Source organism: Actinosynnema sp. NPDC050436, assembly GCF_040655415.1.
Taxonomy (GTDB): Bacteria; Actinomycetota; Actinomycetes; order Mycobacteriales; family Pseudonocardiaceae; genus Actinosynnema.
Window position 1 is genome coordinate 113,524 of sequence record NZ_JBFAJV010000009.1, and the last position, 112,254, is coordinate 225,777.

Annotated in this window: 115 protein-coding genes and 2 pseudogenes (2 of these 117 cut by a window edge); 51 read left to right on the plus strand and 66 right to left on the minus strand. The window is 74.6% G+C overall.

Annotated elements, in window-relative coordinates; translation table 11 throughout:
- Positions 1 to 92: the 5' portion of a site-specific integrase gene (locus tag AB0I60_RS22095; protein ID WP_360732494.1), read on the minus strand. Its footprint begins 1,072 nt before the window's first position; only the first 92 of its 1,164 coding nucleotides appear in the window; its start codon is at positions 90 to 92; its stop codon lies off the left edge, out of view.
- Between the two features lie 78 nt (positions 93 to 170).
- Between AB0I60_RS22095 and AB0I60_RS22100 the strand changes: the two genes are divergently transcribed.
- Positions 171 to 479, plus strand: coding sequence for a helix-turn-helix domain-containing protein (locus tag AB0I60_RS22100; protein WP_360732496.1), 309 nt, complete (start codon positions 171 to 173; stop codon positions 477 to 479).
- A 14-nt stretch (positions 480 to 493) separates the two neighbouring features.
- On the opposite strand, the gene AB0I60_RS22105 is transcribed toward AB0I60_RS22100, so the two are convergent.
- From AB0I60_RS22105 to AB0I60_RS22120, 4 genes are read right to left on the minus strand one after another with little or no spacing between them, the layout of a single operon-like run.
- On the minus strand, positions 494 to 1,216 hold the full coding sequence (locus AB0I60_RS22105; RefSeq protein ID WP_360732498.1) for an MBL fold metallo-hydrolase: 723 nt from the start codon (positions 1,214 to 1,216) through the stop codon (positions 494 to 496).
- Entirely contained in the window at positions 1,213 to 2,187 is a 975-nt protein-coding gene (locus AB0I60_RS22110) for a hypothetical protein (protein ID WP_360732500.1), read from the minus strand. Before AB0I60_RS22110 ends, AB0I60_RS22105 begins: the two co-directional genes overlap by 4 nt.
- 47 nt (positions 2,188 to 2,234) lie before the next feature.
- Positions 2,235 to 3,479, minus strand: coding sequence for a DUF6596 domain-containing protein (locus AB0I60_RS22115; protein WP_360732502.1), 1,245 nt, complete (start codon positions 3,477 to 3,479; stop codon positions 2,235 to 2,237).
- Complete coding sequence (locus tag AB0I60_RS22120) at positions 3,476 to 3,847, minus strand: YciI family protein (RefSeq protein ID WP_360732504.1); 372 nt, start codon at positions 3,845 to 3,847, stop codon at positions 3,476 to 3,478. The genes AB0I60_RS22115 and AB0I60_RS22120 overlap by 4 nt, the downstream gene beginning before the upstream one ends.
- Before the next feature lie 105 nt (positions 3,848 to 3,952).
- Here AB0I60_RS22120 and AB0I60_RS22125 point away from each other — a divergent pair, with 105 nt between their 5' ends.
- Positions 3,953 to 4,387, plus strand: a complete 435-nt coding sequence (locus AB0I60_RS22125; RefSeq protein WP_360732506.1) for a nuclear transport factor 2 family protein — start codon at positions 3,953 to 3,955, stop codon at positions 4,385 to 4,387.
- Here the strand turns inward: AB0I60_RS22125 and AB0I60_RS22130 are convergent, their stop codons facing one another.
- Positions 4,388 to 5,761 (minus strand): PLP-dependent aminotransferase family protein, encoded by a 1,374-nt coding sequence (locus AB0I60_RS22130; RefSeq protein WP_360732508.1) that lies wholly within the window; start codon positions 5,759 to 5,761, stop codon positions 4,388 to 4,390.
- 46 nt (positions 5,762 to 5,807) lie between these two features.
- Here AB0I60_RS22130 and AB0I60_RS22135 point away from each other — a divergent pair, with 46 nt between their 5' ends.
- The 3 genes from AB0I60_RS22135 (at position 5,808) to hrpA (ending at position 10,955) form a co-directional block, all read left to right on the plus strand.
- Positions 5,808 to 6,248, plus strand: a complete 441-nt coding sequence (locus AB0I60_RS22135) for a carboxymuconolactone decarboxylase family protein (RefSeq protein ID WP_360732510.1) — start codon at positions 5,808 to 5,810, stop codon at positions 6,246 to 6,248.
- Positions 6,245 to 6,985 (plus strand): isocitrate lyase/phosphoenolpyruvate mutase family protein, encoded by a 741-nt coding sequence (locus AB0I60_RS22140; protein WP_360732512.1) that lies wholly within the window; start codon positions 6,245 to 6,247, stop codon positions 6,983 to 6,985. The genes AB0I60_RS22135 and AB0I60_RS22140 overlap by 4 nt, the downstream gene beginning before the upstream one ends.
- Before the next feature lie 67 nt (positions 6,986 to 7,052).
- A complete protein-coding gene (gene hrpA, locus AB0I60_RS22145; protein ID WP_360732514.1) occupies positions 7,053 to 10,955 on the plus strand; it encodes an ATP-dependent RNA helicase HrpA in 3,903 nt (1,300 codons plus the stop codon).
- Between the two features lie 141 nt (positions 10,956 to 11,096).
- On the opposite strand, the gene AB0I60_RS22150 is transcribed toward hrpA, so the two are convergent.
- From AB0I60_RS22150 to AB0I60_RS22195, 10 genes are all read right to left on the minus strand, one after another.
- The gene (locus AB0I60_RS22150) at positions 11,097 to 12,272 is read right to left on the minus strand and encodes a cytochrome P450 (RefSeq protein WP_360732516.1); all 1,176 of its coding nucleotides are present in this window, start codon (positions 12,270 to 12,272) and stop codon (positions 11,097 to 11,099) included.
- 171 nt (positions 12,273 to 12,443) lie between these two features.
- Positions 12,444 to 12,929, minus strand: a complete 486-nt coding sequence (locus AB0I60_RS22155) for a MarR family transcriptional regulator (RefSeq protein ID WP_360732518.1) — start codon at positions 12,927 to 12,929, stop codon at positions 12,444 to 12,446.
- Positions 12,930 to 13,118: 189 nt separating this feature from the next.
- Positions 13,119 to 13,805, minus strand: a complete 687-nt coding sequence (locus AB0I60_RS22160) for a serine protease (protein ID WP_360732519.1) — start codon at positions 13,803 to 13,805, stop codon at positions 13,119 to 13,121.
- A 128-nt stretch (positions 13,806 to 13,933) separates the two neighbouring features.
- The gene (locus AB0I60_RS22165; protein WP_360732521.1) at positions 13,934 to 14,578 is read right to left on the minus strand and encodes an FHA domain-containing protein; all 645 of its coding nucleotides are present in this window, start codon (positions 14,576 to 14,578) and stop codon (positions 13,934 to 13,936) included.
- Entirely contained in the window at positions 14,578 to 15,870 is a 1,293-nt protein-coding gene (locus AB0I60_RS22170; protein WP_360732523.1) for a VWA domain-containing protein, read from the minus strand. Before AB0I60_RS22170 ends, AB0I60_RS22165 begins: the two co-directional genes overlap by 1 nt.
- Positions 15,860 to 17,074, minus strand: a complete 1,215-nt coding sequence (locus AB0I60_RS22175; RefSeq protein WP_360732525.1) for a PP2C family serine/threonine-protein phosphatase — start codon at positions 17,072 to 17,074, stop codon at positions 15,860 to 15,862. Before AB0I60_RS22175 ends, AB0I60_RS22170 begins: the two co-directional genes overlap by 11 nt.
- Before the next feature lie 2 nt (positions 17,075 to 17,076).
- On the minus strand, positions 17,077 to 19,371 hold the full coding sequence (locus AB0I60_RS22180; protein WP_360732527.1) for a tetratricopeptide repeat protein: 2,295 nt from the start codon (positions 19,369 to 19,371) through the stop codon (positions 17,077 to 17,079).
- A complete protein-coding gene (locus AB0I60_RS22185; RefSeq protein WP_360732529.1) occupies positions 19,368 to 20,456 on the minus strand; it encodes a hypothetical protein in 1,089 nt (362 codons plus the stop codon). The genes AB0I60_RS22180 and AB0I60_RS22185 overlap by 4 nt, the downstream gene beginning before the upstream one ends.
- A gap of 2 nt (positions 20,457 to 20,458) precedes the next feature.
- Positions 20,459 to 21,448 (minus strand): glutamate ABC transporter substrate-binding protein, encoded by a 990-nt coding sequence (locus AB0I60_RS22190; protein WP_360732530.1) that lies wholly within the window; start codon positions 21,446 to 21,448, stop codon positions 20,459 to 20,461.
- Positions 21,445 to 22,722 carry a hypothetical protein gene (locus AB0I60_RS22195; protein ID WP_360732532.1) on the minus strand — a complete coding sequence of 426 codons (1,278 nt, stop codon included), beginning with the start codon at positions 22,720 to 22,722 and terminating at the stop codon, positions 21,445 to 21,447. Before AB0I60_RS22195 ends, AB0I60_RS22190 begins: the two co-directional genes overlap by 4 nt.
- Positions 22,723 to 22,851: 129 nt before the next feature.
- Here AB0I60_RS22195 and AB0I60_RS22200 point away from each other — a divergent pair, with 129 nt between their 5' ends.
- Positions 22,852 to 23,583, plus strand: a complete 732-nt coding sequence (locus tag AB0I60_RS22200; RefSeq protein WP_360732534.1) for a metallophosphoesterase — start codon at positions 22,852 to 22,854, stop codon at positions 23,581 to 23,583.
- A gap of 10 nt (positions 23,584 to 23,593) precedes the next feature.
- Here the strand turns inward: AB0I60_RS22200 and AB0I60_RS22205 are convergent, their stop codons facing one another.
- Complete coding sequence (locus AB0I60_RS22205) at positions 23,594 to 24,094, minus strand: NADAR family protein (RefSeq protein WP_360732535.1); 501 nt, start codon at positions 24,092 to 24,094, stop codon at positions 23,594 to 23,596.
- Positions 24,095 to 24,198: 104 nt separating this feature from the next.
- On the opposite strand from AB0I60_RS22205, the gene AB0I60_RS22210 reads away from it, so the two are divergent.
- The 3 genes from AB0I60_RS22210 (at position 24,199) to AB0I60_RS22220 (ending at position 28,388) form a co-directional block, all read left to right on the plus strand.
- Positions 24,199 to 24,891, plus strand: coding sequence for a hypothetical protein (locus tag AB0I60_RS22210; protein WP_360732537.1), 693 nt, complete (start codon positions 24,199 to 24,201; stop codon positions 24,889 to 24,891).
- A gap of 137 nt (positions 24,892 to 25,028) precedes the next feature.
- A complete protein-coding gene (locus AB0I60_RS22215) occupies positions 25,029 to 25,859 on the plus strand; it encodes an SAM-dependent methyltransferase (RefSeq protein ID WP_360732539.1) in 831 nt (276 codons plus the stop codon).
- 219 nt (positions 25,860 to 26,078) lie between these two features.
- Entirely contained in the window at positions 26,079 to 28,388 is a 2,310-nt protein-coding gene (locus AB0I60_RS22220) for a tetratricopeptide repeat protein (protein WP_360732540.1), read from the plus strand.
- 44 nt (positions 28,389 to 28,432) lie between these two features.
- On the opposite strand, the gene AB0I60_RS22225 is transcribed toward AB0I60_RS22220, so the two are convergent.
- Positions 28,433 to 29,041 carry a pyridoxamine 5'-phosphate oxidase family protein gene (locus tag AB0I60_RS22225; RefSeq protein ID WP_360732856.1) on the minus strand — a complete coding sequence of 203 codons (609 nt, stop codon included), beginning with the start codon at positions 29,039 to 29,041 and terminating at the stop codon, positions 28,433 to 28,435.
- A gap of 112 nt (positions 29,042 to 29,153) precedes the next feature.
- Between AB0I60_RS22225 and AB0I60_RS22230 the strand changes: the two genes are divergently transcribed.
- On the plus strand, positions 29,154 to 30,197 hold the full coding sequence (locus tag AB0I60_RS22230) for a beta-eliminating lyase-related protein (protein WP_360732542.1): 1,044 nt from the start codon (positions 29,154 to 29,156) through the stop codon (positions 30,195 to 30,197).
- A gap of 41 nt (positions 30,198 to 30,238) precedes the next feature.
- Here AB0I60_RS22230 and AB0I60_RS22235 read toward each other — a convergent pair whose 3' ends face one another.
- Positions 30,239 to 31,132 (minus strand): alpha/beta hydrolase, encoded by an 894-nt coding sequence (locus tag AB0I60_RS22235; RefSeq protein ID WP_360732544.1) that lies wholly within the window; start codon positions 31,130 to 31,132, stop codon positions 30,239 to 30,241.
- A gap of 136 nt (positions 31,133 to 31,268) precedes the next feature.
- Here AB0I60_RS22235 and AB0I60_RS22240 point away from each other — a divergent pair, with 136 nt between their 5' ends.
- Entirely contained in the window at positions 31,269 to 32,252 is a 984-nt protein-coding gene (locus AB0I60_RS22240) for a WYL domain-containing protein (protein ID WP_360732546.1), read from the plus strand.
- Between the two features lie 39 nt (positions 32,253 to 32,291).
- On the opposite strand, the gene AB0I60_RS22245 is transcribed toward AB0I60_RS22240, so the two are convergent.
- The 6 genes from AB0I60_RS22245 to AB0I60_RS22270 all read right to left on the minus strand — a co-directional run bounded on the left by AB0I60_RS22245 (position 32,292) and on the right by AB0I60_RS22270 (position 36,722).
- Entirely contained in the window at positions 32,292 to 32,732 is a 441-nt protein-coding gene (locus AB0I60_RS22245; RefSeq protein WP_360732547.1) for a MarR family winged helix-turn-helix transcriptional regulator, read from the minus strand.
- A 25-nt stretch (positions 32,733 to 32,757) separates the two neighbouring features.
- Positions 32,758 to 33,375 (minus strand): GyrI-like domain-containing protein, encoded by a 618-nt coding sequence (locus tag AB0I60_RS22250; RefSeq protein ID WP_360732549.1) that lies wholly within the window; start codon positions 33,373 to 33,375, stop codon positions 32,758 to 32,760.
- Complete coding sequence (locus AB0I60_RS22255) at positions 33,375 to 34,112, minus strand: PadR family transcriptional regulator (RefSeq protein WP_360732550.1); 738 nt, start codon at positions 34,110 to 34,112, stop codon at positions 33,375 to 33,377. Before AB0I60_RS22255 ends, AB0I60_RS22250 begins: the two co-directional genes overlap by 1 nt.
- Before the next feature lie 74 nt (positions 34,113 to 34,186).
- The gene (locus AB0I60_RS22260) at positions 34,187 to 35,335 is read right to left on the minus strand and encodes a winged helix DNA-binding domain-containing protein (RefSeq protein ID WP_360732552.1); all 1,149 of its coding nucleotides are present in this window, start codon (positions 35,333 to 35,335) and stop codon (positions 34,187 to 34,189) included.
- Between the two features lie 9 nt (positions 35,336 to 35,344).
- Positions 35,345 to 35,866, minus strand: coding sequence for a GNAT family N-acetyltransferase (locus AB0I60_RS22265; protein ID WP_360732554.1), 522 nt, complete (start codon positions 35,864 to 35,866; stop codon positions 35,345 to 35,347).
- Between the two features lie 40 nt (positions 35,867 to 35,906).
- On the minus strand, positions 35,907 to 36,722 hold the full coding sequence (locus tag AB0I60_RS22270) for a nitroreductase/quinone reductase family protein (RefSeq protein ID WP_360732556.1): 816 nt from the start codon (positions 36,720 to 36,722) through the stop codon (positions 35,907 to 35,909).
- A 285-nt stretch (positions 36,723 to 37,007) separates the two neighbouring features.
- Here AB0I60_RS22270 and AB0I60_RS22275 point away from each other — a divergent pair, with 285 nt between their 5' ends.
- The 3 genes from AB0I60_RS22275 (at position 37,008) to AB0I60_RS22285 (ending at position 39,640) form a co-directional block, all read left to right on the plus strand.
- On the plus strand, positions 37,008 to 37,367 hold the full coding sequence (locus AB0I60_RS22275; protein ID WP_360732558.1) for a metalloregulator ArsR/SmtB family transcription factor: 360 nt from the start codon (positions 37,008 to 37,010) through the stop codon (positions 37,365 to 37,367).
- A complete protein-coding gene (locus AB0I60_RS22280; RefSeq protein WP_360732559.1) occupies positions 37,364 to 38,053 on the plus strand; it encodes a cation transporter in 690 nt (229 codons plus the stop codon). Before AB0I60_RS22275 ends, AB0I60_RS22280 begins: the two co-directional genes overlap by 4 nt.
- A 480-nt stretch (positions 38,054 to 38,533) precedes the next feature.
- Positions 38,534 to 39,640, plus strand: coding sequence for a S1 family peptidase (locus AB0I60_RS22285; protein ID WP_360732561.1), 1,107 nt, complete (start codon positions 38,534 to 38,536; stop codon positions 39,638 to 39,640).
- A gap of 108 nt (positions 39,641 to 39,748) precedes the next feature.
- Here the strand turns inward: AB0I60_RS22285 and rox are convergent, their stop codons facing one another.
- A complete protein-coding gene (rox, locus tag AB0I60_RS22290; protein ID WP_360732563.1) occupies positions 39,749 to 41,173 on the minus strand; it encodes a rifampin monooxygenase in 1,425 nt (474 codons plus the stop codon).
- Between the two features lie 322 nt (positions 41,174 to 41,495).
- Between rox and AB0I60_RS22295 the strand changes: the two genes are divergently transcribed.
- On the plus strand, positions 41,496 to 42,209 hold the full coding sequence (locus AB0I60_RS22295; RefSeq protein WP_360732565.1) for a ferritin-like domain-containing protein: 714 nt from the start codon (positions 41,496 to 41,498) through the stop codon (positions 42,207 to 42,209).
- Between the two features lie 51 nt (positions 42,210 to 42,260).
- Here the strand turns inward: AB0I60_RS22295 and AB0I60_RS22300 are convergent, their stop codons facing one another.
- From AB0I60_RS22300 to AB0I60_RS22335, 8 genes are all read right to left on the minus strand, one after another.
- Positions 42,261 to 42,851 carry a YbhB/YbcL family Raf kinase inhibitor-like protein gene (locus tag AB0I60_RS22300; RefSeq protein ID WP_360732566.1) on the minus strand — a complete coding sequence of 197 codons (591 nt, stop codon included), beginning with the start codon at positions 42,849 to 42,851 and terminating at the stop codon, positions 42,261 to 42,263.
- Between the two features lie 244 nt (positions 42,852 to 43,095).
- On the minus strand, positions 43,096 to 43,404 hold the full coding sequence (locus tag AB0I60_RS22305; RefSeq protein ID WP_360732568.1) for a hypothetical protein: 309 nt from the start codon (positions 43,402 to 43,404) through the stop codon (positions 43,096 to 43,098).
- A gap of 85 nt (positions 43,405 to 43,489) precedes the next feature.
- Positions 43,490 to 45,550, minus strand: coding sequence for a hypothetical protein (locus tag AB0I60_RS22310; RefSeq protein WP_360732570.1), 2,061 nt, complete (start codon positions 45,548 to 45,550; stop codon positions 43,490 to 43,492).
- A 70-nt stretch (positions 45,551 to 45,620) separates the two neighbouring features.
- Positions 45,621 to 45,842, minus strand: coding sequence for a hypothetical protein (locus tag AB0I60_RS22315; RefSeq protein WP_360732571.1), 222 nt, complete (start codon positions 45,840 to 45,842; stop codon positions 45,621 to 45,623).
- A gap of 71 nt (positions 45,843 to 45,913) precedes the next feature.
- Entirely contained in the window at positions 45,914 to 46,675 is a 762-nt protein-coding gene (locus AB0I60_RS22320) for a helix-turn-helix transcriptional regulator (protein ID WP_360732573.1), read from the minus strand.
- A gap of 2 nt (positions 46,676 to 46,677) precedes the next feature.
- The gene (locus AB0I60_RS22325) at positions 46,678 to 47,445 is read right to left on the minus strand and encodes a helix-turn-helix transcriptional regulator (protein WP_360732575.1); all 768 of its coding nucleotides are present in this window, start codon (positions 47,443 to 47,445) and stop codon (positions 46,678 to 46,680) included.
- A gap of 141 nt (positions 47,446 to 47,586) precedes the next feature.
- Complete coding sequence (locus AB0I60_RS22330; protein WP_360732577.1) at positions 47,587 to 47,778, minus strand: hypothetical protein; 192 nt, start codon at positions 47,776 to 47,778, stop codon at positions 47,587 to 47,589.
- Positions 47,779 to 48,530: 752 nt separating this feature from the next.
- Positions 48,531 to 48,911 (minus strand): hypothetical protein, encoded by a 381-nt coding sequence (locus tag AB0I60_RS22335; protein ID WP_360732578.1) that lies wholly within the window; start codon positions 48,909 to 48,911, stop codon positions 48,531 to 48,533.
- Positions 48,912 to 49,064: 153 nt separating this feature from the next.
- On the opposite strand from AB0I60_RS22335, the gene AB0I60_RS22340 reads away from it, so the two are divergent.
- On the plus strand, positions 49,065 to 50,468 hold the full coding sequence (locus AB0I60_RS22340) for a BTAD domain-containing putative transcriptional regulator (protein WP_360732580.1): 1,404 nt from the start codon (positions 49,065 to 49,067) through the stop codon (positions 50,466 to 50,468).
- 166 nt (positions 50,469 to 50,634) lie between these two features.
- Here the strand turns inward: AB0I60_RS22340 and AB0I60_RS22345 are convergent, their stop codons facing one another.
- The 3 genes from AB0I60_RS22345 to AB0I60_RS22355 form a co-directional block, all read right to left on the minus strand.
- Positions 50,635 to 51,882 (minus strand): lipase, encoded by a 1,248-nt coding sequence (locus tag AB0I60_RS22345; protein ID WP_360732858.1) that lies wholly within the window; start codon positions 51,880 to 51,882, stop codon positions 50,635 to 50,637.
- 171 nt (positions 51,883 to 52,053) lie between these two features.
- Positions 52,054 to 52,560, minus strand: a complete 507-nt coding sequence (soxR, locus tag AB0I60_RS22350) for a redox-sensitive transcriptional activator SoxR (RefSeq protein WP_360732582.1) — start codon at positions 52,558 to 52,560, stop codon at positions 52,054 to 52,056.
- Between the two features lie 36 nt (positions 52,561 to 52,596).
- Positions 52,597 to 54,075, minus strand: coding sequence for an MFS transporter (locus AB0I60_RS22355; RefSeq protein WP_360732583.1), 1,479 nt, complete (start codon positions 54,073 to 54,075; stop codon positions 52,597 to 52,599).
- A 158-nt stretch (positions 54,076 to 54,233) separates the two neighbouring features.
- Here AB0I60_RS22355 and AB0I60_RS22360 point away from each other — a divergent pair, with 158 nt between their 5' ends.
- Positions 54,234 to 55,394 (plus strand): hypothetical protein, encoded by a 1,161-nt coding sequence (locus AB0I60_RS22360; RefSeq protein ID WP_360732585.1) that lies wholly within the window; start codon positions 54,234 to 54,236, stop codon positions 55,392 to 55,394.
- Between the two features lie 82 nt (positions 55,395 to 55,476).
- Positions 55,477 to 55,878, plus strand: a complete 402-nt coding sequence (locus AB0I60_RS22365) for a VOC family protein (protein ID WP_360732587.1) — start codon at positions 55,477 to 55,479, stop codon at positions 55,876 to 55,878.
- Here the strand turns inward: AB0I60_RS22365 and AB0I60_RS22370 are convergent.
- From AB0I60_RS22370 to AB0I60_RS22385, 4 genes are all read right to left on the minus strand, one after another.
- Positions 55,875 to 57,014: an FAD-dependent monooxygenase gene (locus AB0I60_RS22370; RefSeq protein WP_360732588.1), complete on the minus strand. Its 1,140-nt coding sequence runs from the start codon at positions 57,012 to 57,014 to the stop codon at positions 55,875 to 55,877. The two genes, AB0I60_RS22365 and AB0I60_RS22370, sit on opposite strands and share 4 nt — an antisense overlap.
- The gene (locus AB0I60_RS22375) at positions 57,011 to 57,532 is read right to left on the minus strand and encodes a TetR family transcriptional regulator (RefSeq protein WP_360732590.1); all 522 of its coding nucleotides are present in this window, start codon (positions 57,530 to 57,532) and stop codon (positions 57,011 to 57,013) included. The genes AB0I60_RS22370 and AB0I60_RS22375 overlap by 4 nt, the downstream gene beginning before the upstream one ends.
- 60 nt (positions 57,533 to 57,592) lie before the next feature.
- Entirely contained in the window at positions 57,593 to 58,645 is a 1,053-nt protein-coding gene (locus AB0I60_RS22380; RefSeq protein ID WP_360732592.1) for a winged helix DNA-binding domain-containing protein, read from the minus strand.
- Between the two features lie 448 nt (positions 58,646 to 59,093).
- Positions 59,094 to 60,428 (minus strand): DegT/DnrJ/EryC1/StrS family aminotransferase, encoded by a 1,335-nt coding sequence (locus AB0I60_RS22385; RefSeq protein ID WP_360732594.1) that lies wholly within the window; start codon positions 60,426 to 60,428, stop codon positions 59,094 to 59,096.
- A gap of 74 nt (positions 60,429 to 60,502) precedes the next feature.
- Here AB0I60_RS22385 and AB0I60_RS22390 point away from each other — a divergent pair, with 74 nt between their 5' ends.
- Together AB0I60_RS22390 and AB0I60_RS22395 are read left to right on the plus strand one after the other, a co-directional pair.
- Entirely contained in the window at positions 60,503 to 61,345 is an 843-nt protein-coding gene (locus AB0I60_RS22390) for a helix-turn-helix domain-containing protein (protein WP_360732596.1), read from the plus strand.
- A 27-nt stretch (positions 61,346 to 61,372) separates the two neighbouring features.
- Positions 61,373 to 62,002, plus strand: coding sequence for an AAA family ATPase (locus AB0I60_RS22395; RefSeq protein ID WP_360732597.1), 630 nt, complete (start codon positions 61,373 to 61,375; stop codon positions 62,000 to 62,002).
- Positions 62,003 to 62,048: 46 nt separating this feature from the next.
- Here AB0I60_RS22395 and AB0I60_RS22400 read toward each other — a convergent pair whose 3' ends face one another.
- Positions 62,049 to 62,897, minus strand: a complete 849-nt coding sequence (locus AB0I60_RS22400) for a hypothetical protein (protein WP_360732599.1) — start codon at positions 62,895 to 62,897, stop codon at positions 62,049 to 62,051.
- Between the two features lie 254 nt (positions 62,898 to 63,151).
- Between AB0I60_RS22400 and AB0I60_RS22405 the strand changes: the two genes are divergently transcribed.
- Entirely contained in the window at positions 63,152 to 63,586 is a 435-nt protein-coding gene (locus AB0I60_RS22405) for a MarR family transcriptional regulator (protein WP_360732860.1), read from the plus strand.
- Between the two features lie 16 nt (positions 63,587 to 63,602).
- Here AB0I60_RS22405 and AB0I60_RS22410 read toward each other — a convergent pair.
- Positions 63,603 to 64,316, minus strand: a pseudogene (locus AB0I60_RS22410) (M20/M25/M40 family metallo-hydrolase).
- Between the two features lie 4 nt (positions 64,317 to 64,320).
- A complete protein-coding gene (locus AB0I60_RS22415) occupies positions 64,321 to 65,148 on the minus strand; it encodes a M55 family metallopeptidase (RefSeq protein WP_360732601.1) in 828 nt (275 codons plus the stop codon).
- Between the two features lie 245 nt (positions 65,149 to 65,393).
- Between AB0I60_RS22415 and AB0I60_RS22420 the strand changes: the two genes are divergently transcribed.
- Positions 65,394 to 65,924 (plus strand): phosphoribosyltransferase family protein, encoded by a 531-nt coding sequence (locus tag AB0I60_RS22420; RefSeq protein WP_360732602.1) that lies wholly within the window; start codon positions 65,394 to 65,396, stop codon positions 65,922 to 65,924.
- Between the two features lie 36 nt (positions 65,925 to 65,960).
- Here AB0I60_RS22420 and AB0I60_RS22425 read toward each other — a convergent pair whose 3' ends face one another.
- From AB0I60_RS22425 to AB0I60_RS22445, 5 genes are all read right to left on the minus strand, one after another.
- On the minus strand, positions 65,961 to 66,452 hold the full coding sequence (locus tag AB0I60_RS22425) for a VOC family protein (protein WP_360732604.1): 492 nt from the start codon (positions 66,450 to 66,452) through the stop codon (positions 65,961 to 65,963).
- 419 nt (positions 66,453 to 66,871) lie between these two features.
- The gene (locus tag AB0I60_RS22430) at positions 66,872 to 67,381 is read right to left on the minus strand and encodes a GNAT family N-acetyltransferase (protein WP_360732606.1); all 510 of its coding nucleotides are present in this window, start codon (positions 67,379 to 67,381) and stop codon (positions 66,872 to 66,874) included.
- A 4-nt stretch (positions 67,382 to 67,385) separates the two neighbouring features.
- Positions 67,386 to 68,597 (minus strand): acyl-CoA dehydrogenase family protein, encoded by a 1,212-nt coding sequence (locus AB0I60_RS22435; protein WP_360732608.1) that lies wholly within the window; start codon positions 68,595 to 68,597, stop codon positions 67,386 to 67,388.
- The gene (locus AB0I60_RS22440; RefSeq protein ID WP_360732610.1) at positions 68,597 to 69,601 is read right to left on the minus strand and encodes a phosphotransferase family protein; all 1,005 of its coding nucleotides are present in this window, start codon (positions 69,599 to 69,601) and stop codon (positions 68,597 to 68,599) included. Before AB0I60_RS22440 ends, AB0I60_RS22435 begins: the two co-directional genes overlap by 1 nt.
- The gene (locus AB0I60_RS22445; protein ID WP_360732611.1) at positions 69,598 to 70,245 is read right to left on the minus strand and encodes an HAD family phosphatase; all 648 of its coding nucleotides are present in this window, start codon (positions 70,243 to 70,245) and stop codon (positions 69,598 to 69,600) included. Before AB0I60_RS22445 ends, AB0I60_RS22440 begins: the two co-directional genes overlap by 4 nt.
- Positions 70,246 to 70,367: 122 nt before the next feature.
- Between AB0I60_RS22445 and AB0I60_RS22450 the strand changes: the two genes are divergently transcribed.
- Complete coding sequence (locus tag AB0I60_RS22450) at positions 70,368 to 71,198, plus strand: NmrA family NAD(P)-binding protein (RefSeq protein ID WP_360732613.1); 831 nt, start codon at positions 70,368 to 70,370, stop codon at positions 71,196 to 71,198.
- Between the two features lie 10 nt (positions 71,199 to 71,208).
- On the opposite strand, the gene AB0I60_RS22455 is transcribed toward AB0I60_RS22450, so the two are convergent.
- Complete coding sequence (locus AB0I60_RS22455) at positions 71,209 to 71,745, minus strand: DUF6886 family protein (protein WP_360732615.1); 537 nt, start codon at positions 71,743 to 71,745, stop codon at positions 71,209 to 71,211.
- Between AB0I60_RS22455 and AB0I60_RS22460 the strand changes: the two genes are divergently transcribed.
- A complete protein-coding gene (locus AB0I60_RS22460; RefSeq protein ID WP_360732617.1) occupies positions 71,634 to 72,086 on the plus strand; it encodes an HSP18 transcriptional regulator in 453 nt (150 codons plus the stop codon). The two genes, AB0I60_RS22455 and AB0I60_RS22460, sit on opposite strands and share 112 nt — an antisense overlap.
- Before the next feature lie 235 nt (positions 72,087 to 72,321).
- On the plus strand, positions 72,322 to 73,911 hold the full coding sequence (locus AB0I60_RS22465) for a PQQ-binding-like beta-propeller repeat protein (protein WP_360732619.1): 1,590 nt from the start codon (positions 72,322 to 72,324) through the stop codon (positions 73,909 to 73,911).
- A 34-nt stretch (positions 73,912 to 73,945) separates the two neighbouring features.
- On the opposite strand, the pseudogene AB0I60_RS22470 reads toward AB0I60_RS22465, so the two are convergent.
- From AB0I60_RS22470 to AB0I60_RS22480, 3 genes and pseudogenes are all read right to left on the minus strand, one after another.
- Positions 73,946 to 74,622, minus strand: a pseudogene (locus AB0I60_RS22470) (dienelactone hydrolase family protein).
- Positions 74,619 to 75,476: an LD-carboxypeptidase gene (locus AB0I60_RS22475; protein WP_360732620.1), complete on the minus strand. Its 858-nt coding sequence runs from the start codon at positions 75,474 to 75,476 to the stop codon at positions 74,619 to 74,621. The pseudogene AB0I60_RS22470 and the gene AB0I60_RS22475 overlap by 4 nt, the downstream one beginning before the upstream one ends.
- Positions 75,473 to 77,416 carry a prolyl oligopeptidase family serine peptidase gene (locus tag AB0I60_RS22480; protein WP_360732622.1) on the minus strand — a complete coding sequence of 648 codons (1,944 nt, stop codon included), beginning with the start codon at positions 77,414 to 77,416 and terminating at the stop codon, positions 75,473 to 75,475. The genes AB0I60_RS22475 and AB0I60_RS22480 overlap by 4 nt, the downstream gene beginning before the upstream one ends.
- A gap of 132 nt (positions 77,417 to 77,548) precedes the next feature.
- Between AB0I60_RS22480 and AB0I60_RS22485 the strand changes: the two genes are divergently transcribed.
- From AB0I60_RS22485 to AB0I60_RS22520, 8 genes are all read left to right on the plus strand, one after another.
- Positions 77,549 to 78,115 (plus strand): DUF3090 domain-containing protein, encoded by a 567-nt coding sequence (locus AB0I60_RS22485; protein WP_360732624.1) that lies wholly within the window; start codon positions 77,549 to 77,551, stop codon positions 78,113 to 78,115.
- Positions 78,116 to 78,122: 7 nt separating this feature from the next.
- On the plus strand, positions 78,123 to 78,917 hold the full coding sequence (locus AB0I60_RS22490) for an SCO1664 family protein (protein WP_360732625.1): 795 nt from the start codon (positions 78,123 to 78,125) through the stop codon (positions 78,915 to 78,917).
- Between the two features lie 59 nt (positions 78,918 to 78,976).
- A complete protein-coding gene (locus tag AB0I60_RS22495) occupies positions 78,977 to 79,453 on the plus strand; it encodes a GNAT family N-acetyltransferase (RefSeq protein WP_360732627.1) in 477 nt (158 codons plus the stop codon).
- Between the two features lie 10 nt (positions 79,454 to 79,463).
- A complete protein-coding gene (locus AB0I60_RS22500) occupies positions 79,464 to 80,243 on the plus strand; it encodes an aminoglycoside phosphotransferase family protein (RefSeq protein ID WP_360732628.1) in 780 nt (259 codons plus the stop codon).
- 19 nt (positions 80,244 to 80,262) lie between these two features.
- A complete protein-coding gene (locus tag AB0I60_RS22505) occupies positions 80,263 to 81,081 on the plus strand; it encodes a DUF3097 domain-containing protein (protein ID WP_360732629.1) in 819 nt (272 codons plus the stop codon).
- Between the two features lie 34 nt (positions 81,082 to 81,115).
- The gene (locus AB0I60_RS22510) at positions 81,116 to 81,541 is read left to right on the plus strand and encodes an NfeD family protein (protein ID WP_360732630.1); all 426 of its coding nucleotides are present in this window, start codon (positions 81,116 to 81,118) and stop codon (positions 81,539 to 81,541) included.
- 17 nt (positions 81,542 to 81,558) lie between these two features.
- Positions 81,559 to 82,836, plus strand: a complete 1,278-nt coding sequence (locus AB0I60_RS22515) for an SPFH domain-containing protein (protein WP_360732632.1) — start codon at positions 81,559 to 81,561, stop codon at positions 82,834 to 82,836.
- Positions 82,837 to 83,004: 168 nt separating this feature from the next.
- Complete coding sequence (locus AB0I60_RS22520; protein ID WP_360732633.1) at positions 83,005 to 83,880, plus strand: hypothetical protein; 876 nt, start codon at positions 83,005 to 83,007, stop codon at positions 83,878 to 83,880.
- Between the two features lie 9 nt (positions 83,881 to 83,889).
- Here the strand turns inward: AB0I60_RS22520 and AB0I60_RS22525 are convergent, their stop codons facing one another.
- Together AB0I60_RS22525 and AB0I60_RS22530 are read right to left on the minus strand one after the other, a co-directional pair.
- The gene (locus AB0I60_RS22525) at positions 83,890 to 85,266 is read right to left on the minus strand and encodes an amidase family protein (protein WP_360732635.1); all 1,377 of its coding nucleotides are present in this window, start codon (positions 85,264 to 85,266) and stop codon (positions 83,890 to 83,892) included.
- A 9-nt stretch (positions 85,267 to 85,275) separates the two neighbouring features.
- On the minus strand, positions 85,276 to 85,638 hold the full coding sequence (locus tag AB0I60_RS22530; RefSeq protein WP_360732637.1) for a DUF1707 domain-containing protein: 363 nt from the start codon (positions 85,636 to 85,638) through the stop codon (positions 85,276 to 85,278).
- A gap of 103 nt (positions 85,639 to 85,741) precedes the next feature.
- On the opposite strand from AB0I60_RS22530, the gene AB0I60_RS22535 reads away from it, so the two are divergent.
- A complete protein-coding gene (locus AB0I60_RS22535; protein WP_360732638.1) occupies positions 85,742 to 86,614 on the plus strand; it encodes a hypothetical protein in 873 nt (290 codons plus the stop codon).
- Positions 86,615 to 86,635: 21 nt separating this feature from the next.
- On the opposite strand, the gene AB0I60_RS22540 is transcribed toward AB0I60_RS22535, so the two are convergent.
- On the minus strand, positions 86,636 to 87,247 hold the full coding sequence (locus AB0I60_RS22540) for a TetR/AcrR family transcriptional regulator (RefSeq protein ID WP_360732640.1): 612 nt from the start codon (positions 87,245 to 87,247) through the stop codon (positions 86,636 to 86,638).
- Positions 87,244 to 87,420, minus strand: coding sequence for a hypothetical protein (locus AB0I60_RS22545; protein ID WP_360732642.1), 177 nt, complete (start codon positions 87,418 to 87,420; stop codon positions 87,244 to 87,246). The genes AB0I60_RS22540 and AB0I60_RS22545 overlap by 4 nt, the downstream gene beginning before the upstream one ends.
- Positions 87,421 to 87,446: 26 nt before the next feature.
- Here AB0I60_RS22545 and AB0I60_RS22550 point away from each other — a divergent pair, with 26 nt between their 5' ends.
- Entirely contained in the window at positions 87,447 to 87,962 is a 516-nt protein-coding gene (locus AB0I60_RS22550; RefSeq protein WP_360732644.1) for a CGNR zinc finger domain-containing protein, read from the plus strand.
- Positions 87,963 to 87,981: 19 nt separating this feature from the next.
- Here the strand turns inward: AB0I60_RS22550 and AB0I60_RS22555 are convergent, their stop codons facing one another.
- Positions 87,982 to 88,284 (minus strand): hypothetical protein, encoded by a 303-nt coding sequence (locus AB0I60_RS22555; RefSeq protein ID WP_360732646.1) that lies wholly within the window; start codon positions 88,282 to 88,284, stop codon positions 87,982 to 87,984.
- Positions 88,281 to 88,952: a PadR family transcriptional regulator gene (locus AB0I60_RS22560; protein WP_360732647.1), complete on the minus strand. Its 672-nt coding sequence runs from the start codon at positions 88,950 to 88,952 to the stop codon at positions 88,281 to 88,283. Before AB0I60_RS22560 ends, AB0I60_RS22555 begins: the two co-directional genes overlap by 4 nt.
- A 61-nt stretch (positions 88,953 to 89,013) precedes the next feature.
- Here AB0I60_RS22560 and AB0I60_RS22565 point away from each other — a divergent pair, with 61 nt between their 5' ends.
- Both AB0I60_RS22565 and AB0I60_RS22570 read left to right on the plus strand, forming a co-directional pair.
- Positions 89,014 to 89,709: a hypothetical protein gene (locus AB0I60_RS22565; RefSeq protein ID WP_360732648.1), complete on the plus strand. Its 696-nt coding sequence runs from the start codon at positions 89,014 to 89,016 to the stop codon at positions 89,707 to 89,709.
- Positions 89,694 to 90,410 carry an SDR family oxidoreductase gene (locus tag AB0I60_RS22570; protein ID WP_360732650.1) on the plus strand — a complete coding sequence of 239 codons (717 nt, stop codon included), beginning with the start codon at positions 89,694 to 89,696 and terminating at the stop codon, positions 90,408 to 90,410. Before AB0I60_RS22565 ends, AB0I60_RS22570 begins: the two co-directional genes overlap by 16 nt.
- A 16-nt stretch (positions 90,411 to 90,426) precedes the next feature.
- On the opposite strand, the gene map is transcribed toward AB0I60_RS22570, so the two are convergent.
- Complete coding sequence (map, locus tag AB0I60_RS22575; RefSeq protein WP_360732652.1) at positions 90,427 to 91,221, minus strand: type I methionyl aminopeptidase; 795 nt, start codon at positions 91,219 to 91,221, stop codon at positions 90,427 to 90,429.
- A 46-nt stretch (positions 91,222 to 91,267) separates the two neighbouring features.
- Here map and AB0I60_RS22580 point away from each other — a divergent pair, with 46 nt between their 5' ends.
- Both AB0I60_RS22580 and AB0I60_RS22585 read left to right on the plus strand, forming a co-directional pair.
- Positions 91,268 to 91,531, plus strand: a complete 264-nt coding sequence (locus AB0I60_RS22580) for a helix-turn-helix transcriptional regulator (RefSeq protein WP_360732653.1) — start codon at positions 91,268 to 91,270, stop codon at positions 91,529 to 91,531.
- A 2-nt stretch (positions 91,532 to 91,533) separates the two neighbouring features.
- Complete coding sequence (locus AB0I60_RS22585; RefSeq protein ID WP_360732655.1) at positions 91,534 to 92,148, plus strand: 50S ribosomal protein L11 methyltransferase; 615 nt, start codon at positions 91,534 to 91,536, stop codon at positions 92,146 to 92,148.
- Positions 92,149 to 92,226: 78 nt separating this feature from the next.
- Here the strand turns inward: AB0I60_RS22585 and pip are convergent, their stop codons facing one another.
- Complete coding sequence (gene pip, locus AB0I60_RS22590) at positions 92,227 to 93,174, minus strand: prolyl aminopeptidase (protein WP_360732656.1); 948 nt, start codon at positions 93,172 to 93,174, stop codon at positions 92,227 to 92,229.
- 72 nt (positions 93,175 to 93,246) lie between these two features.
- On the opposite strand from pip, the gene AB0I60_RS22595 reads away from it, so the two are divergent.
- Positions 93,247 to 93,723, plus strand: a complete 477-nt coding sequence (locus AB0I60_RS22595) for a MarR family winged helix-turn-helix transcriptional regulator (protein ID WP_360732657.1) — start codon at positions 93,247 to 93,249, stop codon at positions 93,721 to 93,723.
- On the opposite strand, the gene AB0I60_RS22600 is transcribed toward AB0I60_RS22595, so the two are convergent.
- Complete coding sequence (locus tag AB0I60_RS22600; protein ID WP_360732659.1) at positions 93,711 to 94,652, minus strand: WYL domain-containing protein; 942 nt, start codon at positions 94,650 to 94,652, stop codon at positions 93,711 to 93,713. The genes AB0I60_RS22595 and AB0I60_RS22600 overlap by 13 nt on opposite strands.
- Positions 94,653 to 94,771: 119 nt before the next feature.
- Between AB0I60_RS22600 and AB0I60_RS22605 the strand changes: the two genes are divergently transcribed.
- Positions 94,772 to 95,206, plus strand: coding sequence for a VOC family protein (locus AB0I60_RS22605; RefSeq protein WP_360732661.1), 435 nt, complete (start codon positions 94,772 to 94,774; stop codon positions 95,204 to 95,206).
- A 16-nt stretch (positions 95,207 to 95,222) separates the two neighbouring features.
- On the opposite strand, the gene AB0I60_RS22610 is transcribed toward AB0I60_RS22605, so the two are convergent.
- Entirely contained in the window at positions 95,223 to 96,713 is a 1,491-nt protein-coding gene (locus tag AB0I60_RS22610) for a carboxylesterase family protein (RefSeq protein WP_360732662.1), read from the minus strand.
- 93 nt (positions 96,714 to 96,806) lie between these two features.
- Here AB0I60_RS22610 and AB0I60_RS22615 point away from each other — a divergent pair, with 93 nt between their 5' ends.
- The 8 genes from AB0I60_RS22615 (at position 96,807) to AB0I60_RS22650 (ending at position 106,985) form a co-directional block, all read left to right on the plus strand.
- Positions 96,807 to 97,457 carry a TetR family transcriptional regulator C-terminal domain-containing protein gene (locus AB0I60_RS22615; RefSeq protein ID WP_360732664.1) on the plus strand — a complete coding sequence of 217 codons (651 nt, stop codon included), beginning with the start codon at positions 96,807 to 96,809 and terminating at the stop codon, positions 97,455 to 97,457.
- 464 nt (positions 97,458 to 97,921) lie between these two features.
- A complete protein-coding gene (locus AB0I60_RS22620) occupies positions 97,922 to 98,935 on the plus strand; it encodes a tyrosine-type recombinase/integrase (protein WP_360732666.1) in 1,014 nt (337 codons plus the stop codon).
- Between the two features lie 188 nt (positions 98,936 to 99,123).
- The gene (locus AB0I60_RS22625; protein ID WP_360732668.1) at positions 99,124 to 99,825 is read left to right on the plus strand and encodes a Ku protein; all 702 of its coding nucleotides are present in this window, start codon (positions 99,124 to 99,126) and stop codon (positions 99,823 to 99,825) included.
- A 118-nt stretch (positions 99,826 to 99,943) separates the two neighbouring features.
- Positions 99,944 to 100,861, plus strand: a complete 918-nt coding sequence (locus AB0I60_RS22630) for a Ku protein (RefSeq protein ID WP_360732669.1) — start codon at positions 99,944 to 99,946, stop codon at positions 100,859 to 100,861.
- A 10-nt stretch (positions 100,862 to 100,871) separates the two neighbouring features.
- On the plus strand, positions 100,872 to 102,338 hold the full coding sequence (gene ligD, locus AB0I60_RS22635; RefSeq protein ID WP_360732671.1) for a non-homologous end-joining DNA ligase: 1,467 nt from the start codon (positions 100,872 to 100,874) through the stop codon (positions 102,336 to 102,338).
- Positions 102,310 to 103,212, plus strand: coding sequence for a non-homologous end-joining DNA ligase (ligD, locus tag AB0I60_RS22640; protein WP_360732673.1), 903 nt, complete (start codon positions 102,310 to 102,312; stop codon positions 103,210 to 103,212). The genes ligD (AB0I60_RS22635) and ligD (AB0I60_RS22640) overlap by 29 nt, the downstream gene beginning before the upstream one ends.
- A gap of 63 nt (positions 103,213 to 103,275) precedes the next feature.
- Positions 103,276 to 103,836 (plus strand): GrpB family protein, encoded by a 561-nt coding sequence (locus AB0I60_RS22645; RefSeq protein ID WP_360732675.1) that lies wholly within the window; start codon positions 103,276 to 103,278, stop codon positions 103,834 to 103,836.
- A gap of 140 nt (positions 103,837 to 103,976) precedes the next feature.
- On the plus strand, positions 103,977 to 106,985 hold the full coding sequence (locus tag AB0I60_RS22650; protein ID WP_360732676.1) for a BTAD domain-containing putative transcriptional regulator: 3,009 nt from the start codon (positions 103,977 to 103,979) through the stop codon (positions 106,983 to 106,985).
- 136 nt (positions 106,986 to 107,121) lie between these two features.
- Here the strand turns inward: AB0I60_RS22650 and AB0I60_RS22655 are convergent, their stop codons facing one another.
- The 3 genes from AB0I60_RS22655 to AB0I60_RS22665 form a co-directional block, all read right to left on the minus strand.
- On the minus strand, positions 107,122 to 107,802 hold the full coding sequence (locus tag AB0I60_RS22655) for a VOC family protein (protein WP_360732678.1): 681 nt from the start codon (positions 107,800 to 107,802) through the stop codon (positions 107,122 to 107,124).
- Between the two features lie 74 nt (positions 107,803 to 107,876).
- Positions 107,877 to 109,916 (minus strand): EAL domain-containing protein, encoded by a 2,040-nt coding sequence (locus AB0I60_RS22660; RefSeq protein WP_360732680.1) that lies wholly within the window; start codon positions 109,914 to 109,916, stop codon positions 107,877 to 107,879.
- Positions 109,917 to 110,007: 91 nt separating this feature from the next.
- Complete coding sequence (locus AB0I60_RS22665; protein ID WP_360732682.1) at positions 110,008 to 110,364, minus strand: hypothetical protein; 357 nt, start codon at positions 110,362 to 110,364, stop codon at positions 110,008 to 110,010.
- A gap of 67 nt (positions 110,365 to 110,431) precedes the next feature.
- Here AB0I60_RS22665 and AB0I60_RS22670 point away from each other — a divergent pair, with 67 nt between their 5' ends.
- Both AB0I60_RS22670 and AB0I60_RS22675 read left to right on the plus strand, forming a co-directional pair.
- The gene (locus AB0I60_RS22670) at positions 110,432 to 111,208 is read left to right on the plus strand and encodes a glycerophosphodiester phosphodiesterase family protein (protein WP_360732683.1); all 777 of its coding nucleotides are present in this window, start codon (positions 110,432 to 110,434) and stop codon (positions 111,206 to 111,208) included.
- Positions 111,209 to 111,269: 61 nt separating this feature from the next.
- Positions 111,270 to 112,254, plus strand: the 5' portion of a protein-coding gene (locus tag AB0I60_RS22675) for an MFS transporter (protein WP_360732685.1). It continues 413 nt past the right edge of the window; the window shows 985 of its 1,398 coding nt (coding positions 1-985); it begins with the start codon at positions 111,270 to 111,272; its stop codon lies beyond the right edge, outside the window.

The window sequence follows — 112,254 nt, forward strand, 5'->3', positions numbered from 1 at the left end:
ACCTGGTCCAGGGCGGCGACGTCGACCAGGGCCGGGTGGGTGACGCGCTCCAGTCCGGCGCGCACCGGTTCGGGCAGGCTCACGGTGATCACCCTATCAGTGTCAATAATGTAAATTCCTTCAGTGATCACTGGAATCAATCCTTGACACCGGTCGCTACGATCCCGCTCATGCGCGCTCTACAACACCCGGACGTGGAGGACCTGAACCTCTCCTCGGTGCTGAGCGCGCTGGCCGACCCGATCCGGCTGCGGATCGTCGCCGAGCTGGCGCGCTCGGGCGGGATCGTGTGCGGCCAGTTCGACGTCCCGGTCAGCATGTCGACGCTGTCGCACCACCTGAAGGTGCTGCGCGAGGCGGGCGTGCTCCGGGTGACGCCGCAGGGCAGCTACCGCACGCACGAGCTGCGGGCCGCCGACATGGAGCGCCGGTTCCCCGGAGTGCTCGACTCCATCACGCGCGCCATCGGGGTCGCCTGACCGGCGTCGCGCGCTCACCCCACGGGGTGGGTCTCGTGGTCGTGCGCGGCGGGTGCGCCGGCGCGGTCGACGGCCTGGTGCTCGGTGAGGGTGTGGCCGATGTGGGTGAGCAGCAGCCGGCCGGCGCCCCGGGCGGCGTCGGCCGCGTCCTCGGGGGTGCAGTGGTCGGGGCGGGGCTCGGCGCCGTCGGCCTCGCACAGGAACAGGTCCGCGCCGGCGGCGAGGTCGTGCAGGGCTCGGCACGGGCCGGTGTCGCCGGAGTAGGCCAGGGTCCGGTCCCCGTGGGTGGCGCGCAGGCCGAACGCGGGCAGGCCGTGCTCGACGGCGCGGCTGGTCAGGACGAGGTCGCCGACCTCGGCGCGGTGGCCGTCGTGCAGCTCGTGCACCTCGAACGCGGCGTGCGCGGGGTTGGGCCCGGTGCTCGCGAGGAAGTGCTCGAGGCGGGCGGCCAGTCCGGGCGGCCCGTAGAGGGGCAGCGGTCGGGTGGGGCGCAGGTCGGCGTGGAGCAGGGCGTAGTAGGCGGGCAGCAGGTCGGCGGCGTGGTCGGCGTGGGTGTGCGAGATCCACACGGCGTCGAGCCGGTCGGGGGTGGCGTGGCGCTGGAGGTTGGCCAGGGTGCCGGGGCCGGCGTCGACCCAGACCGAGGTGGTGGCGGTGCGCAGCAGGTAGCCGGAGCAGGCGTGGTCGGGGCGCGGGTAGGGGGTGGCGGTGCCCAGGACGGTGAGGGTGAAGGTCACGGCGCAGTGTGCCGCAGGACGTGCACGCCCGCCGCTGTTTTGAGGTAGGCCCAGGTGGTGGTGCCGTTGGTGGCGAGGCCGACGTGCGAGGCGGAGGTGCGGGCGAGGTCGTCGGGCAGGGGGACGGGGGTCCAGCCGTCGCCGGTCCAGCGGTGGTAGGAGGGGCGGGTCTCGAAGCTGCGGCGGCCGGCGCGGACGCCCCAGGTCCAGCCCGGTGCGACGCCGTGCAGGCTGAGCCGGTCGTGGTCGGCGGGCGGGGGCACGGGGTGCCAGCGGTGGCCGTCGTAGTGGTGCAGTTGCAGGCCGTCGGTGTCGTGGGTGTGGGCCAGCCAGAGGTCGTCGGGGGCGGTGGCGGCGAGGCCGGTGACGTGGCCGTGGTCGGGGCGGGGTCCGTGCAGGTCGGTCCAGGTGTGGCCGTCCCAGTGGACGAGGACGGGGTACTCGTAGGCGGCGGCCCCGGCCCCGGTGAGGCCGCCGCCGCCGGCCCAGACGTCGTCGGGCGCGGTGGCGGTGATGGTGTGCAGGGTTTCGCGGGTGGAGGTGAGGGTGGTGGTGCGGGTCCAGTGGCGGCCGTCCCAGTGCAGGGTGTCGCTGCCCGCGCCGACGACGTGGACGTCGTCGGGGGTGATGGCGGCGACGGCCTTGGCCCAGGGGAGGGCGGGGGTGTCGACGGTGTGCCAGCGGGTGCCGTCGTAGTGCAGGACGAGGGGGCGGCCGGCGCTGTTGCCGACGGCCCACACGTCGTCGGGGCCGGTGGCGGAGATGCCGGCGAGGCTGGCGGCGGTGGTGAGACCGGGCAGGGCCTCCTCGGTCCAGTCGACGCCGGTCCAGCGCAGGACCAGGGGTGCGGAGGGCCTGCTGGTGAACACGCCGGTGGTGCCGGCGAGCCAGGCGTGCCCGGTCGTGGTCGTGGCCAGGCCGGCCAGTGCGGTGCTGGGCGGGAGTGCCGGCACCGGCACGGGTCGGAACAAGCTGGTTTCTCCTTCGACGTGTCCCCCGACGCATCGCAGGGTCTACCTCACCAGTCCTGGGGTCCTCCGGTATCCGCCGAACGGCGGTTTGTCGTTGATCGCCGCCGCGCCGGGGGGTGGGCGCGGGCTTCGAGGTAGCGGCGTTCGGGGAGGTTGAGGGTGGTGCGGGCGGCCTGTTCGTAGTGGGTGCGGGCGGCGTCGTGGTCGCCGGCGAGGTCGAGCAGGTGGGCGCGGACGGCGTGCGCGCGGTGGTGGCGGGCCAGTGCGGGGTCGGTCTCGGCGGCGTCGAGGCGGGCCAGGGCGGTGGTGGGGCCGTGGACCATGGCGGTGGCGACGATCCGGTTGAGCGCGACCACGGGGCCGGGCGCGATGCTGTGCAGCAGGTCGTAGAGGGTGAGGATCTGGGGCCAGTCGGTGTCCTGGGCGGTGGTGGCCTCGGCGTGCACGGCGGCGATGGCGGCTTGGAGCTGGTAGGGGCCGATGGGCGCGGTGGCCAGGGCGTGGGTGATCAGGCGGGTGCCCTCGGCGATGGCGTCGGCGTCCCACAGCGCCCGGTCCTGGTCGGCGAGGGGGACCAGGTCGCCGTCGGGGGTGGTGCGGGCGGGGCGGCGGGCGTCGGTGAGCAGCATGAGGGCGAGCAGGCCGGTGGTCTCGCCGTCGGGTGGGAGGGCGCGGGTGAGCCGGATGGCCTCGGCGGTGAGGTCGACGCGGTGCAGGGCGTCGCCGGAGCCGGCCGTGTGGCCCTCGGTGAACACGAGGTAGAGGACGTGGCGGACGGCGTCGAGGCGTTCCTCGCGCCGGTCGGCGGGTGGTGGGGCGAAGCGGGTGCCCTTGATCTTCTGCTTGGCGCGGCTGATGCGCTGGGCGATGGTGGCTTCGGGGACGAGGAACGCGCGGGCGATCTCGGCGGTGGTGAGGCCGCCGACCGCGCGCAGGGTGAGGGCGACCTGGGACGGCGGGGTGAGGGCGGGGTGGCAGCACAGCGCGAGCAGGGTGAGCGTGTCGTCCACGCCCGGCACGGGGTCGGGGTCGGGCGGGGTGAGGGCGAACGCGGTCTCCTCGCGGCGGCGGCGGGCGGTGTCGGCGCGGTGGGCTTCGATGCGGCGGCGGGAGGCGACGGTGATCAGCCACGCCTTGGGGTTGGCGGGGAGGCCGTCGGCGGGCCACTGGCGGGCGGCGGCGAGCAGTGCCTCCTGGACGGCGTCCTCGCAGGCGTCGAAGCCGCCGTGGTGGCGGACGAGGGCGGTGAGGACCTGGGGCGCGAGTTCGCGGAGCAGGGGGTCGAGGGTCACGGCGCGAAGTCGGCGAGGTCGCGGACGGGGCGGACCTCGACCAGGCCGAGGCGGGCTTCGGGGATGCGCCAGGCGATCTCGACGGCGCGGTCGAGGTCGGGGCAGTCGACCAGGTAGAAGCCGGCGAGCTGTTCCTTGGTCTCGGCGAAGGGCCCGTCGGTGGTGGTGGCCTGGCCGTCGCGCAGGACGAGCCGCTTGGTGCGCGCCGGGTCGGTGAGGGCTTCGGAGGCGAGCAGTTCGCCGGTGGCGGCCAGGTCGTCGTCGAGCCGGGCGTAGGCGGCGAGGCCGGCGGCGCGCTCGTCGGCGGGCAGGCCGTCCCAGATGGCGCGGGACTCGGGGTTGGCGTGGATCAGGATCAGGTACTTCACGGGTGCTCCGAAAGTGGTGTCGCGGGTCGTGTCGAGATCCGGGTCCCGGTGTCGACGTCCGAGGTGGCGGCACCCGCTGGGGGTGCTTTCGGTGGGAGGACGATCATGGGTGACGGGACGCGGATCGGGGACATGGTCGCGCGGCGGGCCGAGGCGATGCGCGCGGGGGACGCGGAGGCGTTGACGGCGGACTACCTGCCGGAGGCGGTGGCGTTCACGTTGGCCCCGCCGTTGCGGCACACCGCGCCGCAGGTGACCGACCCGGAGGTGCTGCGGGCGTGGTTCGCCGGGTTCGCGGGCGCGGTGGACTACGAGGTGCGGGACCTGGAGGTGGTGGAGGGTGACGGGGTGGCGTTCTGCCACTCGCTGCACCGGTTGTCGGCGGTGCCGAGGGGTGGCAGCGAGGCGTTCGTGCTGTGGTTCCGGTCGACGTTGGGGTTGCGCGAGGTCGACGGGCGGTGGCGGATCGCGCACGAGCACGCGTCGACGCCGTTCCACATGGACGGGTCGATGGCGGCGGCGGTCGACCTGACGCCCTGATCACCGGTCGGCGAGCACCCGGGCGAGGGCGCGCAGGGCCGGTCGGTAGGCGTGTTCGGCGGGGGTGCCGTAGCCGACGACCAGGCCCTGCGGCGCGTCCGGGTCGGGTCGGTGGCGGTGCTCGCCCAGGCGGCCGAAGACCAGGCCGCGCTCGGCTGCGGCGGTGGTGGCGGCGTCCTCGTCGGGGTGGTGGACCAGGGCGTGCAGGCCGGCGGACACGCCGTGGGCGGTGTGTCCGCGCAGGATTTGCAGGAGCAGGTCGCGGCGTCGCCGGTAGCGCAGCCGGGAGGCGCGGACGTGCCGGTCGTAGCCGTGGCCGGTGATCAGGTCGGCCAGGGTGAGCTGGTCGAGCGCGCCGGTCCGGTGGTCGGCGTGCCGCTTGGCGTCGGCGACCGGGTCGACCAGCCGGGGCGGGAGCACCAGCCAGCCCAGCCGGACGGCGGGGCCGAGGGTCTTGGACGCGCTGCCCGCGTAGACCACGTGGTCGGGTGCGGTGCCCTGGACCGCGCCGACGGGTTGCCGGTCGTAGCGGTACTCGCCGTCGTAGTCGTCCTCCACGAGGAGCGCGCCGGTGGCGCGGGCCCAGGCGACGAGGGCGTGCCGGCGGGCGGGGTGCAGGGTGACGCCGGTCGGGAACTGGTGGGCGGGGGTGACGACGGCGGCGGCCACGTCGGGGGGCGAGTGCGCGCCGTCGCGGTCGACCGGCAGCGGCACGACCTCGCGGCCGGCGCGGCGCACCACCTCGCGGTGGAAGGCCAGGCCGGGGTCCTCCATGGCGACCGGTCCGTCCAGGACGCCCGCGAGCAGCGACAGGCCCTGCGCGCAGCCGGTGGTGACGACGATGTGGGCGGGGTCGGCGTGCACGCCCCGGGTGCGGCCGAGGTAGTCGGCCAGGGCGCGGCGGAGTTCGACCCGGCCGCGCGGGTCGGTGCAGTGGTGCGCCCAAGCGGGGGAGGTGAGTGCGCGGCGGGTGCTGCGCAGCCAGTCGGCGGTGGGGAAGGCGGTGGGGTGGGGGCTGCCGGGCCGCAGGTCGTGGTGCGGCGCGGTGGCGGGCCCGCCGGGTGCCGGGGCGGCGGGGCGCGGGCCGGTCAGGGCGGCGACCCGGGTGCCGGCGCCCCGGCGTGCGGCGAGGTAGCCCTCGGCGACGAGCTGGTCGTAGGCGGCGGCGACGGTGTTGCGGGCCAGGCCGAGTTCGACGGCGAGCCGGCGGGTGGCGGGCAGGCGCGCGCCGGGGGTGAGGCGTCCGTCGCGGATGGCGTCGCGCAGCGCGTGCTCCAGCGCGGCGCGGCGGCCGGTGCCGGGGTCGAGTTCCAGGTGCAGGTCGAGGCCCGACCCGGTATCGGCCCACTCGGTATTGGCCCACTCGTCCGGCACGGGAGTGGACCTTAGCAACGGGCCAAGGGGTTCCTAGGGTGGGGCCATGACGATGACACTGCCGGTGGCCGAGTTGACCCCGGCGACGCTGGAGGCGATGTACGGCCTGTCCAAGGCGTCCAAGCGCAACTCGCTCGACCCCCGGCTCCAGGAGCTGGTGCAGGTGCGGGTGTCCCAGGTCAACGGGTGCGCGTACTGCGTCGACCTGCACACCGGCGAGGCCCACGCGGCGGGGGAGGAGCAGCGCCGGCTGGACCTGCTGCCGGTGTGGCGCGAGGCACCCGGCTTCGACGGGCGGGAGCGCGCCGCGCTGGCCCTGGCCGAGGCGGTGACGGCGCTGCCCGCCGGGGTGCCCGAGGCCGTGCGGGAGGAGGCCGCGCGGCACTTCGACCAGCAGGAGCTGGCCGAGCTGCTGTGGGTGGTGGCGACGATCAACACCTGGAACCGGGTGGTCGCCACGACCGGTGCCTGGCAGGTGTCCCGGTGAGCCGGGCCGCCCTCGCCGCCGCGCTGCGCGCGCTGCACGTGCCGGGCCGGCCGGTCGTGCTGCCGAACGTGTGGGACGCCGCGTCCGCGCGGGTGGTCGCCGCCGCGTTCCCGGCGGTGGCCACGGCCAGCGCGGCGGTCACCGCGTCGCTGGGCTACCGCGACGGCGAGGACATGCCCGCCGACGAGGCGTTCGCCGCCGTCGCCCGGGTGGTCCGCGCGGTCGACGTGCCGGTCACCGCCGACGTGGAGCGCGGCTACCGGCTGCCGCCCGCCGAGGTCGCCGCCCGGCTGGCCGACGCTGGCGCGGTCGGCTGCAACCTGGAGGACTCCGACCCGGCCACCTCGGAGTTGGTGGCGCTCGCCGAGCAGGTCGAGTTCCTGGGCGCGGTGCGCACCGCCGACCCGGACCTGGTGCTCAACGCCCGGGTGGACGTGTTCCTGCGGCCCGACCCGTCGTTCGAGGCCGGGGTGGAGCGCGGGCGCGCCTACCTGGCGGCGGGCGCGGACTGCGTCTACCCGATCGGGCTGGCCGCCGACCGGGTCGCCGAGTACTGCCGCGCCGTGGCGGGCCCGGTCAACCTCGCCCACCACGCCGGCGGGCCGACACCGGCCGAGCTGGGTGCGCTGGGCGCCGCCCGGGTGAGCTTCGGGCCGGGCCTGCACCGCCTGCTCACCGCCCACCTGGAGGGGCTGGTGGCGGGCATCCGCGACGGCGGTTCGCCCTACCGGCCGTGATCCGCGCCGCGACCGGGCCGATATTCGGCGGCCCCGGTCGCGGCGCACCACTATCCTGATCGGCAGCATGAACACCACCGCGCACTCCGACCTGCACCGACGCCTGTCCGACCTGATGTCCGGGGACCAGCGGCGGCTGGGCCGTCGGCTCGACGGGGCGCGCAGGGTCCGCGACGGCGCGGCCCGCGACGCCGTCCACGCCGAGATCGCCGCCGAGATCGAGCGGGCGGAGTTGCGCGTCGCGCTGCGCCGCGACGCCGTGCCGAAGGTCACCTACCCGGCCGAGCTGCCGGTCAGCGCGCGCAAGGACGACATCGCCGCGCTCATCCGCGACCACCAGGTGGTGATCGTCGCGGGGGAGACCGGGTCGGGCAAGACCACCCAGATCCCCAAGATCTGCCTGGAGCTGGGCCGGGGCGTGCTCGGGCAGATCGGGCACACCCAGCCGCGCCGGCTGGCCGCCCGCACGGTGGCCGAGCGGGTCGCGCAGGAGCTGGGCACCGAGCTGGGCCAGGCGGTGGGCTACAAGGTCCGGTTCACCGACCAGTCCGGCGACGACACGCTGGTCAAGCTGATGACCGACGGCATCCTGCTGGCCGAGCTGCAGTCCGACCGGACGCTGTCGCGCTACGACACGATCATCATCGACGAGGCGCACGAGCGCAGCCTCAACGTCGACTTCCTGCTGGGCTACCTCAAGCAGCTGCTGCCCCGCCGGCCCGACCTCAAGGTCGTCATCACCTCCGCCACGATCGACCCGGAGCGGTTCTCCCGGCACTTCGCCGACGCCCCGATCATCGAGGTGTCCGGCCGCACCTACCCGGTCGAGGTGCGCTACCGGCCCGTCGTGGACCCCGACGACCCGGAGGCCGACCCGGACCGCGACCAGACCCAGGCGATCTGCGACGCGGTCCGCGAACTACAGGGCGAGGGCCCAGGCGACGTGCTGGTGTTCCTGTCCGGCGAGCGGGAGATCCGCGACACCGCCGACGCGCTGGCCGCCCTGGACCTGCCGAGCACCGAGGTGCTGCCGCTCTACGCGCGGCTGTCGTTCGGCGAGCAGCACCGGGTCTTCCAGCCGCACCGGGGCCGCCGGGTCGTGCTGGCCACCAACGTCGCCGAGACGTCGCTGACCGTGCCCGGCATCAAGTACGTGGTGGACCCGGGCACCGCGCGGATCTCCCGCTACAGCAACCGGCTCAAGGTGCAGCGGCTGCCCATCGAGCCGATCTCGCAGGCGTCGGCCAACCAGCGCAAGGGCCGCTGCGGCCGGGTCTCGGCGGGCATCTGCATCCGGCTCTACAGCGAGGACTCGTTCGACGCGCGCCCGGAGTTCACCGACCCGGAGATCCTGCGCACCAACCTCGCGTCGGTGATCCTGCAGATGACCGCGATCGGGCTGGGCGACATCGCCGCGTTCCCGTTCATCGACCCGCCCGAGGCGCGCAACGTCAGCGACGGCGTGCAGCTGTTGCAGGAGCTGGGCGCGATCGTGCCCGCGAAGCAGGAGCTGACCCCGCTGGGCCGCAAGCTCGCCCAGCTCCCGGTCGACCCGAGGCTGGCCCGCATGGTGGTCGAGGCCGACCGCAACGGGTGCGTCCGCGAGGTGATGGTGATCGCCGCCGCGCTGTCCATCCAGGACCCCCGGGAACGCCCGTCGGACAAGCAGCAGGCCGCCGACGAGCAGCACAACCGGTTCAAGGACCCCGACTCGGACTTCCTGGCCTACCTCAACCTGTGGCAGTACCTGCGCGAGCAGCAGAAGGCGCTCTCGTCCAACCAGTTCCGCAAGCTGTGCCGCGCCGAGTTCCTCAACTACCTGCGGGTGCGGGAGTGGCAGGACGTCTACACCCAGCTCCGCCAGGTCGCCAAGACCCTCGGCGTGCACGTCAACGAGCAGCCCGCCGAGCCGCGCAACGTGCACCTGTCGCTGCTGTCCGGGCTGCTGTCGCACATCGGGCTCAAGGACGTCGTCAAGCGCGACCCCGGCAAGCGCCAGTCGGCCGAGTACCTGGGCGCGCGCAACGCCAAGTTCGCCATCTTCCCCGGGTCGGCGCTGTTCCGGAAGCCGCCGCAGTGGGTGATGGCCGCCGAGCTGGTCGAGACCTCCCGGCTGTGGGGCCGGATCGTGGCCCGCATCGAACCCGAGTGGGCCGAGCAGCTCGCCGGGCACCTGGTCAAGCGCACCTACAGCGAGCCGCACTGGGAGGCCAAGCGCGGCGCGGTGATGGCCTCGGAGAAGGTCACCCTCTACGGCGTGCCGATCGTCGGCGCCCGCAAGGTGAACTACGGGCGGGTCGACCCGGAGCTGTGCCGCGAGCTGTTCATCCGGCACGCCCTGGTGCAGGGGGAGTGGACCACCCACCACAAGTTCTTCCACCACAACCGGGCGCTGCTCGACGAGGTCGCCGAGCTGGAGAACCGGGCCCGCCGGCGCGACATCGTCGTGGACGACGACACCCTGTTCGAGTTCTACGACCAGCGCGTCGGCCCGGACGTGGTGTCCGCCCGGCACTTCGACACCTGGTGGAAGAAGACCCGGCACGCCCAGCCCGACCTGCTCACCTTCGACAAGGCGATGCTGGTCAACGAGCGCGCCGAGGTCACCCCCGAGGCGTACCCCGACGCGCTGACCCGGGGCGGCATCGCCATGCCGCTGACCTACCGGTTCGAGCCCGGCACCGCCGTGGACGGGGTCACCGTCCGGCTGCCGCTGCCCGCGCTGACCTCGGTGCCCGACGACGCGCTGTCCTGGCAGGTGCCCGGCCTGCGCACCGAACTGGTCGTGGCGCTGATCCGGTCGCTGCCCAAACCCGTGCGGCGCAACTTCGTGCCGGTGCCCGACGTGGCCGCCGCCGCCCTGTCGCGCATCGACCCCGACGAGCCGCTGCTGCCCGCGCTGGAACGCGAGCTGCGCGCGCTGACCGGCGTGGTCGTGGCGCGCGAGCAGTGGCAGCTCGACCTGGTGCCCGAGCACCTCAAGCTCACCTTCCAGGTCGTGGACGAGCACGACCGCGAACTGGCCCAGGGCAAGGACCTCGGCGCGCTCAAGCAGCAGCTGCGCGGGCAGCTCCGGGAGACCCTCGCCGCCGCCGCGGCCAACCTCGCCCGCACCGGCCTGACCACGTGGGACCTCGACGAGCTGCCCCGGACCGTGCAGCGGCGGCAGTCCGGGATCGTGGTCACCGCCTACCCGGCGCTGGTCGACAAGGGCGACAGCGTCGCCGTGGAGGTCCTCGACACCCCCGGCCGCCAGGAGGCCGCGATGCGCCGGGGCACCCGGCGGCTGCTGCTGCTCACCGTGCCCTCACCGGTCAAGCTGCTCCAGCGCGGCCTGACCAACGCCGAGAAGCTCACCCTCACCCGCAACCCGCACGGCGGCGTCGCCGCGCTGCTCGCCGACTGCATCTCCGCCGCCGTCGACCACCTGGTCGCCTCGGCCGGCGGGCCCGCGTGGAACGCCAAGGGCTTCACCCGGCTCACCGAGTACGTGCGCAAGTACCTGGGCGAGACGGTGTTCGACGTCGTCCGCGAGGTCCGCAACGTGCTCGACGCCGCCCAGGACGTCGAACTGCGCCTGGCCGGGGTGAAGGGCGCGGTCTACGACGACTCCGTGGCCGACGTGCGCGCCCAGCTCGCTGGCCTCGTGCACGACGGTTTCGTCACGGAGGCGGGCGCGTCCCGCCTGTCCGACATCCACCGCTACCTCCAGGGCATCTCCCGCAGGCTGGAGAAGCTGCGCGAGAACGTGCGCCGCGACCAGGACTGGACCGACCGCATCCACCAGGTCCACGCCGAGTACCGCGACCTGCGCACCCGGCTGCCCGCCGACGAGCCGCACCCCGAACTCGACGAGGTGCGGTGGATGATCGAGGAACTGCGGCTGAGCTACTTCGCCCAGACCATCCCCACCCGTTACACGGTGTCGGACAAGCGGGTGTTCAAGGCACTCGACGCCGTCCCCCGGTAGCGCGGTGCCCGGCCCGGTGGGGCCCCGGGTCCGGACGGACGCGCGGGCCCCACCGGCCCGGGATCTGGGGACCACCGGTCCGCTAGTACCAGTACCAGCGCAGCGGCGGTGCGGTGCGGAAGATGCGGTGCAGCGCGGCCTTCATGGCAGGTCACCTCCTTTCGCGTGGTCGGGTCCGCCCGTCGCGAGGACGGTGCGGTGGACGGTGAAGGGTCGCGGCGACGCGCCGTCGACCAGGCCGGGGGACGGGCGCGCGTCGCCCCGGGTGACCGCCAGCCGCGCGCCGCCGGCGAGCGCGGCCAGCGCCTCGGTGGTCAGCACCTGCGCCACCGCCGCGCCGACGCACGTGAACGGGCCCGCGCCGAAGGGCAGGTAGGGGCCCAGCCCGTCCTTCGCCGCCCACCGCTCGGGGCGGAACGCGGCGGGATCGGCCCAGTGCCGCTCGTCGTGGTGCAGCAGGTACGGGCTGACCGAGAGCAGCTCGCCCGGCCGCACCGGGACACCGCCGAACTCGGTGGGGCGCGACACCGTGCGGCCGACCATCCACACCGTCGGGCGGTGCCGCAGCGCCTCGCGCACCACCTGGTCGGCGGGCCACGGCCACGGCGCGTCGGCCGGGTGGTGCAGGCAGGCCAGCAGCACCGACCACGCCAGCGAGGTGCCGACCGGCGTCACGACCGCCCGGAACAGCGCCAGGTACAGCTCGGCCACCGCCCGGTCGCCCACCTCGTCCGGGCACGCCCCGACCACCGCGTCCAGCACGTCGCGCGGCCGGTCGGCGGGGTGCGCGCGGCGGTCGGCGACCTGCTCGACCAGGGCCGTGACCAGCCTGCCGCGCCACACCTCCGCCCGCGCCCGCTGCCACACCCGCGCCGGGCGGCGCAGCACCCCGGCGCGCGCGGCCCGGTCCATCGACGACCGGGCACCGGCCGGGGTGAGGGGGTGCAGCAGCAGGTCGGCCAGGCAGCGGTACACCAGCCCGGCGCCGGCTGCCGGCCACCGGCTGGTCGCCGGCAGCCCGGTCACCGCCACGTCCAGCGCGGCGCGGTACTCGGGCAGGCGGGCGCGCAGGACGTCGCGCACCGCGTGGCCGACCTGCACCTGCGCCGCGCGGGTCGGCAGCAGGTCGTGCCGGAAGAACGTCGACTTGCCGTCGTGGAACCCGGGGTGGCGCAGCAGCTCCTGGGCCAGCGCGGGATCGCTGACGCACCAGCCGCCCCACGGGAGCGCGATCACGCCGGTCGTGCTGACCCGGCGGAGCTGCTCCAGGTACGCGAGCGGGTCACGTCGCACCTGGCGCCTGTCGGCCCTCTTCACCGGACGGTTCCCTCCGTGAGCCCTGCCTGGTGGGCGCACCGCGCCACCCCTGCCAGGCACCGGCTTCCCCGTCAGACCCCGAACCCACGTCCCGACCCGCCCGGTCATCCAGGCGAGGACGTGCAAACACCCGATCCAGCGCACCCCGCACGGACAGTGAGACCTCGCGGTCTACTCGAACCGCTCCAACAGCACCCGCAACGCGTCCGCCACCGCTGCCTGGGTGGAGGGGTCCAGCGGTTCCAGCAGCGCCGCGCAGCGCGCCATGTGCGCGGCCAGCATCGAGTCCACCAGCGCCAGCCCCGCGTCGGTCAGCCGGACCCGCACCACCCGCCGGTCCACCTGGTCGGGCACCCGCCGCACCAGCCCCTTGGCCGCCATCCGGTCGACCCGGTTGGTGATGGCACCCGCCGTGACCAGCGCGGCGCTCAGGAACGCGCCGGCGGTCAACCCCTCCACCGACCCCGCCCGCCGCAACGCGGTCAACACCTCGAACTCACCCGGCTCCAGGTCGAAGTGGGCGAGGAACTCCTTGTTCTCCCGCTCCACCAACCGGGCCAGCCGAGCCACCCGCGCCAACACGGCCATCGGCGACGTGTCCACGTCCGGCCGCTCCACCCGCCACTGCGCCAACACCCGGTCGACCGCGTCCCCCACCGGCGAACCCCTCCCCCGTGGCTGCGAGGTCCGACGACGAACGTTGCAGCAGCACAAGTTTCGCACGAAACCATCACCGCCCGGCGTCGCCCCTCCCGAACGCGGACATGGCAACGCTTCGGGTGCCCGGTCGTGGCACGGGGAGGTGCCGTGCGGGAGGGGACCGCACGGCACCGGGGGAGGGGGTGGTCAGGTGGCCAGTTGGGCGTCGATCCACGACCGGTGCTGGTGGGTGCCGGTGTAGAGGGTGGTGCCGGCGCACTCGGCGTCCCAGTCGCCCGCGCCCCGGGTCTCGCCCACCAGGTGCCACTCGTCGCGCTCGCGGACCAGGGCCGGGCCGCCGGAGTCGCCGTGGCACGCCGAGTGCTCCTCGTCGCCGGACACGCACACGTCCCGCTCGTCGGCCTCCTCGCACTCGGCGGTGGGCACGACGGTCAGGTCGATCTCCTGCAACCGGGTCGGCGTCCGGCAGACGGGCCACGTCGTGCAGCCCCAGCCGAGCAGCCGGACCGGAGTGCCCACCGCCGGGTCGCGGGGTGCGAACGGGACCGGCCGGGCCGTCGACGGCCTGGTCAGCTCCATCATCGTCAGGTCGGTGCCGGGCTTGTCGACCGTGCGGCCGATGTCGACCACCTCGCCGCCGGAGTCCAGGCGCAGCGACCCGATCCGGGCCGACCTCGCCGGCCCGCAGTGCGTCGCCGTCACCAGCCAGGTCGGGGACACCAGGCTCGCGCCGCAGCCGTTGCTCAGCGACACCATCCACGGGTACGCGGCGGTCGAGGCCCGGCCGCCGATGACGCGGGGGTCGGCCCCGGCCCCGCCCGGCAGTGCGAGCAGGGCCACCAGGGCGATCAGCGCGGTCGCGGTGCTCCTCATGCCACCCAGGCTGGCAGCGCCCGCCGCGCCGGAGTACCGGGGTCACCCCGCCGTGGTGGGCCGGCCGGGCGGAAAGACCGGGCCAGGTGAACACCGCTCGCCCGATGATCACCGGACGGTCACCGGCACTACTCCGATCGGTGCAGGGTGATCGTCGTCCACGCGCCGACGTGCACCCGGTCGCCGTCGGCCAGCGGGCGCGGCCGGTCCGGCGGCACGGGCTCGTCCCCGCCGTTGACCGTCGTCCCGTTGGTCGAGCCCAGGTCGACCAGCGACCACCCGCCGTCGACCGACACCAGCATCGCGTGGCTGTGCGACACGCCGGGGTCCTCCGGCGGGCCCACCAGGTCGACGGTCGGGAACACGCCGCGCGACCGGCTGCGCCGCCCGATCGTCACCTGCGGACCGACCAGGTCGAACCGGCGGGTCGGGCAGAACTCGGGGAACCGCACCGCCGCCGCGTCCGGCCCGTCCGCCGACACCACCCGCCGGTAGTAGTCGCGGTCCGCCTCGACCGTCGCGTGCCACGCCACCCGGGCCGGGACGGCAGCGGCGGGCGCCGAGGTCGGGACCGGGGCCAGCGAGTCGTGCCCGCACTCCTCGCAGAACCGCCCCTGCCGCGCCGCGCCGCACGACCCGCACTCCTCCACCGCGACGGCCGGGTCGGGCCGCGCGGGAACGTCGGGCCGCTCGGCCGCGTCGGCCAGCGGCGTGCCGCACACGTCGCAGTAGTCGTCGGTGGTCGAGGCGTGGCCGGCGGGGCAGGTCGTCATCAGCGGTCCTTCCCGACCCTCTTGGTCACCGTCGACCGGGTGTCCAGGGTCATCTCGTCCACGTCCGCGACCCGCGCCCGCAGCTTCACCGTGCCGGTCGCCGGGTCCTGCACCTCCACCACCTTGGCCAGCAGCTTCGCCGTGCCGGTGTTGCCCGACTCGTGCGCGAGCCGCACGGCCCGCCCCAGCCGGGCGGTCGCGGTCTCCACGTCGCCGGACTTGCGCGCCTCCAAACCCTCCTGGATCGCCTCGGCCAGCTCGGCCTGCCCGGTGTAGTGCGCGACCTCGGGGCTCATCCGGGTGGACAGCGCCGTGTCGTCGGTCCACACCGCCAGCACCCGGCCCTGGCCCAGCACGTCGCCGCCGGGGCCGACCAGGCTCACCCGGCCCGCGAGCATCCGCTCGCCGACGTTCGCGGGCTTGACCCGCACGCACAGGTGGTAGTCCCGGCTCTCCGCGCCGCTCCACGCCCCGGTCGGGTAGTCGCCGGTGCGCGGCGCGGCCTCCACCCGGCGGTCGGTCAGGTCGAGCAGGCCGGGCGACGCCTGCTTGAGGAACTTGACCTCCGCGCCCTCCGGCGTCCACAGGCGCAGCGACACGTCCGCGACCGCCTTGCCCATCGCGGTCGCGGTCATCGCCCGGAAGTCCTCGGCCAGCCCCTCCGGCTCGGCCACGATGTCCACCGTGCCCAGCAGCGCCTCGGAGATCCGGCGCAGCTCGGCGACCTGCCAGTCGGTGCCCACGCCCCGGCAGTCGCCGGTGAACGCGCCGGCGACCCGGTCCAGCACGGCGGTGAGCTGCTCGGGCGTCTCGTGCTGGTTCTGCCCGTCGGTCAGCAGGATGGCGTGCCGGGGCCCGCTGTCGTGCCCCCGGAACACCTCCTGGGCCAGCAGCAGCCACTGGCCCATCGCGGTGCCGCCGTCGGCCTGGAGCTTGGCGACCGCGCGCTTGGCCACCACCCGGGCCTGCGGCGACGCGTCGGACAGCAGGCGCAGCGCCGGGTAGACCATCTCGGCCCGCTCGGTGCCCGCGATCACCGCGAACTTCACCCCGTCGCGCAGGGCGTCGATCGCCGCCTCGGTGGCCCGCTTCGCGGCGGCCAGCTTGGCCGGCGGGTACCGCATCGACCCGGAGGTGTCGACGATGATCACCTGGGCGGCGTCCGCGTCCGGTTCGGCGGCCCCGCCACCGGCGTCCCCGGTCGCGGACACGGTGAGGATGGCGTTCACCTCCGCCGCGCCCTCCGGCAGGAACTCGTTCTGGAAGACCTCGACGGCGAACTCAAGCGCCATGCCCACCCCGCAGTTGAAGGACGACGACCGTGATGTTGTCGTGCCCACCGGATTTCAACGCGACCTCCACCAGTTCGCGCGCCACCTCGACCGGGGCGACCCCGCGCGGCAGCACGGCCAGCAGGTCCTCCGGTTCAGGCAGGTAGTTCCACAGCCCGTCGCTGCACAGCACCAGCAACCCGGGCGTCTCCACCCGGAAGGTCACCGTCTGCGGCGCGTCGAGCCCCGAGTCCGCGCCCAGCCACCGCGACAGCACGTGCGCGCGCCGGTCGGTGAGCGCCTCCTCCTCGGTCAGCACCCCTTCCGCGACCAGGTGCGCCGCCCAGGTGTCGTCCGTGGTCAGCCGGGCCGCGCCCGCTCCCGCCACCAGGTAGGCGCGCGAGTCGCCGACCCAGCCGACCGTCGCGGTGTCGTCGGTCAGCACCGCCGAGACGAACGTGCACGACGGCGCGACCTGCTCCGCGCCGGGCCGGGCCAGCCTGCCCACGGCGGCGTCGGCGGCCAGCACCGCGTCACCGGTCGCGCCCTCCAGGTCGCCGCCGGTCTGCACGGCGGTCAGCAGCACGTCCAGGGCGACGTCCACGGCGAGCTGCGACGCCTGCTCGGCGCGTTCCGAGGACGCCACCCCGTCGCACACCACCGCCGCCACGCCCCGGCCCCGGGCCCGCCCGAACGCCATCGAGTCCTCGTTGCGCTGCCGCCGCCGGCCCCGGTCGCTCACCCCGGCCAGGCCGGGCAGCACGAACTCGACCCGGTCGCGCACCGACGGCCGCGCCCGCCCGCACCGCCCGCAGTACCCGTCGGCGTCGAACGCCCCGCCGCAGCCGCACGCCGGGTCCGCCACCGCCTCCGGGCCGCCCAGCGGGGTCCGCTGCACGCGCAGGTTGCGCCCGCACTCCTCGCAGAACCGGTCCTGCGCCGACACCGGGGCCGCGCACGCCGGGCACGACTCCCGCGACGACGCCTTGGCACCCGGCTCCGCGCCGCCCGCACCCGCCGGCTCCGGACGTGCCGCGACGCCCTGCGCCTCGACCGGGACCGGGCCGGTGACGGCGTCCTCGTCGGCCTCGACCGCCACCGCAGCGGGTCCGGTCGGCACCGCAGCGGGCTCGACCGGTGCCGCGCCGGCCGCGTCGGTCCCGGGCGGGTCACCCTCGGGCGGCAGGTGCCCGGAGGCGTGGTCGGGGAGCGGCGACGATTCCATGGTCACACCAACGTCCTGGGTCGGACCGCGTTCGCGCAGTCGACGAGGGCGATCCGCTCCTCGGGGGTGTCCGCCAACCGCGCCATCTGCCGGTAGCAGCGCTCCAGGCCCAGCCGCAGCCCGGTCTCGTCCAGCTCGCAGCCCAGCAGCAGCTCCCGGCGCGCGGTGCCCCGGGGCAGCACGGCCAGCGCCGCGCTCAGCACCTCCGCGCTCAGCTCCGCGCGGCGGGCCACGTCCAGCGCCAGCCCGGACAACCGCTCGCCCGCCGCCAGCACGTCGGTCAGCGTGCCGTCGGCCTGCGCCCGCACCGCCGCCACCTGGGCGGACACGTGGTACCTGGAGGTGTCGGGCACCGAGTGCAGCACCTCGACCGCGCCCTTGCGCCCGTCGGAGGCCACCAGCACCCGCGCCAGGCCGAACGCCGCGCTCACGTACGAGTGGTCGGTGCGCCACACCAGCCGGTAGAACCGGGCCGCCGCTTCCAGGTCGCCCGCCAGCTCGGCGCACACCGCCAACGCCAGCTTCGGCGCGGTCTCGCCCGGCACCACGTCGTACACCCGCTCGAACGCGGCGCGCGCGTCCGCCGGCTGCTCCAGCGCGAGCGCCGCCAGGCCCCGGTACCAGTCCGGCCGCCAGTCGTCGGGGTCGGGCAGCAGCGGGTCGTCCGGGTCGTCCCGCACCGCCCGCGCGAGCTGCGCCAGCTCCGCCTCCGCCTCGTCCACCACGTCGCCCTCGATCAGCGCCCGCACCAGCCGCAGCCGCACCTCCACGGTCTGCGCCGGGGCCGCGCGCAGCGCCGCCCGCAGTTGCTGCGGGTCGCCGCCGGTCACCGTGGCCAGGAAGCCGGCCGCCGGGTCGGCGGTGTCCACCTGCGGCACCGGCAGCCCGGTCACCGCCGACCGCGCGGTGGGCGCGCCGCCCACGCCGAACGCCCGCCGCTCCGGCGTGAACTGGCGGGACGGGCCCGGCCGGGGCACCTCGTCCTGCTGCGCCAGCACCTCGCGCAGCACGCCGGTGAGCTGCTCGGCCATCTCCTCGGCCGAGGCGAAGCGCCGCTCCGGGTCGCGGTGGGTGGCGCGCAGCAGGAACCGGTGGAACGAGTCGTGCCGCTCCAGCACCGGTTCGTCACCCGGCGCGGGCAGCGACTCGCGGTGGACCCGCCGGAAGTCGAACGCGAAGCTCATCACGGCCAGCGCGCGGCCCACCGTGTACAGGTCGGACGCCACCGACGGGCCCAGGGTGCCGATCTCCGGCGCCTGGTAGCCGATGGTGCCGTAGATCGCGGAGTGCCGGTCGTCGATGCGCCGCACCGCCCCGAGGTCGATCACCTTCAGCTGCTCCTCGGTCTGGATCACGTTGTCGGGCTTGAAGTCGCAGTACAGCAGCCCCACGCCGTGCAGGTAGCCCAACGCCGGCAGCACCTCCAGCGCGTAGGCGATCGCCTGCGCCACGGGCAGCGCCTCGCGGCCGGTGCCGCCGGCCCGCAGCGCCTTGATCAGGTCCTTGACCGAGGTGCCGCCGACGTACTCCATCACGATGTAGTCGACCGGCTCGCCGGAGCGGCGGTCGACGTGCCGCACGAAGTTGTGGATCTCGACGATGTTGGGGTGCGACACCTCGGCGAGGAACTGCCGCTCGGCCGCCGCCGCCGCCATCGCGTCCGCGTCGTCGGAGTCGAGCAGGCCCTTGAGCACCACCCACCGCTTGCCGACCGCGTGGTCGAGCGCCAGGTAGATCCAGCCGAGGCCGCCGTGCGCCAGGCACCCCAGCACCTCGTACTGCTCGTGCAGCATTTCGCCGGGCGCGAGCTTCGGGGTGAACGAGTAGTGGTGGCCGCAGTGCGCGCAGAACCCCTCGACGCGGCCGGGCCGCCCGTCCCGGCCGCGCCCGACCTCCTTGCCGCAACTGGAGCAGAACCGCTTGGCCTCGGGCACCTCCGGGTCGGCCAGCACCGCCGTCCGCGCGTCCCGGGCGGGCACCCTCGGCACCTCGACCAGGCCCGCGCCCAGCCGGCCGCGCCCGGAGGAGCGCGTCGACACCCGCCGCGACCGCCCGCCCGACGCCGTGGCGGCCGACCACGGCGCCGTGCCCGGCCCGGTGCCCTGACCGGTGTCCTGCCCGGTCCCGGGACCGGTGCCCCGGTCCGAGTCGCCGCCGTCGCGCCCGCTGCCGGACGTGCCGTCCGGCGTGGGGGCGCCCGGCTGCGGCGGGGCCTCCAGGCCGCACCGGTCGCAGAAGCCGTCCGCCTCGATCCCGCCGCCGCACGCCGCCCGCGCGCAGGTCCTCGTCGCGCTCATCGCGCAGCCTCCGTCCGGTCCCGCACCGCGCGCTGGTAGCGCGCCACCGCCACCGTGCCGGCCCGCAGGTCGCACGGCACGGCGCGCAGCACGTCGCGGGCCTGCCGGTGCAGCGCGGACAGCGCGGCGTCCTCGGCGTGCCCGCGCGCGGTCGCCTTCGCCCGGTAGGCGTCCAACCGCCCCCGCAGCTCCGCGCGCCGCGCCACCGACCCGGCCAACTGCTCCGCCACCGCTTTCATCCGCTCCAGCACCGCCCCCGCTGCCGATTCCACCTCGGCCAGGTCCTGCTCCCGCACGTCAGGGAAACGCACCCGGAGCGCCGCCAGTGCCCCCGCCGGGCCGGAAACTTCCGGTGTCGCGGGGTGCTCGCCGGCGATCTCGGCGACCACGACGGCCCGCAGCGCGACCACCTCGGCGCGCAGCGCCTCCGCCCGCGCCACAGTGGCCGCCGCCTCGGCCGCGCGCGCGTCGAACCCCTCCAGCAGCGCCGCCGCACCGGCCACCCGGTCGGGCAGGTCGGCGGCGGCCGGGTCCGGGGTGAGCGGGTCGGCCACCGCGCGCGCGTGCGCCGCCGCGACCTCCGCCCGCAGCCGCTCGACCGGCGGCGCACCGGCCAGCCCGGCGAGCCGGGCCGCCGCCGGGTCCAGCACCGCCAGCCGCGCCGACCACGCCCCGTGCACCTCGTCGAACAGCGCCGTCAGCTCCGCGTACCGGCCCTTCATCCGGGTGACCAGCTCGGTCAGCGTGATCCGCTCCGAGGCCACCGCCGGGCCGGTCAGCGTGCGCGCCGGGACCGCCGCCGCCAGCACCACCTCCGGACCGGTCAGCAGCCGCCGCCGCTCCGCCGCGTCCCGGGTCGCGGATGCCTGCGCCAGCACCGCCCGGTAGGCGTCGAACCACTCCCACAGGCCCACCATCGCCGCGTTCGCCGACTCCCACCGCCGCGCGGTCGCGCCGGACAGCGTCGTGCCGCGCAGCAGCCGGTGGCCCGGGTGGTCGTCCATGGCCAGCAGCGCTTGCGCCACCCGGTCGCTCTCCGCGCGCAGCCTGGCCAGCTCCGCGTCGCCGTCGAGACCCGCGTCCACGCTCAGTCCCGGTAGACCGCTGCCGGCGGCGCGGGCGGCTCGCCCAGCCACCGGCCGTGGATCGACGCCCAGGTGCCGTCCGCGCGCAGCCGCTCCAGCAGCGCGTTGACGAAGCGCACGAAGTCCTCGTCCTGCTTGGGGAAGGCCATGCCGTACGGCTCGGCGGTGAACTGCGGGCCCACCACCTTGGTGTAGGGGTCCTGCGCGGCGAACCCGGCCAGGATCGTGTTGTCGGTGGAGATCGCGTCCACCTGGCCCTGCTGGAGCATGACCAGGCAGTCGGTCCAGTCCTGCACGGCCACCGCGATCGGCCGGGACGGCGCGTTGGCGACGTTGACCAGCGAGCTGGACCCCTTGGTGGCGCACACCTTCCGCCCGCCCAGCGACTCGATGCCGGTCGCGTCCGACGTGCTGGGCACCAGCACCCGCTGCCCGGCCTGGTAGTAGACCGAGGAGAACGCCACCTTCTGCCACCGCTCGCAGTTCATCGTCATGGTGCGCACCACGAGGTCGACCTCGCGCTTTTCCAGCGCGGGGATGCGCTGGTCGGAGGTGAGCACCGTGAAGGTGATCCGCGACGGGTCGCCGAAGAGCGCCCGCGCGACCTCCCGGGCCATGTCGACGTCGAACCCCTCCAGCTCGCCGGAGAAGGGGTTGCGGAAGCCCATCAGGTAGGTGTTCTGGTCCACGCCGACGGTCAGCCGGCCCTTGGCCAGGATGCGCGCCATGGTCGACCCGGCCGGCACCTGCCCGGCGGCCGGCAGCGGACCGGACGGGCGCAGGCTCGCGGTCGCGTCGCACGGCGGGGCCGCCACGACCGCCGCGCTCGGCGGCGCGGTCAGCTCCACCACCCCGGCCGGGCGGGCCGGCGACACCGAGGTCCCGCCGATCTTCGGCGCGTTGCCCGGCACCGCGCCGCACCCGGCCACCAGCGCGAGCACCGCCAGCACCGCGCCGGCCGCCGTCCGGCCGCGCACCCACCGCCCCGTCATCGGTACTCCTTCAGCCGCTGCCACAACCCAGCCGTGGACGCCACCGCCGCGACCAGCGCGAGCAGGACCACCGCCGGCACCGCGCCGGACAGCACGCCCCGCGCGCGGGCGACGGTGTCGGTCAGCTCCGCGCGCGACCGGTCCATCGCCTGCACCAGGTCCCCCTCCAGCGCGGCGAACGCGACCGCCGCCTCACCGCTGCCCAGGACCAGCCCGACCGCCGCCGCGAAGTCGCCGCCCTCGTCCGCCGCGCGCACCTTGGCGTGCGCCCGCTGCCACTCCTCGAAGTGGGTCTTGGCGGACGTGAACACCGGCGAGGGTTCCCTCGTCTCCGCCCCGGCCAGGAGTATGCCCAGGACCTCGGCACCGTCCTTGAACCGCTGCTCGTAGTTTCCGCCGTTGCCCCGCGCCACCAGGGTCAGCGTCTCCTCGCCCCGCGCGGCGAGGGTTGCGATCCGGGCGCGGGCCGTGATCTTGGCCATCGCGTCGTCGTGCTCGCCCGCCGACGCGTGCCCGACCACCACCGCCGAGGCGATCACCGCCCACAGCAGCGAGACCAGGCACGCCGCCGTCGCCGCCACCAGGCCGACGTTGAACACCCGGTTCGTCCGGCGGGTCAGGTACCGCTGGGCGAGCACCAGCGCGGTGATCAGCGCCGCGCCGAGCAGGAACTCCAGCCACGGCCACCTCCCCGCGTCCTCCAGGTCGTCGATCACCCCCTCGGTCGCGGTCTGGTAGAGCTGCTGCGCGGAGGGCAGCAGCGCCTCGCGCATCAGCTGCGCCGCCTCCCGCAGGTAGGCCGCGCCCACCGGGTTGCCCTGCCGGTTGTGCGTCCGCGCGGTCTCCACCAGGCCCGTGTACACCGGGAACTTGCCCGACAGCTCCGACAGCGAACGGGCGAGCGCGGGGGAGCGGGCGATCTCGCCGGTCGCGGTGGACAGCGCCGCCGAGGCGCGTGCCACGTCCAGCTCGTACCGCTTGCGCAGCTCCGGCGACTCGACCCCGCCGGACAGGAACGCGCCCGCCGCCGAGGCGTCCGCGTCGGCCATCGACCGGTAGACCTCCTGCGCGGCGTACGCCAGCGGCTCGCTGCGGTCGGCCAGTGCCGCCAGCGCGTCCGACCGGCGCTGCACCGACACCGCCGTCAAGGCCCCCACCAGCAGCGTCGCCGCGATCAGCAGCAGCGCCAACAGGCTCAACCGGCCCGGCGTGCTGCGGGCGAGCCCGGTCACCCGGCTCACCGCATTCCGGTTCCGCGCAGCTCCGACCAGCACGACCGCCTCCTTTCCGGAGTGATCGGCACCACCCGCCGCCCCGTTAGCGTAGATCGTCGGTGCGGTGCGGGGTGCCGCTTCGCGCGACTCGGCGGGTGGTCCCGCGACCGCGTAACTACGCTCGACGCCGTGATGGTCATCGCCCACCTCAGCGACACCCACTTCGACGGCGGCCCGCGCGCCACCGCGCGCGCCCGCCGCGTGCTGGACTACCTGGACGCGCTGCCCGGACCGCTGGACGCGATCCTGGTCAGCGGTGACATCGCCGACCACGGCCTCACCCCCGAGTACGAACTGGCCCGCGCACACCTGGCGGACACGACGGTGCCCGTGCTGCTGCTGCCGGGCAACCACGACGCGCGGGGAAACTTCCGGGAGGTGCTGCTGGGCGGGCCGCCCGGCGACGGGCCGGTCAACCAGGTGGCGAAGGTCGGCGACGTGGTGTTCGCGCTGTGCGACTCCTGCATCCCAGGCCGGGCGGACGGGCTGCTCGACGACGCGACGCTGGCCTGGCTGGACGAGGTGCTGGCGGAGGGCGCACCGACGCTGGTGTGCCTGCACCACCCGCCGGTCGCGCTGCACGAGCCCACCCTCGACCGCATCCGGCTGGGCGCGGCCGACCGGTTCGCCGAGGTGCTGTCGCGGCACGACAACGCGCTGGCCGTGCTGTGCGGCCACGCCCACACCGGGGCGGCGTCCACGTTCGCCGGCCGACCGGTGCTGGTCGCGCCCGGTGTCGTCTCGACGCTGGTGCTGCCGTGGGAGTCCGACGCGGTGATGGACCTGGACCTGCCGCCCGCGCTCGCCTTCCACGTGCTCGACGGCGGCCGGCTGACCACGCACTACCGCGTCGTGCCCTGACCGCGCCCGGTCACGCCGCGAGCCGGCGGCGCACCTCCATCAGGGCCTCGCCCAGCAGGTTGAGGCCCTGCCACGCGGCCGGGTCGCCGGCGCGCTCGTCGTCGGCGGCCAGCCCGATGCCCCACACCCGGTCCACCGGGCTCGCCTCGACCAGCACCCGGTCGCCGGTCGAGAGCAGGAACGCCCGCGCCGCGTCGTGCGCGCGGAACTTCGCCAGGTTGCCGCGCACCACCACGTCCAGCCGATGCGCCTCCCAGGTCGCGGTGTCGAACCCCCGGACCTGCCTGCCCAGGGCCTTGGCCTCGCCCGGCGTGCGCGCGGCCAGCACCCGCCCGGCCACCTCGGCGTCGCCGAACAGGTCCGCCTTGGCCGCCATCATGAAGTGCTCGGCGGTCGGGTAGGCGCGGCCGTCGACCTCGAACCGGCCCTCCCACCACTGGCTCAGGCACTCCTTGCCCAGCACGCCGGGCCTGCTCGGCGTGTGGCCCCAGAAGAACACGAACTCCGTCACGCGCCCCACGATCGCAGACGACCACCCCGCACGCCCACGCCGTTTCCCCGAAGGCACGCCGAACCCGGCGGCAACCCCGGGCACCTCCGCGCGTCCTGCCGGTCATGCGAGTGATCATGGTGTGCGCCGCGCTGCTCGCGGCGGGCTGCACGGCCGCGCCGGACCGGGTCGCGCTGCCGGTGACGAAGGACGAACTGCTGCGCGACCTGCCCCAGCGGATGCGGGACGCGGGGACGGTCCGGTTCACCTCGCGCCGGTCCGACGACACCGACCACCGGCCGTCCACCACGGGCGCGCTGCGCTGGGACGGCGACGACCTGGGCGTGAGCACCGACAGCGCGGGCGGCACCACCGTCCTGCTCGACGGCGTGCTCTACGACCGGCTGCCGCCGACCACGGACGTGACGCTCCCGCCGGGCAAGACCTGGGTGCGCTCCGAGCGCGGGGCCACCGACCGGTTCGCCGCCGGGCGGGACGCGCTGCACGACGCCCTCCGCGCGCTGTGGACGCCGACCCGGGGCCTGGACGCGGCGGCCGGGCAGGTCACCCTCACCGAGCGGTCCGACCAGCCGCTCGACGGCGAGCACACCACCCGCTACACGCTCGACCACCAGGGCCGCGTCCACCGCCTGTGGCTGGACGACCGCGCGCTCCCGGTCCGCGTCGAGGTCGACCGCGCCGCGCAGGACGGCACCCCGGTCACCGACACCACCGACTACCGCGACTGGGGCGGCGACGCCGCCGTCACCGCGCCGCCCGCCGACCAGACCTGCGGATCGGCCGAAGTCCGGTACTGAAGAACCCGTTGCCCGAGCCCCGCGCGGGGGTCGCTCCGCACGCCACCGTGGGGCTACCGTCGCCGGGGTGACGACCACTGCGCCGGGCGGCCCCGTCCCGCACCACGCCGCTCCCGGCCGGCACCGCGTTCACCGCCGTGGCCGTCGCGGCGGCCAGGGCCGTGGAGAGCAGCCGCCCGGACCGGCTGGTCGAGGACCCGTTCGCCGAGGCGTTCGTGCGCGCCGCGCCCACGCCGCGCCCGCTGCCCACCCGCTGGCCCGACGACCTCGCCGCGCTCACCGACCAGCAGGTCCTGCTGCTGCTGGGCGCGAACTACGTCGGCCTGCGCACCCGGTTCTTCGACGACGCCCTCGCCGACCCGGGCCGCCAGGTCGTGCTGCTCGCGGCCGGGCTGGACACCAGGGCGTTCCGGCTGGCGTGGCCGGCCGGGACCACCGCGTACGAGCTCGACCAGCCGGAGGTGCCGGCCTTCAAGGACAGCGTGCTCACCGCGCCGCCGCGCTGCACCCGCGTGCCGGTGCCCGTGGACCTGGCGGGCGACTGGGCGACCCCGCTGCGCGCGGCCGGGTTCGACCCCGGCACGCCGACCGCGTGGCTGGCCGAGGGGCTGCTGCACTACCTCGACGCGGACGCCGAACGGGCCCTGGTCGACACCGTCGACCGGCTGTCCGCGCCCGGCAGCACCCTGACCGTCGAACGCGCGATGACCGTGCCCGACCGGCAGGCGCTCGAGGACGGCAGCGACCGCCTCGGCGTCCGGATGGACGAGATCGTCCACACCGGCCCGCGCACGGACCTCACCACCACCCTGCGCGACCGGGGCTGGACCGCCGAGGACATCCCGGCCGACACCGTGGCCACCCGCTACGGCCGCCCACTCCCGCACCCCGACCTGGTCCGCGCCCGCGCGGGCGGCGCGGCGCAGCCCACCCAGGCGGGCTTCACCCGCGCGGAGAAGACCGGGTGACGGCCCGTCCGGTGGCGCGGTCGGATCGAGCGGTGGAGCGAGGGCTGGACCAAGCCTTTCCGCCACCGACCCGGCGACTCGGTGCCCCGGACCATCGGTGTCCGCCCGTGTGCGGTGGGCGTCAGCCGGTCGGGTGAAACCCTGCCGCCATCGACCTGCGAAGCGGCGAGGCAGTGCGACGCTGGCGGCGCTGTGGCCGGTAACCGGGAGGAGATTCCGGTGGTGCCCGAGACTGAACGGCCGGACAACTCCGAGCCTCCCGCCCGCGACACCGTGCCCGACCGCGTCGGCGACGAGGGAACGCGTGTGGCGGGTGGGCCGTCGGACGGTGGCGGGTCGGTCGGGCAGTGGGTGACGGCCACCTCGACCGCCACAGTGGTGCAGGCGGGACGGGATGCCACAGTCACCGTCGAGCAGCACGTCCGCCCACACCACGCACCGGTCGTGCCCCGCCAGATGCCTGCCGCGCCGGGGTTGTTCGCGGGCCGGGCGGATGAATTGGCCCTGCTGGACCGCACCCTGGCCGCCGCCGAACCCGGCACCGCCACGACGGTGATGGTCTCCGCCCTCGTCGGAGCCGGAGGGATCGGTAAGACATCGCTGGCGTTGACGTGGGCGCACCGCTGGTCGGAGCGGTTTCCCGATGGGCAGTTGTTCGTGGACCTGCACGGCTTCAGCCCGGCAGGCGAGCCGCTGGACCCGGCGGTGGCGGTGCGGGGCTTCCTCGGCGCATTGGGCGTCGAGCCCGAACGCGTTCCGCCCGACCCCGACGAGCAGGCCGCCCTGTACCGGAGCCTGGTCGCGGGCAAGCGGATGCTGATCGTGCTCGACAACGCCGCCACGAGCGAGCAGGTCGTCCCGCTGCTGCCGGGCAGCCCGTCCTGCACCGTGCTGGTCACCGGGCGACATCGGCTCGCCTCCCTGATCGACCGGTACGGCACCCGCCACCTCACCCTCGGCATCCTCACCCGAACCGAGGCTCGGGCACTGCTCATCGCACGCCTCGGCACCGACCGCGTCGTGGCCGAACCAGACGCCGTCGACGACCTGGTCGGGCTGTGCGGCGGTTACCCGCTGGCCTTGACCATCACCGCCCGCAACGCTGCCACCCGTCCCACCGTCCCCCTGGCCGAAGTGGCCGCCGAGCTGCGAGAACTCGGACTGGAGGTACTCGACCACGACACCGACCCCGCCGCGAGCCTGCCCGCTGTCATGTCCTGGTCCCTCCGCCGGCTCACCGAGCAACAGCGCACCGCCTTCGGATTACTGGCGATCGCCCCCGGCCCCGACACCACCCTGCCCGCTGCGGCCGCACTCACTGCCCTACCCCCGACCACCGCGCGCAGGGCGCTGTCGGCACTGGAGGACGCATCCCTCCTCGAACGGCGGCCACACGGCCGGTACGCAATGCACGACCTGGTCCGCGACTACGCCGCCACAACCACCCACGACCTACCGGACGAGGTTCGGGAGGCCGCCCTCGTACGGGTGATCGACTTCCATCTCCACACCGCTTCCGCCGCCGAGCGCCACTTGGCCCCCCACGGCTCTCTGGTGCAACCCGAGCCGCCGGCACCCGGCGTCCATCCGCTCACCCTGACCGACGTCCCGGCTGCTGTGGCCTGGTTGGAGGCTGAGCACACCACACTGCTCGCCACCCAACGCGTCGCCGCCGCCCTTGGCCGCCACCAAGCCGTATGGCACCTCGCCTGGACGATGGAGACCTTCCACTTCCGGCGGGGCCACGGGCACGACGCGCTCACCGCGTGGCGGATCGCTCTCGATGCCGCGGCCCACCTGCCCGACTTCGCCACCCGCGTCCGCGCACACCGCCTCCTGGGCAACGCCTGCTCACGACTCGGTCTCCACGTCGAAGCCGCCGAGCACTTCGGCCAGGCCCTGGACCTGGCAGTGCGCCACAACGACGCCGCCGAGCAGGCACACACCCACCACGCACTTGCACTCGCTTGGGAACGACGAGGTGACGACCGGCGGGCACTGGCCCACGCCCGACACGCACTGGACCTTCACCGCACCCTCGACCAGCCGGTCCAGGAGGCCGAGGCGCTCAACGGGGTGGGTTGGTACGCCGCACGGCTGGGCGAGTTCGACACCGCCCGCGACAACTGTCACGCCGCCCTCACGTTGTACCAGCGTCATGACGACCCCGACGGCGAGGCGGCAACCCTGGACAGCCTCGGGTTGATCGCCCACCGCACCGGCGATCACCGACAGGCCGTCGACCACTACGACCAAGCGCTCAGCCTGTTCCGCGCCCTCGGCAACACCTACCTGGTTGCCGGCGCGCTCGACAGCGTGGGCCATCCACACGCCGCCCTCGGACACCACGAGCAGGCCTGTGCAGCATGGCGGGATGCTCTGGAGTTGTACCGGGAACAGGGCCGTGACACCGATGTCGAACGTGTCCGACGACAACTCGACGACCTCGAGTCGTCAGATCCCCGACCCGCGAGTGCTACACGAAACCGTCATGGGGCAACAACCAGCAAGAGCGAACATCAGCGCTGATCTTGCTCCGATCCCTCCTGATGGCCGACCAGCGTTCTCCTCGGCTAGACCACGGGAGCCCCGGGTCGTGCGACGGGAGCGCGGTCCGGGAGCGGGAGGGGGATCGCGGGCAGGCCGTCGATGCTCGCGGCGTTGTGGTCCTTGCGCTCGCAGTACTCGGCGAACTCCTCCTCCGACTTCCGGCCGAAGTAATCGGCGTGCAGGGTCCGCTCCTCCCGGTAGTCCATGAACGGCACCGCGTACCCGCACGTGTCGCTGACCAGCTTCGCCGTCACGACCACGACCGCGCGCAGCGCCGGTCCGTCCGCGTCGCCGAACCCGGCGGCGAGGGCGGCGAAGCGCGGGTCGTCGCGGAACACCGGCTCGCCGGTGCCGTGCACGCGCACGATCTTCGGCGGCCCCTCGAACGCGCACCACATGAGCGTGATCCGGCCGTTCTCGCGCAGGTGCGCGATCGTCTCGGCGTGGCTGCCGCCGAAGTCCAGGTACGCCACCCGCCGCTCGTCGAGCACCCGCAGCGACCCGGCCCGGCCCTTGGGCGAGACGTTCACGTGCCCGTCCGCCGCGAGCGGCGCGCTGGCCGTGAAGAACACCGGCTGCGCCTCGATGAACGCCCGCAACCGCCCGTCGATCCGTTCGTAGACCTTGCCCATGCCGCCAGTATCACCCGCGCCCGAGCCGAAAGCGCTGGTCATCCCACGTCGCGGACGCCGGCGGCGGGAAATTCGTTGCCACGCGGCCCGGCCGGCGCGAGACTGGCCGATCATGGCACCCGAGATCCGCCGCTCCCTGCTGCTGCACTCCCGCACGCGCCGCGACCCGCACGCCGTGCTGCGCCGGATGCTCGACCGGGTGCCGCCCGGCACCGCGCCCACCGAGCCGGTCGCCGAGCTGGAGCGCCGGGTCGCCGGGCTGCTGGGCAAGCCCGCCGCCCTGTTCTTCCCGTCCGGGACGATGGCGCAGCAGACCGCCCTGCGGGTGCACGCCGACCGCCGCCACTGCCGCACGTTCGCCGCCCACCCGCAGACCCACCTCGCGCTGTGGGAGGCGCAGGGCCCCGCCACCGTGCACCACCTCGTGCACCGGCCGGTCGGCGACCCGCACGAGCTGATCACCCTCGACGAGCTGCGCCGGGTCCGGGAACCGCTGTCGGCGCTGCTGCTGGAGCTGCCGCAGCGCGAGATCGGCGGCCTGCTGCCCGAGTGGGACGACCTGGTCGCCCAGACCGCGTGGGCCCGCGAGCGCGGCGCGGCGGTCCACCTCGACGGCGCGCGGCTGTGGGAGTCGCAGCCGTTCTACGACCGGCCGGTGGCCGAGATCGCCGCCTTGGCCGACACCGCGTACGTATCCCTCTACAAAGGACTGGAGGGGGTGCGCGGCGCGGTCCTCGCGGGCCCGGAGGACGTCGTCGGCGAGGCGTCGGTGTGGCGCACCCGGCTGGGCGGCAACCTGCCCGACGCCTGGCCCGAGGCGGTGGCCGCGCTGGTCGGCCTGGACGAGACCCTGCCGAGGATGGCCGGCTTCCTCGACCACGCGCGGGCGATCGCGGCGGCGATCAACGCCGACGGCTACGCCCGGACCCGTCCCGAGGTGCCCCAGACGCCGCTGTTCCACGTCCTGCTCCCGGTCTCCCGCGAGGTCGCGTCGGCGGCGTCGCGCCGGCTGCTGGAGGAGACCGGGATCGAGCTGCCGACGCACCTGCGCGCGACGGGCGTGCCCGACCGGTGCGCGCTGGAGCTGAGCATCGGCGTGACGGCCGACGACTTCACGCCGGCCGAGGTCGCCGAACTGGTCCGCCGACTGCGCTGACCGCGCACCCCGGAGGGTGCCCGCCTGCGGATCACGAGCCGCTAGACGGCGTCCTGCTTCGCCAGCCACGTCGTGATCGCCCGGTTCGTCTCCTCCGGCAGCTCCTGCTGGATCCAGTGGCCGCAGTCCAGGGTGACCACCTCCACGTCGGGCACGAACTCCGACGGCTCGTCCGGCCGCCGGACCGCGTCCCGGGCGCCGTGGATCATCAGCGTGGGCTGCCGGACGACCGGGTCCACGTCCGCCAGCAGGCGCCAGTTGCGGTCGAGGTTCCGGTACCAGTTCACACTGCCCGTGAACCCCGTCTTCTCGAACGCGGAGACGAAGACGGCCAGGTCGCCGTCGCTCATCACGGGCTCGCCGAGTGGCGTTTCCGCCCTGGCGAGATCGATCAGCGCCATGCCCGGCCGAGGCTCTGCGGGGGGCTCGTTCTTCCGGTACAGGTTGCGGAGGAACCGGTGGGTGTCCTCCTCGAACACGGCGTCCGCGACGCCTGGCTGCCGGTTGAAGTGGACGAAGTAGAAGTCGCCGCCCAGCGCGTCTTCCATCACCTCGATCCACGGCCGTGCCCCGCGCTCCTGGTAGGGCAGGCTCAGGTTGACCACCTTGTCCACGCGGTCCGGGTGCAGCAGGGCCAGTCCCCAGACGACCATCGCGCCCCAGTCGTGACCGATGAAGGTGGCGTCCTCGTACCCGTGGTGGTCGAGCAGTCCGACGAGGTCGCCCGTCAGGTGCTCGATGTCGTAGTCCGCCACGTCGGCGGGGCAGGACGAGTTGCCGTAACCCCGCTGGTTCGGGACGAGGACGTGGTAGCCCGCTTCGACGAGCGCGGGCACCTGGTGACGCCAGGAGAAGGCGTGCTCCGGCCAGCCGTGGCAGAGCACGACGGGCTTCCCGGCGTTCTGCCGGCCCGCTTCGAAGACTTCGAGTTCCACGCCGTTGACGGGGACAACGGTGGGCTCGGGGAAATCGGCTGGAGTGGAAGCAGGGCTCATCGGTGAGTTCACGGCGTCATCCTGCCGACCGAAACCGGTCACCTCATGACCGGTTTCCTGTGGAATTGTTGCCGGCGTGCGAACCGACCGGCTGGTGGCCGTCCTCCTCCTGCTGCAACGGCGTGAGCAGGTGACGGCGGCGGAGGTCGCCCGGGAGTTGGAGGTCTCCGAGCGCACCGCCCGCCGCGACCTCGACGCCCTGGCGATGGCCGGGGTGCCCCTGTACCCCGTGCGGGGCCGGGGCGGCGGCTGGCGCCTGGTGGGCGGTGCCCGCACCGACCTGTCCGGGTTGACCGCGAGCGAGACCCGCGCCCTGTTCCTGGTCGCCGGCCCGGCCTCGGCGGCGACGCCGGCGGTGAAAGCGGCCCTGCGCAAGCTCGTCCACGCCCTGCCGGAGCCCTTCCGGGTGCAGGCCGAGGCGGCGGCGGCGTCGTTGGTGGTGGACCCGCAGCGGTGGGGGTCGAGTCGGGTCGAGCACCGACCCCCTCGCTTCCTCGACCAACTCCAGGACGCGGTGATCCGCGGCGTCCAGGTGCGCCTCCGCTACGTCGACAGCACCGGCGCGGCGACCGAGAGGACCGTCCACCCGCTGGGCATCGTCGCCAAGGGCCCGTCGTGGTACCTCGTCTCCGACACCGACGCCGGCCGGCGGACCTTCCGGGTCGACCGCGTGTCGTCCGCCGACCCGACCGGCGATCCCGTGCACCGGCCCGACGACTTCGACCTCGCCGAGAGCTGGCACGACATCGCCGACGAGATCGACCGCAAGCGGATGCCCGTCCAGGTCCAAGCGGTGTGCGTGCCCCACTGGATCGGCCCGCTCCGGATGGGGTTCGGCAGCCGACTCGACGTGGGAGGGTCCACGACCGACGGCCGCATCGAGGTCCTGATCCGAGGCCACGACGAGGACGTGCTCGCCGGCGAACTCGCCGGACTGGTCGAGTGGCTCGAGGTGACCGGCCCTCCGGGTGTGCGGGACCACCTGGCCTCGATCGGCGACGCACTCGTCAGGCGGTACGGCCGGGACCGCCTCACCGCGTCCCTCCCGGCCCGCCCGTGAGATCAGGCGGCCGGCCACGCAGCCCGGCCGGCGCCCCCGCTAGGAGTGGTGGTCCAGCACTGCGGTCAGCAGCCGCGCCAGTTCCTCCCGCTCCTCGTCGCCCAGGGGCGCCAGCAACGCCTCCTGCGCGTCGGCCAGCACGCCGGTCAGGTGCCGGAGGTGCGCCGCCCCGGCCTCGGTGAGCGTGACGACGTTGCGCCGGCGGTCGTGCGGATCGGGGGAGCGCTGGACGAAACCGCGTTCGGACAGCTCGTTCACCGTCGCCACCACGTCGCTGCGGTCGACCCCGCCGCGCCGGCCCAGGTCCGCCTGGCTGGCCGGCCCGGACTCCTCCAGCGCGGCCAGCAGCGAGTAGTGGTAGCGGCGCGCGCCGTGCGCGGCGAACCCGTCCGCCACCAGCCGTTGCGCCACCGCCGCCGTCTGGTTGAGCAACCAGCTCGGCGTGCCGCGCAGCCGCGCGGGTGCACCCCTGGGATCCATGCCGCCGAGTCTAGTCACTTGTTGGTCACGCCAACGATCGAACGGGCTGGCGCAGCACCGTCCTGAGCTTGGCGGGTTCGGTGCGGCGCGGGTCGCCGAGGTAGACCTCGTGGTGCAGCCCGCCGAAGGTCAGGCCGTGCTCGGCCAGGAACCGGTCGTGCAGGTCGGCCAGCAGCGGCGCTTCGTCGTCGTACGGGCCGAGGTGCAGGGCCTGCGCGCTGCGACCCTCGTGCAGCGCCAGCCGCCGCACGTCGGCGATCGCGGGCAGGCCCTTCTTCTCCGCCGCCGCCCGGACCGCGTCCTCGACCTCGGCCGGCGTGGTCCTGTCCGGCTGGGCGATGAGCAGCGTCCAGTGCCAGGAGTTCTTCGCCCCCACGGTGAACGCCGCCGGGTCGTCGGCCCACCACAGGCCCTCCAGCGGACCGACGACGAAGTCCCGCCCCTCGCGCTTGGCCGCGAACTTCAGCGTGTACGCCACGGCGTAGAGCGCTTGGACCGCCTCGGCGTACGCGGGCGCGGTGTTGGGGTCGCCGGTCCCGCTGATCGCGATGAACCGCTGTTCGGGCACCTCCACCAACGCCCAAGTGGTGTTCTTCGGCGCGTAGAACTCCTTGAGCGCGCGCTTGACGTCATAGGGCGGCATCAACGTCCTCCTGCTTCCCGGCCCGTGCCGGGGACTGTTCTCGAACCCGACGACTCCGCCGGCGGGGCTGTCGGGGGAGTCGTCGGCACAACCGGCGGGGACTTCGCCCGCGCGGTCGGCGGCGAGTCCGCCGGCGTGACCGGCGATGTGACCCCTGGCGATTCCGCCGGAGCGGCCGGCAGCGCTGTCGACACCCCGGTCGGCGGCACCGTCGTAGCCCACGCGGCCCGGTACCCGGCCAGCCAGTCCTGCTCGGCGGCCAGCTGGGCCAGGGTGTAGTCGAAGATCGCGCGCACGAAGTCCGGCGCGGGACGGGCGGCGGCGGCCCGCACCTCGCGCTCGCGCTCGGCCAGTGCCGCCGCGCGCCGCTCCAGGGCGGGCAGCAGCCGGTCGCGGGGCACGACCGGCAGGTTCGCCAGGCCGACCAGCACCGGCGGGAACACCGGCCGGGGCACGGCGATCGCCTCCTCGGCCGCCGCCGCGCACGCCGCCCGGCCCTCGGCAGTGGCGGCGAAGACCTTGCGCCGCCTGGCACCGGGGCCGCGCTCCGGCCCGGTCTCCGCGACCAGTCCGCGATCGCGCAGCCGGCCCAGCAGGTAGTAGATCGAGCTGAAGCCGATCTCGGTCCACTCCCGCATCCCGCGCCCGGTGATCACCTCGTCCAGCTCGTAGCCGTGCCGGGGCTGCTCCACGAGCAGGCCGAGCAAGGTCAGTTCGGCGGGCGTCAGCTCGACCATGCGCACTACTCTAGCACTAGAACAAAGTTCCAGCACTAGAACAAAGGCTCGCCGGCCATGATCACCCGCACGGGTTACGCGTGCGGGCCCGCCGTCACCGGGCCGAGCACCAGCTCCGGCCGACCCTCCAGGAACTCGCCGATCCGCTCCACCGCCGCGTCCAGCCCGCGCCGCTGCACGGCGGTGAGGTCGCCCAGCGCCTCCACCGTCACGGTGATCCGCCGGCCGGAGCGCTTCTGGTGCCACACCCCGGCGACCACGCCGTCGACCAGCAGCACCGGGTGGTTCCCGGCCTGCCCGCGATTGAGCGCCCGCTGCCCCGCGCGCCCCGGGAACAGGTCCTCCCGGGGGTGGCTGCCCACGACGAACGCGTCGAAGTAGGGCAGCAGCAGCACACCGCGCACCGGCTCGTCGGGCCACTCCACGTCGCCGCGCACCACGAACCCGCCCGGCACCTCTTCCACGTCGGCGCGCGCGAACACGTCGTTCACCCACCGCTGCGGCGCGCTCAGCCACCGCGCGAAGTGCGCGGGCGTGGCCGGACCGTAGGAGTGCAGGTAGCGGTGCAGCAGCCGCACCGCGCCGTCCGGGTCCGGGACGAGACCGGGCAGCCACCGCTGCGGACTGGTGTAGGCGGTCTTACGGCCCTTGTTCGGCGCGAAGCACATCGCGCCCCGATAGGTCGCCGGGACCATCGCGGCCATCCACCTCGGCCACCTGTCCTGGAACGCCTCCATCACCCGTTCGCCCGCCCACGGCCCGGTCCGCGCCACCACCTCGCCGGTCAGCTCGTCGGCGGTCAGCTCGGTGTCGCGCAGCGCGTCCGCGATCGCCGCCACCACCTCGTCCACCTGCGCGTCGGTCAACAGCGGCGTCCGGTCGAGCAGCGGTTCCTGGGCACCCAGCCACATCGGCAGGTCCTCGGTGGGCAGCAGGTGCACGGTCCCGCGCGGGCCCCGGGTCTTGACCAGCGACCGGTCCACCCACAGCGCGTCGCGGACCTGCTCGCGGGTGATCCCCGGGATGCGCAGCCCGATGGACAGCTCCGCCGCCGACATCACCTGGGCGTGCGCACCGCACATCGCGCGCACCACCTCGGCGGGCGTGGTGCCCGGCACGGTCAGCGCGTGCCGGGCCATCCTGCGCGCGACGACGTTCACCGGCCCGCTGCGGCGCAGTGGCGGTCGGGCTGCGGGGGTGTCGCTCGGTCGGATCTCGGTCACGGACCCAGGCTAGAGACCTTCCCGGACAGTTCCCGTCCTTGATCGGCCGCGCTTCTCGACCTCGGGGTGCGCGCCGGTCGCCGGCCGGGCGAACTCCGCGAGCAGCAGGCCGGGAGCCACCTCGACCGTGCCCACCCGCCGGAAGCCCGCCCCTTCGTACAGGGCGATCGCGGGCGCGTTCGCCGCGCCTGTGGACACCGTCGCCGGACCGCCCCCGGCCAGCACCGCCGACACCAGCGCCCGGCCCAGGCCGCGCCGGAAGTGGGCCGGGTCGACGCACAGCCGCGCGATGTCGAGCACCCCGTCCACCCTCGACCACGCCGCGAACGCGACCGGCACGCCGGCGACGTGCGTGCCCAGCCACCGCAGCGGCCGGGCACGCATCTCCTGCCACGTCTCGGACAGCGCCGGGATCGCGGTCGACCCGAGCAACGCCGCCTCCACCGCGTAGGCCCGCAGGCCGACCCGGTGCACGGCGCGCGCGACGTCGTCGTCGGACAGGTCCAGCTCGACCACCGCGTTCCCGGACAACCGACCCCCCAAGGCGAAGGGTCGCACTCTAACCGCGAGGTCAGCCGTCCAACAGCGGGATCAGCTGCTCCTCCTCGTAGGTCAGGTGCTCCTCCAGCTCGGCGATGAGCCCGTCGACCCGCTCCAGCAGGCCGTCCCCGTCGCCGCCGACGACCTCCCGCAGCTGCGCGAGCAGCTCCGCGACCCGCTCGTGCTGGGCGCCGAGCCGGCCGAGCACGTCGGCGATCTCCGGGTACCGCTCGCCCAGCGCCGGGAACATCCCGCCGTCCTCGACGCGGTGGTGGAACTCCAGGCCCTGGCAGAAGGTCAGGCAGTTCACCCGCAGCTGCGCGCCCAGCCGGGGACCGGCCGCCGCGACCTCGGCGCGGATGGTCGCCAGCTCGCGGCGGAACGCGTCGTGCACGACGCGCAGCCCCTCGCCCATGCTCTTCACGTCCGGCGGCCCGGGGACGGTCTGCTCCAGCGCCACCACGGGGATCACCCGCCGCGTCTTGGCCTGGTACTCGCCCCAGCCCGGGTCGGACTCGACCGCGCGCGCGAACAGCCGGTCCCGCTCCTCGCCGGTCAGGACGGTGGCCTTGGCCTGGTAGGTGAACACGCCGTCCTCGACCGTGGCGACGGGGTCGGCGACCAGGTTGTGGTACCAGTCGGGGTGCTTGTCCGACCCGCCGGCCGACCCGATGACCAGGATGCGGTCGCCGTCGGGCAGGTAGCCCAACGGGTTCGTGTGCGGCCGGCCGCTGCGCGCCCCGGTGGTGGTCAGCAGGATCAGCCGGGCGTTCTCGAAGTACCCGCCCACCTTGCCCCGGTTGGCCCGGAACTCGTCCACGACCTGCTGGTTGAAATCAACTGCCATAAGTGCTTTTCCCTCCGGATCGACTGTGACGAACGTCGTCCGCGTGCTCGGCGCGGTGTCCGGAGGGATCGGCGGGCCCCTGGCCCGCCCGGTGCTCAAACCTGAGCCGGGTGCCCGTCTCGGTAGTGGCCCAAGGCCGACCCGGCAGTCACGGGGGAGACCCTAGCAGGCCCTCCGCCGCCCGTGATCGGTTTCGGCGAACCCGGGATCCGGGCGTGCGGCCACGGGTGCGCGGTGAGGTGGCCACACGCCATTCAGTACAGCCTTCGCTGTATTGTTGCGGGCATGGTGAAGCGTGAGACGCGGGAGGACGCACTCGCCCGGTTGGGCAAGGCGCTGGCCGACCCCACCCGCTGCCGCATCCTGATCGGCCTGCTGGACGGCGTCAGCTACCCCGCCCGGATCGCCGACCACCTGGGCCTGACCCGCTCCACCGTGTCCAACCACCTGGCGTGCCTGCGCGGCTGCGGCCTCGTGGTCGCCACCTACGAGGGCCGCCAGGTCCGCTACGCCCTAGCCGACGCCCACCTCGCGCGGGCGCTGGGCGAGCTGGTCAAGCTCGTCCTCGCCGTGGACACCGCCGAACCGTGCCTCAACGACGACCAGCGGCCGGGCGCCGCGACCACGGCGGAGGCGGGCGGATGAGCACCGACAACGACCGCATCGGCACCTCCGGGGCGACAGCGGCGGAGGACGGCTGCTGCGCACCCACGACCACCGGGGACACGAGGTCGGACCCGCAGCGGCGGGCGGTGCTGATCCGGCGGGTGCGGCTGCTGGTCGCCGCGACGATCACCTACAACGTGGTCGAGGCGGTCGTGGCGGTCACCGCCGGGACGGTCGCCTCCTCCACCGCGCTGATCGGCTTCGGCCTCGACTCGATCATCGAGGTCGCCTCGGCCGCCACCGTGGCCTGGCAGTTCTCCGGCACCGACCCGCAGGCCCGCGAGCAGACGGCGCTGAAGGTGATCGCGGTGTCGTTCTTCGCGCTGGCCGCCTACGTCACCGTCGAGTCCGCGCGCGCCCTGTTCGGTGCCGTCGAAGCCGAGCACTCCGGAGTCGGCATCGCCTTGGCGGCGGTGTCGCTGGTGGTCATGCCGTTCCTGTCGGTCGCGCAGCGCCGCGCCGGACGTGAACTGGGCTCGGCCGGCGCGGTGGCCGACTCCAAGCAGACCCTGCTGTGCACCTACCTGTCCGGAGTGCTCCTGGTGGGCCTGGTGCTCAACTCCCTGCTCGGCTGGTCCTGGGTCGACCCCGTCGCCGCCCTCGCCATCGCCGCCGTCGCGGTCAAGGAAGGCCGCGAGACCTGGCGCGGCCGGCACTGCTGCTGACCACCGCCTCGGCGGCGGCCGTCCCCGGCCGCCGCCGTCATGCTCCTGCTCTCGCCGTGGAATGGCCGTTGCGACGCTTTTCCGAGCGGTCCACGGATATTCTCCGCGCGGCCCGACGGTGGAATACCCGCAGTTCGCCGGATGTCCCGCCGCATTCGAGGTGTCACGAACCGGGGTCATTGCACATCCACCGGGTGGACCTCGGGCAACTGGCCCCCGAACGTTTAAACTTTACATTTTAACAGTTCTCCCCGATGGTCGCTCAGGGTCACGACGAGCACTTCTTCCGACCCGTCCGGACGACTTCCGCGAAATGGAGTCGCCCGCTTTGCGGCTAAAGGCGGTACCGGGCTTCGGCGGACGGGAACAGGCTGGGATGCGCCGGAATTGTCCGGTGCCGGGCACGCCCCGCGCGGGCCCGGCACAACCCACTGATCGGCGCGGTCCCCCCGCGCTTCCCTGTGAAAGTGAGTTGCCGGTATGCGCAAGATCGTCAAGGGGCGGCGTCTCGTCGCCCGCTCCACCATCGCCCTCGTGGCCGGCGCCCTGGCCGCCGGTTTCTCGGCCGCCCCGGCGGCCGGTGTCGAGGGCTACGCCACCGACGTGGCGCAGTCCGCGATCGCCGACATGGCGGCGCGGGACGGGCTCTCGCCCGCCGAGGCGGCCACCGTCCTGCGCATCCAGGACGCGAGCGTGCGCACGCTCGGCCGGATCAGCGACCGGCTCGGCGACCGCGTCGCGGGCGGGTACCTGGACCTGCACGGCAAGCCGGTGGTCAACGTGCTCGACCGGGCCGCCGCCGACCAGGTCCGCGCCTCGGGCGCCGAGGCCAAGCTCGTGCGGTACTCGACCAAGGTGCTCGCGTCCGCGCAGAGCACCCTGGAGTCGGTGCCGGCGGTCACGCACACCTCGGTCGGCCTGGACCCGAAGACCAACCAGGTCGTGCTCAGCGTGTCCGACGCCGCGACCGGCGGCGACCTCGCCGCGCTGCTGCGCACCGCCGACCGGCTCGGCGACCGCGTGCGGGTCGAGCGGGTCACCGGCGAGATGCACCTCGCCATCCTCAACGGCGAGGCCATCACCGGCGGCGGCACCCGCTGCTCGGTCGGCTTCAACACCAACAAGGGCGGCCAGAACTACATCGTCGACGCCGGGCACTGCACGCGCGCGGTGTCCCAGTGGAACGTCGGCCCGTCCCAGGGCGCGAGCTTCCCCACCAACGACTACGGCCTGATCCGCAACACCACCGGCAGCGCCCCGGGTGCGGTCAGCCTCTACAACGGCTCCAGCCAGAAGATCAGCTCCCACGCGCCGGCGACGGTCGGGCAGCGGATCCAGAAGAGCGGCAGCACCACCCGCCTGACCTCGGGTTCGGTGCAGCGGCTCAACGTCACGGTGAACTACTCCGAGGGTGCGGTGCGCGAGCTGATCCAGACCAACGCGCTGGCAAACCCGGGCGACTCCGGCGGGTGCCTGTTCGCCGGGAGCGTGGGCCTGGGCATCACCTCCGGCAAGGGCTCGGGCACCTCGTACTACCAGCCGGTCGCGGAAGCGCTGTCCGCGTACGGCGTGACGCTGAACCCGTAAGGGTCCCCGGTCGCGGGGGTGGCGGACGGGGTCGAGACCGTCCGCCACCCCCGCCCCTCTTCCCGGCCTGCGACGCGGGCCGTCCGGGTGCGACCACCCCGCAGCGGTTCAGGCGGCGGCACCGAACCAGCGGGGCAGGTGGTCGAGCAGGTCCCGCTGGTCCTCGCCGACCCACGCCACGTGGCCGTCCGGGCGCAGCAGCGCCGCCGGCACCTCCAGCTCCGCGTCGGCGTCAATCACGTGGTCGACCCGGTCGGCCCAGCCCGCCGCCGACAACCGCCCGGTCCGGTCGAGCAGCAGCCCACGGCCCGCGTGCATCCGCCCGTAGAGCCGGCCGCGCCCCAGCCGCACGTCCCGCAGCCGCCGGCCGACCAGCTCGTGCCCGCCGCCGAGGTCGTAGCGGATTGCGGTCGCGGTGATCTTCTCGGTCAGGTGCCGGTTGACCTCCTCGAAGTCCATCAGCTCCGCGAGCAGCCGGCGCACCGCCCGGGAACCCGCGTCCGGTGCGGTCAACCGCATCTGCGCGCGGGTGTTGTCCAGCACCGCCGCGCCCACCGGGTGCCGCTCGGCCTGGTAGCTGTCCAGCAGCCCGGCCGGGGCCCGGCCGGCGACCTCGGCCGCCAGCTTCCAGCCGAGGTTGACCGCGTCCTGCAGCCCGAGGTTGAGCCCCTGGCCACCGATCGGCGGGTGCACGTGCGCGGCGTCGCCGGCCAGCAGCACCCGGCCGACCCGGTAGCGCTCCGCCTGCCGCGTGGCGTCGCCGAAGCGCGAGAGCCAACGCGGTGAGTGCACGCCGAAGTCCGTCCCGGCGACCGCGCGCAGCCGCCGCCGGACCTCGTCCAGGGTCGGCACCGCCCGGCGGTCCTCGGCCACCCCCTCGGCGGTCACGAGCACGCGGCACCCGCCGTCCGGCAGCGGCGTCACGCCGAACCGCACGTGGGTCCGCCGGACCTCGGCGACCACGGCGGCGACCTCTGTCGGGTCCCCGGTCAGCTCCAGCTCGCCCAGCAGCGTGTCCTCCGTGCCGGGCTCGCCGGGGAAGCCGACGTCGAGCAGCTTGCGCACGGTGCTCCGGCCGCCGTCGCACCCGACGAGGTAGCGCGCGCGCTCGGTGGTGCCGTCGGCCAGTTCGACGGTCACCCCGTGCTCGTCCTGGCCCAGCCCGACCAGTTCGCATCCGCGCCGGATCTCGGCGCCCAGCTCGACGGCGCGCTCGGTGAGCAGGCGGTCGGTCTCCGGCTGCGGGATGGCCAGCACGTACGGGTGGGTGGTGTCCAGCCCGCCCGGGACCGGCTTGGCGATACCGGCGAAGTAGCCGCCGAGGGGGTGCTCGCGGCCCAGGGCGAGGAACCGCTCCAGCAGCCCGCGCTGGTCCAGGATCTCGATGCTGCGCGCGTGCAGGCCGCGCGACCGGACGACCCGGGTCGGCTCCGGGTCCCTCTCCACCACCAGCACCCGCACGCCGTGCAGCCGCAGCTCGGCCGCCAGCACCGTGCCGGTCGGGCCGCCACCGGCCACGATCACGTCGACCACGCGACCCCCGTCCACCGTCGACCGGTCCGGCCGACGTTTGCGCGATCTTTTCGAGCACAGGAACGCACTGGGTGAATCCTCGATTTCCGCAGGTACCGGCAACGGCCGCAGATTCTGCGGCACCACCGGGGTCTTGCCGCAAGCCCCCCACTGCGCTATAAGTTGGGAGTGGCGGGGAGTGGACCTCCTCGCCTTCGTCATTTCCGGACGCCTCCTGCGAGCCCGACGGAGCCCTCCCCGGAACCTCCACCCGATCTCCACACGCCGCCGACAACGCCGCCCGCGCGCCACCCGTCCCATCACCGTGACGAGAGGAGCGCAGATGACCGAGTTCACCGAATGGGTGCGCAATTTCGAGGACGAGGCGCGGCGGCGCCGGGAAACCGGCGACCCGGACTTCGCGCGGGGCACCGCCTTGCCCCCGGCGGTGGTGGCCAGCGTGCAGCGGTTCCAGGTCGGGGAAGCCGGCGACGGGGCGAACCTGATCGCCAAGGCGTCCCGCGCCGGTGACGACGTCTACGCCGCAGCGGTGCGGATGTTCGTCGCCGAGGAGCAGAACCACGCCCGCCTGCTGGCGCTGCTGCTGCGCTCCGCCGGCGCGCGGACCATCGACAGCCACTGGAGCGACGCGGTGTTCGTGCGGCTGCGGCGGGCGCTGGGGCTGCGGCTGGAACTGATGGTGCTGCTGATCGCGGAGGTCGTCGCCCTGGGCTACTACCGGGTGTTGCGCGACGGGTCCCGCGACCCGCTGGTGTCCGAGGTGGCCGGCCGGATCCTGGCCGACGAGCGCCGCCACGTGCCGTTCCACTGCCTGCGGCTGCGCGGCGAGCTGCCCCGGCCCGTGCACGCGGTCTGGTGGGTGCTGCTGGCCGGCGCGCTGGCGGCGGTGTGCTGGGACCACGGCCCGGCGCTGCGCGCGCTGGGCACCACCCGGCGCGACTTCGCCGTCGAGGTGGTGGGGCAGTTCAGGTCTGCGCTCGCGTCGACCCGTGACCTGACCGAGAGCCTGCTGCCCGGCCGCCCGGTCACGCCGTAGGGCCGGCGTGTGCGCCGCCCGCGCCTTCGTGCGGGCGGCGCACACGGTTCGTCACGACTCCCCGGTGATCCTGGCCGAGCCGATCGACGCCGAGGTGATCGCCCTGGCGGCGGTCTGCGTGGACGAGTTGGAGTTCAGGTTGGTCAACGACGCCCGGTTCAGCGCGTGGACCACGAACTCGTAGGTGTTCACCGTGGAGGGCGAGCACGGGCCCTGGTAGCCGTACAGGCTCGCGCTGCCCCGGTAGTAGACCTGCCGGGACCCCGCCGGCACCGGCGGCTGGTAGACGTGCTGGACGTTCTGGGGCAGGGAGGTCGCGCTGACGGGGATGTCGTAGATCACCCAGTGGATGAGGTTGGCGTTGTCGAGGTCGCGCATCACGATGGCGTAGCTCTGGGCCGCAGCCGGTGCGCCCGACCAGGCCAGGGGCGGCGACTCGTTCTTCTTGGCCGGGTCGTTGCCGCCGCCGCTGGTGCACTCGTGGACCTTCGGCATGACGCCGCCGTTGGCGAAGGCGGTGCTGGACAGCGTGAACGCGGCCTCGTCGGTCGGTGCCGGTGCGGCGGCCGACGCGGCTGCGGGTGAGAGGCCGATGACCCAGGTGATGAGCAGGGCACCGAGGGCTGTTCTGGTGCTTCTCACTGAGGCTCCCGAGGATGCTCGTGGTCCCTTCGGTCCACCCGAGGGGCGTGCCCACCCGGTTGGTGGAACCAGCGTGGTGATCCTGCATTCCGGCGGCCGTCAACACCTTCCCACCACTGCGGTGGTGCGCGCACCTCGGCCACCGGCAGGGCACCACGCCAACCGGCGAAAACCCCCGGAGATTCCCCTCCACCGCGCCTCGACCCGGGCCTGGGGCACTGCTGCACACCCGTGCGCGAGGTCGTCAGGCGGCAGGCGGCGTGGCGTCCCCGGTCGTGTCCGTCGAGCGTGACCGCTTGGCGAACACGACCACCGCACCGACCACGCCGAGCAGCAGCGCGGCGATCGACCCTGCGCGGCGGGCCGCGATCGCGTCGTCGCACAGGATGCCCAACCCGCCGGTGCCGCGGTCGATCCGGGAAAACGCGCTGCCGCAGCCGGACGGACCGGAGTAGGTAGAGGCCATCGTGCTCGGGATGTCCGCCGAGACGTCCGTGACCAGCCCGACCACGCCGACCACAACCAGCAGGCCGGCGGCGACGAGGAGGACCACGCGCAGAGCGGACGACACGATCGGCCTCCGGGGGTGGGGGTGGCTCCCATCCTGGAGGGGGCCTGCACCCCCGCGCACCGCGTTACTACGGGTACAGGTCGGGCCGTTCCCGCACGGCCGCCACGAGCCCGCCGTACTCGTGGGGCGTGATCAGGCCGTGCGCGAGCCGAGCGTCCAGCACGTAGATCGCGTCCGCGCACGGGATCTGCTGCGGGGTGCGCCGACCGGGTTCCGTCAGGCGGTACCGCTTGTCGTGGTACTCGTGCTCCGTCAGCGCACCTTGCGCCCAGGCGCTGTCCAGCGCGAGCACGGCCTGGTCGCGGGTGGGGAGCCGCTCGGCCGGCACCGGGTCCGGCACGGCCGGGGTGCTGACGGCGCGGTCGATCACGGCGCGGAACTCCCGCTCGGTCTCGGGGTGCGGGAATCCGGCGGAGTCGTAGGCCAGATCGCGTGCCACCGTGAACTCGTCCTGCGTCATCCTCCGCGCCGCGAGCAGGCTGCGGGCGATCGCGACCTTCTCCAGCCAGGGGATCGGTGTGCCCCTGTAGGGCCCGAACCGGGTTTCGGACCCGGCCGGCGCGGCCATGGCGTCGAACACGGCCCGGGGGATCGGCCCGGTGACCGACCCGATGGGGTCGGCGAACGAACCGGGGGACGGGAAGTCGTCGACCACGGCGGCGGCGAGTTCCAGCAGCGCCGGCCGGGTCTCGGGGTCCAGCTCGTCCCACCCGGTCTCCGCCGGGTGCACGTCGAACGGGACGTGCACCACCGCCCGGCACCGCCGCACCAGGTGCACCGCCGACTCGCCCGCCCCCGGCCGCACGAACTCGGCCGCAGGCAGGGCCACCACTGCCACCGAACTGGCCACCAGGCCCCGGTAGTCGCGCTCCTGCAACCAGTCCAACGCCGCCGAGACCTGCGCTTCGTCCACCGGGGCCGTCGACACGAGCACCAGCGAGTCCGCACGGCCCAACACGTCCGCCACCGCTCCGGCCTCGCCCCCGACGTCCACCGCCGTCACCCGGCCGGGGTGCCCGACGGCGGGGTCGTCGCGCAGGCGGGCCAGCACGGCACCCAGGGCGGCGGCGACGGTGGACGTGTCGACACCGACGTCCACGCCAAGCACCGCGATCTCCGGGCACCCGCCCGACGGGCGCGTGATGCGGGCGACCAGCTCGCGTTCCCGCGCCTCGGCCGGGCTCTCCCCGAAGTCGACCAGGCCCCTGGTCAACGCGTGCACGGCCCTGCGCCACCCGGATCGCCGCCGTGCCCCGCCGGCCGGCCGGTCCGGCCGCACCCAGGGCGGCAGGGTCCAGTCGTCCACCGCGTCCGGGCCGGCGTCGTCGCTGCTCACCGAGTTGTCCGAGGTTGTCCGGTCCTGGACGGGCTCCGGGTCGAGACGTCCGGCACGGCTGCCGAACCCGCCCGGAGCGGGGTTGTCCGCGCCCGTGGTCGGCGCGGACTCGGGCACCGGTTCGTCAGCCGGGCGGCGGTGGGCGTCCCGCAGGCCGAGGAGCGCGAGGGACAGGGCGGAGGAGAGGTCCCGGAACCGGTCCTCGCCCCGCCGCGCCTCCACCAGGTCCTGTCGCATCTCGACCAGCTCCTGCTGTGCCTCCACCAACTCTAGCCGCGCCCCGGCCAGCTCCTGCCGCGCGAGCAGGAGCTCGTCACGGAGCCGGGTGACCTCGGCGGCCTTCGCGCTCGTGCGGGCCCCGGTCGTCGGCCGGGTGGTGGTGCGGCACGCCTGCGCCACCTCGCCGCGCAGCCGCGACACCTCGGCCGCGACCGGCGCGAAGTCCTCGGTCGGGTGCCGCCGCGCCCACAGGTCGAGGAACGCCTCGGCGAGCCCGCCGGGCACCGGCCCCTTGGACATCTTCATCGCCTCGGACAACCGGCGGCGCTCGATGATCCCCGGGCCGGTGCCGGACGCTTTGAGGACCCCGTGCCGCCGCGCGCCGGCCGGGTCCTCGTCCGCCCACTGCCGAGCGGCGTCGTTGCGGGTGAACCCGCCCTCCGCCGCGAGGCGGTCGAGCAGCACGACCAGGTCGACGCCCGGCTGCCCGTACCGGCCGCGCAGCGCGTCCTCGTCGATCGCGGGCGGGGCGCCGCCCCGGGAGCGGGCGGGTCTCGGCGACGTGTCGTCCATGCTGGTCTGCACCCCTTCGAACAAGCCGGCGGAGCGGGCGTGCGCGGACCTCGGGGAGAGCCGGGGCCGGTCAGTCGGGCGCGGGCCGGCCCCGGTCGTCCGCCGGGTGCTCGACCAGGGTATGGAAGGCCATCGCGGACAGCCCGGCGGCGGTGAGCCCGGCCAGCAGCGCGGCCGGGACGTTGTCGCCGGCCAACCAGGTGAGCAGCCCGGCGACGCCCCCGCACGCCAGTGCCAGCAGGAGGATCAGCGCGAGCCGGAGGGTGAACAACGGGGTCTGCGGTGCGGGCACGGTCGGTCTCCCGTTCTCGGGTGTCGGGGTGTGGCGGCCGGTCGGGAGTTGTCCGGTTGTCCGGCCGGGGGTCATTCGCCGATGACCGGTTTCGCGGCCTGGGGCATCGGGTCGAGGAAGACGCGCGGGTCCTCCTGCACGAGGCCGCTCTGCGTCGGCGCGCGGTCGGGGACGTACCGCTGCGCGACCAGCATCCACGAGGTGACGCTGACGGCGAGCAGGCCGTAGACGGCGAACATGATCTCGACCGGCACCCCGTTCCGCCACATCAGGATGGCGCTGGCCGTCAGCACGCCGATCCCGACCGTGAACGCCGTGAGCGCCAGCAGGGCGAACCGCACCCGCGCCAGGTCGTACCGGCGGCGCGGGTGCGCGGCGACCGGTTCCGGGTCCGGTGACCGGGGGACCGGCGGTGCGGGGGACAGGCGTGCCGGCACGACCTCCGGCACCATCGCCCGGGGTGCGGGGGCCGGTGGGTCGTCGGGCGTGGTGCCCGCCGCCTCCGACGTGCTCTGGCCGATCCGGTGCCAGGTGGTGATCCACCGCCGGCGTTCCTCGGGCGGCACGTTGCAGCCGGCGAGGAACAGGTGCAGCTTGGCCAGCGGCGGCAGGGCGTCCCCGGCGACCATGGCCTGGGCGGTGCTGCTGGACATGCCCTTGCCCGCCCGCCTGCTGATCTGCCGGTAGGACAGCCGCTTGCTCTTGCGCATGGCGTCGAGCAGGGCCAGGAAGTCGCGCGGGTCCGCCAGGTCGCCCACGCCCGGCGCGGGGCGCTCCGCGCCGAGGTCGTCCGCGCCCGGTCGGGGCCGCCGGGGTCCGGAGGAGTCGGCCACGGCTACAACCCGATGACCGGCGGTGCGGCCCGCCGGTCCACGCCGAAGACGTTGCCGTCCTCTTCCAGCCGCACCCTCCGCACGTGGGGCCGCTCCCGGCGTCGACCGGTGTCGATCCCGGGCAGGTGGAAGGTCCACAGGGCCACCCCGAGCGCCACCATGACCAGGAACCCGAGCATCGTGGGCACCGGGACCGCGTGGCGCGTCGTGACGATCGCGCACAGCGGCGCCCCCACGGCCGGCACCAGCAGCCACGGCAGCAGCCGGTGCGCCTTGTCCGGCGCGCGCCGGGGCTTGCGCGGGTGCGCCCGCCGCACGCTCTCCAGGCTGGGCCAGGCGATGTGGTGGTACGGCGCAGGAGGCTCGACCGGCGCGGCCGGCACGCGGACAGCAGGCGCGGCCGGGGTGTCGGGCAGGGTCGCCAGCGGCTCCGGCTCGGGCGCGCGGGTGAGCCGGTCGAACGCCCCCAGCCAGCGCAGGCGCTCCTCCGACGACACCTCGCACACCACCAGGAACCCGCGCAGCAGATCCAGGTCGAGGTCCCGCTTGCCGATGATCACGGTGTGCGCGCGGGTGCGGGAGATGCCGGGCACGTTGTGCGCCTTGCGCCCGAGCCGGGCGTAGGACATGCCCTTCTCGCGGCGCAGCTCGTCCAGCGCTGCGACGAGCCCGGACAACGTGGTCGCGGACATCGCCGTGGACAGGGCGCGCGACAGCGGCTGCCAGTCGCCCAGCACGACGTCGTGCGGAGCGGGGGCGGCCTCCGCCACCGGCGGTCCCGCCGGCCGACGCGGCGGGCGGTGGGCCGCCGGAGCGGGACGGGGCGGCCTGGGCACCGAGGGACGCCCAGGCGACAGAAGTGCGGAAATGCCCCCTCGGGGCGCGAGCCGACCGGACATGGCGGGCCCCGGTCAGCGGGAGGTGCTGATCGACGGCCCGGAGCGCGGCGCGCGCAGCAGGCCGTGGCCCGTCCGCACCGCCACCACGCTCAGCACCGACACGAGCAGCAACGCGGTCTGCGTGTCGTAGCCCCAGCGCAGCAGCACCAGGACGAACACGTAGACGACCACCACCACCGTCGCCCGCACCAGCAGGGCGGGCAACGGGACGCACGGTAAGGACCCGGCTCTCGCGGGCGTGGAAGACAGGTTCACGGGACTCGCTCCGATCTCGATGTGCCGGCCCGGACACGAACGCTCCGACGCACCCACCTGCCCCGCGCTCACGGGCACCGGCCGTTTGGCGCCGATCGGTGACCCGTGCGAACAGCTCGCGGAGGTGGCGTTCGCAATAGGACCATGATGGCCGGAACGGGCGACAAACGCACCGAAGTGACCCCGCCGGGACGTCCACCGGACGATCAGGACAGCGAAACACCGCGACCGGACCGCAGGTCAGGGGCGGGTTTTCGTCCAGGACAAAGTTTTCGACCCGGTGGCGCGTCCCCGGCGCGCTGGCAGCCCCGGACCGCCGGGCCTATCGTTGAACTCGGAGGCACTCGGCCCACGGGGCTGAAAACCCCCACCTCGACTCCGATCGTCCGTGGCCCGGACACGAGAGCGAGACGGCGGGTCGCCGTTGGCGCGGCACCCGCCCCCAAACCACGTGCCGGACGCCCCGTCTTCGGCACGAGCGCACGCCCGTCCGCGCCGTCCGACGTCCCACGGGACACCGGACGGACACCGCTCCTCCGCGCGGTGCGCGGCCGGCCTCCGCCGGTCGTCCCGGTCGACACCCGGATCTCCACCAGGCGCAACCCCGGCGCGCGCGTCTCGCGAGCTCGGATGGACGACTGCCCGAGCGGTGGCTCCGCTCGGGCAGTCGTCCGCCCGGTGCTCACCCGGCGGGTGGTCGATCAGCAGCGCACGGCCGAGCCGTTGTCCTCCAGGTTGCTGTCCCAGACCCAGCCGGCGATGTCCTCGCCGACCACCCGCACCCACGTCCACGTGTTGCCGTGGTCGTTGGTCGTGTAGCAGTGGTAGTGCAGCCGGGTGCTGTCGTCGATCTCCCCGTCGATCCGGCAGTCCGCGTACGGCCCGGCCGAGCGGACGGGCACGCTGCCCTTGGACGGGCGGCCGTGGTTGTAGCTGTCCTTCGCCGAGTGCGCGTGCGGCCGGCACGCCGCGCCGGTCCACGCCCCGTCCGCCCCCGGTGCGGCGATCGCCGCCGGCGGTGTCAGCCAGACCAGACCGGTGGCGACGGCGGCGAGTGCGGCCAACGTCCTGCGCAGTTCCATGTGCTTCCTCCCTGTGGCGGGGTCGGTCGACCCGGCCGTGAGCGTCCCGGCGGCACGTCGGGAACCCGTTGCGCGTTCGTTGAACGGCCTGCTCCGGCGCTTGTCGCCCGAACAGCCCCTGAAGCCGTTGCCCGCACCCGGTAAGCAAAGGAGGTGGGCGACGAACGGGTGGCGCTGGGCGTTCTGGGCGACGTCGAAGCCCGGCTGCACGGCCGGCGCGTCGACCTCGGGCACGCCCGACAGCGCGGGGTGCTGGGCGCGCTGCTCGTCGAAGCCGACCGGGCCGTGCCCGTCGACCGCCTCATCGACCGGGTCTGGGGCGAGCAACCACCCCGCGCGGCACGGTCCGTGCTGCGCACCTACCTGTCCCGCCTGCGCCAGGCACTCGCGCCGACCGGGGTGACGATCACCCGCCGGCACCACGGGTACGTCCTGTCCGGTGCAGCCGGTGCCGTCGACCTGCACCGCTTCCGGGAGTTGCTCGCGTCCGCGCGCGAGCAGCCCGACCCCGGCCGCGCCCTCGCGCTCGCCGACGACGCGCTGGCGCTGTGGCGCGGCGAACCGATGCCGGAACTGGACACGCCGTGGGCGCACTCGGTGCGGCGGGCACTGGGCCAGGAGCGCTTCACCGCCCGGGTGGACCGCGCCGACTGGGCCCTGCACGACGGTCGGCACGCGGAGCTGCTGGGCGAACTGACCGCGCTGGCCGCCGACCACCCGTGGGACGAGCGGCTCGCCGGCCTGCTCGTGCTCGCCCTGTACCGCAGTGGCCGCCAGGCCGATGCGCTGACCCACTGCGACCGGCTCCGCCGGCGGCTGGCCGAGGAACTCGGTGCCGATCCCAGCCCACCGGTCCGCGAGCTGCACGAACGCATCCTCCGCGCCGACCCCGGCCTGCTCCCGCCGCCGAAGCCCGCGCCGGTGCCGAGCCGACGCGTCGACCCGGGTGTCGAGCCGGTGGGCCGCAGTGCCGAGCCTGCACCGCCCCCGCGCCGCGCCCCCGGCTGGCTCATGGTGCCGGTGTGCGCGGCAGGCGCGCTCGCCCTGCTCGCGGCGGATTCCCCTGCGGACCCCCCGGCCACCGCGCAGCCGGTCGCCGTTTCACCGGCCGCCCTGCCCCCTTCGGGCGGCTACCGGATCAGGCTCGCGCACTCGACGTTGTGCCTGTCCGAGGACCCGACCGACGACAGCGGCCGGGTCTACCAGCGCGAGTGCGCCCGCGCCATGCCGACGACGGCGCTGCACCGGGTGCGCGACGACGTCTACCGGGTGCTGACCCACCACCCGCAGTTCGGTGGCGGGTGCATGGGCATCCCGAAGGCGTCGACGAACGCCGGCGCGGCGGTGTACGACGGCTTCTGCGACACGGGAGCCGCCGAGGAGTTCCGGGTGGTCCCGGTCGACGGCCCGACGACCGGCTTCCGCCTCCGCGCGGTGCACAGCGACCTCTGCCTGGGCGTGCTCGACGTGTCGATGGCCGACTGGGCACCGGTCTTCCACCTGCCGTGCGACCCGGCGGGGTCCGGCCAGACCTTCACCTTCGAACCCCGCACCTGACCGGGCCTTCCGGCTGGATCGCACCCGTGGTCGCGGGTAGTGCCCCGGTGCCGTGACCGGGTCGCGGTCACGGCACCGGTCCCTACCGGGGGCGTCGGTCGTCCAACAGTGAGGACGACCTCCGCTGCCCGGTCGGTGCTATCTCCACCAACGGAGCCGCCGGTGGCTATGGAACGAACCGGGTGTCCGGGTATTTGGGGTTGTCGCGGTCGAAGAAGTGTCGGTTGCGGTGTTTGAGGTGGAGGTCGAAGAACGCGGCTACGTAGTCGCGTTGCGCGGTCAGGGACCGCAGCGGGTCGATGGTGCCGACGGCGGTGGACCGCAGGGGTTCGGGCATGAGCGCGACCATGCCCGGTAGCTGGAAGTCGGTGAAGCTGCTGTGGGCGGCCCGGTCGAAGTGCAGGTCCCGCTTCCAGCCGCGCTGGTTGGCCCAGAACCGCGACCACGACGCGCTGTCGGCGGGCAGGTGCGTCTGGCTCGACCGCTGCCCGGTCTGCGGGTTCACGTGGTCCGTGCCCACGAGCAGGAACGGCCGGCCCACGCCGTGCTTCGTGCTCTCACCGGGCTCGCCGTCACCGCCCACGGCAAGCCCGCCGTCGAGGTTGATCCCGGCGTCGAACCGGCGGTCGTGGTACATCGTCTCCGCGGCGGCGAACCCGCCGTAGGAGTGCCCGAACATGCCGACCGCCGACAGGTCCAGCGTTCCGACGATGCCCCGGGGCAGCGCGTCGCGCTCGACGTCCGGGTTCGCGCCCCGGTTCAGCCGGGTCATCTCGTCCAGCACGAACCGCGCGTCCGCCACCCGGGTGTCCAGGGCGGTCTTCATCGCCGTCTGGTCCGACGGGTCGATGGTGTTGGAGACCAGGCGGCCGTCGGGGAACGTGACGGCCATCGCGTCGCCCGGGTGCGACATCGACACGACCACGTAGCCGTGGCCGGCGAGGTCGTCGGTGAGCACGGTGTTGAGTTCCCGCGACGTGCCGAACCCGTGTGAGAACAGCACGACCGGCCACCGGCCGCGCTCGACCGCCGCCAGGTCGCGGGACTGCCGTCGGACGCCGCCCCAGTCGACCGACCCCGGTGGCATCCCGATCTCCGGGTTGAAGTTGTCCTCGACGTACTGCGCGAACGCGGGCGGCATCCACGCCGCCCGCGCGCCGCCGCTGCGTGCCGCCGGGTAGGTGACGGTGACCATCAGCTCCCGCTTGGCCGCCGGTTGCCACGGGTCCTGCCTCGCCCGGTCCACCAGGTGCAGGTCGGTGGTGCCGACGTGGTGGCGGCCGGTGAGTTGCGGCAACGTGATGCGGGCCGGCTTCCCGGGGGCCGCGTCCACTGGCGCGGCACCGGCGGGCGCGGCGAGCAGCGTGCCGGCGGTGGCCAATCCGACCGCCAGCACTGCTCCGCGCTTCAACATGGTCGACACTTCAGCAATCTCCTCCTCGTCGCCGTTCGCACGGCTCGCGGCAATGTTCGCAACGCGCACCCGATGTCCGCGTCAGCCCGACGACCAATTCGGAGTACATCAAAAGCAGCGACGGAAGTCGGCGGGGGTCGGGGTTCCCACCGATGTCCACAGTGCACAGTCTCAGGGACTGTCCTGACTCCGGTCCGGCCGACGTCGCCGGCGGACGGTCCGGTCCGGGCCCTCGTCCCTCAGCCGTACCGGACCGGGACCTTCGTCCCGGAGCGCGTCATCGGGGTTGAGGAGCAGGCACGCCTTCATGGACAGGCACCCGCAGCCGATGCAGCCGGTCAGTTCGTGCTCCAGGTTTTCCAGGACGCGCCGTCGTTCCTCGAGCTGCCGCTTCCACGTGCGGGAGACGCGTTGCCAGTCGTCGTGGGTGGGAGCCTGGTCGGTGGGGAGGCGGGCGAAGACCTCGGCGACGTCGGCGAGGGGGATGCCGAGCCGCTTGGCGACGATGATCAGGGAGATGCGTCGGAGCATGTGCCGCGAGAACAGTCGCCGGTTCCCGGTGTCCCGCGCCGCGAGGATCAGGCCCTTGCGCTCGTAGAAGTGCAACGCGGAGGCCGAAACGCCGGTCCGGCGGCTGACCTCGGCGATGGTGAGGTGATCGTTCGGGTGGAAGCGCACGGTTCACGGACGGTAGGACCTCCACCAAGGTCGAGGTCAACCGCGCCGTGCCCGGCGGCTGAAGATCAGCGTGGCGACCGCTGTCGACAGCGCGAGGCAGAGAACGCCGACACCGAACTGGGTCGTGCGCCAGGACTGGGTGAACGCGACGAGTTCCGCTGCGCCTTCGCTCGCCGTGAGCCGTCCCGCGCTCACCGCAGCCGCGTGGTCGGCGTCGCCGAGCCGGGCGGTGAGGCCGGCGGTGAGGGAGGCGCTGAAGGCCGCGATCACGAGGGCTTCCGCAGTTCCACGGAGGGTGTTGAGGAAGCCGGCGGCCATGCCGACCGCGTCGGCGGGCACCAGCGCCATGGCCTGGCCGTCGGTGATGCCGAACGACGTGCCCATGCCGACGCCGATCAGCACCAGGGGTGCGGCGACGATCGCGACCGTGTCGCCGGGGTCCAGTGCCATGAGCCAGAAGTTGCCCGCAACGACGAGGACGAGCGAAACCATGATCAGCAACCGGGCGGGAACGCCCTTGTTCACCAGCGTGACGGCGGCCATCGGGGTCACCAGCACGGGTGCGGTCAGCAGCAGCATCGTGGCGCCTGCGGCGGCCGGTGACAGGCCGGCGGCCGTCTGGAGGTAGGTGGGCAGGAAGACGAGCACGCCGAGGAACCCGGTCGACGTGGTCAGCGTGGCCAGGCTCCAGCCCAGGAAGCCGCGGTTGGCGACCAGCGAGGGCGCGAGCACCGGCGCGGCGCTGCGCCGCTGCACAACACCGAAGAGCGCCAGTGCGACGACCCCCGCACCGGCGGTCACCAGGATCACCGGGTGGGTCCAGCCGAGCGACGGGGTTTCGAGCAGGGCGAACATCAGCAGGGTGAGGGCGGTGACGAAGAGGGCGCTGCCCGGCCAGTCGGTGCGGCCGGCGGTCGAGCGGTGCTCGCGGAGCCGGGTGGTGCCCAGCGCGATCAGCAGGCCGATCACGGTGAACACCGCGAAGCTGCCCCGCCAGCCGGTCGCCGAGATCAGCAGGCCCGACAGGGTGGGGCCGGCCGCGATGCCGACGCCTGCCATGGTGCCCATCAGGGCGAACGCCCGGTGGCGGCCCGCCCCGTCGTAACTGGACGCGAGGATCGCCCCGCCCGCCGCCATCATCCCGGCGCCGCCCGCGCCGGAGACGATGCGCGCGAGGTCGGCGAGCACGATGGACGGGCTGAGTGCCGTGGCGAGGAACCCGGAGGTGAAGATCAGCGTCGCAATGACGAACACCCGCCGCCGGCCGGCGCGGTCTGCGGTGGAGCCCGCGACCAGCGTCATGGCGGCGAACGCGAGGTTGTAGCCCGCGACCACCCAGTTCAGCGCCGAGCCGGACGCGTCGAGGTCGAGCCCGATCCGGGGCAGCGCCACCGCAGTTCCCGAGATCGACATCGCCACCAGCACGACGCCGACGAGCACCACGGGCAGGGTCAGGGCGGGCGGGCGGTCCGCGACCGTCGATGACGGGGCGGGTCGCAGCGGTGTGGTGTCCATGCCGGACAGGTCACCAGCTCAACTGCGGTTGAGGTCAACTTCGTGACCGGTTGACTTCCGATAAGGTTCACTTATCGGAAGTCACCTCTTCGTAGGCTCATTCCGTTGCGTTTAGGATAAAAACGTTTGTAGTGACGTTACTCTGCTACGATATTGCGGTGACGACGACCGATACCGCCGCCTCGACCTGCAATTACCCCGGCTGCGCGCGGCCCGTGCTGCGGAACGGTGGGCCGGGGCGGCCTGCCGAGTACTGCGACCTGCCGGAACACACCCGGTGGCGGGCGTGGCGGGAGCGGCAGCGGGTGGCGCAGGCTGCGGAGGGCGACTCGGAGGTCGTCACCGTGACGAAAAGCGGCCAGGGGATCACGTCCGGCAAGATCAGGGCCGAAGAGTTGATCGAGCGGTTCCGGGTGTTGGCCGAGCAGATGTCGGCCACGTTGACCGGGGCCGTCGGAGAGCTGACCGCCATCGCCGATCCGAGCGTGGCCGAGAGCCAGGTGCAGGCCGCCGAGGCGGAAGCCGCGCGGCGGGTTGCCGAGGCGGAAGCCGCTGTGGCGGCGGCCGAGCGTCGACGGCGGGCCGCCGAGCAGGCACGTGCCGCCGCCGAGGCCACCACCGAGGACGCGGTCCGAGCCGCTGAACAGGCCGAGCAGGACGCCGCCACCGCCTACGCCCAGCGGGACGCGGCACGGACCGAGGCCACCGCCGCCGCCGAACGCGCCGAGAGCGAGATCGCCGCCATCCGGACCGAGGCCGCGACCGTGGTGGACGAGATCCGGCGGGAGTGCGCCGCCCAGGTCGAGCAGGCGCAGGCCGACGCCGTGGCGCACGCCGAACGCGCCCGCCGCCAGGCAGCCAAGGAGATCGAGCACGCCCAGACCACCGCCCGCGCCGACGTCGACCGCGTCCGCACCGAAGCCGACGCGAAGGCGGACCGCGCAACGGCGGACGCGGCCACGCAGGTGCAGCGGGCGCGGGCGGAAGCCGAAGCCCAGGTCGTCCGCGCCCGGGAGGAGGCCGCCGCCCAGGTCGAGCGGATCACCGAGGTGGCCCGGCGGGACGCCCAGGCGGCGGCCGACGCCCGCGCCGCCGCCGAACGCGCCGGGCAGGCCGCTGCCGACGCACGGGCCGAGCTGGACCGGGCCCGTGCCGAACTGGACGCCGACCGCGCCGCCCACCGGCAGCGGCTGGACGAGGCCGACCGCGTCACCCGCGAACGGGTCGCGGCGCTGGAGGAGGCACGGGTCCAGACGTTGGCGCGCGCCGAACGCGCCGAAGCGCAGCTGGACCGCGCGCTGGAGCAGCTCCGCGACTGAAGCCCCGGAACCAGCGCGCCCGCGTCGGTCTCGTCGGCTACGGTCACATGATCGTCGTCACCGCGTGGGAGCAGGGTCGTCAATGGCGTGTCGTATCAGCGAACTCGTGCTCGAATGCCGCGACCCCGAACTGCTGGCCCGGTTCTGGTGCGAGGTCCTGGACTTCGTGGTGCTCGACCGCGAGGAGGACGGCGCGGTGGAGATCGGGCCGCGTGAGGGCTTCGGCGGCCCGCAGCCGACGATCATCCTCAGCAGGCGGGACGAGCCGGAACGCGGCAAGTCCCGGCTGCACGTCGACGTCAACGCCACCGACCGCGACCAGGACGCCGAACTGGAGCGCCTGCTGCGGATCGGCGCGCGACCGGCGGACATCGGCCAGACCGGGCAGGAGCCGTGGCACGTGCTGGTCGACCCGGAGGGCAACGAGTTCTGCCTGCTCAAGGCCCGTATCCCGCCGCTCGCCCCGCCGGCGGGCCGAGCCTAGTCGCCGACCAGCGCGGTGGGCTTGCCGACCAGGCTCGTCGCGATCCTCCGGTCGACCCACGGCAGCTTCGCCAGCCGCATGGCCACCCGCCGGGCGCGGAGCCTCAGCTCGGTGGCGGGCAGGAACCAGCGCGCCCCGGACCGGGCGACCCGCTGCTTGTCCAGCACCACCGGACGCCACCGCCGCTCGTAGCCGGCCAGGTCGGTCAGGTTCTCGGCCAGCACGAACGCGCCGCCCATCCCCAGCGACGCGCCCTGGCCGGCGAGCAGCGACACCGCGCCGCACGCGTCGCCGACCAGCACCACCCGCCCGCTGCTCCACCGAGGCATCTCGATCTGCGCGACCTGGTCGTAGTAGAGGTCCGGCGGGCAGTGGTCGAGCACCTCCGGCACGATCCAGCCCAGCGTCCCGTACGCCGCACGCACGGCGGCCCGGGGGTCGGCCGGGCGGGTCGGGTCCGGGGTGCGGTGCACGGTGAACGCCGCGACCCGGCCGTCGCGCAGCCCGTAGCACCCGACCTGCCTGCCGACGGTGTCGGTGAGGCAGAACCGGCCGGCGACCAGGCGGTGGATCTCCGGTGCCTCGAACACGAACGCCGAGGTGTGGAAGCCGAGGTACCGGAAGTACTGGGACTCCTCGCCGAACACCAGCCCGCGCACGGTCGAGTGGATGCCGTCCGCGCCGACCAGCAGGTCCGCGTCCAGGTCCGTCCCGTCGGACAACCGGACGGACACCCCGTCGGCGCGGTTGTCGACGTGGGTGACCGCCGCGCCGAAGCGGAGCTGCACGCCGGCCGGCAGGGCGGTGCGCAGGATGTGCTCGACGTCGGGGCGCATGATGCTGGTCATCCGGCCGTCGAGGGACTTCGCGAACCGCTCGAAGTCCAGGCCGGCCCGCCGCCGGCCGTGCTCGTCGTGGTAGCCGGCCTCGGCGAAGCGGTAGCCGAGTTCGTGGAAGCGGGGCAGCAGGCCCATCCTCTCGGCGGCGTCGTAGCCGGGTCCGAAGAAGTCGATCATGTAGCCCTCGGGGCGCGGCCCGGCGGCCTTCTCCACGACGATGACGGTGTGGCCGAGCGCGCCCAGCCGGCCGGCGAGGGTGAGGCCGGCGATGCCCGCGCCGCTGATCACGACCTTCATCGCAGCACCCGGCCCAGGACGGGCACGACGAGCGCGCGGGTCAGGTCGGGGTCGAGCGCGCGGTGCAGCATGACGCCGTCGAGGGCGGCGGCGAGCACGGCGGCGGTGGCTTCCGGGGTGGGCACGTCGTGCTCGGCGAGCCAGCGGGCGATCGTGTGCCGGAACTCGGCGAGCACCTCGGCGACGGCGTGGCGCAGGTCGTCGTTGCGGGTGGCGGCCAGGTAGGTCTCGATGAACAGCTCCTGCCCGTCGGCGTCGATGAGCGCGGTGAGCACCGCGTCGAGCGCTTCGCCGGGGGTGGTGGCGGGCGCGAGCAGGTCGGGCAACCCGGCGAGGGCGGCGCGCAGCGCGCCGGCGGCGGCCTCCACCAGGACGGCCTGGGTCGAGGCGAAGTGGTAGTGCACGACGCCGGACCCGACGCCGGCGCGGTCGGCCAGCAGCCGGGTGCTGACCGCGCCCCAGCCCTTCTCCGCGATGAGTTCCGCTGCTGCCGCGAGCAGCCGTTCCCGGACGGTCATCCCCACCTCCACGACACCTGTTTTGGACGATCGTACTGGACGATCGTCCAAACCGGTGGTTCAGGAGGTGATCCGGACGTCCCCCTCGACGCCGGCGAACGCCAGCAGGCGGGTGCCCTCGGCGAGCACGTCGGCGCGCTGCACGTCGGTGAGCGGGCGGAACACCTGCACGTCGAGACCCTGGGCGAGCTTCCAGGTGCCGTGCACGAACCCGTCCACCAGCAGGGTCGGCTTGCCGCCGATCACGATCCCCCGCCGGTAGTCCTCCTCGGAGATGACCCGGGTCCGGTCGTCGTGGCCGAGCAGCACGTTGTCGAACTCGGGCAGGAACCGCACCGGGGCCGGGGTGTCCGGGTCGGGCAGCGGACCGTCCGGCACGTCGTACAGCTCGCGGCCCGCCTCGTCGGTTAGCACCCGCAGGCCCATGTCCGGCACGACGTCCTTCAGCCGGGTCAGCCCGGACCAGAGCTGCACGTCCTTGACCGTTGCGGGGCCGAACGCGGCCAGGTAGCGGCGGACGAACCCCGTCAGGTCCTCCTGGTCGCCCAGCGCGCCGATCCGCTGCGCGGCGTCCGCCCACACCGCCCGGCCGGAGCGCCCCCACACGCCGCGCGGCGGCAGCTGGACCACCGGCAGCAGGTACGTGGCGGCGTGGCCGAGCGATTCGGCGTCCAGCCCCGGCCACCGCTCGGCGAGCGCCCGGCCCAGCTCCGGGCGGGTGCGCGGCCGTTCGGCGAGCAGTCGCGCGCTCTCGCAGGCCACGTCGTCGGGGTCGAGCCCGGTGAGGACGGCGCGGAACGGCGACGAGGTGAAGCGGCGGCGCACCATGGCCCGCAGGACGGGTTCGACGCGGGCGTGGTCGGCGGCGGTGACCAGGTGGATCGTGGCGCGGTGCAGCGGGGCGCGCACGACCCGGCCGTCCGACACCAGCTCGCCCAGCGCGTCGGGGGTGAAGTCGCGCAGGCGCGACCACAGGCCGTAGTACGGCGAGGGCGGTTCCTGGGCCTGCATCCCGACGAGGTGCTCCACCGCGTCGGGCACGGGCAGCTCGGAGCGCTCCAGCAGGAGCTGCCGGTGCAGCAGGGCGCGGTTGAGGCCGCGCAGCGTGATCACCGGGTGCCGCCGGGGCCGGGGTGGGCGAGCAAGTCGGGTGCCTCCGTCGCGGACGTGGCCGCCCCGGTCATAGCCCGGTCGGGGTGCGCCCGAGTCGGTTCGGGTCGGCGAGGCGGCGTGCTCCGCGGATCTTAGGGCCGCAGGAGTGCGGTCGGAAGCGGGTTCACGGAGCCCGGTCCGGTCGGGAGGTCGCGTGCGCGGCGCGGCGGCGGCGGCGGATCCGCTTGCGTCGCTCGTCCCGGGCGCGGGAGGGCTGGTCCTGGGGGTGTCACCGGTTCGGTCGGGGGCATGGGACGACCGTGCCGGACCGGGGTGGCGGCCGGACATCCCGAAAAGTCGGGGGCCCACGTTCGGGTGGAGTTCCGTGCCGGAGAGGCGTTCGCGCGCTCGGGGCGTACCGTCGTGGCGGCGTTCCGCAGGACGGCACACCCAGAGCGCGACGAGCCGGTCACGGCGTTCGGTGGGTGGCCTCCCGGTCGTTGACCTCGCGGCGCAGCGCGACGGCGTCGGCGCGGACGCGGTCGGGTGCCTCGTGGTCGAGCAGGGCGCGGCGCAGGAGCGCGGCGATCGCCGGCTGGTCGGCGGGGGTGAAGCCGCGCCGGGTGATCTCCTGGGTGCCGATGCGCAGGCCGCGCAGCCCCTCGTCGGGGCGCTGCCAGGGCAGGCCGATCCCGCTGAGGTAGACGCCGGCCTCGCCCAGCAGCAGGCCCGCCTTCTCGCCGCCGCCGAGGTCCGCCGCGTCCACCGCGACGTGGTGGGAGCGGGTGAACTCGCCGTCCCGCCCGGCCACGGTGAACCCGTTGTCGTGCAGGGACTGGGCCAGCACCTGGGCGTTGGCCAGGCACGCCGAGGCGTAGCCGCCGCCGCGCTCGGCCAGTTCGGCGGCGGTGACGGCGAGCGCACCGAGCCGTCCCGCGTCGTAGTTGGCGAGCAGCCCCGGGTAGGCGACGGCGGAGACGCGTTCGGCCAGCTCGGGGTCGCGGGTCACGACGCAGCCGCCGGACGGGCCGCCGAACGACTTGTAGGTGGAGAAGGTCAGCACGTGCGCGCCCTCGTGCAGCGGGCGCTGGAAGACCTTGCCCGCGACCAGCCCGGCCATGTGCGAGGCGTCGTAGAGCAGGGTCGCGCCGACCTCGTCGCACGCCGCGCGCACGGCCGCGACGTCGTGCGGGAACAGCATCATGCTCGCGCCGACCACCACGATCCGGGGCCGGTGCACGCGCAGGAACCCGGGCAGCGCGGCGTAGTCGAGGTCGAGCCGGGCCGGGTCGTAGGGCAGGTCCACGACGGTCAGTCCGCGCACCGCCGGGACGCCCTGCGGGTGGTGGCTGGCGTGGCCGCCGGCGGCTTCGGGCAGCACGGCGATCTTGTCGCCGGGGCGGGCGAACGCGGTGTAGACGGCGAGGTTGGCCAGGGTGGCGCTCTGTAGCCGGACCTCGGCGTGCGCGCCCTCCATCAGGTCGGCGACCAGCAGCGGGGCCAGCACTTCGAGGGTGTCGAGGTGGTCCAGGCCCACCTGGTACTTCTCGCCGGGCCAGCCCATGCTGGGCCGGCTGGACACGGAGGGCAGGTGCACGGAGGCCGCGGCGGGGCTGAGCACGTTGGTGCCCGCGTAGAGCACGATGCCGTCGTCGTCGACCTGCGCGCCGTGCGCCTCCAGGGCCTTGCGGACGGTGTCGGTGACGCCGGCCGCGCTCAGGTCGGCGGACACGGTGGTTTCCACCTCGGACAGGCGGCGCTGGGCGCGCGGCGAGGCCCACGGGGCGATCCTGCTGTTGGTCACGCGACCGACGCTAGGGTCCGCCCGTGGTGGCCGGCGACCGCGCCAGGTCGTGATTGTTTCCTACACTTGTCGAAATGCAGGGGTTGCTGGACGAGCTGTCCCGGGTGCTGGGGCGCGGCGTCTCGGTGGACGACGTGTCCGGCCGGGTGGTGGCGCACAGCGCCCAGACCGACGAGGTCGACGCGGCGCGGGTGCGCGCGATCCTGACCCGGCGGGTGCCGCCGGAGGTCGCGGCGTGGCAGGACCGGCACGGCGCGTCGACGTCGACCGGGCCGGTGCGGGTGCCCGCGAACGACGAGCTGGGGTTCCAGGCGCGGGTCGGCTTCCCGTTGCGGCACAACGGGGTGCTCGTCGGCTACCTGTGGGTGCTCGGCGACGTGGACCCGGCGGCCGTGGTGGGGCACCTGCCCGCGCTGGCGGCCGGGATCCGGGTCGGGGAACGCGCGCCGATCCGGGTGGTGGTGGCGCTGGAGCCGCGTTCGGTGCGCACCGTGCCGGCCGCCGACCCGGTGCCCGAGCTGCCCGGTCCGGCCGGGGTGAGCGACCCGCACCCGCCCGACCGCTCCGGCGACGCCTACCGGCAGGCGCTGGCCGCCGCCGAGCTGGCCCGGCTGGACCCGGCGCTGCCCCGGGTGGCGCGGTGGGCGGACCTGGGCGCGTACCGGCTGCTGCTGGGCGCGTCGCCGGACGGGGTGCTCGCGGGCCTGTCCGACGTGCTGCTGACCACCCTGGAGACCTACCTGGACTCCGGGTGCGACGCGCGGGCCGCCGCCGGGGCGCTGCACCTGCACCGCACCAGCCTGTACTACCGGCTGGGCCGGATCGAGGCGGTGACCGGGCGGTCGCTGGCGGACGGCGCGGCGCGGCTGGAGCTGCACCTGGCGCTCAAGCTGGTGCGCCTGGCCCGCCGGCCGTGACCGACCCGGCCGTGATAACCAGGAGTCATGCTCCTGTGGATCAACGGCCCGTTCGGCGGCGGGAAGACCCAGACGGCGCACGAGCTGGCGCGGCGGTTGCCCCACAGCCACCTCTGCGACCCCGAGATGGTCGGGTTCGGCCTGCACCGGATGATGCCGCCGGCGCTGCGCGGCGACTTCCAGGACCTCCGGGCGTGGCGGCAGGGCGTGGTCGAGGTGCTGGACCGGGTGCTGACCCGGCAGGACGGCCCGGTGATCGCGCCGATGACGCTGGTCGAGCCCGCGTACTACGACGAGGTCGTGGGCGGGTTGCGCGAGCGGGGCCACGACGTCCGGCACTTCGCGCTGCTGGCCTCCCGCGAGGTGGTGCTCGACCGGCTGCGGGAGCGGGTGTTCGGGCACGCGCTCAACGCGGTGCTCGGCCAGGGCTCGGCGCTGCGGCGCGAGACCTGGGCGGTCCGGGCGCTGGACCGGTGCCTGGACCGGCTCAGCGGCCCGGAGTTCGCCGAACACGTGTGGACCGACGACATCGCGGTGCCCCGGGTGGCCGAACGGATCGCCGCGTCGGCCGGGCTGGCGTTGACGCCGAACACCGACAGCGCGCTGCGGGGCCGGGTCCGCCGCACGTGGGTGGGCGTGCGGCACATCCGCCTCTGACCGCGCGGCGCAGGCCCACCGAAGCCTTGCCGTCACTCCCGTCGCGTCACCGGGGTTGCGGGACCAGTTCGGTGGTGTCCCGCCGCGCCGGCGGCAGCCAGGTCCGGTCCAGGCGGGCGTCGCGGAAGCCGTCCGTGCCCAGCAGCAGCAACGGCCGGTCCAGCCCCTCCCGCGCGACCGGGAGCAGCTCGCCCGTCCCGGCCGGGATGTAGTCGAGGTAGCCCTCCAGGTTGACCCCGGCCCGGACGCGGGGGTCGTCGTGCATCGCCTGGGTGGCCGCCGTCGCGCCGCCCGAGTGTCCCATGACCCCGACCCGGGCCGGGTCGAGCCGCAGCCCTTCGGGCACGGTGCCGCCGACGACGACCGTGCCGCCGGTCGGGGGCCACGTGCCGGCCGCGAACACCACGTCCAGCACGGTGCCGAGGTCGGCCACCCGGGCCGTGATGGCGGTTCGGAGGGTGGGCAGGTCGACGCGCGGGTCGGCGGTCACCGCCATGGTCCGGACCCGCCCGTCCGGGTACTCGATCTCGCTGGAGTCCCCGGGGTGGTCGACGGTGATCACCACCCGGCCGTGCGAGGCCAGTTCTTCCGCCGTCGAGGTGGCCAGCGCACGCGGGTCGCCGCCGCCCGGCGAGTACACCACCACCGGCCACGGCCCGGCGGCAGGCGGCGGGCCGACGTGCGCGTGGGTGCGCACGGCCGTCCAGTCCACGCCTTCGGTGGGCAGCTCGGGGTGCAGGTAGACGGCGTCGAGCCGCACGAACACGGCTGCGGCCCCGGCTGTCGTGTACGGCGCGACGGGACACCCGGCGACGTCGACGGCCGGGTAGTAGACCGAGGCGGCGAGTTCGCGCGGTTCCCCGTTCCACGGGTCGGCGCGCAGCGGGTCGAGCAACGTCAGCGTGGCGACGCCGACCGGGTGCGGTCCGGTGGGCGCGGGCAGTGCCTACATGGTTCCCCCTCGCCCACGGTAGCGCGCGGAACTCGTTGCCGTCCCGGCCTTTTCGTCGTCGGGTCGTCTGCCCGGGGGGTGCGCGGCGCTGGTCCGGAGGGTGCCATAGGGCTTGCCGATGCGTGCCCGGACCGCCTCGGGCACCGCCCCCTAGACTGACTCGTCCCACCCGGCTCTCCGACTATCGCCGAGGAGTGGTGTTGGCGGACCTCGACATCGCCCTGCTGCTCCACATCCCCTACCGGGAGCTGGAGAACCGGGTGTTCGCGGCCTTGGCGGCGGCCGGGTTCGACGACATCACCACCGCGCAGGCGCGCATCCTGCAGCGCGTCGGGCCGAACGGGTCGCGGCTGGCCGAACTCGCCGAGGCCGCCCAGGTCACCAGGCAGACCGCAGGTTTCCTGGTGGACCAGTTGGAGCGCGGCGGCTACGTCGAGCGCACGCCCGACCCGACCGACGCGCGCGCCAGGCTGGTGCGGGTCGCCCGGCGCGGGTTGACCGCGATGCCGGTCGCGGCGGCCGTGATCACCGACGTCGAGGCCGAGTGGACCGCCCACCTGGGACAGCGCCGGATGGCGGCGTTGCGCGACGGGCTGACCCGGCTGCGGGAGATCACCGACTCCTCGCTGTAGCCCCCGGAGGGCCCGGTCAGGACGACAGGAAGCGATCGAGCACGCGGACGCCGAACCGCAGCCCCTCGACGGGTACGCGTTCGTCCACGCCGTGCGCCATGGCGCGGTAGTCGTAGTTCTCGGGCAGGGCGCGGGGCGCGAAGCCGTAGCAGTCGGTGCCCAGCCTGCTGAACGCCTTGGCGTCGGTGCTGCCGCCCATGCAGTTGGGCACGACGACCGCGTCCGGGTCCTCGGCGCGCAGCGCGTCGGCCACCGCGTCGAACCACGGCGAGTCGACCGGGGCCTGGACCGGCGGCCGGTCCTCCAGCGGCTCGCGGGTGACGTGCGGGCCGAGGACGGCGTCGACGTCGGACAGGTCGACCTCGACGCCCAGCGCGCCCCCAGTGCGCCGCAGGAACGCCCGCACGGTCGGGGTCAGCCGCACCGGGTGCCGCAGGGCGGCGATCCGGCGAGCGCGTCGACGCGCGACCAGCCGCAGACCACGGCCAGCACCATGGCGACCATGTCCTTCAGGTCGACCGCGCCGCGCCCCACAGGAAGCCGTCGCGTTCCACGCCCGCGAACGGCGGCACGTTCGAGCGGCGGGGCACGGGTTCCAGCACGCGCGCGGGCACGCCGAGGTCGTCCAGTGCGCGGCGACGAACTCGGCCGCCTCGCGCTCGCCGGCCGCCGTGCCGCCGCCGTGGTCGGCGGTGTCGAAGCGCAGCAGCGCCGCGCACAGGTCGACCACGTCCTCAGCCGTAGATGCCCTCCACCGCGCCGGCCGCGATCGCGGTGACGACCTTGAACGCCTGCATCGCCAGGGTCATGGACGCGGCGTCGAAGCCGACCCGGCGCGGGCCGACGAGGTCGACGGTGGGCACGACGGCGGCAGCCGCTGCGAGGTGGGTCGCGTCGAACTCGACCTCCACGCGGTGCGGCGCGACCGCCGTCTTGCCGCGCCCGGCACGGCGCAGGGCGCTCTCGGTCGCGGCGGTGATGAGCGCGGCGGTGACCTGCGGCGGCGCGCACACCGCCGCGTAGCGGCTCACGCACTCCTTGACCGCGACCAGTTCGGCGTCCGGCGCGTACCTCCGGGCGTCCTCGCAGGCGCGGTCGTCGCCGGTGACCACGAGCACCGGGACGCCGTGCTCGCGGGCCAGCGCGGCGTTGAGCCGGCCCTCGCTCGCGGGCACGCCGTCCAACCACACCCCGGTGATCGAGTTCTCCAGGTAGGTGTGGGCGAGCACGCCCTCCTGGCCCGCGCCGGCGTGGTAGCCGAGGAATACCACGCCGTCCACGCCGGAGTCGACACCCTGCATCATCGACAGCGGCTTGTGCCGGCCGGTGAGCAGCCGGGCGCGCGGGTCGAGGTCTTCGAGCAGCAGGTTGCGCTGGGCCGAGTGCGCCTCGTTGACCAGGACGTCCGTCGCGCCCCCGGCGACCGCGCCGGCGACGCAGGCGTTCACGTCGCCGGTGAACAGCCGCCGGAACCGCTGCCACTGCTCGGTGCCGGGCACGACGTCGGCCGTCCAGGTGACCCCTGTCGCCCCCTCCATGTCGGCGGAGACCAGGATCTTCATGGCTGCACCGTACCGAGCGCAGGTCGGCTTCCGGCACGTCCCGCGCGGGGTCGGTCGGTTGTCGACCGGATCGGGGTGCCGGCGGCGTGCCCGGTGACGGCGAGTCTGATGACGGCGTGTCCGTGGCCGAGCCGCGCCACCGGAAGCCCTCTGACCGGTCGCCCCCGGGACGCCGCGCGGGGGGACGGCAGGTGCAGCGGAATCCGGTCGCGCCCCGGGCCCCGGGTCCGCGAAGATCGCGCGTTGTGACGACCTCGGCGCGTGACCTGGTGCTGGAGCGGTTCCGGTGGAGCGGTGGCCACGCGGACATGTGGCCGGTGTTCCGGGACGGTGCCGCCTTCGCTGCGGTGGTGCGGGCGCTGGTGTCGCCGTTCCGCGACGCGGGGGTCACGGCGGTGTGCGGTGTCGAGTCGCGGGGTTTCCTCCTCGGTGGTGCGGCGGCGGTCGAGCTGGGCGTGGGGTTCGTGGCGGTGCGCAAGGCGGCGGGCCTGTTCCCCGGTGAGAAGCTGGTCCGCGAGGCGGACCCGGACTACCGGGGGCTGCGGCACTCGCTGAGGGTCCAGCGGGCGGCGCTGGGCCCGGCGGACCGGGTGCTGCTGGTGGACGACTGGGTCCAGACCGGCAGCCAGGCTCGGGCGGTGCGCGGGCTGGTGGAGGCCGCCGGCGCGCGGCTGGTCGGCTGCGCGGTGGTCGTCGACCAGTCGGACCCGGTCGGGCGGGCGGACCTGGGCCCGGTGCACGGGCTGGTGACCGCCGACGAGCTCCCGGCCTCCTGACCACCGGCCCGCTCCCCGACCCGGGCCCGCCGGAGGTCAGCCGACCGGGCCGCGCAGGGCCGTGTCGAGCGAGTCGAAGACGTAGGTCGAACTGCCCTCCCACGGGGGCACGGCGTCCTCGCCCCGCGCCGGGGCGTGGAGCCACCACAGGTTGCCCCACAGGTCGCGCAGGCGTGCCAGGTCTTCGCCGCCGTAGAACGGGGTCACCTCGGTGACCACCACGGCACCCCGGGCGGTGGCGCGGTCCAGCACGGTCTGCGCGTCGTGCACGTAGACCTGGAGCAGGGCGGGCACGAGCGGCCAGCCGGGCTGCCGGTCGGCGAGCAGCAGCACCGAGTCGCCGATCGCCACCTCGGCGTGGATCAGCGAGCCCGACGCCATCGGCGTGCGGGCCTCCTCGCGCTCGCGGCCGTCGAAGACCTCCTCCACGAAGGTGATCAGGCCGGCTGCCCCGTCGACGAGGGCGAACGGGTTGAGCGTGCGCTCCCCGGCGGGCAGGGCGGTTCCGGTTCGGACGGTGGGTGCCATGGGACGGTCGTCCTTCCTGCGGTGACGTCGAACCGGCACCGCAGGAGGTGATCAGGACAGCGGCTGTCCTGATCGGAGGGTCGTGGTGACCGGGATCGCCCGGCGGGCCCTGCCCACCGGGCGACGCGGGTGCCCGGCCGGGGTGGCGGGCGTCTTTCGGGCGGATGACGTCGGCGCTCGTCGGACGGCACCGGTCACGCGGCGGTGCGTCCCGAGGCGTGCGGGTGGCGGCTGGCGGGGTGCGGCGGGTGGGCGTCGGGTGCATGGTAGTCGTCCTCGGTCCGGTCGGTCGGGTCGGTGATCGACTCCGAGGATGCCGGTGACAACCTGTGAGTGCGCTGAGACGCTGAGAGACCACTGAGGGTCGGGCGGTGATCCTGAGATCTGCGGGACGGGCGCTGCGCGCAGTCCTCAGGAGATCACGGGGTCGGGGGCAGGCTCTCCCACAGGACCTCGCCGTCCTCGACGGTGTCCGAGGCGACCAGGCCGATGCGGCGCGCGATCGCGGCGGACGCCGCGTGGTCGGGGTGCACGTGGGCGGTGACCCGGTCGATCCCGGCCGCGCGCAGCCACGCGACCACGAGCCCGGCCGCCTCCTGCGCGAAGCCCCGGCCCTGGTGGTCGACGCCGACCACCCACGCGATCTCCGCGACCGGCCGCGCGGACTGCACGGTGGCCTGGACGTAGCCGGCGGCCCGGCCGGTGTCGTGGCGGCGGATCACCCAGTTGAGCCACCACTGGCCGCCGTCGTCCGAGCGGCCCGCGACCTGCCGCGCGTAGGTCCGGCGCAACCGGTCGACGTCGGGCGGGCCGCCGCCGGTGAACGCGTACAGCTCCGGCGCGGCCAGCACGTCGGCCATCTCCTCGGCGTGGTCGACGCGCAGCGGTTCGAGGAGGAGACGGCTGCTGTCCAGGGGTTCGGCTCGCACGTCCTTACAGGTACTTGCCCAGCTCCCGTTTGGCCAGCGACATCCGGTGCACCTCGTCGGGGCCGTCGGCCAGCCGCAGCGTGCGGGCCTGCGCCCACAGGTCGGCCAGCGGGTAGTCCTGGCTGACGCCGCCCGCGCCGTGCGCCTGGATCGCCTTGTCCAGCACCCATTCGGCCATCAGCGGCGTGTTGATCTTGATGGCCTGGATCTCGGTGTGCGCGCCCTTGTTGCCGACGGTGTCCATCAGCCACGCGGTCTTGAGCACCAGCAGCCGGGCCTGTTCGATGCGGACACGCGCCTCGGCGACCCACTCCTGGACCACGCCCTGGCGGGCCAGGGGCCTGCCGAACGCGACGCGCGCGACGACCCGGCGGCACAGCAGTTCCAGCGCGCGTTCGGCGATGCCGACCAGCCTCATGCAGTGGTGGATGCGGCCGGGGCCCAGGCGGGCCTGGGCGATGGCGAACCCCTCGCCCTCGCCGCCCACGAGGTTCCCGGCGGGCACCCGGACGTCCTCGAACACGATCTCGGCGTGGCCGCCGTGCGCGGCGTCGGTGTAGCCGAACACGTGCAGCCCGCGCTCGATCCGCACGCCCGGGGTGTCGCGCGGCACGAGCACCATGGACTGCTGCCGGTGGCGTTCGGCCTCCGGGTCGGTCTTGCCCATGACGACGAGCACGGCGCAGTCGGGGTTCATCGCGCCCGAGGACCACCACTTGCGGCCGTTGATCACGTAGTGGTCGCCGTCGCGTTCGATGCGGGTGGCGATGTTGGTGGCGTCGGAGGAGGCGACGTCGGGTTCGGTCATGCAGAACGCGGAGCGGATCGCGCCGTCGAGCAGGGGGCGCAGCCACTGCTGCTTCTGCTGCGCGGTGCCGAACATGGCCAGCAGCTCCATGTTGCCGGTGTCCGGCGCGGCGCAGTTGAGCGCCTCGGGCGCGAGGTGCGGGCTGCGGCCGGTGATCTCGGCCAGCGGCGCGTACTGGAGGTTGGTCAGGCCGGCGCCGTGCCCGGGGTCGGGCAGGAACAGGTTCCACAGGCCCTGGCGGCGCGCTTCGGCCTTGAGGTCGGCCAGGACGGCGGGCCGGGCCCACGGGTCGGCGGCCTGGGCGAGCTGGGCGGCGGCGACGGGTTCGGCCGGGTGGACGAACTCGTCCATGAACCGCAGCAGCCTGCCCCGCAGCTCCTCGGTGGTGGCGTCGTGGGCGAAGTCCATCAGCGCTCTCCTGCGGTCGCGGCGAGTCCCCGCCGGACCAGCGGCAGGGTGAGTCGGCCGATCCGGTCGAAGCCCGCCCCGACCGTCTTGCCGGTGGTGAACCGGTAGTGGATGCCTTCGAGGATCACGGCGAGCTTGAAGTAGGCGAACGCGGTGTACCAGCCGAGGCCGGACACGTCCGCGCCGCTGCGCCGCGCGTAGCGCTCGACCAGCTCGTCGGCGGAGGCGAAGCCGGGCAGCGCCGACACGGTGCCGGTGATCGGGTCGTCGGCCGCGCCCAGCCCGGTCCAGTAGACGCGCAGCAGGCCCAGGTCGGCCAGCGGGTCGCCGAGGGTGGCCATCTCCCAGTCCAGCACGGCGCTGATGCCGGTCGGGTCGGCGGTGACCAGGACGTTGTCCAGCCGGTAGTCGCCGTGCACGACTGCGGCGCGGCCGGACCCGGGCACGGTGGCGGCGAGCCGGTCGCGCAGCTCGTCGGCGCCGGGCAGCTCGCGGCTGCGCGAGGCGTCGAGCTGGGTGCCCCAGCGGGCGACCTGGCGGCGCAGGAACCCGTCCGGGCGGCCGAAGTCGCCCAGGCCGACCTCGGCCGGGTCGACGGCGTGCAGGTCGGCCAGCACGTCCACGAGCCGGGTCGACAGCGCGGCGGCCTTGTCGGGGGTGAGCCACGGGCACTGGTCGCGGTGCCGCAGCGCGACGCCTGGCACCTCCCGCATCAGGTAGAACGGCGCTCCGACCACGTCGGGGTCGGTGCACAGGTGCAGGGTCTGCGGGACGGGCACGGCGGTGCCGGCCAGGGCGGTGATCACGCGGTGCTCGCGGGCCATGTCATGCGCGGTGGCCAGCACGTGGCCCAGCGGCGGGCGGCGCAGCACCCAGCGGGAGGTGCCGTCGGTGAGCCGGTAGGTGAGGTTGGACCGGCCGCCGGGGATGAGGTCGGCGGTCAGCGGCGCGGTGCCCAGGTGCGCGGCGAGCCGGTCGAGGTCCAGGCCGGGCGGTGCGGTCACGGGGCGGCTCCCAGCAGCGCGTCGAGGGCGGCGCGGGTGGATCCGGCGTCGGTGTGCAGGTGGGCGTGCAGGCCGGCGGCGCGCGCCCCTTCGACGTTGACGCGGGCGTCGTCGACGAACGCGCAGCGGTGCGCGGGCAGGCCGACGACCTCCAGGGTGTGGGCGAAGATGCGCGGGTCGGGTTTGCGCAGCCCCACCCGGCCGCTGATGACCAGCGCGTCGAACAGCTCCAGCAGCAGGTCGTGCGGGTAGCCCTCGCCCCAGCTGTTGGACAGCAGCGCGGTCCGCACGCCCCGGGCGCGCAGGTCGCGCACGAGGCGGACCATCTCCGGGTCGGTCCGCGCCGCGCCGAACATGCGGCGCAGCAGGTCGTCCGGGGGGATGGCCAGGCCGTCGGGGGTGCGCAGCTCGGCGGCGAGCAGGCGTTCGAACTCCTCGACCGGCAGGTGACCGGTCTCCAGCCGGAACACCGGGTTGTCGGGCGCGGCGTCGTGGCCCATCCAGGCGCGCATGGTGGCGCGGTAGTGCTCGCGGTCGATGTTCTCGCGGTGCAGCCAGTCCTGGATGAAGGTGGGCACCGACACGGTCAGCACGCCGCCCCAGTCGAGCACCACCGCGTCGATCCGCCGCCCGGTTTCCGCCACGCGCCGAGGTTACCGACCGGTCGGTATGCGGGCAAGCGCCGGGTTTCCGCCATTCCCGTCCGATTGTTTTCCGAAATGTGAACGCGGTGTTCGCGTTTGACCGATATGGTTTTGTCGGATTCATGGATCCTGTTCTTGTCACGGGTGCGACGGGCACCGTGGGCGGCAGCGTGGTGCGTCAGTTGGTGGCGGCGGGGGTGCGGGTCCGGGCGTTGACCCGCGATCCGGCTTCGGCCCGGTTGCCCGCCGGGGTGGAGGTGGTGGGCGGCACGTTCACCGAGCCGTCCTCGCTGGTCCCGGCCTTGCGCGGGGTGCGGCGGGTGCACCTGGTGTCCATGGCCGGTGACGGGCCGCAGGTCGCGGAGACGCTGGCGCGGGCGGGCGTGGAGCGGGTGACCCATTTGGGGCACGACGACCCGTCCAAGGTCGACGACGACCCGTTCGAGTCGTGGCACCGGCAGTTCCGGAAGGCGATCGAGGCGTCCGGGATGGAGTGGACGCACCTGTTCCCCGGCGAGTTCATGGCCAACACCCGGGAATGGGCGGCGTCGGTGCGGGAGGAGGGCGTCGTGCGGGCACCGTTCGGGGACTGGACGACGGCCCTGGTGCACGAGGACGACATCGCGGCGATCGCGGTGCGGGCGCTGCTGGAGGACGGCCACGCGGGCCGCACCTACCGGCCGACCGGCCCGGAGCCGGTGGCGCGGCGGGACGCGGTGCGGCTGATCGGCGAGGCGCTGGGCCGCCCGGTGCGGTTCGAGGAGCTCACGCCGGACCAGGCCCGCGAGCACTGGCGCGGGGTGTACCCGCCGGAGGTGGTGGAGTGGTTCCTGGAGATCGGCGGGCAGGGCGGCGACCTGGGCTGGGTGTCGCCGGACGTGGAGCGCGTGCTCGGCCGGCCCGGCCTGACCTTCGCGCGCTGGGCCCGCGACCACGCCGCCGAGTTCGCCTGACCGGTCGGGGTCACGGGGCCGGGCGGGCGTTGTGCAGCCGGATGCCGCTGAACCGCAGGGTGCGGCCCAGCACGTCGTCCCAGAACGGCCACAGGGTGTCGCGCACCCGCAGTTCGATGCCCGCCCGTTCGTGCAGGTCGAACAGGTCGCCGACGCGTTCGGGCGGGCCCAGCGGGGTGACCGTGCGGGTGGCCACCACGGCGCTGTCGCCCAGCGGCCGGAAGTCGGCGGCGTCGAACCGGTAGGCGTAGGCGAACGCGCGGGCGCGCGGTCGACCGGAATCCGGTGCGGTGTCCCGGGGCGGCGGTGTGGGCCGGGTACGTGCGGCGGCGTCGGGGTGGTCGGTGGACGACGGGCACCGCCCCCACCTGCCACAGTAGGCCGGTGATCGGCGATTACGAGACCGTGCGCGAGGCGGTCGACGGCGAGGGTGACGTGCTGGCGGCGTTGGAGCTGCTGCGGCGGTTGAAGGCGGAGTTGACCGGGTGGGAGCCCCGGCTGATCGAGGCCGCCCGCGCGCAGGGCACGAGCTGGGGCCGGCTGGCACCGGCGCTGGGTGTGGCCAGCCGGCAGGCGGCGGAGCGGCGCTACCTGCGGTTGCGGCAGGACCTGGGTGACACGGCCGAGGGGCGGGTGCGGGCGGAGCGGGAGCGGCGGGCCGGGGAGCGCGCGGTGGCCGCGTGGGCGGTGGAGCACGCCGAGCAGCTGCGGGACCTGGGCGGCCGGGTGGCGGTGGTGGACGTGCTGGTGCGGGAGGCGTTGGGGTCCGGTGACGTGACGGCGCTGCCGGGTCCGTTGGCGGCGGCGGCCGACCGGGTCGCCGACCCGGAGCTGGCGGCCGAGATCCGGTCGGTCACGGCGGGCGCGGACGCCGCCCGCCGGCGCTGAGCCCCTCGGACGGTTCGCCCGTTCACCGGGTGGATCACGTCCGCTGCGTTCGGCTCGTGGCGGGACGATCGCGCGGTCGGCGGAGGGTAGCGGGTCGGCGGGTGGGGGCGGATCAACCGATCGGCGGTGACCGGGTCAACCTTCTCCCGATGCGAACCGGTCCTTTCGCCGATCGCGCGGGCAGCGGGGCGCTGCCAAGGTGGATCGGGACAGCACCATCGACAGGGGGAGTGTGATGGGCTTTTCCAAGCGTGCCCTGGCTCTGCTCGCGGTCGCGTCGTCGGTCGCGCTGCTGGGGGCCGGTGCCACCGCCGCCTCGCCCCGGCGGGACGGCGACTGGGCCGGCTGGCAGAAGGACGCGGCCGGGTCGCGGCACAACGCGGCCGAGTGGCGGATCACGCCGCACACCGTCGGGAAGTTGAAGCTCAAGTGGGCGTTCGCCTACGACAAGGCGGACGCGCCGGTGCGCAGCCAGCCGGCGGTCGTGGACGGGGTGGCCTACTTCGGCGGCCCGGACGGCAGGTTCTACGCCCGGGACGCCCGCACGGGCGCGGAGAAGTGGACCACGGACCTGTCGGGCATCGCGCCCGGCCCGCGCAAGGCGGTGCCGTGGGACGGGCCGACGGTGGTGGGCGGCCGGGTCTACTTCGGCGACATCCGGGGCTACGTGTACTCGCTGGACCAGCGCACCGGGCGGGTGGTGTGGGCCAAGCAGGTCGACGCGCACCCGGCGGCGACGGTGACCAGCTCGCCGGTCGTGCACGACGGCAAGGTCTACGTCGGCACCTCCAGCGGGGAGAACGCCGACTTCGACCCCGGTTCGCGCGATTACCCGTGCTGCACGTTCCGGGGCCACGTCGACGCGCTCGACGCGCGCACCGGCGACCTGGTGTGGCGGCACTACACCGTCCCCGAGCCGCAGGCGGTGGGCACCTGGCCGTCGGGCGCGACCCGCTACGAGCCGTCCGGCGCGGGCGTGTGGTCCTCGCCGACGATCGACGTGCGCACCGGCACGCTCTACGTGGGCACCGGCCAGAACTACACCGGCAGCGCGGGCGACTTCGACACGCTGCTGGCGCTCGACGTCCGGTCGGGCGCGGTGAAGTGGCGCAACCAGGTGACGAAGGCCGACACGTGGCGGGGCCTGTGCAACGACCCCGCGCCGCAGGGCTGGTGCCCGGGGCTGGCGGACGGTTCGGCGCTGGACTACGACATCGGCGCGACGCCGAACCTGTTCACGGTCAACGGCCGCAAGCTGGTCGGCGTCGGCCAGAAGGTCGGCGTCTACCACGTGTTCGACGCGACGACCGGCGAGGTCGTGTGGCGTCGCCAGCTCGGGGTGCCGCTGCCCAGCGGCGGCATCTCCGGCATCCAGTGGGGCAGCAGCTACGACGGGGAGCGGCTCTACATAGCGACCTACTTCGCCGACCCGGGCACGTTGTTCGCGGTGGACCCGGCGACCGGCGCGGTGCTGTGGGAGACGCCGAACCCGGCGGACGGCTGCACCACCGGCGGCGCGGCGCAGCACCCGGAGGTGTGCACGTTGGCGCACGGCCCGGCGGTGTCGTCGAGCCCGGGGGTGGTCTACGAGGGCAGCAACGACGGCAAGCTGCGCGCGTACTCGGCCCGCACCGGCCGGGTGCTGTGGACCTACGACACGGTCCGCGACTTCGCCGGGGTCAACGGCAAACCCGGTCGGGGCGGCGCGATCTCCGGCGGCGGCGGTGGCGCGGTGGTGTCCAACGGGATGGTGTACGTGCAGGCCGGGTACTGGCCCGCCTACCCCAACCCGAACGGCAGCGTGCTGCTGGCCTTCGGCCTCTAGCCCGCGCCTGACCGGACCCCGGCCCGGGGTCCGGTCAGGCCGGGTAGGTCCGGCGCAGGAACGACGTGGTCAGCTCCCACGCGGCGGCTGCCGCCCGGGGGTGGTGGAACATCGGCGCGGCGTGGTTGTGGAACGCGTGGCCCGCGTCGTGCTGGACGTGGATCTCGGCACCGGGGTGCCCGGCGACCGCATCGATCACCCGCTGCACGGCCTGCGGCGGGATGTAGGGGTCGTGGCCGCCGAGGTGGAACTGGACCGGGCAGGTCACCCGGTGCAGGTCGCCGATCCGGTCGGGCACGGTGGAGCCGTAGAACGACACCACGACGTCGGGTCGGCCGCGACGGCGGCGTCGTAGGCCGACGAGCCGCCCAGGCAGAACCCCAGCACGCCGGCGCGGCCGTGGTCGCGGCGCAGGGCGTCGAGGGTGGCCGGCCCGTCGGTCACGCCCGTGCCGGGGTCGAACCGGCCGGAGACCTCCATCGAGGCGGCGAGCCCGGCCTCGTCGTGGCCGGAGGACCAGCCGGGGGCGACCCGCCAGAACAGGTCGGGCACCGCCACGGCGTGGCCGAGCGCGGCGAGGTCGGCGGCGACCGACCGCAGGTGGTCGTCCATGCCGAAGATCTCCTGGACCAGCACCAGGCCCGGTCCACCGCCCGACGCGGGCAGCCAGGTGGGTGCGTCGAACGCGCCGTCCGCGACGTCGATCTTCACGGCACCACTGTTACCACGCCGGCGTCGGCGTCCAGCTCCACCGACACGCCCAGCGGCACGGTGTGCTGCCCGGCGCAGTGCCCGAACGCCACCGAGCCCAGCACCGGCACGCCCAGCCCGCCCAGCCGGTCGCGCAGCACGGCGTCCACGGCCTCCGGCGGGCCGCACCCGGTCCACGAGCCGAGCACGATCCCGGCGACCCGGTCGAACCAGCCCTCGCGCAGCAGGTCGGTCAGCAGCCGGTCGAGCCGGTAGGGCCGCTCGCCGACGTCCTCCAGCCACACGACGGACCCGTCCGGCGGCGGCGTGCGCAGCAGGCTGAGCGTGCCGCCCACGGCGGTCCCCCGCGCCCGTCCGCCGACCACGGTCGTGCCCCGGTAGGCGGTGCTGCCGCCGAACAGGGCGTGGCGCAGCCGGTCACGCGCGGTCGGGTCGTGCACGAACGCCTCGGAGGCGATCATCGGCCCGAACCAGCTCGCCACGCCCGCCCGCCACAGCGGCTCGTGCAGCACGGTGGCGTCGCTGGAGCCGAGGAACACCTTCGGCGCGCGGGTCGCGGCCTCCCAGTCGACCAGGTCGACGATCCGCCTGCTGCCGTACCCGCCGCGCGCGCACAGCACGGCGGCCACGTCCGGGTCGTGCCACGCCCCGGCCAGGTCGGCGGCCCGGTCGGCGTCGGTGCCGGCCAGGTGGGGCAGCTCGGGGTGCACGTCCAGGGCGTGCGGGGCGATCCGCACGTCCAGCCCCCAGGTGGTCAGCCAGGCGACCCCGGCGTGCAGCAGCCCGGCCGGCACGGGGCCGGCCGGGCTGACCACGGTCACGCGGTCGCCCGCCCGCAGCGGGCGCGGTGTCACGTGCGCAGCTCCAGCACGGGCACGCCGGCGGGCTCGAACCCGAACACCTGCCCGTAGAAGGACAGCTCGGCCTCCAGCGCGGCCACGATCGACTCGGCCTTGCGGAACCCGTGCTGCTCGCCCTCGAAGGTCAGGTAGGCGTGCGGGATGCCGGTGCCGTCCAGCGCGGCGACGAACCGGTCGGCCTGCTCGGGCGGGCAGATCTCGTCCTCCAGGCCCTGCAGCAGCAGCACGGGGCCGTTGAGCCGGTCGACCCGGTTGGACGGGGACCGCTCGGCGTAGCGCTCGGCGGTCTCCGGCCACGGCCCGACCAGGCCCTCGACGTAGCGGGACTCGAAGTCGTGGGTCTCGCCGCCCTCGCCGGTCCAGCCGCGCAGGTCCAGGATCGGGAAGGCGACCATGCCGCACCGGTAGGTCTTGACGGCGGTCATCGACGCCGCCGAGGTCCAGCCGCCGGCGCTGCCGCCCCGGATGCCCAGGCGCGCGCCGTCGGCGGTGCCCTCGTCGGCCAGGGCCTGCGCGACGGCGGCGCAGTCGTTGACGTCGACCACGCCCCACTGCTCGCGCAGCCGCTCGCGGAAGGCCCGGCCGTAGCCGGTGGAGCCGCCGTAGTTGACCGACACGACCCCGATGCCCCGGCTGGTGAAGTAGGCGATGTCCACGTCGAGCGCGGCCACCGACCGGCCGGTGGGCCCGCCGTGGACGTGCACGACGTAGGGCGGGCGCTCGTCGTCGGGCCCGGCGAACCCGGGGTTGGTCGGCGGGTAGACGTAGGCCGGGACGTCCTGCCCGTCGGGGCCGGTGAACACCCGCTCCTGCGGCACCGGCAGGTAGTCCGCCGGCGGCAGGGACGCGGGGTGCCCGGTCAGCCGGGTCAGCTCGCCGGTGGACAGGTCGAGGCTGACCACGGTGGCGTCCTCGCGCGGCCCGGCGGCGCCGGAGACCACGACCCCGTCGTGCACGGCCAGGTGCGCCTGCCAGACCGGCAGCTCCACGTCGACGTCGGTGACGGTGCCGCTGCGCTCGTCGAGCACGGCCAGCGCGCCGGAGCGCAGCACCAGGTAGCGGCCCCGGTCCAGGGCGGCGAACCAGCGGTTGCCCAGCCGCCACATCGGGCCGCCCAGCTCCTCGGCGCACGGGGCGAGGTTGCGCCGGCTGCCGTCGAGGGAGATCCGGAACAGGTTCCACCAGCCGTCGGGGTCGGTCAGCGCGAGCAGGCTCGGCTCGCCGTCCGGCTCGTCGGCGGCGGGCTGCTCCCACTCGACCTGGCAGACTGCCTCGCGCGGCCCGCCGGCCAGCACCCGGTGGGTGTCGGAGCCGACCTCGGCCACGCACAGCTCGGTGCCGTCCCACGGCATGTCGGGGTGGTTCCAGCCGATCCAGGCGAACCGGGTGCCGTCCGGGGACAGCCTCGGGCCGGTCATGAAGTGGTGGCTGGCGGCCAGCACGCGCGGCGCCGACCCGTCGGGGTGCAGCGCGACCAGGTCGCGGCGCACGTCGGTGCGGGCGTCGCCGGTGACGGTCTCGCGCACGCACCACACCTCGCCGTCCGGCCCGGCGGTGAGGTCGGCGTAGCGCACGCCGTGGCGGCGGTCGGGCTCGGGGCTGATCGGCACCGGGGCGGGGTCGTCCGGGTCGAACAGGTAGACGCGCTGGTCGTCCCAGTTGGTGAACGCGACGCGCTCACCCTGCGGGGTGTCCAGCACCACCCACGGCCGCCCGCCGTACTCGTGCACGCGGTTGCGCACGTTCCACGGCGGCGGCAGCAGGTCGTGACCGTCGCGCACCAGCGCGACCCGGCCGCCCTGCGCGGGGCGCCCCTCGGCCCACCAGACCCGACCCCGGTGCAGGTCGACCCAGTGCAGCCCGCCACCGGCAGCGGCGGCGTCGGCCGCCCCGATGGGCGATGTCCATGTTCCGTACGGTGCGATCTTCACCACGGACGCGACCCTAGTACCCGACCCGCCGCGCCGGTCAGCGCCGATCGGTCCGCCGCGCCCGTTCCACAGATGACGCAATGCCCGGGGGGAGGGCTGCCGATCTTGTCCGCGTGGCCTAGGGTCGTCGGTGTCATGGCACGGGTCATCCACGTATTCCGCCAGCCCGACCGGTTCGTCGCCGGCACCGTCGGGCAACCTGGCGAGCGCACGTTCTACCTCCAGGCCTCCGAGGAGGCCCGGCTGGTCAGCGTGGCGCTGGAGAAGCAACAGGTCGCCGTCCTCGCCGAGCGCATCGGCTCGCTACTGGAGGAGGTGCACCGGCGGTTCGGCGCGGACGTCCCCGAGGCGGTACCCGACGACCTCCGGGACACCGAACCCCTCACGCCGCCGGTGGAGGAGGAGTTCAAGGTCGGCACGATGGGGCTGGGCTGGGACGCCGAGTCCCGCGCGGTGGTGATCGAGCTGCTGGCCATCACCGAGGAGGAGGTCGACGAGGCGGTGGTCCTCGACGACACCGAGGAGGGCCCGGACGCGGTCCGGGTGTTCCTGTCCCCGGTGGAGGCGCGGGCGTTCGCCGAGCGCGCCGACCGGGTGGTGCGGGCCGGCCGCAGACCGTGCCCGCTGTGCTCGGAGCCGCTGGACCCCGAGGGCCACGTCTGCCCCCGGCAGAACGGCTACCGGCGCGCGGACGAGGACTGACCCCGGCGTGCGGCCCGGTGACGAGGGCGCCCTGGACCTGCTGCTGCGGGGCCGCATCGAGGTCGAGGGCCGGCTGGTGGACGCGTCCAACGCGACGCTGTTCTGCGCGATCGGCCTGGACGGGGTGAGCGCGCAGTGCGTGTACAAGCCGGTGCGCGGCGAGCGACCGCTGTGGGACTTCCCCGACGGCACGCTCGCCGGCCGCGAGGTCGCCGCCTACCTGGTGTCCGAGGCGGCCGGGTTCGGGCTGGTGCCGCCGACGGTGCTGCGGCCGGGCCCGTTCGGGCCGGGCATGGTGCAGCTGTGGGTGGAGACCCGCGAGGACGACGACCTGGTCGACATCGTCCCGGTGGACCGGGTGCCGCCCGGGTGGCGTTCGGTGCTGCGCGCGCACGACCGGTTCGGCGACCCGGCGGTGCTGGTGCACGCCGACCACCCGCAGGTGCGGCTGATGGCCGCGTTCGACGCGGTGGTCAACAACGCCGACCGCAAGGGCGGTCACGTGCTGCACGCGACCGGCGGCGGCGTGTATGGGGTGGACCACGGGATCTGCCTGCACGCCGACGACAAGCTGCGCACGGTGCTGTGGGGGTGGCTGGGCGAGCGGCTGCCGCAGGACGCGGTGGAGGCGCTGCGCCGGCTGCGGTCGGGCCTGGACGGGGCGCTGGGCGGGCAGTTGCACGAGCACCTGACCCGGGCGGAGGTCCGGGCGCTGGCGGAGCGGGTGGACAAGCTGCTCGCGGCCGGGGTGTTCCCGGAGCCCTCCGCCAAGTGGCCGTCGATCCCCTGGCCGGCGTTCTGACCCCGGCGCGCGGCCGGTTCCGGCCGTGCGGGTGCCCCGGCGGTGGTCTAATCGGCCGGGTGAGCAGTGTTCGACTCCGCGAGGTGACCGAGTCCGACGTGCTGGAGTTCTTCGAGCACCAGGCGGACCCCGAGGCCAACCGCATGGCGGCGTTCGGCGCGGCGGACCCGACCGACCGGGCCGCGTTCCTGGTGCGCTGGGCGCGCATCCTGGCCGACGACGAGGTGCTGGTGCGCACGATCGAGTTCGACGGCCGCGTGGTGGGGCACGTGGCGCGGTTCCGCCAGTTCGGCGAGCCGGAGGTGACGTTCTGGATCGACCGCGCCCACTGGGGGCTGGGCCTGGCCACGGCGGCGCTGACCGAGTACCTGGCGCTGGACCCGGTGCGCCCGCTCTACGCGCGGGCGGCGGTGGACAACCTGGGGTCGCTGCGGGTGCTGGACAAGTGCGGGTTCGTCGCGGTCGGCGAGGACGTCGGGTACGCCGACGGGCGGGGCGAGGAGGTCGAGGAGTTCATCCTCCGCCTGGACGCCTAGGTTGGGGATCATGACCTCGACGCCGGAGACCCGGTTGGTGCGGCGGTTCGGCCCGGCGGTGCGGCCGTGGCTGGAGGGCCTGCCCGCGCTGGTGGCCGAGCGGTGCGCGCGGTGGGGGCTGACCCCGCAGCGGGAGCTGGCCGGCAACACCTCGCACACCCTGCTGTGCCGGCGCGGCGGTGCGCCCGTGGTGCTCAAGCTCTGCCCGGAGCCGGCGGTCGCCGCCGAGGAGGCCGCCGCCCTGCGCGCCTGGGACGCGGTCCCGCGGGCGGTGTCGCTGCTGGAGCACGACCCGGCGACCGGCGCGCTGCTGCTGGAGGGCCTGGAGCCCGGCACGCCCGCGACGTACGGCCCGGACTACCTGGAGGTGCTGGCGGGCCTGCACGTCCCGGACCCGGGCGGGTTCGCCCCGCTGACCGCGCGGCTGGACTTCATGTACGGGCTGGCGGCGCGCACCAGGCCGGGCGACTACTCCGCCGCGCACGCGGCGGCGACGGCGCTGGCCCGCGACCCGGTGCCGGCCGTGCTGCTGCACGGCGACCTGCACTTGCGCAACGTGCTCGACGCGGGCCCGCGCGGCCTGGTGGCGATCGACCCGCGTCCGTGCGTCGGGGACGCGGCGTTCGACGCGGCCGACTTCGTCTTCGCCGCCCCGGACTGGGCGACCGGCCTGGCGGCGCTGGAGGGCGTGGTGGACGTCGCGCGGGCCGAGGCGTGGTGCCACGCGCTGAAGGTGTTCCTGCCCGCGTTCGGCCCCGACGGCGTGCCTGCGGGTGATCCGACCGGGTGAACGGCTAGCGTCGCGGGTCGTGCGATCACAGGACTACGGGCGCGACGTGCTGGCCGGGGCGACGAAGCGGAAGGTGCCGGAGGTGGCGGCCGAACCGGGCCTGGTGGTGGAGGACCCGGCGTCGGGCTTCTGCGGCGCGGTGGTGCGCTTCGAGCAGGGCCGGGTGGTGCTGGAGGACCGGCACGGCCGGGAGCGGCTGTTCCCCCTGCTGCCCGCCGGGTTCCTGCTCGACGGCCGCCCGGTGACGCTGGTCCGCCCGGCCGCCGCCCCGGCCCCGGCGCGCGCGGTGTCGGCGTCGGGCTCGGTGAAGGTGCAGGGGCTGCGCGCCCGCACCGCCCGGGACAGCCGGATCTGGGTCGAGGGCCTGCACGACGCCGAGCTGGTGGAGCGGGTGTGGGGCCACGACCTGCGGGTCGAGGGCGTGGTGGTGGAGCCGCTGGACGGCGTGGACGTGCTGGCCGAGCGGGTCGCGGAGTTCGGCACCGGGCCGGGGCGGCGGCTGGGCGTGCTGGTCGACCACCTGGTGGCCGGGTCCAAGGAGTCGCGGCTGGTCGCGGCGGTCCGCGACCCGGGCGTGCTGGTCACCGGCCACCCGTACGTCGACGTCTGGCAGGCGGTGAAACCGGCCTCGGTCGGGATCGCGGCGTGGCCCCGGGTGCCGCGCGGCACGCCGTGGAAGGAGGGCGTGTGCGCGGCGCTGGGCTGGGGCGAGCCCTGGCAGGGCTGGCAGCGGGTGCTGGCCGCGGTGGGCGGTTTCCGGGACCTGGAGACGCCGCTGATCGGGGCGGTGGAGCGGCTGATCGACTTCGTCACCGAGCCCGACCTCGACCGTTCGTGACCTTCCCGTGCACCGGGGGTGCGAGGATGGTCGCGTGGCCGCGTTGATCTGGTTGGTGCTCGGGGTGCTGCTGGTGGCCGCCGAGATCCTGTCGGGCGACTTCGTGCTGGTCATGCTCGGTGTCGCGGCGCTGGGCGCGGCCGGGGTGTCGGCGCTGGGCGTGGGCGAGATCGCCGCGGCGGTGGCGTTCGCGGTGGCCGCGCTGGGCCTGGTGGCGGGTGCGCGGCCCGCGCTCAAGCGCAGGCTGACCTCCGGGCACGAGCTGAAGTCGGGTGCGCAGGCCCTGGTCGGCGGCACCGCCGTCGTGGTGTCCACTGTGGACGCGCACGGCGGTAGGGTGCGCATCGGCGGCGAGGTGTGGTCGGCGCGGTCGCTGGACCACCGCGTCCTGGAGCCCGGCGTCGAAGTCACTGTCGTGGAGATCTCGGGCGCGACCGCCGTCGTGATCTCCGGGTCCTGAGCGGAAGGGAACTTGAGGTGACCACCACGTTGATCGTCGTCGCGGTCCTGGTGCTGTTCGTGCTGATCGTCGCGGTCAAGTCGGTGCTGGTGATCCCGCAGGCCACGGCCGCGGTGATCGAGCGGCTGGGCCGCTACCGCACGACCGCCGCGCCGGGGCTGAACATCCTGTTCCCGTTCTTCGACCGGGTGCGGGCGCGCATCGACCTGCGCGAGCAGGTGGTGTCGTTCCCGCCGCAGCCGGTGATCACCCAGGACAACCTGACGGTGTCCATCGACACGGTCGTCTACTTCCAGGTGACCGACCCGCGCGCGGCGGTGTACGAGATCTCCAACTACATCGTGGGCGTGGAGCAGTTGGCCACCACGACGCTGCGCAACCTGGTGGGCGGGATGAGCCTGGAGGAGACGCTGACCTCCCGCGACCAGATCAACAACCAGCTGCGCGGGGTGCTGGACGAGGCGACCGGGCGCTGGGGCATCCGGGTGGCGCGGGTGGAGCTCAAGGCGATCGACCCGCCGCCGTCGATCCAGGACTCGATGGAGAAGCAGATGCGCGCCGACCGGGAGAAGCGCGCGATGATCCTGACCGCCGAGGGCCAGCGGGAGTCGGCGATCAAGTCGGCCGAGGGCCAGAAGCAGGCGGCGATCCTGTCGGCGGAGGGCGCGAAGCAGGCGGCGATCCTGTCCGCCGAGGCGGAGCGGCAGTCGCGCATCCTCAAGGCGCAGGGCGAGCGGGCGGCCCGCTACCTGCAGGCGCAGGGCCAGGCCAAGGCGATCGAGAAGGTGTTCGCGGCGATCAAGGCGGGCAAGCCGACGCCGGAGGTGCTGGCCTACCAGTACCTGCAGACGCTGCCGCAGATGGCGCAGGGCGACGCGAACAAGGTCTGGCTGGTGCCCTCGGACTACGGCAAGGCGCTGGAGGGGTTCGCGCGGATGCTGGGTGCGCCGGGCGAGGACGGCGTGTTCCGCTACGAGCCGCCCGCCGACGAGCCGGCCCGGTCCGCGCCGGAGGAGGACGACCCGTCGGTGGCGGAGTGGTTCGACACCGCGCCGGACCCGGCGGTGGCCGAGGCGGTGCGCGCGGCCGAGGCGGTGGCGCGGCAGGAGGTGCCCAGCCCGCTGGGCGGGCACCGGCCCGCGCCGGTGGAGCCGGGTCGGGAGCGGGCCGGGCTGTCCGGTGCGGCGGAGGTGCCGGGGATCGCGGGTGCCCCGGCCGGGCCGGGCGCGGACCCGGCCGGCGTGGAGGGGCACGGCGGGGCGCACCCGGGCGGGGCGGAGCCGCCGCGCCCGTAGCGCGGGCGGTGGTGCGTGGCGGGGCGGTCGGCCGTGCGGGCCGGCCGCCCCGCGCTGTGTTCGCGCAACGCTGATCACAGCCGGGACCGGGGTGGAGCAGCGCCGGCGCGGGGCCGGGTGCGGTTGGATGTGCCGGTGCCCCCGTTACCCGATCGAGTGAATTTCTGGTTGGACCGGTCCGCTGTGCCGTGGGGTGAGCGCTGGGACGGGCTGGCGGCCGTCGTGGCGGACCTGTCCGCGCTGGTCCTGGCCGGTCCGGGCGCGCGGCGGGTCGCCGAGCAGGTCGCGGAGCTGCTGGTGGCGGGCACGTCCCGGCACCGCGCGCACCGGGCCGCGCTCGCCGAGCTGGTGGACCGGGTGCTGGACCTGCACGCGGTGGCGTGCGGGTCGGACCCGCCGTCGCCGGTCGGGCTGGCGGACTGGCTGCTGCACGTGCAGACCGGGTTCGCCGAGCCGCCGGAGGTGCGGCTGGCCCCGTACGCGGCGGCGCTGGGCGAGGAGGGCCTGGCCCGCTACCGGGCGGAGGCGGTGGCGCGGTTCTCGAAGCTGCCGGTGATCGCGTTCGGCCGGACCGGCCGCTACGACCGGGAGCGGTGGGCGCTGCTGCGGGTGATGGAGGAGCTGGCCGAGCACGTCGGCGACGTGGACCTGCAGGTGCTGGTGCTGACCCGGGACCTGTCGTCGGGGTGGCACTACGTGCAGGTGGCGACGGTGCTGCGGGACGCCGGGCGCACCGAGGAGGCGCTGGAGTGGGTGGGGCGCGGGCTGCGCGCGACCGGCGGCCGGGGCGCGGCGGGCCGGCTGGTGGACCTGGCGGTGGACGAGTGCCTGCGGCTGGGGTGGCGGGAGCGGGCGGTGCGGTGGCGCCGGCGGGCGTTCCTGGCGTGGCCGGCGGTGGAGACCTACGACCGGCTGCGCGCGTTGGCGTCGGGGGTCGGCGGGTGGCCGCAGGTGCGCGCGGACGTGCTGGACGAGGTGCGCCGCACGGGCGACCCGGCGGTGGTGGGCGAGCTGCTGGCGCGGTTGGCGGCGCGCGGCTGCTGACCGGCGCGGTCAGTCGGTGTAGGCGGGCGGGCGGCGGTCGGTCCAGGGGCGGGCGCGTTCGAGCTGGGCGGCGGCGGCCAGGACGGTGTTCTCGTCGTGGGCGGGGCCGACGAGCTGGACGGCCAGCGGGAGGCCGGTGGCGGTGTGCCCGGCGGGGACGGCGGCGGCCGGGTTGCCGGCGACGTTCCACAGCGGCAGGAACGTGGTCATCCGGGCGGCGGCGAGCAGGGCGGGCACGGTGCCCCGGTGCCGCCACTCGCCCACCCGCAGCGGCGGCCGGGTGAGCACGGGGGTCAGCAGCAGGTCGTGCCCGGTGAACAGCCGGTTGGCGTGGGCGGTGAGCCCGGCGGCCTGGCGCAGGGCGGCGCGCACGGCCGGGGCGGGCAGGGCGCGGCCCAGCGCGGCGACCCGGCGGGTGCGCCGGTCGAGCCGGTCGGGGCGGTGCAGGGCGGCCTCGGCGGTGGCGGCGCTGTGCAGGTAGCGGGCGGCGAAGGCGGTGGAGCCGGCGAGCTCGCGCAGGTCGGGGTCGAGCCGGGTGACGTCGTGGCCGAGGTCGGCCAGCAGCCCGGCGGTGTCCAGCACGGCGTCGCGGACCTCGCCGGTGATCGGGATGCCGGGCCCCCAGGGGCGCAGCGACACCGCGATGCGCAGGGGACGCGGGTCGGCGGAGGCGGCGGAGGTGTGGCCGTGGCCGGGGGCCAGGACGTCGAGCAGGAGCGCGGCGTCGCGCACGTGCCGGGTGATGGGCCCGGCGGCGACCAGCCCGCCCCACACCGGGCCGTCGAGCGGCACGTGGTCGCGGTGCGGTTTGAGCCCGAACAGGCCGGTGCACGCCGACGGGATGCGCACCGAGCCCGCGCCGTCGGTGCCGATCGCGGCGCCGACCAGCCCGGCGGCCACGGCGGCGGCCGATCCGCCGCTGGACCCGCCCGGCGAGTGCCCGGCCGACCACGGGTTGCGGGTGGGCCCGGCCCAGCTGCTCTCGGTGTAGGGCCACAGGCCGAGTTCGGGCATCCGGGTGCGGCCGAGCACCACGGCGCCGGCGGCGCGCAGCCGGGCCACGACCGGGCTGTCGGCGTCGGCGGGCCGGTCGACGGCGCAGGTGCCGGTGGTGGTGGGCAGGCCGGCGACGGCGAGGTCCTCCTTGACCGCGACGGGCACGCCGAGCAGCGGGGCGTCCTCGCCGCGCGCCCGCCGGGCGTCGGCCTCGCGCGCGGCGTGCCGGGCCTGCTCGGCGAAGACGGTGCGGAAGGCGTTGAGCCGCCGGTCGTGCCGGTCGATGCGGCGCAGGCACTCGGCGATGAGGTCGCGGGCGCTCAGCTCGCCGGCGCGCAGCAGGTCGGCCTGCCGGGCGGCGCCCGCGAAGCACGCGTCGGTGAGGTCCATGCGCGCACCCTAGGGCAGGACGGGGCGGGCCGGCCGGTGACGCGCGCGGCGGCGGTGGCGGGCCACGAGCAGGGCCACGAGCAGCACCGGCCACGGGAACGGCAGCGGCGAGGCGATCCAGGCGAGCAGCAGCAGCACGCCGAGCACGGCGGGCAGCGGCGGCCGGCGCGTCGGCTGCCGGGTGGCGGCGGGTGCGGGCAGGTCGTGGGTGAGGGGCGCGAGGTCGGCGCGGTGGACGGCGGCGTAGGCGGTGGTGATCCGCTCGTCGGCCTCGGCGAGGGTGAGCCGGCCTTCGCCGACGGCGTCGCGCAGCCGGGCGACGACGTGGTCGCGTTCGCGGTCGGAGGCCCGGACGGTCTCGGGGGTGCTCATGTCCGTCGATGGTCCGCGCGCAAGGGGGCCCGGCGCGTCCGTTCCGAAGCGGTGCCGTGGTCTGCGCCCGCCGACGTAGGCGGGGCAGGGCATGATCGGGGTCATGCCGACGTGGGTCATGTGGTTGGCGGTCGCGCTGGTCGTCGCCGCCGTGGTGGTGCGCCACCACCGGCGGTCGCAGGCCGACACCCTGCTCGACGAGCACGCGCGCCGCCGCACCGGGTCCGGTCCGACGCCGGTGTCGGTGTGGCGGGAGGCCAACCGCCGGTTCCGGGCGGGCGAGCGGGAGGGCCTGCTGCTGCTGGCCGAGATCGGCCGCTCGGTGCCGCGCCGCCGCCAGGACGTGGTGGACACGTGGCTGGCGGCGCTGCGCGGCGGGGTTAGCCGGGGGCTGGACTCGCCGTGGCGCACGGCGGTGCAGCGCGAGCTGGTGGCGCACCTGCGGCCGGGGGACGACTACTGGCCGGGGATGGCCGTGCACGCCTCGGGCGCGATCCTGGTGGACTTCGACCTGTCGGGCTGCCGGGTGGGCGAGGTCGACTTCACCGGGGCGGTGTTCGTCGGCGACGCCCGGTTCGCGGCGATGACGGTGACCGGCGAGGCGCGGTTCGACGGGGCCCGGTTCCTGCGCCACGCGGTGTTCACCGACGCGCTGTTCGCGCGGTCGGCGTCGTTCGCGCTGGCGGTGTTCACCGGGAACCTGGCGTTCGCCGGGGTGCAGGTGGCGGGGGCGGCGCGGCTGCGGGCGGCGAAGATCTCCGGGCGGGCTGACCTGCGGCGGGCGGAGTTCGGCGGGTCGGCGGACTTCGCGGAGGTCTTCTACGGCGGCCGGGCCCTGTTCGGCGACGTGGTGTTCCACCAGGACGCGGTGTTCTCGCGGTCGTGGTTCCGGGGGTGGACCGACGTCGGTTCGGCGCTGATCGGCGAGGCGGCCGAGTTCGGCGGGGTCCGCTTCGGCCACCGGGTGATGCACTGACCGCGTGCCGCGCCGGCGTGGTCAGCCCGCTTCGGCGCGGTGCCCGGGGCGGTCGGGGGCGGGCACGGCGGCGGTGAACAGGCCGAGCCCGAGCGCGTAGGGGTCGTCCAGGCCGGTAGCGTGCAGCGCGTCGGCGGGCAGGGCGAGCAGGGAGACCGCGACGCCGAGGAAGTAGGCGTCGAGCAGCCCGGCGTCGCGCGCGGTGGAGGGCAGCCCGGCGGCGCGGTGCAGGTGCGCGCCGGCCTCTGCGTTGGCCACGACCATGCGGCCCAGCGCCGCGCGCACCCCGGGCCGGCGCACCGCCTCCAGGTAGAGCTCCACCATGGCCAGCATCCGGGTGGGGTCGTCGGCGACCGCGCGGCGCAGCAGCGCCGGGTAGAGCTCGGCGACGTCGGCGGGGGAGATGTCCTCGGGGGTGGTGGCGGCCAGGCGGGCGACGGCCTCGGCGTGCAGGTCGGTCATCCTCCCGGCGGCGGCCTGCAGCAGCGCCTCGCGGGTGGGGAAGTAGTTCTTGGCGGTGCCCTCGGGCACGCCGGCCGCCCGGTCCACCGCGCGGTGCGTGAGCCCTCGGCCGCCCTCGGCGGCCAGGACGGAGATCACGGTGTCGCACAGCAGTTCACGGCGGTTGGTCACGGTGAGGGGACCTTAGCCGACCTCGGCCGGCCGGCCGTCGCCACCACCCGGCCGGCGTCGAGGACCAGCCACATTCCGCACACGCAGCGCACGTAGGCGACGCGGCCGTGGGTGGAGGCGGGGTAGGCGGGGTCGGAGGCGGGCCAGCCGCAGCCGGGGCATCTGGTGATCACACCACCCAGCGTGGTGTCATGGTTCAGTGCATTTCAACCCTTACGGCGGGACGGCGGCGCAACTGGCGGCGGCCCTGGTCAACGCCCGTGCGGACGGTTGCGCCGAGGTCCTGCTGGCGGTGCTGCGCGAGCAGCGCTACAAGCCGGTGGGTGCGTTGTCGGCGGCCGACGCGCGCCGGCTGTCGGACTGGGCCTGGCGGCTGGAGCCGGTGTTCGCGGGCGGCGTGGACCGGGTGGGCCACGTCAACGCGCTGCTGGCCGAGACCGCCGCGCGCCCCTACATCTCGGTGCACGACGACCGGCCGCCGCACCTGCACTTCGCGGACGAGGCGGCCTCGACCCTGGTGCGGGTGCGCGCGTTCACGGCGGCGGGCCTGGCGCACGTGGTGTGCGAGGAGCCGGACCGGCTGGGCCGCTGCGGGCGCGAGGGGTGCGGCGTGGTCTACGTCGACACCTCCCGCAACGGCCGCCGCCGCTACTGCTCGACGCGCTGCGCGAACCGGTTGCAGGTCGCGCGGCACCGGTCGCGGCGCGCGTCCTGAGCCCGGCGGCGGGCGCGGGTCAGTGGTCGGGGTGGTGGGCGACGCCGAGGTCGGCGGCGATCTCGGAAAGCCGGGCGGCCATGCCCTGCGCGAGCCGGGCGCGGTAGCCGAGGAACAGCCGGTTGGCCGGCGGCACGGCCCACCGGCCGCGCCGGGCGACGTTGTAGACGCGGTGCACGACGCGGGTGCCGCGCGGGTGGTCCTCGGCGTGGTACTCGCCCCGGTACCACCAGCCGCCCTGCACCGGCTCGGGCAGGTACGGCGCGATGGCCTCGGCGGGTGCCTCGACCACGCCCGCGACCTCGAACAGCAGCGTCCTCATCTCGGGTCCTCCTCCTGGGCCGGGTGCGGCCCGTCCGGTGCCGGCGGGGTGTCGCGCAGGTGCCCGGTGGCGCGGCCCCGGTGCAGGTCGTGCCAGAAGTCGTGGCCGCCGAGGGTCCCGGCGCGGGCGGAGGCGGCGAACCAGCGGGTCCAGTCCCGCTCGGCGCGCAGCACGGCCTGCCGGTACTCCAGTTCGATCCAGGCGAGCTGCGGCAGGCCCATCGCGGTCAGGTCGGCCTTGACGGCGTCGAGCGCGGCGACCTGCCCGTCGAGGGTGTCGGCGCGGCGGTCGCAGAGGGCGGCGGCCTCGTCGGGCGGCAGCAGCCCGATCAGGGCGACCCCGGCCTCGAACCGGGGGTACTCCTTGGTGGGCACGGCGATCAGGTCGCGCAGCCAGTCGTGCAACTCGGCGCGGCCGGTGTCGGTGAGCCGGTAGACGGTGCGCTCGGGCCGGTTGCCCTCGCGGGTGGCCGGTGCGGCGTCGAGGAAGCCGTGCGAGCGCAGGGTGTCCACCACGGTGTAGAGGGAGCCGTAGGTGAGCTTGACGCTGCCTTCCTGGTGGCGTTCGCGCAGGGTGGACGCCATCTCGTAGGGGTGCATGGGCCGCTCCCACAGCAGCCCCAGCACCGCCAGGGCCAGCGGGTTCGTCCGACGGTAGGGCTTCGCCACGGTAATACTCGCTTCCGTATATCCGGACACGAGCACAGCGTAGGGGACGTAGGTTGGGCACATGATCACTGGGACTGCCGCCGGCGTGCCCTACGTCGCGCTGCCGCCGCGCACCGGACGCCGACTGGTGCTGGTGTGGCACCTGCTCGGCGAACCCGGCACGCCCGCCGACATGGCGCGGGCACTGCCGCTGACCGACGTCGACGCGTGGCGCGTCCACCTGCCGCTGCCCGCCGTCCCCGTCGACGGCGACCCCGTCCGCGACTGGTACGCGCCCCTGGTCACCGCAGGCGTCGCCGCCGTCGCGCCCGTGGTGGCCGCCCTGCGCGCGGACCTGGGCTGCGACGACGGCCCGGTCGACCTGGTCGGCGGCTCCGCCGGCGGCCACATCGCCCTGCTGACCGCCGTGTCCGGCACCGTGCCGGTGCGCCGGGTCGCGGCGCTCAACCCCGCCGTGACCGTGCAGTCCGTCATCGCCGCCTGCCTCGACGAGGGCCTGCTCGACGCCTACGACTGGACACCCGCCTCGACCACCGCCGCCGACCCCCTCGACGTGACCGCGCGCGCCGACCGGCTCACCGCCCCGCTGCTCCTGCTGCGCGGCGAGCACGAGTACGCGGCGTTCCGGCCCGTGCAGGACCGGCTGCACGCCGCCGTGCCCGCCTCCGAGCTGGTCGAGGTGCCCGGGTTGCCGCACATGCTGGTCTCGTCGCTGGACGTGGTGGGAGCGGAGGTCACGGCGTGGCTGACCGGCTGACGGTGGTGACCGGCGGCAGCCGGGGGATCGGCGCGGCGACCGTGCGCCGGCTCGCGGCACAGGGCCACCGCGTGGTGATCGGCTACCGCGCGGCGGCCGGCGCGGCCGGGGAACTGGCCGCCGAGGTGGGCGGGCTCGCCGTGCGCGCCGAGGTGTCCTCGCCCGACGACGTCGACGCCCTGTTCGACGCCGCCGCCGCGCTCGGCCAGGTCACCGGCGTGGTGATCAACGCCGGCATCACCAGCCCGATCGGCCCGCTGGCCGACACCGCCGTGCCCGACCTGCGGCGCGTGCTGGAGGTCAACGTCCTGGGCGCGCTGCTGTGCGCCCGGCGCGCGGCCCGCGACCTGGTCGGGGGCGGCGCGATCGTCTCGGTGTCCTCGGCCGCCGCCACCCTGGGCAGCCCGGGGGAGTACGTGCACTACGCGGCCGGCAAGGCCGCCGTGGACGCGATGACGGTCGGCCTGGCCAAGGAACTGGGACCGCGCGGCATCCGGGTCAACGCCGTGGCCGCCGGCACCGTGCACACCGCGATCCACGAGCTGTCCGGCGAACCCGACCGCCCGCACCGGGTCGCGCCCGCCATCCCGCTGGGCCGCGCCGGCCTGCCCGACGAGATCGCCGCCGCCGTCGCCTGGCTGCTCGGCGACGACGCCTCCTTCACCACCGGCGCGGTGCTGCGCGTCGCCGGCGGCCTGTGACCACCGCCCCCGGCGGTCAGGGCGCGGTCGACGCGGCCGGCAGCCGGGGCGCGGTCAGCACGCGCGGCCCGTCCTCGGTGATCGCCACCGAGTGCTCCACGTGCGCGGCCCGGCTGCCGTCCACGGTGACCAGCGACCAGCCGTCCTCCGCCTCGAAGTAGGCGTCGCGCCCGCCCGCGTGGAACATCGGCTCGATGGCGATCGCCATCCCGGCGCGCAGCGTCACGCCCCGACCCGGCCTGCCCTCGTTCGGCACGCCGGGGGACTCGTGCATGGCCCGCCCGATCCCGTGCCCGCCGAAGTCCGCCGGCATCCCGTACCCGGCGGCCCGCCCGATCCGGCCGATCGCCGCCGACACGTCGCCCATCCGCGCGCCCGGCACGGCCTGGGCGATCCCGGCCGCGAGCGCCCGCTCGGCCGTCGCGATCAGCGCGAGGTCGGCCGGGTCCGCGCGGCCGACGACGAAGCTGATCGCCGAGTCGCCGTGCCACCCGTCCAGGTGCGCCCCGCAGTCGACGCCGAGCAGGTCGCCGTCGCGCAGCCGGTAGCCGGTGGGGATGCCGTGCACGATCACCTCGTTCACCGACGCGCAGATGAAGCCGGGGAAGGGGGTGGCGGCGAACGACGGCCGGTAGCCCAGGAACGACGAGCCCGCCCCCGCACCCCGGATGACCCCGGCCGCCACCTCGTCCAGCTCCAGCAGCGAGACCCCGACCCGGGCGTGCTCGCGCACGGCGGCCAGGGCGTCGGCGACCACCAGGCCGGCCGCCCGCATCGCGTCCAGCTCGGCGGGGGATTTCAGCTCGATCACCGGGCACTCCTTACCGTGATAGTTATACCGGTATTACTATCACACCATGGTGCGTCCACCCCTCACCCCCACCGAGCACGCCCGGGGCGAACGCCTCGGCGAAGCCCTCCGCCGCGCCCGGGGCGACCGCAGCATGGTCCAGGTCGCCACCGCCGCCGCCATCTCCGTGGAAACCCTCCGCAAGATCGAACGCGGACGCGTCCCCACCCCCGCCTTCTTCACCGTCGCCGCCCTCGCCGACGCCGTCGGGCTCTCCCTCGACGCCCTGTGCCGCGACCTCGACGACCCCCGCCAGGCCGGCGCGGCCTGACCGTGCGGGACTTCGTCCTCCACCACACCGCACCCCGCCCCGTCCCGCTCACCCCCGGCATCCGGCTGCACACCGCCACCGACGTCACCGCCCTCTGGGAAGCCACCGGCCACCCCGACCCACCCTTCTGGGCCTTCCCCTGGGCCGGCGGCCAAGCCCTCGCCCGCCACCTCCTCGACCACCCCCACCTCACCGCCGGCCGCCACGTCCTCGACCTCGCCACCGGCTCCGGCCTCGTCGCCGTCGCCGCCGCCACCACCGGCGCGACCACCGTCACCGCCAACGACGTCGACCCGCTCGCCGGCACCGCCGCAACCCTCAACGCCGAGCTCAACCACGTCACCCTCGACATCGCCGTCACCGACCTGCTCGACACCGACACCCACCACGACGTCGTCCTCGCCGGCGACGTCTTCTACGACCGCGACATGGCCGCCCGCGTCCTGCCCTTCCTGCACCGCGCCCACCGCCGCGGCGCCACCGTCCTGGTCGGCGACCCCCACCGCGCCCACCGCCCGCGCCACGGCTTCCACCAGGTCGCCACCCACCACGTCCCCGTCCCGCACGACCTCGAAGGCACCGACCACCGCACCACCCACGTCCTGACACCCGACTGACCGACAGGGGAGCAGCCCCACCACGACGAAAGGGAGGCCCGCCGACACCCGGCGCACCTCCCCGCACACACCCCACGCCTACCGCCGCGACGCGAACCCGTCCGTCGCCGCCAGCACCGCCGCCGCCATCCCACCGTCGCGCACGCTGTGCGCCGCGTCGCGCACCACCACCAACTCCGCGCCCGGCCACGCCCGGACCAACTCCCACGCCGTCCCCACAGGCCCCTGCATGTCCCACCGACCGTGCACCAACACCGCCGGAATCCCGTGCAACCGGCCGACGTCGCGCAACACCTGCCCGTCCGCCAACCACGCCCGGTGGTGGAAGAAGTGCGCCGTGATCCGCGCGAACGCGAGCCGCCATCGGGGATCGGCCTCCCTCGGCTCCGGCCGGTGCCCCGGGTCCGCCGACACGATCGCCCCCTCCCACGCACACCACTCGTCCGCCGCCCGCTGCCGCACCACCGGATCAGGATCACCGAGCAACGCGTGGTACGCCGCCACCAGGTCCGTCGACCCCTCCGGCACACCACGCCGGAACCGGTCGTGCTCCTCCGGGAAGAACCGACCCAACCCGCCGTAGAGCCACTCGACCTCCGAGAACCGGCCCGACGTCACCGCCACCACGACGACCTCCGTCACCCGCTGCGGGAACAGCTCCGCGTAGTGCAACCCCAGCGTGCACCCCCACGAACCCCCGAACACCATCCACCGCCGCACCCCCAGGTGCTCCCGCAGCAGCTCGACGTCCCGCACCAGGTGCGCCGTCGTGTTCACCGACAGGTCCGTCCCGTGCTCCGCCGCGTGCGGCACGCTGCGCCCCGACCCGCGCTGGTCGAACAACACCACCCGGTACACCGCCGGGTCGAACAACCGCCGCATCCCGGGGGAGCAGCCCGTACCCGGCCCGCCGTGCAGCACCACCACCGGCTTGCCCACCGGGTTCCCGCACACCTCCCAGTACACGAGGTTCCCGTCACCCACTTCGAGCATCCCGTGCTCGAACGGCTCGATCTCCGGGTACACCGCCACACCACCCCGCCACCACACCCCGCCCGGCGGGGCAGCCCCTTACAACAGCGCTGTTACGTTAGGGGAGTGGCCGACAACCCCACCACCGACTTCCTCGGCACCCGCCTGCGACACCTCCTCGAACAACTCGACGCCGACCTCACCCGCACCTACGCCGACCTCGGCCTCCCCGGCTTCCGCCCCCGCTACACCCCGATCATCCGACTCGTCGACACCCAAGGCCCCCAGTCCATCCGCCGACTCGCCACCACCATCGGCGTCACCCACTCCGCCATCAGCCAGACCGCCAACCAGATGCGCCGCGACGGCTACGTCGAACTCCGCCCCGGCACCGACGCCCGCCACCGCATCGTCCACCTCACCGACCACACCCGGACCCTCCTGCCCACCCTCCACGCCGAGTGGAACGCCACCAACGCCGCCACCCGCCAACTCGACGCCGAACTCCCGCACCCCCTCAGCGAACTCGTCGAAGCCACCCTCCGAGCCCTCGCCGACAAGCCCTTCCACCACCGCGTCCACGACCACCTTCACACCCCGTGACACGCCACCAACTCCGCACCCAACCGCGCCAACTCCGCCCGCACCTCCACCGACCCCACCACCTCCGCCACCGCACCCCACCCCGCCAAGTGCTGCGCCACCATCAACGGCGTCGGAGCCCACACCCGCACCCGAGCCCGCCCACCCACCTCCTCCACCACCTCGCAGTGCCGCCCGAACTGCGCCCGCAACACCGACACCGACCCCACCGGCACCACCACCACGGCCACCGCCCCCCGCTGCCCGCCCTCGACCTCCGCCACCACCTCCTCCCACGCCTCCGCCAACCCGAACCCCTCCGGCCGCACCGCCTCCTCACCGGTCACCACCACCTCCACCACCCGATCCACCCGGAACGTCCGCCGCCCCGCCGCCGTACCCGCGACCAGGTACCAGAGGTCCCCCTTCACCACCAACCCCCACGGGTCCACCACCCGCACCGACGCCTCACCCGACCGCTTCGCGTACGACAACCGCACCCTCCGCCGACCCACCACCGCCCCCTGCAACACCTCCACCACCCCCGACCGACCCACCTCCGGCCCACCCCACCGCACCGGATCCACCACCACCGCACCCGCCGCCGCCCGCGCCCCCTCCCGGAACGTCTCCGGCAACGCCCGCACCAACTTCCGCAACGCCGACCGCACCTCACCCGACACCGCCGCCGCCGGCCCCACCAACAAGAACAACGCCTGCGCCTCCGCCGCCGACAACCCCGACAGGTCCGTCCGCGCCCCACCCACCAACCGCCACCCGCCACCCCGCCCCGCCTGCGGGTACACCGGCACCCCCGCCGCCGACAACGCCTCCAGGTCCCGCCGGGCCGTCGCCACCGACACCTCCACCTCGGCCGCCACCTCCGCCGCCGTCACCCGGCCACGCGCCTGCATCAACAACAACACCGCCACCAGACGATCCGCACGCATGAGCCACAGTCTCACCGACAAAGTGCTCACCAGATGAGCACTTCACCCCCGCACACTCACCCCACGACACACCGACCGGCACCCACACCGGCCGACCACCGAACCGGGGGAGACCCACCGTGCTGCGAGGCTTCACCACCGTCAGCTACCACGCCACCGACCTCGACGCCGCCGAGAACTGGTACACCCGCCTGCTGGGCATCGAGCCCTACTACCGCGTCCCCGGCAGCTACCTCGAATACCGCCTCGGCGACTACCACCACGAACTGGGCATCATCAACAGCGCCCACGCCCACCACGACGTCACCACAGGACCGGCCGGCCAGGTGATCTACTGGGCCGTCGACGACCTCGACGCCACCCTCGAACGCCTCCGCGAACTCGGCGCGACCCCGCACGCGCCACCCACGGACCACGGCGGCAACGGCTACGTCACCGCCGGCGTCCTCGACCCGTTCGGCAACATCCTCGGCGTCATGACCAACCCGCACTACGCCGCCACCCTCGCCGCCATCAAAGCCGGCACGCACTTCACCGACGAGCACGAGGCGTAGAAGCCGACCCCGACGATCACGAAAGATCGAACGGAACGGGGGAGTGGCCTTCCCAGATCCGGCGAGACGCCTCCTCCGGATACGGCACCGTCCTCGACTCGACGTCCAGGACGCGAGTGAGACGCCCACCGGGCCGGTGAGCCGACCAACCCGCGTCACCGGTGGCGACGAAGCGGACCCACACCTCCCGCAGTTCACGAGAAAGCGCGACAGCCTCGGTGTCGGGCTCCTCGCCGAGGAGCCCGACACCGATCGGACTGCCCAACGTGCCGAACGCCAAAGGCAGGTCGAGACTGTGACAGGCACCCAGGAGGCCACCCAGAACCGGAGCGACCCAGCACAGCTCGAACAGGTACGAAGTGCCACCGGCAGCGGCGTTCGCCTCGGCCAACTTCAGAGACGGCATCCGGAACAGGGCATCCGAGTACACCGCCTCCACCAACTCCTCCGGCCCCGCCAGCGGAAACGCAGCCCCGTAGGCCCCCGCGCCGCCAGGCTCCGGAGCGAGCAGTCCCAGAGCCGCGCGGGCGTCCTCCTCGGTGAACGTGCCATACCGGCCACCCACGACGCTGAAGTACCGGAACTCGTCCCGGGCGTGGCCGACCAGCAACTCGATCCCGCTCACACGCGCACCGGCCAACGCCGACCACGGCGTCTCCCGAAGAACCTCACCATCGACGACCGGGCAGAACGTGGTGCCGGCCTCCGCAAGACGCCCCCAGCGCTCCCGGTACGCACCGAGGCCGGCGTTGAAGGAGGTCAGCTCGGCGGCCAAGTGCCACGGGTCGACGTCACGCAGGGCCTCGGCGGTCGGACCCGCCACGCCGACCCGGCCCGCGAACACCGCAGCCACCTCCCGCGCCAGCGCAGGAGTGCCGACCAACCCCGGCACCGAATGCGCGATGGCCCGCCGGAACAGCCCACGCGCGGACTCCATCGTCAGCAGGGCGGCGACCGAACCCGCCCCGGCGGACACCCCGCCCACGGTCACCCGACCGGGATCGCCTCCGAAAGCGGCGATGTTGCGCTGCACCCACTCCAACGCCGCGACCTGGTCGAGGAAACCCCGGTTGGGCGGCGCACCGTCGAGGAACGCGAACCCCTCCACACCCACGCGGCAGTTGATGGTCACCACGACGACACCCGCACGGGCCAGCGCACCCGGGTCGTACACCGGGTCGCTCGACACCGCCGACAGGTAGCCGCCCACCGGAATCCACACCAGCACCGGCAGCCCCGCCGCGCCGGGATCCGGAGTCCCGACGTCGAGCGTCAACCAGTCGGTGCCCTGCGGGCGCACGTCGACCGGCAGGGACAACGGCACCACGGGGCCGAACTCGACCGCCTGCCGCGTCCCCTCCCAACGGTGTGGCGGCGCGGGCGCGGCGAAGCGGAGCGCTCCGACCGGAGGTCGGGCGTAGGGGATACCGCGGAACACCGCGTGCCCCTGCCGCCAACACCCCTGCACCACACCTTCCGTGGTCCGCACCTTCGGCTGATCGGACATGACAACCCCTTCCGGCCGGCAGCCCACGTTATGGGTCAGGTGTATTATGTCAAGCGTATTGAAACTTCCCAGGAGCACGGGGGAGGACCACCGATGCCGAAACAGGTGGATCACCGCGAACGCCGCGAAGCCATCGCCCGCGCACTGTGGCGCGTGGTCGAACAACGCGGCGTCGCACAACTGACGATGCGCGTGGTCGCCCAGGAGGCGGGCATGTCACTCGGACAGCTCCAGCACTACTTCGCCTCCCGGACCGCCATGCTCACCTTCGCCATGGACCTCGCCTCCGAACAGACCTCGGCACGCGTACACCGGGGGCTCGACAAGCTCGGCGACCGACCACATCCCCGTGACGTCCTGCGACTCACGCTCGCGGAAATGCTTCCCCTGCACGCCGACGCCCGCGCCACCAGCCGGATGAGCGCCGCCTACGTCCTGGAGGCGCTCCACGACGAGGCCGTGCACGAGCAGGCACGTCGCGGCCTCGTCCAAGGGCGGGCACTGGTCGAGCAGGTGATCCGCCAGGCGATCACCGACGGGCACATCGACCCCGGACGCGACCCGGGGACCGAGACCGACCTGCTCCTCGCCCTCACCGGCTTCACCACGCTGATCGAACTCGGCGTGATCGGGCCCCGGGACGCGCTCGCCGCAGTCGACGTGCACCTGGACCGACTGTTCGGCAGTGCAGGGGGCAGGACCGCCGAGGGGAGCGCCGGGCCGGTCCCGGAACGACTTACTTAACATAATGTCGATTATCGGCGTTGCGGTGACCTCAGTCGACCCGGCTCAAGAAACGTCACGTGACGTATCAACGGTGGTGTGGCCGGATGCCGCCGCAACGCCGACCAATCCGCCTCGGCGGCCGATGATCACGTCCTTGGGCTCGCCGCCGGCCGTCGTCCACGCCGTCCGGTGCGAACGTCTCGGCAACGGCGGCCCAGCACGTCGACAGGAGCGCGCCACGCGGGAACGACACGGCGGGACGCGGTCGGAGGTTCGCGGTGGTGCCGGAAGCGGTCGCATCCCCCGGTCGGCCGCCGACCCCCGCCGCCCCTCTTCCGGACCGATATTTGATGGATAATCGGCATTATCCATCAACCGTTGAATAGCACCGGGGTGTCGGCACGAGGGCGGTTGGTGCCGGTCGGGTGCGGTGGGTGCGGTGGTCGGTGCGGGCTCGGTGGCCGGTCCGGATTGTCGGTGGTGTGCGGTATGAAGATCCAATGCGAGTACTCGCCGCCCAGGAGTCGTTCTTCCTCGCCCGCCGCCCTCGGAAGGACTCCCCCCACACCACGGCCGCCTACCGGCGCGACCTGGCGGGGGTCACCGCGCTGCTCGCCGAGGTGTGCGCCACTCCCCCGGACGAGCTGGAGATCGCGCACCTGACGGCCGGGAACCTGCGCGCGGCGTTCGGGGTGTTCGCCGATTCGCACGCGAAGAGCTCGGTGTTGCGGGCGTGGTCGACGTGGAACCAGTTCCTGACGTTCTGCGTGGCGGAGGACCTGGTGCCGGGCAACCCGATGGGTGCGGTGGCGCGGCCGAAGACCCCTCCCCTGGTGCCGAAGCCGTTGCGGGGCGAGGACACGCCGGAGCGGTTGCTGACGGCGGCGGCGGGTGGTGCGCGGCAGGGGCGTGACCCGTGGCCGGAGCGGGACGTGCTGGTGTTGGCGCTGGGGTTGGTGGCGGGGTTGCGGTCGGCGGAGATGCGGACGTTGACGTTGGCGTCGGTGGCGGGTCGGCCGGGTGAGCGCCGGTTGCACGTGGCGGGCAAGGGGAACCGGGACCGGTCGGTGCCGATCGAGCCGGCGATGGACCGGATCATCGAGCAGTACCTGGGGTCGTGCCGGTCGCGGTTCCCGCAGGGGCGGTTCGACCGGGGGTCGGCGTTGGTGCGGGACCGGCACGGGGAGCCGATCGGGCGGGGTGGTCTGGAGTACCTGGTGCGGTCGTGCTTCCGGTGGGCGGGGTTGCACGACCGGGTGCCGTCGGGGGCGAACCTGCACGCGTTGCGGCACACGTTCGCCACGCGGTTGGCGGAGGACGGGGCGTCGGCGTCGGAGATCATGGCGTTGTTGGGGCACGCGTCGTTGGCGACGTCGCAGAACTACATCGAGGCGACGGCGCGGGAGCGGCGGGCGGCGGTGGCGGGGAATCGGACGTACGTGTCGTTGTCGCGGTTGCCGGGTCGGGATGGTGGGTCGGAGTCGGGGCGGGAGTAGTGCCGCTCGGTGGGTGGGTCGGCAGAAGACGGTGGCGGCCTGGTTGGTGACGAAGGACGAGGGGGCGGAGGTCCACTGGGTCGCGCCCGCACTGCGTACCGCGTACCGCACGTTTGCCGCCCCCGGTCGGTGTGGGCTGTCCGGGTGACGGGGGTGTTGTCGGGTTCGCACGGGTGTACGCAGGTGTCATGAGGGCGGTGTGGCGTGGTGCGGTGTCGTTCGGGTTGGTGACGTTCCCGGTGCGGTTGTTCTCGGCGACGGGGTCGCACGGGTTCCGGTTCCACCAGGTGCACCGGGTCGATGGCGGGCGGGTGCGGCATCGGCGGGTGTGCGGGGTGTGCGCGCAGGAGGTGCCGTTGGCGGAGGTGGTGAAGGGGTTCGAGCTGCCGGACGGGCGGGTGGCGTTGTTCGAGTCGGCGGAGTTGGCGGGGGTGCCGGTGGCGTCGGCGCGGACGATGGAGGTGGTGCAGTTCGCGCGGGTGGACGAGGTGGACCCGGTGTTCTTGGACCGGTCGTTCTTCGTGGAGCCGGAGCCGTCGGCGGTGGGGTCGTACTGCTTGTTGCGGGATGCGTTGGAGCGGGCGTTGCGGGTGGCGGTGGTGAAGGTGGCGATCCGGCGGCGGGAGTCGGTGGGGGTGGTGCGGCCGAGGGGTCGGGTGTTGGTGTTGCAGACGTTGTTGTGGCCGGACGAGGTGCGGGAGCCGGAGTTCGGGGTGTTGGACGTGGTGGTGCGGCCGGGGTTGCCGGAGGTGCGGGTGGCGGCGGCGTTGGTGGATGCGATGACGGCGGGGTTGGACCTGTCGGTGTTCTCGGACGGGTATCGGGAGGCGCTGGCGGGGTTGATCGAGGCGCGGGCGGCGGGGGTGGTGAGCGGGGTCCGGGAGGAGTAGGGGTTGGGCTGTTCGGGGGTGGTGGGGTGGGTTCGGTGGGTGGTGTGCCGTGCCTGCTGTTGGTCCGTTCGGGTGACGTGGTGGTGCGGGATGTCGTGCGGGCGGGTACGCACGTGGGATGAGGTCCGTGTGGCGCGGGGCGATCTCCTTCGGGCTGGTGACGATCGGTGTCCGGTTGTACACGGCCACGGAGGAGCACGATTTCCGGTTTCACCAGGTGCACCGGGAGGACGGTGGGCGGATCCGCTACAAGCGGGTGTGCCAGGTGTGCGGTGAGGAAGTGGCGTTCGCGGACATCGCGAAGGGCTACGAGCTCGATGACGGCCGGATGGTGGTGATGGAGGCCGAGGACTTCGAGAAGTTGCCGGTGAACACCGATCACGCGATCGACGTGCTGGAGTTCGTGCCGGTGGAGGAGATCGATCCGATCTACTTCCAGAAGTGCTACTACCTGGAGCCGGACAAGGCGGCGGCGCGGCCGTACGTGCTGTTGCGGACGGCGTTGGAGAAGTCGGGCCAGTTGGCGGTCGTGAAGATCACCATCCGGCAGCGGGAGACGTTGGCGATGTTGCGGGCCCGGGAGGACCTGCTGGTGATGCACACGATGTTGTGGCCGGACGAGGTGCGCAAGCCGGAGTTCGACTTCCTCGACGGTGACATCGAGGTGCGTCCGCAGGAGTTGCGGATGGCGTCGTCGTTGGTGGAGAGCATGGCGGGGTCCTTCGACCCGGGTGAGTTCACCGACGACTACACGGGGGCGTTGCAGAAGTTGATCGAGGCGAAGGCGGAGGGTGCGGAGCTGCCGGAGCGGCCGGAGTCGGAGGACACGGGTGAGGTGATCGACTTGATGACGGCGTTGGAGCGCAGCGTGGAGCAGGCGCGGTCGGCGCGGGGCGAGTCGGGTCGCAAGTCCTCGTCGCGGTCGTCGGGTGGGAAGTCGTCCCGGTCCTCGCGCTCGTCGGGGTCTGCCGGGTCGAAGTCGGGTGGGAAGGCGGCGGGGAAGGCCGCGCCGAAGAAGAAGGCGAAGCCCGCGTAGGGGGCGCGCAGTGTCCGGGGACTTGTCGGAGTACCGGCGCAAGCGGGCGGCGGGGCGGACGCCGGAGCCGTTGCCGGCGGAGGGTGGTCCGCTCCCCCACGGCGCCGACGACACGTTCGTGATCCAGGAGCACCACGCGTCGAGCCTGCACTGGGACGTGCGGTTGGAGCGGGGCGGGGTGCTGGTGTCGTGGGCGGTGCCCAAGGGGTTGCCGGCGGAGCCGGGGACGATCCGGTTGGCGGTGCGCACGGAGGACCACCCGGTGGAGTACGCGTCGTTCGAGGGGGTGATCCCGAAGGGCGAGTACGGGGCGGGGCGGATGTTCGTGTGGGACCGGGGTCGGTACGAGACGGTGAAGTGGGGTGACCGCGAGGTCGACGTGGTGCTGCACGGGTCCCGGGTGGAGGGTGAGTTCGTGTTCTTCCGGCGCGGGTCGTCGGGGCGGGACTGGATGGTGCGGCGGCGGCACGAGGCGGCGCGGCCGGACTGGGTGCCGTTGCCGGAGGCGGTGGCGCCGATGTTGGCGACGGCGGCGGCGGGGTTGCCGGCGCGGTCCGGGGAGTACGCGTTCGAGTTCAAGTGGGACGGGGTGCGGGTGGCCGCGCGGGTGGAGGGCGGCCGGGTGCGGTTGGTGTCGCGGTCGGGGGCCGACGTGACGGCGGTGTACCCGGAGTTGCAGGCGTTGGGCGGGGCGTTGGGGTCGACGCAGGTGCTGCTGGACGGCGAGGTGGTGGCGTTCGCGGGCGGGCGGCCGAGTTTCGGGGCGTTGCAGCAGCGGTGGCACGCGAGCGGGGCGCAGGCGCGGCGGTTGGCGGCGCGGCTGCCGGTGACGTTCCTGGTGTTCGACGTGCTGCACCTGGACGGGGTGGCGACGGTGGGGTTGCCCTACCGGCGGCGGCGGGAGCTGTTGGAGGGGTTGGGGTTGGCGGGGCGGCACTGGGTGGTGCCCCCGTCGTTCCCGGGTGCGGGCGCGGAGGTGCTGGCGGCGAGCCGGGAGCAGGGGTTGGAGGGGGTGGTGGCCAAGCGGCTGGACTCGCCGTACGCGCCGGGTGTGCGCTCGCCGTGGTGGTTGAAGATCACCGAGGTGGTGGCGCAGGAGGTGGTGATCGGCGGGTGGCGGCCGGGTGGGGGTCGGCGTGAGGGGTTGGTGGGGTCGTTGTTGCTGGGGGTGCCGGACGGGGAGGGTCTGGTGTTCGTGGGGTCGGTGGGGACGGGGTTCGGCGACGAGGAGCTGCGGGGGTTGACGCGGCGGTTGCGGGGGCTGGAGGTGTCGGGGTCGCCGTTCGCGTCGGAGGTGCCCCGGGAGCGGGCGCGGGGTGCGCGGTGGGTGCGTCCGGTGCTGGTGGGCGAGGTGGTGCACCGGCAGTGGACGGCGGAGGGGCGGATGCGGTTCCCGACGTGGCGGGGGTTGCGGCCGGATCGGGTGCCGGAGGAGGTGCGTCGGGTCGGTGTCGGGGACGGTGGTGCGGGTCGGTGAGCGGCGGGTGCGGCTGACCAACCTGGACAAGGTGCTCTACCCGGAGGCGGGGTTCACCAAGGCCGAGGTGATCGACTACTACACGCGGATCGCGCCGGTGCTGCTGCCGCACCTGGCGGGGCGGCCGGTGACGGTGCGGCGGTTCCCGGACGGGGTGGGCGGGGGGTCGTTCTTCGAGAAGAACGCGCCGTCGCACGTGCCGGAGTGGGTGCGCACGGTGCGGATCCCGACGCCGGGGTCGTCGCGGGGTGCGGAGTTCCTGGACTTCGTGGTGGTGCAGGAGTTGGCGACGCTGGTGTGGTTGGCGAACGCGGCGGCGTTGGAGCTGCACGTGCCGCAGTGGGTGGTGGGTGCGCGCGGGGCGCGGCGCTCCCCCGACCTGGTGGTGTTCGACCTGGACCCGGGTGCGCCGGCGACGGTGGTGGAGTGCTGCCGGGTGGCGGAGCGGGTGCGCGCGGTGCTGGAGGGTGACGGGTTGTCGCCGGTGGTGAAGACGTCGGGGTCGAAGGGGTTGCAGGTGTACGCGCGGGTGCGGGTGTCGTCGCCGGAGCGGCCGGTGCGGTACGCGGAGGCGGTGGCGCGGCGGTTGGCGGCGGAGTCGCCGGGCGAGGTGGTGTGGTCGATGGCGCGGGCGTTGCGGCCGGGCAAGGTGTTGGTCGACTGGTCGCAGAACAACCCGGCGAAGACGACGGTGGCCCCGTACTCGTTGCGGGCGCGGGAGGTGCCGTCGGTGTCGGCCCCGGTGACGTGGGCGGAGGTGCGGGGGTGCCGGTCGCCCGGGGACCTGGTGTTCGTGGCCGACGAGGTGCGGGCGCGGGTGGAGCGGGACGGGGACCTGTTCGCGTTGGGCGATCCGGCGCGGTTGCCGGGTTGAGTGCCTTGTCCTGGACGACTGCCCGTTTCCGGGTGGGCGGTGTCGGTGTCGGGAGGGGTGGTCGTGGACGGTTCGGGGACGGCGGGTGTGGTGCCGGCGCGCGCGGGTGGCCGGGTGGTGTTGGCGGAGTACGACCCGGCGTGGCCCGCGTTGTTCGAGCGGGAGGCGGCGCGGGTGCGGGCGGCGCTGGGCGGGGCGGTGGCGGCGCTGGAGCACGTGGGGTCGACGTCGGTGCCGGGGTTGGCGGCGAAGCCGGTCGTGGACGTGCTGCTGGTGGTCGGCGACTCCTCCGACGAGTCCGGCTACGTGCCGGCGCTGGAGGCGGCCGGGTACGTGGTGCGGGTGCGGGAGCCGGAGTGGCACGAGCACCGGATGTTCAAGGGCCCGGACACGGACGTGAACCTGCACGTGTTCTCGGCGGGCGACTCGCAGGTGCGCTGGATGCTCGCGTTCCGCGACCGGCTGCGCACCCACCCCGGCGACCGGGCGCGCTACGAGGCGGTCAAGCGCGAGCTGGCGGGGCGGGAGTGGGAGTCGGTGCAGGACTACGCGGATGCGAAGAACGCGGTGGTGGACGAGATCATGGCGCGGGCGGTGCCGGACGGTTCGCTGACCCGCGACTGAGGGCGCACTCCCCCTGCGGGTCGGGTCGCCGGTCCGGGAGCGCCGGAGGCTGTGATCTTCGGCGGCGGGTCCCGCGTTCGGCGGGTCCGGCCGGGGATTCCGCGTCGGTGGGGCCGGTGGGTGGGGAACAATTCCGGCGCGTGAGGTTCGGTGTGCTCGGTCCGATGGTGGTGCGGCGCGGCGACGGGACGGAGGTCCGGGTCGGCGGGCCGGGGTTGCGGGCGTTGGTGGCGGTGCTCGCGGTCGACGCCGGGCGGGTGGTCGGGGTGGACCGGCTGGTCGACGCCCTGTACGGGGACGCGCCGCCGCCGGGGGTGGGCAACGCGGTGCAGTCGCGGGTGTCGCGGTTGCGGGCGGTGCTCGACGTGCCGGTCGAGCGGTCGGCTGCCGGGTACCGGCTGGTGGTGGACCCCTCCGAGGTGGACGCGGTGCGGTTCGAGGAGCTGCTCGCGCGCGGGTTGCCGGGTGAGGCGCTGGCGCTGTGGCGGGGGCCGGCGCTGCGGGACGTCGGCGAAGCGCCGTTCGCGCCCGTGCTGGCCGCGCGGTGGGAGGAGTTGCGGCTGCGGGCGGTGGAGGAGCACGACGTGGCGTCGGTGGCGGTGCTGCGGGAGCTGGTGGAGGGGTTCCCGCTGCGCGAGCGGCTGGTCGCCCGGCTGGTGCGGGCCCTGCACCGGGAGGGGCGGCAGGCGGAGGCGCTGGCGCTGGTGGACCGGACGCGGCGGGTGCTGGCCGAGGAGTTGGGCGCGGACCCGTCGCCCGAGCTGGCCGACGCGCACCTGGAGGTGGTGCGCGGGCAGCGGGCGCCGGCGCGGCACGTGCTGCCCGCGCAGCTGACCAGTTTCGTGGGGCGCGCGCGGGAGGTGCGGCTGGTCGCGGAGGCGGTGGCGGCGGGCCGGCTGGTGACGCTGTCGGGTCCGGGCGGTGCGGGCAAGACCCGGTTGGCGGTGGAAGTGGCGTCGGCCGACCCGGGTGAGGTGTTCTTCGTGGACCTGGCCCCGCTGGGGGTGGGCGGGGACGTGCCCCGGGCGGTGGTGGCGGCGCTGGGGTTGCGGGAGGACGGCCTGCGCTCGACTTCGTCCCCGGTCGAGCGGCTGGTCGCGGCGCTGGCCGAGCGGCGGGTGCTGGTGGTGCTGGACAACTGCGAGCACGTGGTCGCCGACGCGGCGGCGCTGGTGGGCCGGTTGTTGGCGGCGTGCCCGGGGTTGCGGGTGCTGGCGACCAGCCGGGAGGCGCTGGGGATCACCGGGGAGGCGGTGCGGCCGGTGCCGCCGCTGCCGGTGGACGACCTGGACTCCCCCGGGGTGCGGCTGTTCGCCGACCGGGCGGCGGCGGTGAACCCGTCGTTCGCGGTGGACGCGGTGTCGGGGCCGCTGGTGGTGCGGATCTGCCGGGCGCTGGACGGGATGCCGCTGGCGATCGAGCTCGCGGCGGCGCGGGTGCGGTCGCTGCCGCTGGCGGAGGTGGCGGCCCGGCTGGGCGACCGGTTCCGGCTGTTGTCGCGCGGGTCGCGGGCGGTGGCGGCGCGGCACCGGACGCTGCACGCGGTGGTGGAGTGGTCGTGGGACCTGCTCGACGCCGAGGAGCAGGCGGTGGCCCGTCGGCTGACGGTGTTCGCCGGCGGCGCGACCGTGGAGTCGGCGGCGGCGGTGTGCGCGGTGGCGGGCACGGACGAGCTGCTGCCGTCGCTGGTGGACAAGTCGCTGGTGGAGGTGTCGGGGACGCGGTTTCGAATGCTGGACACGATCCGGGAGTTCTGCGCGCGGCGGCTGGTGGAGGCGGGCGAGCGCGACCGGGTGCGGCGGGCGCACGCCGAATGGCTGCTGGAGCTGGCGGTGCGGGCCGCGCCGCACCTGCTGCGCGGTGAGCAGGTGCAGTGGGTGGCGCGGTTGGCCGCCGAGCACGAGGAGTTCACCGCCGCCGTGCGGTGGGCGGCGGGCGCGGACCCGGCGCTGGCGTTGCGGCTGGTGGCGGAGCTGGGCTGGTACTTCTGGCTGCGGGGGCTGCGGTCGGAGGGCGCGCTGCTGGCCGGGGAGGTGGTGGCGGCGGTCGGCCCGACCGCTCCCCCGGGCCTGGCCGAGGAGTACCTGCTGTGCGCGTTGAACGCCTCCTCGACCGGCACGCGCGAGGAGGCGCTGCCGGGCGCGCCCTCGCCCAAGCAGCTCGCGCCGGAGCCGGAGCTGTTCCAGGGGCCGCCGACCCGGCCGTACCTGACGATGCTGTGGGGCATGGCCTACGGGGTGCCGGACGTGGAGGGCCCGTCGCTGGACGCGCGCCGGACCCTGCTCGGGCCCGACCCGTGGTCGGCCGCGCTCGGGCTGCTGGGGATGGGCGTGCAGTACCAGTACGCGGGCCGGGTGGCGCAGGCGCGGGAGGCGCACGCGCGGGCGCTGGAGGGGTTCCGGGCGCTGGGCGAGCGGTGGGGCGCGTCGGTGGCGTTGACGCAGCTCGCGGAGCTGGCGCAGGGCGACGGGGACGTCGACGCGGCCGTGGTGTTCCTGGACGAGGCGCTGGAGCTGTCGGCCGGGTTCGGGGCGACCGAGCACATCTCGACCATGCTGGTGCGGCGGGCGCAGTGGGCGTGCCACCGGGGCGGGTTCGACGCGGCGCGCGCCGACCTGGAGCGCGCGGCGGAGCTGGCCCGGTCGCAGGGCGCGGTGGGGACGCTGGCGGAGGTGTGGCTGGGGATGGCGGAGGTCTGCCGGTACCGGGGTGACCTGGCCGGGGCGCGCGGGTGGTGCGCGGAGGCGCTGCGGGTGTGCCCGTCGGGGTGGTTCGGGCCCGAGGAGGTGCGGGCGCTGATCGACGTGGCGCTGGCCCGGCTCGCGCTGGCCGACGGCGACCGGGCCGGGGCGCGGGCCGCGCTGGACCGGGCGGTGGCCTCGGGCGCGGAGTGGAACAACCCGGTGGTGGTGACGCGGTCGGCCGACGCGCGGGCGGCGCTGGCCCTGGCCGAGGGGGACGCGCGGGGCGCGGCGCTGCTGGCGGGCGCGGCGTCGGGGCTGCGCGGCGCGGTGGCGGGGCCGGACCCGGACGTGGCGCACGTGCGGCGGCAGGCCCGTGCCGTGCTGGGCGACGAGCGGTTCGAGGCGCTGTGGGCGCGTGGCGCGGCACTGGACCGGGACGGGGTGCTCGAGGCGCTCCGCGCGTGACCGGCACCCCCGACCGGTGGACACCCCGGCCCGTCAAGAACGCCGGTGGACACCAGGGCCGGTGGACGCCGGCACCTCCGGCCCGCCGGGATGGAGGACTGGGGTTCCCGCTCCCCCCGTCCCGGCGGCGCGGGGGTCAGGTGCTGTGCCAGGAGCCGCCCCAGCCGGGCGGGTCCTGCAGGACGGCGAACCGCGCGCCCGCCGGGTCGGCGAGCGTGGCCACCAGCCCGGCCGGCACCTGCTCCGGCGGTGTGAGCACCCGGCCGCCGGTCTCGGACGCGACTGTCGCGGCCTTGTCCGCGTCGGGCACCGCGAAGTGGCACAACCAGCGCCCTGCCGCTGCACCGCCGCTGGAGATGTCCGGCGCGCGCCCGGCGACCGCGCGCCCCTCCACGTCGTAGACCGACGACGGCTCGCCCGGGGTGCGGCTGACCCACCCCAGCTCCCCGGCCCAGTCGTCGGCCCGATCGTCGTCCCCGTCGTCCCCGGCCTGTCCGGTGCACACCACCCAGCACGGCTCGCCCGCGCGCGGCGGCGGCGCCCACGGCCCGTGCAGCACCCGCCCCCGGTCGACCGACGCGCCCTCGCACAGCCCGCGCGGGTCCGGTCCGGCGAACACGACGTGGAAGCCGTCGCCACCGGGCCGCACCCGCAGGGCCAGCCGGTCGCCGACCCAGCCGGAGAACACCCCGTCCGGTTCGGCGATGACGACCCAGCCGAGCAGGTGGGCGTAGAAGTCGGCGACCGGTTCGGGGTCGGCGGTGGTCAGCTCGACGCGGCGCACACCGCGCACGGGGCTGCTGGAAGGACCGGTCACGGGGTTCCCATCGGCGGCGGGGCGATCAGGGGCGGAGGAACGGCGAAACAAGAGCGGTGCGGGGTCGGACGTGATCAGGAGCGCGCCCCATCCTCCGCACCTGCCGGCGGTGGCGACAATGCTCCGTTCGGAGCCACCGGGTCGGCCGAAAGGATCCGCGCCAGCGGCACCGGCCGACCCAGGTGGAAGCCCTGCCCAACCCGCACCCCCAGGCCGATCAGGGTGGTGACCTGCGCCGGGCGCTCCACCCACTCCGCGACCGCCGAGAGCCCCAGGCCCCGCGCGATCTCCACGATCCCCGACACCAGCACCGCGTCCGTCGAGCGCTCGTCGATCCCGCGCACGAACTCGCCGTCGATCTTGATCCCGGTGATCGGCAGGTGCTTGAGGTGCACGAACGACCCGAACCCGGACCCGAAATCGTCCAGCGTGATCCGGCAGCCGAACCCGCGCAGCTGCACGGCCAGGGCCCGCGCGGCGTCGAGGTTCGTCACCGCCGCCGTCTCGGTGATCTCCAGGCCCAGCCGGCCCGGCGCGACCCCGGCCGTGGCCAGCCGGTCGAGCACGAACCCGCCGAAGTCCTCGTCCTCCAGCGTCCGGCCGGACACGTTGACGTTGAACCGCAGGTCCAGGTGCGGGTGGCGGACCAGCACGTCGATCGCCGTGGACAGCACCCACCGGTCGATGTCGAGCACCAGGTTCGAGCGCTCCGCCTCCGGCAGGAACTCCGCCGGGCCCAGGCGCGGCTCCTGGCCGTCCTCCAGGCGCAGCAGCAGCTCGTGGCCCAGCGTCCGGCCGGTCGACAGCTGCACCATCGGCATCGCGTGCAGCGCCAGGCCGCCGCCGTCCAGCGCCGCCCGCACCCGGTCCAGCACCGACACCCGCTTCGCGGTGTCGGCGTAGTGGCCCGGCTCGTACACCGTCACCCGGTCCCGGCCCGCCGCCTTCGACGCGTACAGCGCCAGGTCCGCGTTGGCCAGCACCAGCTCCCACGTGTCACCGGCCCCGTACTCGGCCACCCCGGTCGACACCGTCACCCGCGCCGACGCCGCCACCAGCGGCAGCGACGCCACCGCGTCGCGCAGCCCGTCCGCGACCAGCGCCGCCTCGGCCGCCGAGCAGCCCGGCAGCACCACCGCGAACTCGTCACCGCCCAGCCGGCCGATCGTCTGCGCCCCCGACAGCCGCGACCGCAGCGCGCCCGCCAGCGCCTTCATCAACCGGTCGCCCACCGCGTGCCCGCGCAGGTCGTTGACGTCCTTGAAGTTGTCCAGGTCCAGCAGCAGCAGCGCGCCCGTGCCGCCCGCGCCCAGCCGGCGCTCCAGCTCCCGGGTCACCGCCCGCCGGTTCGCCAACCCCGTCAACGGGTCCTGCTCGGCCAGCGCCAGCAGCTCGTCGTGCACCCGCCGCGCGCGGGTCACGTCGTGCGCGCTGCCCAGCATCCGCGCCGGCCGGCCGTCCTCGCCCGCCTCCACCTCGCCGAAGCACTGCAACCAGCGCTGCGCGGACCGGTCGGCCGACACCATCCGGTGGGTGAAGGAGAACCCCGCACCCGAGCGCAGCGCCTCCTCCAGCACCGCCCGCACCGCCGCCAGGTCCTCCGGGTGCACCAACGCCGCGTAGGCGTCGAGGTCCATCACGGTGCCCGGCGCGAACCCGAACATCTCCAGCAACGACTCCGACCACACGACCCGGTCCTCGGCGATGTGCCACTCCCAGGTGCCCATCCGGCCCGTCACCTGCGCCAGGCGCAACGCCTCCGCCTCGTGCGCGGCCTCCATCTCGCGGTCCCGCCACGCCGTCACGTCCGCCACCTGGTACAGCAGCCCGCCGGGCCCGCCGTCGCGGTCCCACGGCCGGCAGGTCACCTCCAGCCACCGGTGCCCCTCCCGGTACGCGGCGGGCGCCAGCAGCGCCAGACCCGGCCGGGGCCGGTCGGGCACACCCGGCAGCAGCGCGGGCAGCGACCGGCCCACCGCGCGGTCCACCGCGACACCCAGGACCTCCGCCAACGCCGGGTTCACCCAGCGCAGCACGCCCTCGCCGTCGGTCACACCGAAACCCACACCGGCCCGGTCGAGCACCTCCCGGTGCCACGCGCCGTCGCCGTCCACGAACCCTCCTCGCCACCCCGCCGGCCATGATGGTGGAGCCCGCGCGCACCGGGCAAGCCGACAACCCGCCGGGCGCCCGGCGGGGCCGGGCTCAGCGCAGCCGCTCCAGACCGCGCGCCGTGCGCGCCAGCTCCTGCGCCAACCGGCCCAGCTCCTCGGCACCCGCCCCGTCCGACGCCGCCGTCGCCACGTCCTCCGCCGCGCACCGCACCTGGAACAACCGGTCCTGCAGGTCGGCCAGCTCCGCCGCCGACAGCACCACCGCGTCCTCCGGCAGCCCGCCCCGCTGCACCGCCGCGCGCCGCTCGTAGGCCCGCTGCCGGCACGGCTGCGCGCAGTACCGGCGCGGACGCCCGATCCGGCCGCTGTCGGGCAGCCGACGGCCACACCAGGCGCAATGCCTGGCCTCCTCCCGACGCGACGCGACGGCCCCGGTCACCAGCTCCATGGCGCGCGACGGTATCCCGCTACCCACCGGTCACCCCCACGCCACGCCGCCAAGGCAGACTCCACCCGTGACCGCGAACCACCCGTACCTGTCCGGACCCCACCCGAGGCCCTACGCCCACCGGGGCTGGCACCTCGACGACCTGGACGGCATGGAGAACTCCCTCGCGGCGTTCCGGCGCGCGGCCCGGGAGGGCTACCGCTACCTGGAGACCGACGTGCACGCCACCGCCGACGGCGTCGTCGTCGTCCACCACGACGACACCCTCGACCGCACCACCGACGGCGTCGGCCCGGTCGCCGCCCAACCCTGGTCCGCCGTCTCCCGCGCCAAGGTCGGCGGGCGCGAACCCGTCACCCGGCTCGCCGACCTGCTCGAAGAGCTGCCCGACGCGCTGCTCAACGTCGACGTCAAAGCCGACCACGCCGTGCAGCCCGTCGTCGACCTGCTGCACGCCGCCAAGGCCCTGCACCGGGTGTGCCTGGCCTCCTTCTCCGACGCCCGCCTCGCCCGCCTGCGCGCGCTCGCCGGACCCGACCTGATGACCTCCATGGGCCCCCGCTCGGCCGGTGCGCTGTGGGCCTGCGGACGGGTGCCCGCGCTGCGCCTGCCGGTCGCCGGCCGCATCGCCCAGGTGCCCGCCACCCAGGGCCGCCTCACCGTCGTGGACGGCCGGTTCGTCCGCGCCGCCCACCACCGGGGCCTGGAGGTCCACGTGTGGACCGTCGACACCGCCGACCGCATGACCGCCCTGCTCGACACCGGCGTCGACGGCCTGGTCACCGACCGGCCCGACGTGCTGCGTGACGTGCTCACGGCGCGCGGGCAGTGGGCGGGCGGCTGATCGGCAACAGCTTGGCGGTGATCACCACGGCCACCCGGACGGGGAAGTACAGTCCCCGCCCATGAGCGTGGCCGACAGCCCTGCACCCGCGACCGACCGCAAGCGGGAACAACGCGGATGGATCTGGTACGACTGGGCCAACCAGGTCTTCCCCACATCCGTGATCACCGTCTTCCTCTCCGGCTACCTCACCGCCGTCGCCAAGGAGGCCGCCCGCGAGGACGTCGCCCGCAACGGGCCCGACGCGTGCGCCGCCAGTTCGCTGCAGCAGTGCGACATCGCGGTGTTCGGCGGCCACGTCCCGGCCGGGTCCCTGTGGGGCTACCTGCTCTCCATCGCCACCGTCGTCCAGGTGCTCGTGCTGCCGATCATGGGCGCGATCGCCGACCGCACCCAGAACAAGCGGCGGATGCTCGCCGGCACCGCGTTCACCGGGGCCGCCGCCACCGCCGCCCTCGCCCTCGTCGGCGGCACCAACTGGCAGCTCGGCATCGCCCTGTTCATCCTCGCCAACATGAGCTACGGCTCCTCGGTCGTCGTCTACTACGCGTTCCTGCCCGAGATCGCCACCCCCGACGAGCGCGACGCCGTCTCCTCGCGCGGCTGGGCCTTCGGCTACCTCGGCGGCGGGCTCGCGCTCGCCGTCCAGCTCGGCCTGTTCATCGGCCACGACGCCGTCGGCATCGGCGAAGCCGTCGCCGTGCGCATCGGGTTCGTCCTGTCCGGCCTGTGGTGGGCCGCGTTCACCCTCATCCCGCTCAAGCGCCTCAAGCGCCACCAGGAACCCCACGGCGGCGAGTCCGGCGCGTCGGTGATCACCGCCGGGTTCCGCGAACTGCGCCAGACCCTGCGCCAGGCCAAGACCTTCCCGCTCACCCTGGCCTTCCTGGGCACCTACCTGATCTACACCGACGGCATCGCCACCGTCGCCAACGTCTCCGCCCAGTACGGCCGCGACGAGCTCAAGCTCGACGAGACCGTGCTCATCGCCACGATCCTGATCGTGCAGTTCGTCGCCTTCGCCGGAGCCGTCATCCACGGCCGGA

Coding starts and splice junctions, on each gene's coding strand:
- AB0I60_RS22370 (WP_360732588.1), bottom strand. CDS start 57,014: ATGAAGGTCGTGATCAGCGGCGCGGGCATCGCCGGCCTCACCCTCGCC.
- AB0I60_RS22180 (WP_360732527.1), bottom strand. CDS start 19,371: ATGAGCGCGACGAGGACCTGCGCGCGGGCGGCGTGCGGCGGCGGGATC.
- AB0I60_RS22170 (WP_360732523.1), bottom strand. CDS start 15,870: ATGGCGCTTGAGTTCGCCGTCGAGGTCTTCCAGAACGAGTTCCTGCCG.
- AB0I60_RS22285 (WP_360732561.1), top strand. CDS start 38,534: ATGCGCAAGATCGTCAAGGGGCGGCGTCTCGTCGCCCGCTCCACCATC.
- AB0I60_RS22395 (WP_360732597.1), top strand. CDS start 61,373: ATGCTCCTGTGGATCAACGGCCCGTTCGGCGGCGGGAAGACCCAGACG.
- AB0I60_RS22210 (WP_360732537.1), top strand. CDS start 24,199: ATGCGAGTGATCATGGTGTGCGCCGCGCTGCTCGCGGCGGGCTGCACG.
- AB0I60_RS22610 (WP_360732662.1), bottom strand. CDS start 96,713: ATGTCCGATCAGCCGAAGGTGCGGACCACGGAAGGTGTGGTGCAGGGG.
- AB0I60_RS22230 (WP_360732542.1), top strand. CDS start 29,154: ATGGCACCCGAGATCCGCCGCTCCCTGCTGCTGCACTCCCGCACGCGC.
- AB0I60_RS22625 (WP_360732668.1), top strand. CDS start 99,124: ATGAGGGCGGTGTGGCGTGGTGCGGTGTCGTTCGGGTTGGTGACGTTC.
- AB0I60_RS22580 (WP_360732653.1), top strand. CDS start 91,268: ATGGTGCGTCCACCCCTCACCCCCACCGAGCACGCCCGGGGCGAACGC.
- AB0I60_RS22500 (WP_360732628.1), top strand. CDS start 79,464: ATGACCTCGACGCCGGAGACCCGGTTGGTGCGGCGGTTCGGCCCGGCG.
- AB0I60_RS22485 (WP_360732624.1), top strand. CDS start 77,549: ATGGCACGGGTCATCCACGTATTCCGCCAGCCCGACCGGTTCGTCGCC.
- AB0I60_RS22270 (WP_360732556.1), bottom strand. CDS start 36,722: ATGGCAGTTGATTTCAACCAGCAGGTCGTGGACGAGTTCCGGGCCAAC.
- AB0I60_RS22345 (WP_360732858.1), bottom strand. CDS start 51,882: ATGTTGAAGCGCGGAGCAGTGCTGGCGGTCGGATTGGCCACCGCCGGC.
- AB0I60_RS22435 (WP_360732608.1), bottom strand. CDS start 68,597: ATGGACTTCGCCCACGACGCCACCACCGAGGAGCTGCGGGGCAGGCTG.
- AB0I60_RS22390 (WP_360732596.1), top strand. CDS start 60,503: ATGCAGGGGTTGCTGGACGAGCTGTCCCGGGTGCTGGGGCGCGGCGTC.
- AB0I60_RS22365 (WP_360732587.1), top strand. CDS start 55,477: ATGGCGTGTCGTATCAGCGAACTCGTGCTCGAATGCCGCGACCCCGAA.
- AB0I60_RS22530 (WP_360732637.1), bottom strand. CDS start 85,638: ATGAGCACCCCCGAGACCGTCCGGGCCTCCGACCGCGAACGCGACCAC.
- AB0I60_RS22465 (WP_360732619.1), top strand. CDS start 72,322: ATGGGCTTTTCCAAGCGTGCCCTGGCTCTGCTCGCGGTCGCGTCGTCG.
- AB0I60_RS22565 (WP_360732648.1), top strand. CDS start 89,014: ATGATCACTGGGACTGCCGCCGGCGTGCCCTACGTCGCGCTGCCGCCG.
- AB0I60_RS22665 (WP_360732682.1), bottom strand. CDS start 110,364: ATGGAGCTGGTGACCGGGGCCGTCGCGTCGCGTCGGGAGGAGGCCAGG.
- AB0I60_RS22425 (WP_360732604.1), bottom strand. CDS start 66,452: ATGGCACCCACCGTCCGAACCGGAACCGCCCTGCCCGCCGGGGAGCGC.
- AB0I60_RS22245 (WP_360732547.1), bottom strand. CDS start 32,732: ATGGATCCCAGGGGTGCACCCGCGCGGCTGCGCGGCACGCCGAGCTGG.
- AB0I60_RS22555 (WP_360732646.1), bottom strand. CDS start 88,284: ATGAGGACGCTGCTGTTCGAGGTCGCGGGCGTGGTCGAGGCACCCGCC.
- AB0I60_RS22630 (WP_360732669.1), top strand. CDS start 99,944: ATGAGGTCCGTGTGGCGCGGGGCGATCTCCTTCGGGCTGGTGACGATC.
- AB0I60_RS22280 (WP_360732559.1), top strand. CDS start 37,364: ATGAGCACCGACAACGACCGCATCGGCACCTCCGGGGCGACAGCGGCG.
- AB0I60_RS22125 (WP_360732506.1), top strand. CDS start 3,953: ATGGGTGACGGGACGCGGATCGGGGACATGGTCGCGCGGCGGGCCGAG.
- AB0I60_RS22100 (WP_360732496.1), top strand. CDS start 171: ATGCGCGCTCTACAACACCCGGACGTGGAGGACCTGAACCTCTCCTCG.
- AB0I60_RS22250 (WP_360732549.1), bottom strand. CDS start 33,375: ATGCCGCCCTATGACGTCAAGCGCGCGCTCAAGGAGTTCTACGCGCCG.
- AB0I60_RS22375 (WP_360732590.1), bottom strand. CDS start 57,532: ATGACCGTCCGGGAACGGCTGCTCGCGGCAGCAGCGGAACTCATCGCG.
- AB0I60_RS22355 (WP_360732583.1), bottom strand. CDS start 54,075: ATGGACACCACACCGCTGCGACCCGCCCCGTCATCGACGGTCGCGGAC.
- AB0I60_RS22190 (WP_360732530.1), bottom strand. CDS start 21,448: ATGACGGGGCGGTGGGTGCGCGGCCGGACGGCGGCCGGCGCGGTGCTG.
- AB0I60_RS22225 (WP_360732856.1), bottom strand. CDS start 29,041: ATGGGCAAGGTCTACGAACGGATCGACGGGCGGTTGCGGGCGTTCATC.
- AB0I60_RS22450 (WP_360732613.1), top strand. CDS start 70,368: ATGGATCCTGTTCTTGTCACGGGTGCGACGGGCACCGTGGGCGGCAGC.
- AB0I60_RS22175 (WP_360732525.1), bottom strand. CDS start 17,074: ATGGAATCGTCGCCGCTCCCCGACCACGCCTCCGGGCACCTGCCGCCC.
- AB0I60_RS22525 (WP_360732635.1), bottom strand. CDS start 85,266: ATGGACCTCACCGACGCGTGCTTCGCGGGCGCCGCCCGGCAGGCCGAC.
- AB0I60_RS22600 (WP_360732659.1), bottom strand. CDS start 94,652: ATGCGTGCGGATCGTCTGGTGGCGGTGTTGTTGTTGATGCAGGCGCGT.
- AB0I60_RS22135 (WP_360732510.1), top strand. CDS start 5,808: ATGACGATGACACTGCCGGTGGCCGAGTTGACCCCGGCGACGCTGGAG.
- AB0I60_RS22165 (WP_360732521.1), bottom strand. CDS start 14,578: ATGACGACCTGCCCCGCCGGCCACGCCTCGACCACCGACGACTACTGC.
- AB0I60_RS22310 (WP_360732570.1), bottom strand. CDS start 45,550: ATGGACGACACGTCGCCGAGACCCGCCCGCTCCCGGGGCGGCGCCCCG.
- hrpA (WP_360732514.1), top strand. CDS start 7,053: ATGAACACCACCGCGCACTCCGACCTGCACCGACGCCTGTCCGACCTG.
- AB0I60_RS22295 (WP_360732565.1), top strand. CDS start 41,496: ATGACCGAGTTCACCGAATGGGTGCGCAATTTCGAGGACGAGGCGCGG.
- AB0I60_RS22255 (WP_360732550.1), bottom strand. CDS start 34,112: ATGGTCGAGCTGACGCCCGCCGAACTGACCTTGCTCGGCCTGCTCGTG.
- AB0I60_RS22275 (WP_360732558.1), top strand. CDS start 37,008: ATGGTGAAGCGTGAGACGCGGGAGGACGCACTCGCCCGGTTGGGCAAG.
- AB0I60_RS22415 (WP_360732601.1), bottom strand. CDS start 65,148: ATGAAGATCCTGGTCTCCGCCGACATGGAGGGGGCGACAGGGGTCACC.
- AB0I60_RS22160 (WP_360732519.1), bottom strand. CDS start 13,805: ATGAGGAGCACCGCGACCGCGCTGATCGCCCTGGTGGCCCTGCTCGCA.
- AB0I60_RS22535 (WP_360732638.1), top strand. CDS start 85,742: ATGCCGACGTGGGTCATGTGGTTGGCGGTCGCGCTGGTCGTCGCCGCC.
- AB0I60_RS22615 (WP_360732664.1), top strand. CDS start 96,807: ATGCCGAAACAGGTGGATCACCGCGAACGCCGCGAAGCCATCGCCCGC.
- AB0I60_RS22335 (WP_360732578.1), bottom strand. CDS start 48,911: ATGGAACTGCGCAGGACGTTGGCCGCACTCGCCGCCGTCGCCACCGGT.